This is a genomic window from Campylobacter sp. 7477a, assembly GCF_014892335.1.
GTDB lineage: Bacteria > Campylobacterota > Campylobacteria > Campylobacterales > Campylobacteraceae > Campylobacter_A > Campylobacter_A californiensis.
On sequence record NZ_JADBJH010000009.1, the window covers coordinates 1 to 100,675 of the forward strand.

Consider the following 100,675-nt stretch of genomic DNA (forward strand, 5'->3'; position numbering starts at 1 on the left):
CCAAAAATGTGTCATTGGGTGTTAAGCTAGTAAAACAACCGGTGTTTTTATTTTGCTAGCTCGTAGCCGTAAACAGAAATAGTGTTAAAGCGAGATGGTAAAGTATATACATAGGTAGTAAATAATTATTCTAGTAAAGAATTGTTATTTATTTAAAGACTTTTAGCAAATTTGACAAGAGTGTGATTTGCTCTAATGGTTGGAGAGTATATGATGTACTTATGGATTATAGTACTAAAGTTCATTATAGAATTAAGCATTGCTTAACTAAATTTCTTGTGTTTGCACTCTCTTTAAGAAGTGGATAAAAAGAGATAGTTTTATCACACATTTAAAAGAGTATGAGCTTAAATGCAATAATAAGGAAAGTTTTTATCTTCTACTTGCAACTACAAATGAGATGAGGTAGAAATTTTATCAAAACCGATAAGAGTTCTTGCAAAGATACGAGCAAAACTAAGTAGAAATTCTCTTAAGTTAAATTGAGCCTTTTTATTGTGTTATTAAAATGGTCTTTACTAATAATATTTTTAAATAAGATCTGTAAAGCAATAAACAAAACAGCAGAAAAATAAATGATGATCGCTTACTTGAAGCCGTTTAAATTTTAGATAAAAGATATAAAAATTTACAAGAAGAAGGAGTTTGAAACATAGTTCAAACTCCATAAGAAGAAGATAAAAGGACGAGTTACTTTTGAACCGCCATTTTTCTACGCATATATGCTATACGGCTTTGAAGTGGTAGGTGTTTAGGGCAGTTATCTTCACAGCCAAGTAAACTCATACAACCAAACACTCCGTCATCATCACCGATAAGCTCATAAAAGTCCTCATTTGTTCTTTTATCAAGTGCGTCGATTTTAAATCTTGCAACACGGTTAAGACCAACTGCACCGATGAAGTCTGGTCTCATGATAGCTGTGCCACATGCTGCTACACATATACCACACTCTATACAACGATCAAGCTCAAAAACTTCTTGTGCCACTTCAGGCTCGACTTTTTCTTCAAGTTTAGCGATTTGTGGCTCATGATCTGTGTGTATCCAGCTCTCAACGCGTTTACTCATCGCATTCATCCAGTTGCCGGTATCTACACTTAAGTCTTTTAATAGCTTAAACACAGGAAGTGGCATAAGTTCGATAATACCACTTTCGTAGTCTTTTGTAAGTGTTCTACATGCAAGTTTTGGTGTGCCGTTCACTAGCATGCCGCAACTTCCGCAAATACCCGCACGGCAAACGAAGTCAAAGCTTAGATCCGGATCAAATTTTTCGCGTATTACGTTTAACGCGATAAATAATGACATACCTGGAGTCTCTTCAAGCTCATAACTTGCAAAATGCGGTTTTGAAATTTTAGAGAGCGGGTTATATTTAAACGCTCTAATAGTTATTTTTCTACTCATATCCTATACCTGCTCTTTCGTTTGGTGCTTTGTATTTTTCTTGAAGCTCATAAGGCATAAGTGTATTTTGTATCTCGTATCTGCCTTTGCCTTCAGCTTCCATTTTTGCGCGAATTTCATCAACTTGCGCTTGGCGAACTGCGCTGTCTGGGTGCTCTATAATGTTACCTTTTGCACCATATCCTCTAAATGCCGGTGGAATTTCCATCTTCATGATATCAAGTGGCTCGTAAGCTACTGTTGGCATTGTATCGCCTTCTTTCCAGCTTGTTAGAGTTCTATTTAGCCAGTTTAGGTCGTCGCGTTTTGTATAGTCTTCTCTGTAGTGTGCTCCGCGGCTTTCAGTTCTAAGAAGAGCGCCGTAAGCTATACAAAGTGCTAGTTTTAACATTTTTGGCACACGGTAAGCTTCTTCAAGCTCAGGGTTGCCAAATAAAGTTTTGTTTGTAACTTTAACATCAAGTGATTGTTTATATAGTTCTTCAAGCTCTTTAACGGCTTTTTCAAGCCCCTCGCCTGTTCTAAAGATAGCTACGTGTTCCCACATGATGTCTTTCATGCGATTTTTGATTTCAAATATATTAAATTTACCATCTTTATTAACAAGCTCGTTCATATAATCAAGCTCTTTGTTAACAAATTTTTGTATATTTTCAGTTTTTATCTCGATCTCATGAGAAGCGCAGTAGTCGGCAAAATAATCACCTACAATCATACCAGCAACAACTGTTTCAGAAACTGAGTTGCCGCCAAGTCTGTTAAAGCCGTGCATATCCCAGCAAGCCGCTTCACCAGCACTAAATAAACCTGCTAAAGTTGGACTCTCGCCTGTTGGTTTTGTTTTAATACCACCCATTGAGTAGTGTTGCATAGGAAGGATTGGCGCCCAACCTTTTGGACCCTCATCTGCTGGATCTATACCGTTAAAAATTTGGCAAATTTCTTGAACGTCACGTAAGTTTTTCTCGATATGTTCGCGTCCAAGGATAGATATGTCTAGCCAAACATGCTCGCCGTAAGGGCTTTTTACGCCTTTGCCGTTTCTGATGTGTTCCATGATACGACGACTTACAACGTCACGGCTTGCAAGCTCTTTTTTCTCCGGCTCATAGTCAGGCATAAAGCGATAGCCGTCAACGTCACGAAGAATTCCGCCGTCACCACGACAACCTTCTGTCAGAAGTATACCGCTTGGAACGATTGGAGTTGGGTGGAACTGAACAGCTTCCATATTGCCAAGTTGAGCTACGCCGGTTTCAAGGGCGATAGCAGCACCGATACCTTCACACACAACAGCATTTGTAGTGTGTTTATAAACTCTACCGTAGCCGCCTGTTGCGATCAATGTTCCTTTTGAAACATAAGCTGTTATTTCGCCTGTTACTAGATCACGAACTATCGCTCCGTAGCAGCGGTTGTTTTCGTGGATTAATGCGATAGCCTCTTTGCGATCGTGGATATCAACATTGTGTTTTAAAGCTTCGTTTGCTACGGCAAAAAGCATAGTATGTCCTGTAGCGTCAGCTGTATAACACGTTCTCCATTTTTTTGTACCACCAAAGTCACGAGAGTGGATAAGTCCGTGAACTTCAGGTTTTTCTACGATAGTTGTTTTTTGAGCGTTGATAATAGCGCTTCTTTCGCCTTTTGTAATTCTAGTCCAAGGCACGCCCCATGCGGCAAGCTCTCTAATAGCTTTTGGTGCAGTTTGACAAAACATACGAGCCACTTGTTGATCACAACCCCAGTCGCTACCTTTTACGGTATCGGCAAAGTGTACGTCTTCGTTGTCGCCTTCGCTCATTTTTGAGTTACCAAGGCTTGCTTGCATACCACCTTGAGCTGCAGCCGAGTGGCTTCTTTTTACAGGAATAAGACTTAAAACGATAGTGCTTAGTCCTTTTTCTCCTGCCGCAACAGCAGCTCTAAGTCCAGCTAGACCACCACCTATAACTAATGCATCACAATATTTTACATTCATCTTTTTGCTCCTACTTTACGGTTAGCCAAACAAAGTCAGCAATTAGTGCGATCACAGCTAACGCGCCATACACAGCAAAAACAACGACTTTTGCTTTCTTTCTTTTTTCAAGCATTTCATGTCTGTTCGCGCCATCTATGCTTACCCATTTTACATACAAACGATACATTCCAACGCCTGCATGAACAACCATAAATACAAGAAGTGCAAAGTAGAAAAGTTCTAGTGTAGCAAAATTTTGTGCTGAACTCTCAGCAGTAATATGTCCGCCAAACACTATGTCCACAAGGTGTGCACTAGCTGTGAAGAATAGAGCAAAACCTGTTAAAAACTGAAACCACCAAAGCGTAGTATCGCCGTGTTTCATGCGATCTTTGTGTCCTCTAAACATTTTATATTGTCTATAGTTCGCAGGGAATTTTCTCATGGCTAAAAACGCGTGAGTAATGAACACTGCAAAGATAACAGCAGCAATAACGTTCGTAATCCACCACGTTGCCTCTCCAAACAAAAATTTCGCTTCAGCAAAACCGACGACAGCGTTAAATGCGTCTTTACCTAACAAAATCGTTGAAGTGAAAACCATATGGCACAATATAAAACAGGCTAAAATAAAACCCGTGATACTTTGCCATCTATCCCAAAGCGCAGGCAATCGACTCTTTTTAGTATCGACTCTCTTGCCTAAGAAACCCTCTATCAGCTCACTCATGAGCCCTCCTTTAAATGATTAATTTTAGAAAAAGCTTAAATGGTAAATCTAAAATTTTAATGTAATACTACTACAATATGTCTTTAACCATTATTAAATATTATTGTTAATTTTACGTAAAAAAATATAAATTCCAATTCCGGCGCTAAACATTAATATGGATAAAATTTGCCCCATTGAAAAATTTAAAAATACAAAGCCTATACCGACATCAGGTTCTCGGTAAAATTCGCAGATAAATCTTGCTAAAGTGTAAAGCACGGCATAGATACAGATAAGCTCTCCGTGAAATTTTTTGTATTTTCTATAGAAAAACAAGATGACAAAAATTACAACACCCTCTAAAAATGCCTCGTAAAGTTGACTTGGATGGCGAAGTGCGCCAAGGACATTTATCGCCCACGGCACATCGCTAACTCGTCCAAACAACTCTTGGTTTAAAAAATTTCCCACACGCCCAAAGAAGTATCCAAATGGTATGGATAAGGCGCATAGATCAAGCAAAAGCCATAAATTTTGTTTGTATTTTTTACAGTAAAGCAAAGTGGCTAGTAAAAATCCCACAACCGCACCATGATAGCTCATGCCGCGAATTCCTACAAATTCACCGTTGTAAAAAGGGTTGAAAATTTGCCATGGGTTTGTAAAATACCACCATGCTTCACCTGAATAAATGGCAATATAGCCAAGTCTTGCGCCCAGTATCACGCCTATTTCCACCCAAAAAAAGTAATTATCAAGCATTGCGTCGGTGATTGGGATTTTGTCTTTTTTAACAAAGTATTTTGCGGCGGCTAATGCGCCAAGTAGGGCTAGAACATACATTATGCCATACCAATGCACGTTAAAGCCAAATAAACTAAAAGCTACTGGGTCAAAGTGGTTATAGATATTATTCCAAGTTGTCATTCAAGTTCTTTATATTTTTTGATGATTTTACTACTAAAAGGCTTAAAAATAGGGTTTTGTGTTAAGTCCAAGCGCCAAAAACTCAACCCCTTCGTGTTCAAAAACATGAGAGAAATCATAAAAATTTTTAAACTCTTTGTCGTTAAATTTAACCGACCATATCGCTCCGGTTTCATTAAATTCACGTTTTAGATCATTTAAATTTTGTGCGTTAAAATAGTGTTCAAAACGACTCATTAAGGTAAATGGAGTAAAAAACACACTCTTATTCTTTATCTCAAATTCAATAAGCTCAGCTTCGTTTATGGCCAAATTTACCGCTCCGCCATATGCTCGCACCAATCCTCCCGTGCCAAGCTTGATACCTCCAAAATACCTTACGATAAATACACATGTGTCAACAAGATCGGCTCCTCTTAGTGCGTTAAGGCTTGGTGCTCCGCTTGTGCCCTTTGGCTCGCCGTCATCGCTTTGGTTTTCTACTATCTGAGCGTATTTATTTAGTTCTCTATAAGCCCAAACGATATGTACTGCTTTTGGATGTTGGTCTTTTAGCTGTTCGTGGAGAGTTCTAAATTCTGCCATCGGCGCTAGGTAGCTTATGAAAGTTGATTTTTTGATCTCTGTTTTGGCGGTTGAAATTTTAGATACGGTTTGCAAATTTTCCTCTGTTTTTAGAAAGAATTTTAGCTTATCTTTTATAAATTTATTTTATGGTTGATATTAAGATGAGTTGTTGTTTGATTATTTCAGGCGATCGCCTCTTAAATTTGGATCGTAGTGAAACTAAATTTCAAGGCGAAAGCTTTTTGATGTAAAATTTAAGAAATTTCTGTTTTGTAAAGATCAGTTCTTTCTAGTTGCTGCGTCCGGAGTGAAAAGTTGTTTATCCATTAGCTTAAATTCGCCTATGAATTTTTGTCCCTCTTCGCTGATTATCCAGTTGCCAAATTTATCTGCATTTTCTATATCTGTTTTAGGACAGTGTTTAGGGCTTACAGAGATAACTGAGTAGAAGTTTTTAAGCGCTTTGTCTCCTTCATTTACGATAACTAGATCAGGGTTGCCTTTTGCGTTTGCTTCGTATTTGATGTATGTTCCGCGATCTGTAAACGTAACGCCTTTTTGCTCTGCCGCGATGTTAATGGTAGCTATCATGCCTTGACCTGTTTGTGAGTAAAAGCTGTCTTTTTCAGGTACTTCACCAAGTATGCTTTTCCAAATACCTTTTTCTTTATTGTCCGTGCCTGATTTGTCGCCACGTGAGAAGAATTTGATATTTTGAGCTTTTATCATCTCAAACGCACTCTTTAGATCTTTGTCTTTAAATTTATCGGCGATTGATTTATCGGCGATTAAAACAAAGTCGTTATACATAACAGCTTTTCTTTCTACGCCGTATCCCTTTTCTACGAATTCTTTTTCAGCTTTTGGAGAGTGCACGAAAAGCACGTCAACGTCACAGTTTTGACCCATTTTTAAAGCAGCTCCTGTTCCTACTGCAGTAAATTTTAGATCAACCCCTGTTTTTGCCTTATAAACAGGCACTATCGCATCAAGCAAGCCCGTATCTGCCGTGCTTGTTGTGGTTGCCATAGTTAGGTCGGTGTCTGCGGCAAACATGGCAGATGCAAGAAGCATAGAACTTAAAAGTATTTTCTTCATAGAATTCTCCTTAAGATTTGGTATTAAAAATATGCTATAATAGCATAAAAAGTTAAATTTAATATGCATTTTTTACATAAAATATTTTAAATCACAAAGGTTATTTTTTGGATTTTATACTTGAAGGGATTAGGGGGGCTTTTGGGCTACTTTTTAGCGGAGACGAATCGACGTATTCAGCTATATTTGCCACGTTAAAAAGCTCTAGTGTGTCGATAGTAGCGGCACTTTTGGTTGGACTCCCGCTTGGTTTTGCTCTTGGTTTTTATAAATTTAAGTTTGCAAAGGCTTTAAAGCTACTTAGCGACACAATGCTTGCCATGCCTACGGTTGCGGTTGGGCTTATTATCTATGCTTTTATCACTCGCAACGGTCCACTAGGAGATCTTGAGCTACTTTTTACCTTAAAGGCTGTAATGTTAGGACAGTTTGTTCTAGCGCTTCCTATTATCGTTTCGCTAAGCTCAAGTGTGGTTGAAAATATGGATGAAAGGCACTATCTAAGCATACTTTCATATCGTTTAAGCCCTGCACAATTTGCCTTTTGCGTGCTTTATGAGCTTCGTTATTCGCTTATGGTCGTTGTTGCTACGGCTTATGGACGTATAGTCGCAGAGGTTGGAGTTGCTATGTTGATAGGTGGCAACATCAAATACTTTACTCGCACTATCACAACCGCCATATCTCTTGAAACAAGCAAAGGCGAGTTTAATATGGGCATAGCCTTGGCACTTGTTTTAATTAGTATTGCATTTTTGGTCAATTTGCTTATTCACGCTTTAAAAAGGCTTGATAGATGATAAAGATACGAAATTTAAAGCTTGATTATAAAAATTTTACCGCTCTTGATATAAAAAATTTAGATATAAGCACAAGTCAAACTACCGCACTTTCTGGCTTTAACGGAAGTGGTAAAAGCACTCTTATAAAGTGTATTTCCGGGCTTTTAAAGCCAAGTGAGGGAAGTATAAAAATTTGGGATAAAGAGCTTAACAAGATGAGTCTTGGCGAGCTTAAACAAATAGCAGTCTTACTCCCCGAGCCTAGCTTGCTAAAAAGAAGTGTAAGGGAGAACTTTAAATTTGCTTTAAAAAGCAGAAATCAAGAAGCTAAATTTAATGCTATAGTACCTGAAGTGCTTGAGCTTGTCGGGCTTGACGAGAGTTTTTTAGATAAGGCTCACTTTGAACTTAGCTCAGGGCAAAATAAACGCATAGCCTTTGCGCTTTTGTTGTCGTTGCGGGCTCGGTTAAATTTACTTGATGAGCCGACAAATGCCGTGGATATGGGAACTTCGAGGCTTTTTAGTAAAGCGATAGAGTATGTAAAAGAGCAACACGGCTCAAATTTCATCATCGCCAGCCATGATGAAAAATGGTTAAGCGCAATAAGCGACGAGAATATATTTTTGCATAACGGTAGGGTTAGTGAATTTGAGCTTAAAAATATTTTCGATGCAAAAGACGGAGCCATAAATTTTGGGGATTTTTCATTGTTTTTGCCACAAAAGTTAAAAGATGCACAAAAGATCGCGATAAATCAAAATTTAATAACCATAAACGAAGAAGATGCTAAATTTGAGGGAATTTTGCACTCTGTTTCACTTTATTTTGGCAACAAGGCGCTTATCAAGATAAAGGCGGGGGATTTTTTACTAAAGTGTATAGTTGGTTCCAATAGGCTAAAAAGTGAAGAGCTTGCCACCGGAAAAAGAGTAAAATTTAACGTTCCTCAAAGTGCTTTTTTAGCCATCGAGTGATAAAATAACGCAAATTTTCAAAGGACACAAATGCTACAAACTTGTTTATTTCCGGCGGCAGGATACGGAACTAGATTTTTACCTGCGACAAAATCCTTGCCAAAAGAGATGCTCCCTATTATTACAAAACCTCTTGTTCATTACGGAGTAGAAGAGGCACTTGAGGCGGGCATGGATAATATGGCGTTTGTAGTGGGACGTGGAAAACGTGCTTTGGAGGATTATTTTGATATAAGCTACGAGTTAGAACATCAAATAGCAGGCACTAGTAAAGAACCGCTATTAACTGATATTAGAAAAATAATGAGCTCATGCACTTTTTCTTTTACTCGCCAAAATGAGATGAGAGGTCTTGGTCATGCCATATATACCGGTAAAACCTTAGTTCGTGACGAGGCTTTTGGTGTGATTTTGGCAGATGACCTTTGTATAAATGAAGATGGCGAAAACGTCTTGTCGCAGATGATGAGAATTTATGAGCGGTATCGCTGCTCTATCGTTGCCGTTATGGAAGTTGAAAGAGGGCAAACCAAAAGTTACGGTATAGTAAGCGGTAGATTTATAGAAGATGATTTACTTATGGTTGATGATATGGTTGAAAAACCGGATCCTAGCGAAGCACCGACAAATTTAGCAATTATTGGTAGATATATATTAACTCCTGATATTTTTGATATTTTGGAGCATACAAAGCCTGGTAAAAACGGTGAAATTCAGATAACTGACGCGTTAAAAACTCAGGCAAAGCAGGGTATGGTTTTGGCGTATAAATTTAAAGGTAGACGTTTTGATTGCGGTAGTATAGACGGCTTCATGGAGGCTACAAACTTCTTTTATGCAAAAGAGTATAAAAAATGATAAAAAATACCTTTAGGTTTAGCCTGACGGATACTAAGACGATAGACGCTTACACTGCGCGCATAAATGACGAATATAAAAACGGTGAGATAGGATACTATCATCTGCCATCAACGGGGCTTAAGACGGTTGATGAAATTTATGTATATGAAAAAAGTTTATCTTATATTAAAAACATTGTATTAGTAGGTATCGGAGGAAGCTCTCTTGGGGTTAAAGCTATAAGATCCATGCTTAAGTCAAAAAAGCAAAAACGCCAATTGTATGTCCTTGATAATGTTGACCCTCAAAGCTACAAAGCGGTCATAGATGATATAAAATTTGAAGAAACTTTGTTTATCATAAGTTCAAAATCAGGCAATACGATCGAAACCATCACGATATTTAAGTGCATTTTGGACGAATTTAAACCTAAAAATTTAAGCAAAAATTTCTTGATAATAACAGACCCTGGAACAAATTTAGAAGAATTTGCAAAAAATAACTCTATAAAAGTGTTTAATATCCCACAAAATGTAGGTGGCAGGTTTAGCGTTTTAAGTGCTATTGGGCTTGTTCCTTTGGCGCTTTGCGGATATGACATAAAAGAGCTTTTGGAAGGGGCTTTGGAATGCAAAAGTCGTTACATAGACAAAAACGATACAAGTCTAATGGCAAAGGCGTACCACTACGCAATTCACAGAAACGCCCATATAAATGTTGTCTTTAGTTATTGCGATAGATTTCGTGAATTCAACGACTGGTATGTTCAGCTTTGGGCTGAAAGCCTTGGAAAGAAAAAAGGCTTCAAACGTGTCGGTAGAACTCCTATCGGACTTATTGGCTCAAGTGATCAACATAGTTTTTTACAGCTTATCATGGATGGCGTCAAGGATAAAACCGTAACTTTTATCAAAATTTGTGAAAGTACCGAGGTGGCTGTTCCTGGCATTAGTTTAAAAGGACTTGAGGGGTGTGACTTTGTTGCGGGACTTAGTCTAAATAGGCTTTTAAACGCCCAGTGTGACGCAACAGCTATGGCTCTTGTACAAGAAGGTTTAAGTGTGGATATTTTAGAGCTTGATAGGCTTGATGAGAGACATGTCGGGTTTTTGATATTTTACTATGAGCTTTTAACTTCAGCCGTGGGAGTAATGCTTGGTGTTAATACATACGATCAGCCTGGCGTTGAGATAGGCAAGCGTATATTAAAAACCATGCTCAAGAAATAAATTTTACTTACATTAAAGTATATAAAAATATTTCGTAAGTAGTCTAAAAATGTCAGTTATCAAATTTTAATCAACATTTTGGCAAAATATAAAATTTAAAAAATTCACTAAGGATAAATATGCTTGAAGTTAAGGGACTTACACAGCGTTTTGCTAGCAGTTTGCTTTTTGAAGATGTAAATTTGGTGTTAAAGCGCCAAAACAGATATGGACTTATCGGAGCAAATGGCGCAGGTAAATCGACATTTTTAAAAATTTTAAGCGGTGATATAGAAGCAAGTAGCGGCGAGATAGTAATTGAAAATGGACTTCGTGTCGGAGTTCTTGGTCAAGATCAGTTTGCTTTTGAAAATTTTACGTTAAAAGATGCTGTGCTTTACGGTAACAAACGCCTTTATGACGCAGTAAAAGAGAAAGAAAAGCTTTATATGAGCGAGGAATTTACGGATGAGATCAATGATCGCTTGAGTGAGCTTGAGATCATTTCCGCAGAAGAAGACCCGACTTATGAGTATGAAACGCGTATCGAGAAAATTTTAAGTTCGCTTGGACTAAATGAATTTGATAAACTTATGAGCGAGGTTGAAAACTCAGATAAAGTAAAAGTGCTTTTGGCACAAGTGTTGTTTCCAAAGCCTGATATTTTGTTTCTTGACGAACCTACAAATAACCTTGACATCGATGCTATCGCTTGGCTTGAAAACGAGTTAAACCGCCACGAAGGAACGCTTGTAGTTATCAGCCACGATCGTCACTTTCTAAACCGTGTTTGCACGCATATCCTTGATGTTGATTTTAAGAAAATTCGCGAATTTACCGGTAATTACGATGAATGGTATATGGCTGCAAATTTGATAGCTAAACAACATGAGATGGAGCGTGATAAAAAGCTAAAAGAGAAAGAGGAGCTTGAAAAATTTATCGCTCGTTTCTCCGCAAATGCCTCAAAAGCTCGTCAGGCAACAAGTCGTGCAAAGCAGCTGGCAAAGCTTGACATTCAAGAGATAGCGGTCTCTAGTCGTCGCGATCCTAGCATTTTGTTCCGTGCAAATCGTGAGATAGGAAATGAGCTTATCGAGCTAAGTGGAATTTCAAAGAAATTTGATGATAAGGTTATTTTTGAGAATTTAAATTTCAAACTAGAAAAGGGCGATAAAGTAGCTATTATAGGACACAACGGCGTAGGCAAAACCACGCTTTGCAAGATCATTACGGGTGAGTTAGCACCAGACAGTGGAACCGTCCATATCGGTGCTACCATTGAGCTAGGATGCTTTGCGCAAGATACGGTAAATAAGATTGATGGCGATCTAAAACTATATGAGTATCTGCAGGATGCAAAAAACAAAGACATAGATGAAATTCGCAAATGCCTTGGTAGGATGCTTTTTAGCGGCGCCGATCAAGAAAAGGCTGTAGGCACGCTAAGTGGCGGCGAAAAACATCGCGTTCGCCTTTCTCAGCTTATGCTACACAAGCCAAATTTGATGATCATGGATGAGCCAAACAACCATCTTGACCTTGAAGCTATCATCGCTCTTGGTGAAGCTTTTTATAATTTTAGCGGTTCTGTTATCTGTGTAAGTCACGATAGAGAGTTAATTGACGCTTTTGCAAATAGAATTTTGCACCTAAAAGGTAATGGCGAAGTTGTTGATTTCCGTGGAAGTTATGAAGAATACCGCACGAGCTTAGGATTAGACGCTTAAAATTATTATAAATTTCGGCCCGACAAATTTTATAAAGTCGGGCCATCCTCTTCTTTTTAATATTCATATATAATTTTTTTTACTTAAGTTTTATGTTTAAATCTTTATATAAAGCTACTGTTTGTGGTTATAATGGGATAAATTTAACACATTTTGCTCTCATAAAAGTAAATGGATATAATATTTTTCTAAAAATTAGCTAAATTTTAAAAATTTTGTAAGAGAAGTCTTAAACAATATTTTCTAGGATAAGGCAAAAATGAAAATTATCATAAAAAGCGCCAAAATTTAGAATTTCTGCATAAAATTTATAAAACTTTTAATACTATTTTGGATAAAAATTATCAAAAAATCATGCTCTAAGCTTAAAAAGCATGGTAGATATATGAGAAAATACGCAATATTTTAATAATAAAAAAATAACATTTTAAAAAAATATCATTTTTTGTCAATCAAAAATATAAATTTTAACTTAAATTATATTTTTAGTATTAGCCAAAAGTGCGATTAAATGAGATTTTTGAAGAAAGTTTAAAAAATAAAATCCAAATTAATTTAAAAAATTAAAAAAAGAGATATAGTTTCACTAACAATTTTCTTAAAGGAGAAATGATGGGAACAAGAAAAGAACACGACTTCATTGGTGAGCTAGAGATAGACGACAGCGTTTATTACGGTGTGCAGACTTTCAGAGCGCTTGAGAATTTTCATATGAGCGGTAGAACTCTTAAGGATTATCCGTTTTTTGTAAAAGCATTTGCTCAGATAAAAAAAGCAGCTGCACTAGCTAACAAAGAGGTTGGTGTTTTGGATGCTGATAAGGCCGATGCTATAGCTAAAGCTTGCGATGAGATAATTGCAGGTAAATATCTTGACCAATTTGTAGTTGATATGATACAAGGTGGCGCTGGAACATCTACAAATATGAACGCAAATGAGGTTATCACAAACATTGCACTTGAGCTAATGGGTCATAAAAAAGGCGAGTATCAATACCTACATCCAAATGATCACACCAACCTTGGTCAAAGCACAAATGATGCTTATCCAAGTTCAATAAAAGTAGCTGCGCATGCCAAACTTGGCGATCTTCTTAAAGCCATGGAAGGGTTAAAGGCTGAGCTTGAAATAAAAGCAAAAGACTTTAAAGACATAATCAAAATGGGTAGAACAGAGCTTGAAGATGCTGTTCCTACAACACTTGGTAATACCTTTAACGCGTTTGCAAGCTATATTAAAAGCGATATCGCTAAAATCACAGCTGCTCGCGAAACTTTAACTCATCTAAACATGGGTGCTACTGCGATAGGAACTGGCATTAACTGCCACCCTGACTATAAATTCGTAGTTGAGAAAAAGTTAAGCGCTATTACGGGGGTTGATTTTAAACCGGCTGAAGATTTTATCGCTGCTACACAAGATACAGGAGATTTTGTTCATGTAAGCGGTGCTCTAAAAACAGCTGCTGTTAGACTAAGTAAGATCGCAAACGATTTAAGATTAATGAACTCAGGTCCAAGATGCGGTTTAGGTGAGATTAATCTACCTCAAATGCAACCTGGTAGTTCAATCATGCCTGGTAAAGTAAATCCGGTTATTGCTGAAGTGGTAGGCGAGGCTTGCTATGAAGTTATCGGTAATGACGTAACTATAATGCTTTGCAGTGAGAGAGGAGAATTTGAACTAAATGCGTTTGAGCCAGGTATAGCTTATGGATTATTTAACTCTATTACAATCCTTGAAAACGCAATGAAAACATTGTCTGAAAAAGCTATCAAAAAACTTACTGCAAATCCTGAAGCTTGCTTAAAATCAGTACTAGGCTCTGTAGGTATAGTTACAGCGTTTAACCCTTATATTGGTTATGAAAAATCAGCATCTATTGCTAAAGAAGCTTTACAAACAGGCAAAGCCGTAGGTGATATCTGCTTAGAAAGAGGATATTTAACTAAAGAAGAGATCGATAAGATTCTTGAGCCAAAAAATATGCTAAATCCAAGCATGGGCAAATAAATTTAAGATAAGTATTTGGTTGAATATGTCAAAATTCAACCAAATATTCTTAAAAAATTTTTTTAAAGACAAAATTTAACAAAAGGAGTTTCGTTATGGATATAATGCTGATTTTGCAGATTATAGTCCTGTTCGGAGGCATCTACCTAGGCGTTAAGCTTGGTGGTATGGGTGTCGGTTATGCCGGCGGTTTAGGTATCATTATACTAGCTATGCTTGGTATGAAAGTTGAGATGAAGGGCATCCCTATGGATGTTATCCTTATTATTGCTTCTGTTATCTCTGCAATTACTGCTATGCAAGTTGCGGGTGGTCTTGACTTTTTGGTTCAAGTAGCTTCTAAAATTTTACGTAAGAACCCAAAACAAATCAACTACCTAGCACCAATAGTTACATATTTACTAACTATATTTGCTGGTACCGGACACACTGCGTTTTCTATGCTTCCTGTTATTACTGAGGTTGCAAAAGGTCAAAACATCAAACCAAGCGCACCACTTGCACTTGCTGTTGTTTCAAGCCAAGTAGCAATTACTGCTAGCCCTATCTCAGCAGCATTTGTTGCAATGACAGGCGTTTGTGAGCCTTTGGGTGTTAGCTATCCTATACTTTTATTTATATGTATTTCTACAACTTTCATTGCTATGGTTGTAACTGCATTTTTTGTAAACAAATTTTACGATCTTGATCTTTCAAAAGATCCTATCTATCAAGAAAGACTTGCAAAAGGTCTTGTTGAAGAGGTAAAAAATGTTGAGTATAAAGAGCTAAAACCTTATGCAAAAAGATCAGTTGCGATATTTGGTGTTGGTGTTTTGATTATCGTTGCTTATGCGCTTGCGATCTCAAAAAGTGTTGGTCTTATCGAAAATCCAATCTTAACACGTGATAATGCCATCATCAGCTTTATGCTTACTATCGGTTTTGCTATCGTTGTTTTATGTAAAGTTGAAACTGGTAAATTACTTTCAACTAGTACATTCCAAAGCGGTATGAACGCTTGTATATGTATCATCGGTATCGCATGGCTTGGAACGACATTTGTTAACGGACACATTGAAAGCATTAAAGAGATAGCTAAAGATGTGGTTGTCCAGTATCCATTTATCCTAGCTGTGGTACTTTACTTCCTAAGCTGCTTGCTATACTCACAAGCTGCAACAACTCGCGTTATGATGCCTGCTGTTGCCGTTGCTCTTGGTATGACAAGTCCTGAGAATGCACAACACGTTTGGATCTTAGTTGCTTCTTTCGCAGCTGTTTCAGGCTTATTCGTGCTTCCAACTTACCCAACAACACTTGGCGCTATCGCTATGGACGACACAGGAACAACAAAAGTCGGTAAATTTGTATTTAACCACTCATTCTTTGTTCCAGGTACTATAATGGTAGCAATATCAGTTGCTTTGGGCTTCCTTGTTGCACCTGCGCTTTTATAAAAACTAAAATCGGTTAAGAGAAATCTTAACCGATTATTCTTCCTTTTAATAGAATAAAATGTAACATTTTTTACATTTTTTCCCATTTAATATAAATCTTAGAAACTAAATTTTATCTTTAAGTAAAATTTTACTCTATTTTTACGAAATTATTGTAAAATAATACTGAAGTCTAAGGAGGAGAAGATGAATAAATCAAGACGAGATTTTTTAAAAACAAGCGCTGGAGCGGGTGTTTTAGCAACCTGTTTTACGCCTGGCAGTCTAGGGGCGGTTGGTGCTAAAGCATTAAAAGGAAGCGAGAGTTTTACTCCTAGCTTCTGTGAAATGTGCTCTTCACGATGTCCTATCGAAGGACGCGTGGTAGACGGTAAAAACGTCTTTATACAAGGTAACCACAAAGCGTCCGGAACAGGAACTTCAGTATGTGCTAGAGGTGGCTCTGGACACTCTCAGCTTTACGATCCGCAACGTATAGTTAAACCTTTAATACGCGTTGGCGAAAGAGGCGAAGGCAAATGGCGTGAAGCTAGTTGGGATGAGGCGTTAGATCTAGTTGCAACTAAAATGCAAGAGATTAAAGATAAATACGGACCGCAAAGCTTTGTGTTTACCTGTAAAAGCTGTCAAACACATAAGTTGATGGTAAATTTTGCTTCAAGCTATGGTTCGCCAAACTGCTTTTCTCACTTTTCAAACTGTCCGATAACATACCAAATGGTTTGTACTCACATGTATGGTGACGCGAAGTTAAAACGTGACTTTAGCAACGCAAAATACATTGTAAACTTCGGACACAATTTATTTGAAGGCATAGTTATATCAGATGCTAAAAAGCTTGCGAAATTTGCGGACCAAAAAGATACAAAGCTTGTAGTTCTCGAGCCTAGATTTAGTGTTGTTGCTTCAAAAGCAGACGAATGGCTACCTGTAAAACCGGGAACTGACCTGGCTTTTGTTATGGCGCTTATTAATACATGGATTAAAAATGATACTTATAATAAAGAATTTATAGAGAAATTTACTATAGGTTTTGATAAGGTCGTAGAGGCGGCAAAAGATACTACTCCACAGTGGCAAGAAAGTATCACTGGCATACCTGCTGCAACAGTTGAGCGTATAGCGGCTGAAATTTGGGCTGCAGCACCTCGCGTTATCATTGACTTTGGACACAAAACTACAACTACAAGAGCCGAATACATGAGAACAAGAGCCATTATGACTGCAAATGCTATGATGGGCAACTGGGAAGTTAAAGGCGGTCTTTTTGGTGGTAAAAATGCAAAAACATATAACAAATTAACAGGACTAAATGAAATCCCCGAGATAACAAACCCAGATAAAGACTTTAAAGTGCCAAAAGGAACAAGGGTTGACTTTGCGGGTGAGGATGGAAAACATAAATTTGTTAGCCGCCAACACGGTGTTTTGATGGATATTCCTGACGCAATTTTAACAGACAAACCTTATCCTGTAAAAGGCTGGTTTAATATACGATTTAACCACCTAATAAACGTTGCCGGTACGCAAAAAACGATAGATGCTATGAAAAAACTTGACTTTATCGTAGTAAGTGATGTTTACCTAAACGATATGGCAACTTATGCGGATGTGGTTTTACCTGAGAGCACTTATCTTGAAAGAGATGAGGGTATAGAGGATAAATCAGGTCAAAAACCTGCATATATGATAAGAAATAAAATAGTCGAGCCTATCGGCGATACAAAGAGTGGCGCTGAAATTTTCAGAGAGCTTGCGCGCAAAATGAAAATAGACGAACTATACAAATGGAACGACATCAGAGAGTGGCGTATGCAACAAGTAAAGGGCAATGTAGACCTTTTAGCTGCCCTTGAAAAAGACGGTTATGTGACCTGGAAAGTACCTGGAATTTTATATAGAGAAAAAGGTTCTGTTGCTAAATTCGTTGAAAAATATCCAAGCGCAGCTCAATTTGTAGATGAAAACGGTCTTATGGACGGTATGGCCAAACTTAAAACAAAGAGTGGCAAGATAGAGCTATTTAGCGAGGAAGTAGAGGCTCAGTTCCCTGGGTATGGTTGCTTAAATACGCTAGATATGGATGTATTTGGCGGTCATGAGCTTTGCTTGATGAGTGGAAAAACACCTATACATACAAACGGACATACGCAAAACGTTCCTTTCTTAAATGATATGATGAGTGAAGCTCCGATCTGGATACATCCAAAAACTGCAGCAAGAAAAGGACTAAAAGACGGAGATAAAGTTATCTTGCAGAATAAATTTGGCAAAGACAAAGGTAAAGTTATTCTGACTGAGGGCATAAGAGAAGATACGTTGTTCGTTTATCACGGATTTGGTCATACAACGCCTGGCATGACTCGTACAGACGGCGACGGAACAAACCAAAGCAGACTTTTAAATCCGGAAGAGGGTCCGGTGGCAGCCACGATGATAACAAACGTTGGCGTGGACATTATTAAGGCGTAAGGGGGAGATGATGAAAAAATACTTTATGATACATGATGAAAATTTATGCATCGGCTGTCAAGGCTGTTCGGTTGCATGCAGAAGCGAAAACAACGTTCCAAGCGGAGTTTATCGCTTGCAAGTGCATGCAAAAATGACAGGAACGTTTCCAAATTTAAAGATGGATTTTTTACGCCACAGCTGCGTTATGTGTGAAGATAGTCCTTGCGTTACGGTATGTCCTACGGGAGCTAGTTTTAAAACAGCAGAAGGCATTACACTGCTTGATCATCGCACATGTGTTAGCTGTAAATACTGTATCCTGGCCTGTCCTTATGATGCTCGTTTTGTTGAGCCGCAAACAGGTGAGATAGGTAAGTGTACATTTTGCTATGAAACACGCCTTTCAAAAGGCGAGCAGCCGGCTTGCGTTACAGTTTGCCCGACAGATGCTCTTACATTTGGCGATCTAAACGATGAAAATTCTGAAGTTTCAAAAATCATGAAAGAGAAAAAAGTCTATCTTCCTAAAGAGGAATTTAAAACAAGACCACAGCTTGGAATGATAGCTAACCGCAAAGGAGGAAACAATGAATAATATGTGGGGAAGTATGGCTCAATATAATGAAATTTATTGGCCTTGGCCGATCGCGGTGTATTTATTTTTGGCGGGTCTTAGTGCAGGTGCGATGATAGTTGCGTTATTTCTTAGATGGAAGGGTATAGAGCTTGATAAAATTTCATCATCTTCTAAATTTGACGGTTGTTTTAAGGCAGCTGCGATAATAGCACCTATAACTATTTGTGTGGGACTTGCACTTTTGGTGCTTGACCTTGGTAAGCCTCTTAGTTTTTACTGGATACTTATAAAATATAACTTTGCTTCAGTTATGTCTATAGGTGTTGCTTTGCTTTTGCTTTATACGCCTCTTGCGTTTATTTATTTGTTAGTTGCATTTGCACCGCAAATAAAAGCAAGCAATATATCTATCTTAGAGAGTCTTTCAAATTTAGTTTTAAAGTCAGGTCTTGTAAAATTAATGGAAATTTTACTTTTCGTCCTAGCTATAGGAGTTGGCGTATATACGGGCTTTTTGCTAAGTGCGATAAGCAAACTTCCACTATGGGACACCCCTGTGCTTCCTATACTATTTTTAGTTTCAGGATTTAGCTCTGGTATAGCTGCAAGCGTTATTTGTGGTATGGTCTTTTTTAAAGATAATATCGACCAACATGTTGTGGCAGGCTTATTAAAATTTGACCTTTTTGCGATAGTTTGTGAGATAGCCTTGCTTGGTGCTTTATTTGCTCTTATGTTTTCAAAGGGCGGTAGCAGTGAGGTTGTTGCTGTTCAAGCTTTAGGAAGCGGCGCTTTAGCAGGGATTTTCTGGTTTGGTGTTGTAGGTATGGGGCTTGTTTTGCCTATCGTGATAGATCTTACCGTATTAAAAGGTCATGCATATAAACCAACTGTAATGCTTTTAAATACTTTACTTGTAATATGTGGCGTAATTTTGCTAAGATATTACATTGTTTATGCAGGTCAAATTTTTACCGGTGCATGAGCAACATGAGCGTTTGTTTTATACAAACGCTCCTTTAAATTTAAAGAGCAAAGGTTTGCGTTGAAGATTTTACTTTTAGAAGATGACATACAGTTTCAAGAGAGTGTTTGTGAGTATTTGCAAATGCTTGGATATGATGTTGATTGCGCTAGTGACGGTCAAAAAGCTTGTGATCTGATAGCTAGCAACTTTTATCATCTTTTTATCCTTGATATAAAAGTTCCAAAGATAAGCGGACATGAGGTTATAAAATACATAAAAAATTTAAATTTAAACACGCCTATAATGATCACAACATCGCTTGTTGATATCGATGATATAGCGATAGGCTACGAGCTTGGCTGTAATGAGTATTTAAAAAAGCCGTTTGAGCTAGCTGAGCTTAAATTTAGAGTTGCCGAGCTTATGAGGAAGTATTATAGTGTCGATGATAAAAATGTAATTAAGCTAAATAGGGGATTTGAGTTTAATACAAGCAAAAGAGTTTTGCAAAAAGATGGGGCTTTAATAGACTTAAGTGCTAAAGAGACTGACCTTGTTGAGTGCTTAGTATCTCATCTAAACATGTATGTAAGCATGGATGAGTTGCGTGAGTTTGTCTGGGGCGACAAAGAGATAGACGGCGCTGATATAAGGATGCATGTTCTTAAAATTCGTCAAAAAACATCAAATGAATTTATAACATCAAAAAGACGAGTCGGCTATAAAATAAATGGATAAAAGCTTTAAAATTCCCATTTTAGCCACTATCGTCATTATGGCGTTATTTGTATTTCAAAGTTTGGTTATTTTGGGATTAAGCCAAAAAGATGAGACTTCAAAAAATCTTTTTAGCTTACTTAAATACGAAAAACAAATACGAACACTGTTTTTAAACAACAAAGAGATGCCAACTTCTCTTATATTTAAATACGCTATTTATGATGCTGATTTTAACCCGATCGTTTCTACCCTTAGTGTAAGACCTGAAAATTTTAAATTTGTTGTGCTTGAGCAAGGTAAATTTTTATTTTATAAGAGTTTTTTCTTTAAGGATAAAAAGCTTTACTATATCATAGTAACCCAAGAGCAAAGCAACAAACGTATGGTTTTCTTAACCGCTCTTATGCTTACCGTTGCCTTGGTTATGGTGTTTTTTATACTTTATATGAGTTATCTTGGTAGTGTAAAGCCATACAAAGATGTTCAAAGATACATGAGTAACTTCTTTAACGATGCCATGCATGAGCTAAAAACACCTCTTGGCGTAGCAGGTATGAACCTTGAAATGCTTGGCATGGATAACAAATACACAAATCGTATCAAAAATGCCCTAAAACAAATGCAAATAACATACGAAGATGTCGAGTTTTACATCAAACGCGGATATATAAAATTTCCAAAAGAGCGGATTGACCTTGGCTTATATATACATGAAAGAATTTTGTTTTTAAATAGCGTTGCCCAGTCAAAACATATTATGCTTGTTCCAAATTTAGAAGAAAAAATTTTTGTCAATATCAGCAAACTTGCAGCTCAAAGGATAATCGACAATACCATTACAAATGCTATAAAATACAGTCCTCAAGATAGCAGGGTGATAATAAATTTAAGATCAAACGGCGAAGAGGCCGTGCTTAGTGTTCAGGATTTTGGTGATGGTATTAAAGATACAAAGCGTATCTGGAAGCGTTATGTAAGAGAAGACGAGGTGCGAGGCGGTTTTGGTCTGGGGCTAAATATCGTGAGTGAAATTTGTAACAAGGAAGATATAAAATACGAAGTAAAAAGCGTCCCTAAAGAGGGAAGCACTTTTTATTATTATTTTCAAATTTCAGATTGATAACATTTAAAACAAGAACTCGTTGTCTGGGATGTAGTTTTGTGATAGGTTGCGCTCTTTTTCATCTTTGTTGATATGAAGCACGTAATATCCTATACGCTTTGAGCTAGCATCCATAAGTGGCACGACACTAAAATAATGCTTCTTATATCTTATGAAGTCATTTTGATCAAAGTCTATATCGCGTAAAATTTCAAGTATATTTAAATTTGCGGTATTTAAATTTTCGATATAGTATTTGCTAAGTAAATTTGCGTTTCTTATGCCTTGTTTGCTTATGGCTTGGTCCTTATCTAAAAGCACAAAAAGATCGATACCTTGTTCTTTAAAAAACTCTCCCATGTACTCAAAATCAAGCATAACCTCTATCGTGCCAACATTTTGCTCGCCTGCCATTACTCCTGATATGGAGCGGATCTTAACTCCAGCCATGCCGACTTCTATCCCTGTCATTGGTCGTTTTTGCTTTGCTGACTCGCTGATGAGGTGTCTAAAGTGAGTAAGTTTATCTCCATAAAGCTTTGTATCCCAGCTTCTAACATAGCTTCTTAAGTCTTTTGTATGCAGATGAAGACGTAAATTTTTATATACGGAAACCGTGCCGAAGGTGTTTATTATCTCCTCAACATCTTGCAAGCACTTTGTTCTGTCGTTGCTTGTAAAACACTCTTGTATCGCGTCGTTTTTGCTTAAGATGATAGCAAGTGCCAGCGATGATAGTTTTGCGTCTTCTATGTTTTTGTTAAGTTGTTTGATCTGATAGTCGAAATAAACCTTTATACTCTCTTCTTTACGCTCTTTTAGATACTGTGAGTATAGATTGTAAAGTATGGTGCAAACTACTAGGCTTACGATAAGCGTGACGGAGATTATGGCATTTTTTTTATCTTGCAACAATCATCCTTTTAAGCTATCGCTTAAAATTTTTGCAAAGTCATCAAATTTGGCTAAATTTAACTTGCTTTCGCGTTGTTTCTTGCCCCAAACGCTTTCTGGGAAAAATACGTCGTCTTCAAAACGTGCTATGACGTGTATGTGCACGTGAGGGACATAGTTGCCAAAGCTTGCGATGTTTATTTTTGTTGGATTATAAAACTCAAGCATAGTTTTTTCGGTTATTAACATCGCTTCAAAAAGTCTTGCACGAGTTTTTTCGTCGCATTCACTAAGCTCTCGGTATGGGAATTTGGTAAAAATTTTAACCCAAGGAAGCTCGTTTTCTTCGCGTTCTACTTTTATAAATTCATCTTCAAATACCATGTCTTCTCCTCAATTATACAAATGATCTCTCTCTAAGTAGAGTGTAAAGTTTTATAACGGACATAAAAAACGTAACGATAGCAGGACCAAGTATCACGCCCCAAAAGCCAAATGTAGTAAGTCCCGCGATCATTGCAAAAAATATCAAAAGTTCGTTTATTTGAGTTGGAATTTTAACCAAACGAGAGTTAATAAATTTTATCACGAGAGGCTTTAAGAAGGTATCTGCGATGATTGATATAACTACGATCGTATAAACGGCGATCACGATCGCTGCAGAAACATTACCGTTTGCAAACTCGTAAAGGCTTAGCGGACCCCATGCTAAAAGACCGCCGATGACTGGCACAAGTGACGCAAAAGCAAATAAAATTCCCGTCAAAAAGCCATCATATCCGTATATCATAGTGATAATAGCAAACAAAAAACCTTGTATTATCATATTTGCTATGGTTGAGTATGATACGACGCTCATTACGTTTGCTACCTCGCTTAAGACATACTGTGTGTCGTATTTTTCTAACGGAAGAGCATTTTTTAAATACGCAACAAGCTCGCTTCCATAAAGGTTGCAAAAAAAGAAAAACACAAGTATAACAATTATATCGGCTATAAATTTAACGCTGGTTTTACCTAAATTTGTAAGGTTTGATATGAGTTGAGTAAAGAGTGTTTTGATGTCAAATTCGTTTATAAATTCCTTGAAATTTGGCTCTAAAAACGAAAGTGCGCCAGGGAGCTTGAAGTCGTAATTTTTTATGTAGTCGATAGTCGTCGTGATATTATCTATGTCAAAGCCTGCTGCATGCTTGGTTATTTTTATAACTGCATAAAGCAAAGGCGCTATGAACAACAAGAATAAAACTATCGTCGTAAGCGAAGCCGATAGAGTTCTTTTGTTTTTTGTAATGGTTAGAAATTTGACGTTTATGTTTGATGTTGCGACCGCCAAAAGCATGGCGATAAAGATATTTAACAAAAATGGTTTAAATAGATAAAGCACTAAAGAGAGTGCAAAAAATACTAAAAATCCAAAAAATATGCGACTATTCATTGCTTTCCTTGCTAAAAGACAATATTATAGCAAATAATATCAAATAATCCACGGTCAATTTTGTATTAAATATTTCATAACATTTCGCGTTTGCTATCTTGCTGTGTATTATACGTTTAGTGTAACAGTTTGTTTGCATGTCTTCTTTTTATTGGTGATTAAGTGATGAGGAGTAAAATAAGTTAAATTTACAAAGGAGGAGAAATGAGCGAGTTTTATCCGTTTACGGACGATGCGAAATTGCTTTATGAAAGTAGGAGTTCTATGGTGGTTTTTGGTAAATTTGCTAGGTAGAACCGGCGCAAATAATGAAAATATTACAGAAGCTTTAAATAAATTAACCTCAAAATGATAAATAAAATAAAAAACAATACCATGCCAAGCTGAGTGAGTGAGAATGGTTTATTTGATGTCAGGTGGCCATATTAAAGTAGTAGTTTATACAAAAACATGAAGCTTTGGGTTAATAGTTGGGATTAATTTTATCTAACTTTTGAGTGAGAAATGCTCACTCATTAAATAGTGTTTTCTCGCTAGCTTTTAGATCGCTTGGCGGCGAAATTTTAAACACATCATATGCCTTTGCTGAGGCGATCCTGCCACGAGCAGTTCGCTCGATATATCCGTTTGCTAGCAAGTATGGTTCAAGTACGTCCTCAACTGTCCCCTCATCTTCGCTCATTGCTGCGGCTATCGTACTTAGTCCTAGAGGTCTGCGCTTTGCTTCTAGTAAAATTTCTAGGTATTTTATGTCCATTTCGTCAAAGCCAAGAGAGTTTACACCAAGTGCGTCAAGCGCCTCTTTGCTTCGCTCATGTGAGATGAAATTTTCATCGTTTACTTCGGCAAAGTCGCGAATTCGTTTTAATAGTCTTAAAGCGATACGCGGTGTTCCGCGTGAGCGCTTGGCTATTTCCAAAGATGCCTTTATGTTGCACTCTTTGCCTAGTTTTGCAGAGGCGATTTCTACGATACGAGATAGTTCTGACGGCGTATAAAACTGAAGACGAAAGTCCATACCAAAGCGATCGCGCAAAGGTGCGGAGATCATGCCCGCACGCGTTGTAGCTCCGATGAGGGTAAATTTTGGTAAGTCTATCTTTATCGTTTGAGCAGCCGGTCCCGAACCTATGATAATGTCAAGACGAAAGTCTTCCATCGCAGGATATAGCACTTCTTCTATGGCTGGACTTAGGCGATGAATTTCATCTATAAAAAGCACGTCGCCCTCTTGTAGGTTTGTAAGTATCGCTGCTAGATCGCCACTTTTTTCTATCATCGGGGCGGCGGTCATTTTTATACTTACTCCCATTTCGTTTGCGATGATGTGAGCTAAGGTCGTCTTTCCAAGCCCGGGAGGTCCGTAAAAAAGCACATGATCTAAGCACTCACCACGCTTTTTGGCAGCTTTTATGAAGACATTTAAATTTTGCTTGATCTTTTCTTGCCCGATATAATCATCAAATACCGACGGACGGAGTGAAACCTCGTATTCGCTTTCGAAATTTATCTTTTCTATTTCTACTATTCTATCCATTTCATCTTCTATTTTAAATTTTATTTTTAGTTTTTATACTCAAATTCTTCGTTTGGGAAGGCTCTGCTTTTTACTTCATCAGCATAGTTTTGAACGGCATTTTTGATCAAATTGGCGCCATCTAGGTAGCGTTTTACAAATTTTGGTTTAAATTTATCAAAAAAGCCAAGCATATCAGACCAAACTAAAATTTGCCCATCTACTTGGTTCCCTGAACCTATGCCGATTATCGGTACATTTACACTTTTGCTAACTGCTTGCGCAACATCGGAAACAACTCCTTCAAGCACGATGGCAAACACCCCGGCTGCCTCTAGCGCTCTTGCGTCGTTGATTAAATTTTGAGCGGTTTTTGGATCGCGACCTTTGACGCTATAGCCACCTTCAAATCTCACGAATTGAGGCATTAGCCCGATATGTCCGCATACGCTTATGCCTTCATCGCAAAGGCGTTTGATGGTGTTTGCCACTCTTAGCCCGCCTTCTAATTTAACTGCATCTGCTTTTGTTTTTTTGAAAATTTTAACTGCATTTTTTAATGCCATATCCTCATTTGTGTAGCTACCAAATGGCATATCGGTTATGATAAGTGCTTGTTTTGCGCCCGCACATACGGCATTTGTGTGATATATCATCTCGTTTATACCGATACTTAAGGTGTCTTGCTTGTTGTTAAAGCTCATATTTAAGCTATCTCCGACAAGAATGATATCCGCCGCTTCATCAAAGATTTTTGCAAAAAGTGCATCATAAGCCGTTATGGCAACTATTGGCTCTTTGTTTTTTTTCTTTTGTATATCGGTGACTGTTATTTTTTTTGTGTTAGCGGTCATTAAATTCTCCAAATATTAACAAAAATTATTTAATTTTATCAAAATTTTGTTACAATTCATATCAACCTATGCTAAGGATGTAAAAATGGGTATGCTAAAAAGACTTGAAGTGGACTTTTCTTATGATATTGTTGAGGAATTTTTATCGCATTATTCGTTGATGTGTGATCTAATGGAGCCTTTAATCGTAAATTTATCACGCGAGGACAAATTTAAAAACAACATCGATGAACTTTTTAGAATTTTTCATAATATCAAATCCGCCGCAGGTTATATGCATATCGATCCTGTTTTAAAACTTACCACGCTTGCCGAAGATGTCTGCGAGGAGGCTAGGAGTTTGCAAGGACCCGCAAATGATAGTTTTATTGATTGGCTTTTGCTTGTTAGTGATCAATTTGCAAAATACAAAAACGATATAGAAGGTGATGCTGAGTATTTTAGTGTTCTCAATCCAAATATAATCGATATACCTTCGCAGCTTGACTAAAAATTTAAAAAGCTGTAAAATACTGGGCTAATCTCTTTACGGGAGCGACTTGGCTTCGACAGGAGCAGGATGGTCGTGGTGGCATGTCGCTTTGAGCAAAGCGTAAAAAGCTCAAATTAAATTTAAACGCAAATAACGTTAATTTCGCTCCTGCTTACGCTAAAGCCGCGTAAGTTCAGTTGAGCCTTGCGCTTTTTGATACTATCTAAAAGAGTCCGCGAGTAATCCAGATAGTGTAGGCTAGCAGTTTGACGAGCTGAGGGTCGAAACCTTGTCTTAGTCTAGCTTTTGGTTTTGGAAAGTGAGCCTTGCTAGATGAAACTTTCACTTTTGCTAAACATGTAGAGGCTGCGGTTGTTTTGTTTTTGGACAGGGGTTCGATCCCCCTCGCTTCCACCATTTAGGCTATTTAAATCCCTTTTAATAACTTTCATTTTGATACAGTTTTATTTATATTTTGCTATGTTCTTATTTTAATAATTGTTTGAATTTTTAAAAAGTAAATTTTTGAAGATTTTTAACGAGCCGAAATTTGGCTCGTTAAGTAGATTAATTTATCCAAGTAACAACGTCGTCCATCGTTCTGCGATATTTAACAGGCTGTTCGTTTAGGCGGTATCCAAACGGTATAGCTATGGCTACGCGGTGTTTTTTGGGATCGATATTTAAAAGCTTGCCAACCTCTTCACGCTCAAAACCCTCTATCGGGCAGCTGTCTATGCCAAGAGATGCTGCGGCATTCATCATGTTTATCGCAGGATACATGCACTGCTCGTGTGACCACTGAAATAGCAACTCATCGTCGTCTTTAAAATTCTCTGTGATGAAACTTTTGTAAAAATTCACTCTAGCTTCATGCTCTTGAGGTGTTTTATCAGGACGTCTGTTTATCATATCAGCTACGTATTTGCTATCGCTTTTGATATCTGAAATTTTAGCTAAAATGATAACCAAGTGCGAGCAAGTGGTGATTTGCGGTTGATCCCATGATACCTTGCGTATCTTTTCTCTAAGTGCCGGGTTTTGCACCACTACAAAGTCCCATTGCTCAAGTCCTGTCGAGCTTGGACTTACACGACCCGCTTCTAAAATAAAATCAAAATCTTCGCTTTTAATCTTTTTTGTGTCGTTAAAAATTTTGCATGCATGGCGAAAATTTATAATATCAAGATAGTTTTTCATCTTTTTTCTCCTTTTAAAATTTATACGATATGATACGATTTAAATTTAAATATTTTACATAAAATTTATATTTATTGATTGGGCGAAACGGTTTGATAGCCTTTTGCTATGAGTGAACTCATGCCCCCATGTAGGTTGATAATCTTTAGGTTATCGCCATTTATAAACTCTGCAAAAGCTCTACTTCTTGCGCCACTTCTGCAAATAAGCGCGATTGGCTCTTTTGTGTCTATGCCGGCTGCCTTTAATGACATCAAAAAGCCCTCTTTGTCATTTGTCATAGTAATAAGTTTTGCACCTTTTACTACGCCTGTGTTGTGCCATTCAGGAGGTGTTCTAATGTCTATGACCTGTTTAAATTCAGATATATTTTTTGGTGTTGCATCTATGGTCGCAACTTCAGCAAACATAGTCGTAGCGCATAGTGTTGTAAGAAGAAATTTATGTATTTTTATCATTTTGATTACGGTCTTTCTTTGATAAGATTTAAGATGTTTTCTTTGATATTTTCTGTGGTTAGATTTGAAATTTCAGAGTAAAATTTACCATTTTTGTCGATTAGATATATCGATGAACTGTGTGCTACGGTATAAAACATTTCCGAATTTGGCATAGGAATTTCTTTAAATTTAACTCCATAATTCGCCGTTACTTTGTCAATGTCAAGTAGCTTTAGACCAGTTGCATCTTTATAGAAATTTTTAGCCATCATTGTTAGGTCTTCTGGCTTATCTCGCTTTGGATCAAGCGTTATGAAGATTAGCTCAAAGTCATTTCTATCTAGCTTAGTTAGCACATCGCCTACCAGTGAAAGCGTAGTAGGACAAACATCTGGACAAAAAAGATAGCCAAAATATATCGCTTTATATTTTCCTTCAAATGATTGCAAGCTAACTTCTCCGCTTGGAGAATACGCCTTAAAGTCGTATTTTGACGGTTTTAGAAGCAAAAGAGCAGCTCCACCGATTATTAGCACAAAAACCAAAAAAGCAAATATTTTTTTCATTACACACTCCTAAATTTGCATAAATGTGGTTAAATAACGCAAGCTGCGTTTATCTGAAGTTGTTTATGACTTTTATATCGTTAAAATTTAGTATTTCTCCGTTATCAAAGCTCATTTCAAGATCAACTATATCACCGTCAACAAGCGGTTTATCAAGCCCTATAAGCATGACGTGAAGTCCGCCCGGAGCTAGTTTTGCCATGCTTTCTTTGGGAACATTTATGTCGTCTATCTTTGTCATCATTTTCATGCCATCAACCAGTTTATGTGTGTGTAGCTCAGTGCTTTTGCATATGCTTGATTTAACAGCGACTAGTTTTACATCGGCGTTTGAACTGTTTTTTATGTCCATAAATATCGCACTATTGCTTGCACCGATATTTGAAGGACGAGCTCTTAAATTTTCAACGCTAATATCAGCTGCTAAGAGACTCGCACAAAAACCGCCCGACAAAAGGCAAACAAGTAGAAATTTTTTCATAACTAACTCCTTGTGAAATTATTTTTTTGTATTTTATGTTATTATACGCAAGTTTTATTATATAGTGCTTAGCTTAAAAAGTGAAATTTAACGCTTAAAAGTGAAATTTTTAGGCTATAATTACGCTTTAAATTTTTACTTTAATGGGGTTAGATTGAAAAAGCTTTTATTACTTGTGTCTTTCATGGTGGCCGCTTGGGCTCAAAACTACGAAGAAATTTACCTAAAAAATGGAATTTCAGCTGTCATAAAAGAGATAGAAAAAAATATCTTAAGCAAAGAGTATTGGCTTAAAAAGCTTGATGGCAAGGACGTAAAATACGGTTACTATGACAATGATATTTTGCTTACGGTGGTTGATAAAACAGATAAAAAACTAAGCGTATTTACTTACTCGGACGGTGTTTTAAAGCAGACTTTTGATACTAGCGTTATAGTTGGCAAAAGCGGTGAAAAGCTTATAGAGGGCGACCTTAAGACGCCGATTGGCGTGTATCAGCTAACAAGAAGATTTGTGCCTAGCGATAGATATCTTGGACCGCTTGCATTTTCTCTTTCTTACCCAAATTTACTTGATAAACTTGCAAAAAGAAACGGCGGAGGCATATGGATACATGGTTATCCGCTTGATGGCGAGAGGACTGATGAGCTTAAAACAAAAGGCTGTGTCGCCATGGAGAACGATACTTTAATGCAATACGACAAAATCATCGATTACAAGCGCTCTTTGGCGTTAATTTACGAAGATGCTAAGCCAAATGCAAGTGCCGAGCAAATCGCTGTTATTATTTCAAAGCTCTTTAGATGGAAAAAGACATGGAGTGAGAGCGATATAGAAAATTATCTAAAATTTTACGATAAAAATTTCGCAAGATACGACGGTATGAGTTTGGATAAATTTCAAAGCATGAAAAGAGCGATATTTGCCAGAAAAGAGAGTAAAAATATAGCTTTTTCGAACCTTATCATCACACCTTATCCGAATTTAAAAAATGAGAATATTTTTAGAGTAAGTTTTTTTGAGGACTACTCTACGCCGACATATAAATTTCAAGGACAAAAAACACTTTACGTGAAACTTTACGGCGACGATATGAAAATTTTAATAGAGGAGTAAGCGTGCAAGAAGAGTCAAAACAAGCACAAGTTAAGGAAAAGATAGAAAAAATTTTTGCCGCAAGAGCGCAATTTTTTGAGTTATTAGATGCAAATGTGCCTAAAAAGGGTGATACTGATGTTTTTGATTTTGATAAAGCAAAAGATGTAAATTTAAAAGAAATTTATGCCAAATTTTATGCGTATGACTACGCTGTTAGAAAGCTACTACCAGACGTATATAGCGCTTATGATGTGAAATTTAATGTCTGAAATTCGTCTAAATAAATCCGCCTATACACATAATCTAACACAAATTTGCAATAAAGCGGGCGGTAAAGAGCGCGTTATCTTGGTTTTAAAGGATAACGCATATGGGCACGGGGCTTTGCTTATAGCTCCTGTTGCAAAGGAATTTGGTATAAAATTTTGTGCCGTAAAAAACGAAAAAGAGGCGCATGAGATAGGTGAGTTTTTTGATAAAATTTTGATCCTTTCTCACATACCAAATAAAAACGAAAGTCAAAATTTCATATACGGTATAAATGATATTTATGCTTTAAATAGCGTTAAAGACGGCACTAGAATTCATCTTGCGATTGATACGATCATGCATAGAAACGGGCTTTGTATAGATGAGCTTGATAGTGCTTTTGATGTTATTTTAAGTAAAAATTTAAAGCTTGAGGGTGCTTACACGCACTTTAGGGCTAGTGACGAGATGAATGCGGATTATTTTGTGCAAAAGCAAAAATTTAGTGAGGCGAAGGTGAAAATTCTCGCCTTTTGTGATAAATTTAGACTTTTAAAACCGATATTTCACTCTCATAACTCAGCCGGAGTTGAAAGATTTAGCGATATGAGCGATGATATGGTTCGTGTAGGTATCGCTCAGCATGGATACGCGCAGTTTAACGATAGTCTAAATTTGCAACCCGTTCTTAGTCTGTGGGCACAGCGCATTAGTCAAAGAGTGCTAAAAGCCGGTCAATGCGTAGGATATGGGGCTAAATTTTGCGCTACAAGCGACATAAATATAGCTACATATGACCTTGGATATGGCGACGGGCTTTTGCGATATACTGGAGATGGAGATCTAACGCTAGCAAACGGCAAACGGCTTCTTGGCAAGATGTCGATGGATAGCTTTAGCTGTGAAAATTGCGGTGAGATGGTTTGTGTGTTTGATGATGCAAATGTGTGGGCGCAGTTTTTTAATACGATAAATTATGATGTTTTAACAAAGCTCTCGCCGTTTATAGATAGAAAATGGCAATCATGAAAAAAGCTCTTTTTGCCATTTGCTTGGGAGTGGTGGCTTTTGCAAATAACGCAAACGAGCTTAAAATTTATGAACAAATTTTATCAAGTCTAAAAACGGAAGAAATTCCAAAATTTATAAAACAACTAGCAGGTCAAAATTTACCATACAGAGTTGATGAGATGGTTGTGATAGACTCGCTTGATATTGATGGTTTAAACGTCAATGCAAATTTTAAATTAAACGATACCGCAAATAGAAAGATTTCAAATTTAAAAAAAGCACAGGTGGCACGGCTTAAAAATGAATTCTATCAAAACGGCAAAAGTGCGATTTGCGCTACAAGTATTGCAAAAGTCATGCTAAACAGAGGTATAAAACTAAATGGTAGCTATACGCTAAACAACAAACATCTTTTTGATATATCGGTGGATAAGAGCAGTTGCGAGTAGTTTTTTTACTATGTGTGATTTTAAATTTTGTCCTCTCTCAAACAAGCCACGAAGCTGCTGAAATTTATGCCAAAGCATATAAAAAGGCTCTTCCGCTTAGATGTAATTCAAACATCGTTTTAAACGACCTTTTAAATATCGCTGATGTCTTGCTTTATAGATATGCTGTTAATGACACAAAAAAGACTTGGGTCTCAAAATTTAACAAAGAAGAGCTTGAAAAATACGCAAGCGAAACAAGAAAAATGAACTTGACTCAAATTTGCTCCGATAAAAAAGCTCTTGATATGCTTGACCAAGACATTATTATGGAACATGTTTTTTATTTTGAGACTGGCAAGCTTTTGTTTGAGTATAGCATTAAAAAGGCTGACTGTCTTTTGCTGCAAAATCAATAAATTTATCTTCTAAAAAAGCCGCTTGCCCCGTGATTTCTATGACTTGTGCTTAGTTGCTGAGCTAGCTCGTTTAGCCTTACTATCCTATCGCTTGTACTTGGATGAGTCCTAAAAAGACCGCTGAATTTGTCTTTAAATGAGCCAAATGGATTTACGATAAACATATGTGCGCTTTGCGGTGAGGCGTTTTGTATAGCATATGAGCGCGAGTAGTTTTCAAGCTTGTTTAGTGCGCTTGCTAGCCACTCCGGGTGTCCAGTCATTAGCGCTGCACCTTTGTCGGCTTTATACTCCCTTTCTCTTGAGATAGCCATTTGTATTACGCTAGCTGCTAGTGGCATCACAACCGCGATGATGATCATCATAAGAGCATTGTTGCGCTGTGAATTTTCTCTATTCATCGTGCCAAATTGAGCAAAATTTGCAAGCATGGCGATCGCCCCTGCAATAACTGCGGCGATCGTTCCGGTTAGGATGTCGTAGTGGCGCACATGGCTTAGCTCGTGAGCTAAAACCGCTTCCACTTCGTTTTCGTCTAATAAATTTAAAAGCCCTTCCGTTGCCGCTACGGCTGCGTGGCTTGGGTTTCTTCCTGTGGCAAAGGCGTTTGGCATTTGCTCGGGTATGATGTAAATGCGAGGCATTGGCATGCTTGTTTTTTGGCAAAGTCTTTTAACGATGGCATAAAGTCCATGCGCGCTGTTTTCGTCTACTTCAATGGCGTTATAGCGCTTTAATACCAACTTGTCGCTAAAAAAGTAGCTAAAAAAGTTCATGCCAAGCGCCACTAAAAATGCCATTATCATGCCTTGTTCGCCACCGATCCATGCTCCTACAAACATAAAAAGAAGCACAAGCCCTACCATTAAAAAACAGGTTTTAAAAATTTCCACCTACGACCCCTTTCTGAAATATCGCAACATCAACGCCAAATTTAGCAAGCTCTTCAAGCTCGTGCTCATGAGTTATTACGCAGGCTATTTTTGCGTCAAAAAGATAAAATTGTGCCAGGTCGGACAAATTTTTTGCGATTAATTTATGGCAAAGTATAAATTTTGCGCCACAAGCGTTTGCTATGATGGCTTGTTTGGTGTCTATGCAGACGGTGGCGAAGTTCATTTGACGTTGCTTTGCAAATTTTATGAGATCTTTATCAAACTCAAACAAATTTAGCCTATCTTTTGACATCTCGTTTGTGCTTTGCGTCCAAAATAGCGGTTCAAATTCCACTAGCTCATGTCCGATAAGTTGCATTATCTAGCCTTTATGCAATCACGACAGACATATCTGCCGTTGCTTAAAACAGCACTTTTCATGTCGACGAAAGTGCCGCATTTGTCGCATTCTACGAAATTTTCTATTTCTTTATTCCCACTGTCTTTTTTGCGTAGCATTTTAAAAAATACGAGATAAATTACCGCAAATACGATGATTAAAGTTATGATTTTTCCTAGCATATATTTTCCATTAAAATGTAATTTCTGTTTTTGTTATTATAAATTTCAGCCTTTATATCGCCTAGTTCTTCGTTTACGCTCGATCCCTTATAAAGTAGAAATTTTGTGCTTTTATCATAAAAGCCATTGCATATTTTGATCAACTGGGGTGTTTTCATCAAGGCTCTTGATGTTATAAGGTCTGCATGAAATTTATTAGAATTTTCGATCTTTTGGCTGTGAACCGTGAGATTTTGTAAATTTAGAGCAACTTTTGCGTAACTTAGAAAGGATGATTTTTTAGCGTTTGGCTCAAACAAATGCCACTCGCATTCGTTCATTATCATTGTTAAAAATATCGCAGGAAAGCCGGCACCACTACCGACATCAATGGCTACTTTAGCATCTTTTATGTCAAAAATTTCTATCGGAGTTATGCTGTCAAGAATTTGCTCGTCTATATTTTTGTAGTTTGTAAGGCTGTGTATGCGGTTAAATTTGGCTAAAATTTCGGCAAATTTAACTGTTTTATCTTTAAATTCAGGTGACAAAACCAAGCTATTTTTCATCTAAAATATGTCCCATTTGCTCTTTTTTAACACGCAAATAACCCTCGTTAAATTCGTTTGGCTCTATTACGATCGGCACTCTTGCTACGACTTCTACACACTTTAACCCCATTAGTTTAAGTGGGTTGTTTGTGAGTAAATTTATCTTTGTTATACCAAAATGTTTTAAGATAAAATCAACTATCTCATATGTTCGCTCGTCGGCTTTAAAGCCAAGTTGGTGGTTTGCCTCTATCGTATCAAGCCCTTTGTCTTGAAGTGCGTAAGCGTTTATTTTGTTTAAAAGCCCTATATTACGACCTTCTTGACGAAGATAGATAACCATACCGCTATGTTCTTCTATAAATTTTAAACTCGCCTCAAGTTGATCGCGACAGTCGCATTTTAGGCTTCCTATCGCATCTCCTGTTAGACACTCTGAGTGGATACGCACATTTGTTACATCGCCAAAAGGCTCTTTGTAGATCGCTAAATGCTCTTTAAATCGCTCTTTAAAAGCTTTAATTTTGTATTTACCAAATCTTGAGGGCAGGTTGGCAATGTTTGAAATCTCGATTTTCATATTAAATTTACTCCAACTATGATACACTTATAAAATGAAATATTTTAGCAGATAAAAGGCAAAATTATGTTTAAACGCTTTAGAAGACTTAGGATAAACCCTGCAATAAGGGACATGGTTCGTGAAAATTCGCTTAGTGCAAGCGACTTTATATATCCGCTTTTTGTGGTGGAAGGCAAGGGGATAAAAAAAGAGATAAACTCTATGCCGGGTGTCTTTCAGATGAGTTTAGATGAAATTTTAAAAGAGTGCGAAGTTATCGTAAATTTGGGCATAAAGTCTATTATCTTGTTTGGAATTCCAAATTTAAAAGATAGTATCGGCTCTGACGCATTAAGTAATGATGGTATTATAGCCACAGCGCTTCGTGCGATCAAAGATAAATTTCCACACCTTGTCGTCGTAACCGACCTTTGCTTTTGCGAATACACAGATCACGGACATTGTGGAATTTTAGATCATGTTCATGAGACTGTTGATAATGATGCTACGCTTGAAATTTCAGCCAAGCAAGCGCTTATACATGCTAAAAACGGAGCTGATATGATAGCACCTAGTGGCATGATGGACGGCATTATCACGACGCTTAGAGAAGCACTTGATGAAAACGGCTATGAAAATCTGCCTGTTATGGCGTATTCGACCAAATTTGCTTCAGCGTATTACGGACCGTTTCGTGACGTAGCAGAGAGCGCGCCAAGCTTTGGCGATAGAAGAAGCTATCAAATGGACGCTGCAAACCGCTTGGAGGCAGTAAATGAGAGCTTGGAAGATGAGGCGCAAGGAGCCGATATACTCATGGTAAAACCCGCACTTGCCTACTTAGACATCATTCGTGAGCTAAGAGATGCTACAAGACTTCCCGTTTGTGCGTATAACGTAAGTGGTGAGTATGCTCTTTTAAAAGCTGGAGCAAAAGCTGGTGTGATTGATTATGAAAGAGTGATGATGGAGACCTTGCTTGGCTTTAAAAGGGCGGGTGCAGATCTGATCATAAGCTACCACGCCAAAGAGGCTGCCCAAATTTTAAGAAAAGGACTTTAAGTGAGACATTTTTTAACGTTAAACGACTTTAGTAAAGAGGAAATTATTGAAATTTTAAATTTAGCCATCGAGATAAAAAAAGAGGCTAAAGACAAAAACTATAAGCCTTATCTAAAAGAGCAAAGTCTTGCTATGATATTTGAGAAAAGCTCTACTAGGACTAGGGTGAGCTTTGATGTGGGGATGTATCAGCTTGGCGGGCATGCGATGTTTCTAAGCTCAAATGATATCCAAATCGGACGCGGTGAGCCTATAAAAGACACGGCACGCGTAATAAGTGGAATGTGCGATATGGCGATGCTTCGCGTTAATCGCCATGAGACGTTGGAGGAATTTGCGAAATTTAGTAAGATCCCTGTGATAAACGGACTTAGTGATAAATTTCATCCCGTGCAACTAATGGCCGATATGCTAACTATGATAGAGTGCGGGCTAAAAGTGGAAGAGGTAAAGGCTGCATATGTGGGAGACGAAAATAATATGACTCACTCGTGGCTGATGTTAGCTAGCAAGCTTGGCTTTGAGCTTAGAGTCGCCACGCCAAAGGGCTATGAGGTGGATGCGGAGATCTTAGCCGCGGCTCAGGAGAATGCTAAAATCTCAGGTGCTAAAATCATCATCACAAATGATATAAAAGAGGCGATAAGCGGCGCAAATGTCGTTACTACCGATACTTGGGTCTCAATGGGACAAGAGGCGGAAAAGGAAAAACGCATAAAAGAATTTGCGGGCTTTTGTGTGGATAGTGAGCTAATGAAATTAGCCGATAAAAAAGCTATATTTTTGCACTGCTTACCTGCTTACCGCGGATATGAAGTGAGCGAAGAGGTTTTTGAGGCGCATGCGGACGAAATTTTTGCCGAGGCGGAAAATAGACTGCACGCACAAAAGGGTGTAATGGTTTGGCTTGATAGGCATAGATAAAATTTGAAATGAGAAAATAATGAGTGAAAAAAATAAAAATCCACTGGCTAAAATCAACGAGATTAGCAGCTCACTTGGTATTAACGAGGATGAGAGAACGATATTTGAGATAGTGCCGACTGATAATCCAAACGAGCGTGCTTTAAATTTAAAAAGTGGCTCTTGGGATGGTGTTGAGCCTTGGTTTGGTATCGATGAAAACCAAAATTTACACACGATGGTTTCGATAAAATCCCTTTCGCAGATGATCGAAGCCTTTCGTAAACTGCAAAAAGAAAATTTTGATCTAAAGCTTGAAAAGACGATTTGGCAGAATGTTCCGATTGATTTTAGTGATGTTTGGGTTGTGGCTATGGATGAGATAAAACGCATAGCAACGAAGAAAAATGAGAAAAATTTTAGTGTTGATATTGAGAAATTAGTAAAAAACATAAAAAAAGATCATCCGAATTTATTTGTCGATATGAGCGAGATGATGAAAGCAGCTAGGAGTAAATTTAATGATTGATTTTGACGCATATGTAAAGTATTCACGCCCTGGGCCAAGATATACAAGCTATCCGACTGCGCTTGAGTTTAGTGATAAATTTGACTATAAAGCATATATAAACGAGCTTGAAAATCGTGATAAATCAAGACCTCTTTCGCTTTATTTGCACCTTCCGTTTTGTAGAAGCGCCTGTTATTTTTGCGGTTGCAATGTAATTTATACAAGTAAAGAGGATAAAAAAGAGCGATATATCGAGTATCTGGCAAAAGAGCTTGAGCTTTTATCACGTCATCTTGACACAAATGCGCCTGTGCTTCAGATGCATTTTGGCGGCGGTACTCCTACTTTTTACAATGCCGAACAACTTGATAAAATAATCCGTCTTATAAAAGCTAAATTTCCAAATTTTATGAGTGAGGCGGAGATTAGCTGCGAGATAGATCCTAGATTTTTAACCGATGAGCAACTTGATGTGCTTGTCTCGCATTGGTTTAACCGCATAAGCTACGGCGTGCAAGACTTTGATGAGAAAGTGCAAAAGGAAATTCATAGGATACAGCCTTATGAGATCACTAAAAATGCTGTAGACATGGCACGCGCAAAAGGTATAAACTCAATCAATATGGATCTTATTTATGGACTTCCTTATCAAACACTTGAGAGCTTTAAAACTACGCTTGATAAGGCTTTGACGCTAAGTCCTGATAGGCTGGCGGTGTTTAACTATGCTCATGTGCCGTGGATTAAAAAGTCAATGCGTAAATTTGATGAAGCTACGCTCCCAAGCCCAAAAACCAAACTTGAAATTTTAAAATACACGGCCGAGTTTTTTATCAAAAACGGCTATAAAATGATAGGCATGGATCACTTTGCAAAGCCAAATGACGAGCTTTTTGGCGCGCTTGCAAACGGGACTTTGCATAGAAATTTCCAAGGCTATACGACAAAGGGAGGAGCCGATCTTATCGGTATAGGACTAACCAGTATAGGTGAGGGCAAGCGCTACTACGCGCAAAATTATAAAGATATGGACGAATACGAAAAGGCCCTTGATAGCGGAATTTTACCTTACGCAAAGGGTGTTTATCTAAACGATGAAGACCTGCTTAGAAAGGCTGTTATAATGAGCCTGATGAGTAACTTCGCGCTTGATATAAAAGCGGTTGAAGCGGAGTTTAAGATAGACTTTTTTGATCACTTTAATGGGGAGCTAAAAGAGCTTGAGAATTTGAGTGAATTTGTTAGCGTTACGCCCGATAAGATCAGCGTAAACGAGACCGGCACACTCATAATCCGCAATATCGCTATGTGTTTTGATGAATATATGATAAAATTTAAAGATAGTAAAAATAGCTTTTCAAAGACGATATGATGTTTAAATTTAGTGAAATTTCAGACAAATGTGTAAAATGCGGCAAGTGCATACAGGTTTGCACTATCCACAATATAAATAGCGATGAGGTAACGAGCCCAAGGGGTTTTTTGGATCTTTTAGGCGCTTACGAGCGAGGTGAACTCAACCTTGATAAAAATGCAAAAAATATATTTGAGAGCTGTTTTTTATGCACCAACTGCGTAGATGTCTGCCCAAATTCCTTGCGCGTGGATACGGCGATAGAAAATGTCAGAAAAGATCTAGCAAATAAATACGGCATAGCTTGGTATAAAAAGGCGTTTTTTTGGCTGCTTCGCTACCGCAAGATAATGGACTTTTGCGCTAAAATGGGCTATGTCTTTCAAAGCTGTGCGTTTAAGATAAAAGAGAGCACGATGACGCCACGCTTTAGCCTGCCGATGGTAAAAAAAGAGAGGCTATTTCCGACCGCTAAAGGCAAGAGCTTTTTAAATTCGCATGAGGAATTTATAGATAATGGCGGCGAAAAGACTATAGGAATATTTATCGGCTGCATGGGAAACTACGCATACACAAGCATTGGTGAGAGCTTGCTAAAAATAGCTCGCGAGCTAAAACTAAACGTGCATTTGATGAAAAAGCAAGCTTGTTGTGGCGCACCGGCGTATTTTACGGGTGATTTTGCGACGGTTGAGGTTTTGGCTAAGCGAAATATTGAGTATTTTGAAAGCCTGAGAGATAAGATAGATGCTATCATTATCCCTGAAGCGACCTGTTCTGCAATGGTTAAGGTTGATTACGAGCATTTTTTCCACGATAATGACGAGTGGCGAGAGAGAGCCAAAGAGATAAGTAAGAAAATTTTCCTAGCCACCGAGTATCTTGAGAAAGAGACAAATTTGGCGCAAATTCTGGCAAGCAAAGGCAAAAGATTAGAGAGTGTGACGTATCATGATGCTTGTCATGCTAGAAAAATGCAAGGAGTTTATAAAGAGCCTCGTAAACTTTTAGCGCAAAATTACGATATAGTAGAGATGAGCGATCCAAATGAGTGTTGTGGATTTGGCGGAGTGACGATGCAAGCGGAGAAGTATCATCTAAGTCGTGCGGCAGGACAAAGAAAAGCCGCAATGGTAAATGATACCAATGTGAAATTTGTAAGCGCCGAGTGCAGTGCTTGTAAGATGCAAATTTCAAATGCGCTTCACATACACGGCTCAAATGTTAAATTTGAAAATCCGATAGATCTGATCGCGGCGAATTTGTAAAATTCAAACGAATTTATGTATAATTGGGCATTTTCGTATATAAAATGCCTATAAATTTTTAGAAAAAAGGAAATTTCTATGAAAAAGATATTTATCGTAGGAATGATAGTTGCGGCTACGATTTCTTCCGCTAAAGACCTAACGTATAGGGTGTTTTTAGGTGCGTTTACCCAGTCTGAAAACGAGACTAAGCTAACTAACGTAAAACAAAATATAAAAGATATAATTTCACAAGACGAAAGACTTAGTTTTGGCAGTTATGCTGAAAATGGCAGGGAATTTCTTTACGTCGATACTTCTGCAATTTCGGCCTCTGAAGCAGATAATATACTAACAAACCTAAGAGCGACACCTGGCTATAGCGACGCTTACATGAAGATCAAAAGTGAAAATTTTACAAATTTAAGCAAAACCGATATCGCTGATACCAAGAAAGCTAAAGAAAGCTTTTTGGTTCAAACTAGTCAATCAAATTTTGCCTCAACACAAACAAATGGCACTGATAAAAATAGTGCAGTAACGCTAAATGAAGTTATAAAAACCGTTCTTAGTGAAAATCCAAGCTTAAAAGAGACGGAGTATAACTACCTTCAAGTTGGTAAAGATCTAAATATCGCCAAAAACGCCTACTATCCAACGCTTGATGCTCAAGCTTCGGTTGGGCATGAAAGAAGACGCTTGGATAATGATACGAACACAAGAACCGGCAACGGTAGAATTTCAAGCGCAACACTTACTTTAGTTGAAAATTTATACAATGGCGGAGCCGATAAAAATAGGATAAATTCTCAAAGCGCGCGTCTTGACTCTGCTGCTTATAGCGTGGCACAAAGAGCCGACAGACTTGCTCTTGAGATGGTAAATGCTTATGTTGAAGTTATAAAAACTAAGAAAATTTTAGACATAGAAGACTTAAATGTTAAAAATCACGAAGAAATTTACTCACAGATAAAAGATAGGGCACAGTCTGGATACGGTATAGCTTCAGAAGAGCGCCAAGCAGGATCTAGGTATACCTTGGCGCAGTCAAATTATATTTCTGCGGCAAACAATTATGAAGATGCAGTTTCTACTTTTGAGAGATTATACGGTAAAAAGCTTTTTGCTCAAAATTTAATCGAGCCTGAATTTAATATACCTCTACCGACCAACGAGCAGGCGGTCTATGATAGAGCTTTACTATGCAACCCATCTCTTTTGGTTCAAAGATCAAATGTTGCGATGGCGGAGTCTGTGGTGAAAGAAAAAAATGCACCGTTTTTACCAAAAGTAGATCTTGTGGTATCTGGCGGGTATGATCATACTGATGTGTTATATAATAACTACGAAGATCAAAGCGTAAATGCGCTTGTGAGGTTTAACTATAACCTTTATAATAAAGGAAATGATAAGCTAGACAAAGAAAAGAGTCAGCTGGCTGTTAGACAAGAGCAGCAAGCCCTTGAAACCCTAACAAGAGAGCTTAGAGAGTCGCTTAAGTTTTCATGGCAAAGCTATGAACTCGAGCAAAAAAAGATGTCGTATCTTGCTCAACACGTCGAATATGCAAAGGCAACGCTTGACGCATATCAGGACGAATTTAAGATAGGTCGTCGTGATCTTATAAATTTACTTGATGCAGAGAGTGAGTATAACACTGCGTTAAAAGAGATTATCAATACCGAAACGGCTTTAATCTATGCAAAATACAGACTTCTTGATAATATGGGTTTGCTAGCTGATAGCTTTGAGCCGGGATTTGCTAAAAGATATATTCAAGGTGCTTGCAGTATCCAAAATGATTTAAAGTAAAAATTTATGCCTAAAAAGGTAAAAAATTCTTTAGCAAGAGCGTTTTTAGCGGCTCTTGCCTTACTATTTTGCGTTAGCGCCATAGGCGAATTTATCCAGTCAACAACTATAGCTAATGTTTCTAAGATATATGGCGAAAATGCCAAAAGACGAGTTGTAGCGCTAAATGCCTTAATGAATTCACTCAAAAACGAATCCGAGCAAGAAAAATTAAAAAAAGTAAATGAATTTTTTAACTCTTTAAGATGGGCTAATGATATGGAAGTTTGGGGCAAAAAGGATTATTGGGCTACTAGGATGGAATTTTTAGGCAAAGGGGCCGGGGATTGTGAGGACTTTGTTACGGCAAAGTATTTTACTCTAAAACAGCTTGGTGTTCCTACGAGTAAGCTTTATTTTACCTATGTTAAAGCTCTTAAATTTAACCAAGCACACATGGTGCTTTCTTATTATGAGACACCAAAGTCGGTGCCGCTTATCTTAGATAATATCAACGGTAATATCAAAATAGCAACACAAAGAACAGACCTAGCTCCGGTCTATAGTTTTAATGGTGATTCGCTTTACCTTGCAAAACAAGAGGGGCTTGGGCAGGTTGTTCCTGGTGGAAACAAAAAGCAAAATCCAAAATGGATGGAATTAATAGACAAAATGAAAAAAGAGGGACTATGACACTTTTTAAACAGATAATAGTAGCTACGACACTGTTTAGTTTCGTGATATTTGGCGCGGTTGGGTATTTAAATTTTAAAAGTCTAAATACCTACATAGCAGACCAACTTGGAGCAAATGCAAGACATACTGCAAATTCGCTAGGACTTGCGCTAAAGCCTGTTATAGATCCTAACGATATGTCTATGGCGGAGACTATGATAAATTCCATGTTTGATAGTGGGTATTATCAAAATATCACACTAAAAGGCGTGGATGATGAAATTTTGATCGAGCGAGCGCAAGATATACAAGTCGTCAGTGTTCCGGAGTGGTTTTTAAATTTAACCAAATTTACGGCTCCTATCGAAAGCAGTGAGATAATGACTGGTTGGACGAAATTCGGCACGCTTTATGTTCAAAGCAGTGCAGGACTTGCATACTATGAGCTTTATAACAATATGAAAGAGATGTTTGGCTTTTTGCTGGCAATGATGGTTTTGGCTATTTGTGCGACTTACTTTGGGCTTAAAACGATATTTAGACCCCTTGTTAAGGTGCGAAATCAAGCCGAGGCCATACTTGATAATAAATTTTTGATCCAAGATAAAATTCCTTTTACCACCGATCTTCGTCAAATGGTTTTGGCTATGAACTCCATGGTTGCAAAGGTGCAAGATATATTTGAGCAAGAGGCAAAAACACTTGATAGATACCAAGAACTCCTTTATAAAGATGCTCTTAGTGGCATGTATAATAGACGTTATTTTCAGACTAAATTTAACGAATACATCGCAAGTGAGGAGTATTCAAGCGGATCTATGGTGCTTTTGAGCTTTAAAGAGCTTGCAAATTTGAAGAAGAATTTAGGTTTTGAAAAATGGCAAAGTTTTGTTATCAAGATAGCAAATATCTTAGAAACTGAGCTTGAAGATAGCAAATATAGCGGTGTTGCAGCACGGTTAAACGATGATGACTTTACGCTTTTAATGCCCGCGGTAACTTCAAGCGGTGTTGCTACTTTGGTTGAAAGTATCATGAAAGAGATTAAAAAAGAGAGTGAGAATTTTGATATAGATCAAAACGAGCTTTTAGTAAATGCCGCGATAGTTGAATTTAAGCCAAATTCCGGGCTAAAGACCATCCTAACTACGGCAGACATAACTCTTGCAGATGCAAAAGAGCTTGGAAATTTCAAATACAAAATTTTCAAAGATGATAGTGCAGCGCTAATTATAGGCAAGGAAAAATACCGCGATCTAATATCAAAATCCATGAAAAACGATAAATTTAAATTTGCTTCTCAAAAAGTGGGTGATGAAAATGGATTTGAACAATACGAACTTTATTTACGTCTTGTTGATGATGAGGGCAAATGGCAGTCGGCGAGCTACTTTATGCCGATGGTTAAGGAGCTTGACTTAAGTGCGACGCTTGATCTTCATATATTAAATAGAATAGCTGAAATTTTACCAAATAAAATTTTACCAAACGGCTCGCTGGCTATAAATTTAGGTAAAGAAATTTTAACTTCACAAGATAGTTTTATTAGGCTTGAGGCGGCTCTTAAAAGGATAAGTGCAAATTCTAAATTTAAAAACTATATAGAAATTCCAAATAAAGACGATATGAGTATACAAAGCATTGTTAGATTAACGCAGAAATTAAAAGAGCTTGGCTTTGGCTTTGGCTTTGACCATTTTGGGCTTGATGCAAAAAGTATAGAGAAATTAAAAATTTTAAGCCCGGATTATGTTAAAATTCAAGCAGGCAACATCATAGACTTCTTTAGCGAAAACGGCAGTGAGCAAACAAGACGTTCACTTGAAGTTATAATGAGTTCAAAAGGCATAAAATTAATTGCTATCGGCGTTGAAAACGAGGAGCAAAAAAACAAGCTAATCGAGCTTGGTGTTATAAATATGCAAGGATTTTATATAGATGAGATTAAAAATATCGGATAGTGCCCATGAGTAATGAGAAGACAAAAGACGAGCTACTTCAGTGTTTGGTTATATTTACCAAGCTTCATAACAACCCTTATAGTGCCGATGCGCTAACTACCGGACTTCCTGTTCAAGACGGAGAAGAGGTTGAGCTTTTTTCGATCGATGGCTCTAAGTCTCTTTTTTCTCGTGCGGCTTCTAGAGCCGGCTTTTCTTCAAGCATAGTTAAAAAACGCATAGAAGAAATTTCTCCTTTAGTTTTGCCTTGTATCTTGATGCTTAGGGGCAAAAAGGCATGCATACTTCAATCGATTAGTGCTGATAAAAAACGAGCAAAGATAATAACTCCCGACTCAAGTTCTGGCACAAATGAGATCGAGATAGATAAGCTTAAAGACGAATACCTTGGTTATGCTTACTATCTAAAGCGTAAATTTACTCCAGAGGATACAAATGCAACTCGTCTTGTGGATACGGGTAAAGAGCATTGGTTTTGGGGCACGATAAAGCGTTCTAAAAAAATTTACATCGATGTTATTTTGGCTAGTTTACTGGTAAATTTATTTGTTCTAGCAACTCCATTGTTTACAATGAATGTTTACGATAGAGTTGTGCCAAACAACGCAGTAGAAACACTTTGGGTCTTGGCTCTTGGCGTGGCGATAATTTACATTATTGACTTGTTTTTAAAATTTATACGCTCTTATTTTTTAGAAGTTGCCGGCAAAAAGAGTGATATTATCATGAGCTCGATGCTTTTTGAGCGCGTTATGGACATGAAATTTAGCAACAAGCCAAAGTCAGTGGGCTCATTTGCAAACAACTTGCGAGAATTTGATACGGTTAGAAATTTTTTCTCATCAGCCTCTATTGCCGCACTTGTGGATCTGCCTTTTGCTTTTATATTTTTAGTGGTTACGTATTTTATCGGTGGATATTTAGTGCTTGTGCCTATTATTATTATAATTTGCATACTTTGTTATACATTTTTTATAAAAGATCCTTTGCAAAATGCCACAAAAAGCACTTTTGAAGCCTCGGCTGCTAAAAACGGAATTTTGATAGAGAGTTTAAGTAGTCTTGAGACGATAAAGACTTTGGGTGCCAACGGGCATATTCAGTGGCACTGGGAAGAGGCAACGGGCGAGATAGCTACTAGAAATATCAAATCAAAAATGATAACTACCTCTATCACGACTGTTACTACGTTTTTGGTTCAACTTAATACCATTGCTATCATTGTTCTTGGTGTTTATATGATAGAGGCTGTTGAGCTTACCATGGGTGGGCTTATAGCCTCAGTCATGCTTGCCTCAAGGGCTATCGCACCTATGGGGCAAGTAGCTTCGTTGGCGGCAAATTTCGAGCAGACAAAGACCGCTTACGCAAGTCTTGATAAGATAATGCAAATGCCTGTTGAACGCCCGGAAGGAAAGAAATTTGTAAGAAGAAATTCTTTTGAAGGAAAGATAGAATTTAAAAATGTAAGCTTTACTTACCCGGACACTACAAAAGGATCACTTGATAGGATAAATTTTGTTATAAGACCAGGCGAAAAGGTAGGTATCATAGGCAAGAACGGCTCAGGAAAAACAACCATACAAAAGCTTATTTTAGGTCTTTATTCGCCAACTGACGGCTCTGTTTTAATTGACGGTATAGATATAAACCAAATCGATCCTGCAGACCTTAGAAGAAATATCGGTTATGTTCCGCAAGATGTTGTTTTATTTAAAGGCACCGTTCGTGAAAATATCGTACAAAAAGCACCTTATGTAGATGATATACAAATCATCAAAGCAGCCAAAATCAGTGGTATTGACGAGTATGTAAATGCTCATCCTCTTGGATTTGACATGCCTGTCTACGAAAGAGGCGACGGCATAAGCGGTGGTCAGCGTCAAAGTATAGCGGTGGCTAGGGCATTTTTGCTTGATAGCCCGATCATTTTGCTTGACGAGCCGACAAATTCGCTAGACAACACGGTAGAAAACAAGCTAAAAATAAATTTAAAATCAAACACAGTCGGAAAAACCATGTTGTTGGTAACACACAGGACATCTATGCTTGAGCTTGTAGATAGACTAATAGTTATCGATAATGGTAAAATTTTACTAGACGGTGTAAGAGATGATGTTTTAGCAAAACTTGGCGGGAAGTAGATATGCAAGAAAAAGAAAATGTAAAAACAAGACAAGATCATATCAAAAATCAAGAGTCGGCTTGTGAAGAAATTCTTAATAGTATAAAAAATATAAAAGGCAATATTCAAAAAAATGAATATGACTCAAATGATCTAAAATTTATGTCAAGCCTTTCAGAAGCAGTCCTTGCAAGAACCACATCAAGCTCTAAGATGTTGCTTTATGTAATAGGCGCAACGATCTTTTGGCTTTTGGTTTGGGGGTCACAGGCGCAAATCGATGAGATAACAAGAGGAGATGGCAAGATAATACCATCCGGCAAAAACCAAGCCATTCAAAATTTAGAAGGCGGAATCATCGAAGAAATTTTAGTAAAAGAGGGTGATGAGGTCAAAAAAGATCAGGTTATAGTCAAAATAGATAATAAAAATTTCGTAAGTAGTTATGGCGAGTCACAGCTTAGATTCAATGAGTTGATGGCAAAATTTTTAAGACTTGATGCCGAGTCAAACGATACAACCTTTGTATATGACGAAGTTAGAGATGCGAATAACACAAAAGCTATACAGTATGAGATAAGTCTACATAACTCAAATATGGAGCATCTAAACGAACAGATAGGAATTTTAAACGAGCAAATCGCCCAACGAGAAAACGAGTTGGTTGAGCTACAAAACAAGATCGAGCAAGCTCAAGCAGGATATAACCTCACGCTTAAGGAAAAAGCTATCATGGATCCGGTGTTTAAAAAAGGGCTTGTTAGTCAGATAGAATACATCCAATTACAAAAAAAGTTAAGCGACTTAAAAGGCGAACTTGATGCGTCAAGACTAGCCGTCCCGCGCGTGGAATCAACCATAAAAGAGGCTAGAAACAAAATAACCGAAGCAAGACTTGCCTTTAAAAATAAGGCCAAAGCCGAGTTAAACGAAGTTTCAGCTGAGATAGCCCGTATAAGTGAGTCGCAGATAAATTTAAGTGACAGAGTAGATAGGACAAATGTTCGCTCTCCTGTAAACGGTATCGTAAGCAAGCTTATGGTACATACGGTATCAGGTGTTATAAAACCAGGTGAAAACATCGCAGAGATCGTGCCGCTAGAAGATAAGCTTATAGCAGAAGTCAAGGTAAAACCTGCCGATGTGGCGTTTTTAAGACCGGGACTTGAAACGATGGTTAAATTTACGGCTTACGACTTTAGTATATATGGGGGATTAAAGGGTGAGGTTATGCAAATAAGTGCAGACACCGAAACTAACGAAAAAACAGGAGAAAGCTACTACCTGGTTCGCATAGAAACTGAGAAAAATTATCTAGGTAGCGAAGAAAAACCTTTGCGGATAAAAGTAGGCATGATAGTGTCGGCAGATATCATAACCGGTAAAAAGACCGTGCTTGACTATCTTTTAAAGCCGATTTTAAAGGCTAAAAATAACGCATTAACGGAAAGATAATGAGAAGTGCTTTTTATGATTTTAATTTTAACGAGTGTGAAATTTTAAAACCTTTAAATTTGAGAGAATTTGTTATTATTAAACATGAAAGTGGTTGCGATCTTGTGGATGAAAGCATAGAAGAGTTTGTATTTGCGGATTGCGTAAAAAATTTTAGCGAGCTTACCGTTAGTGAAAGTAACAACTTATTTGATGGTTTAAACATAAAAGATGAGATCATAAAAAGCCTAAAAATAATTATAAAAGGCTATAATGAAAGCACCGATAGTATAAATTTTGACCTTGATAAAATAAATTTAAACGCTCCGTATAGATACGCGATAACGAGCAATGGCTTTGAGATGAGTATGACCTTAAATGAAAAAGCTGATCGAGTGATTGATTTTTTACGTAGCATAGAGTGTAGTTTTGACGATGGCTGTAAGCATGATGTTTTAATATATATAAATGATGAAATTTTATGCAGTAATGCAAACTGCGATAAAAAGGTGCAAGATGAAGATAGTTTTACTCACGCAAAATAGATCGTTGCAAAATTTATGGCAGGGGTATGCATTAGCCAAAGATATAAAATTTGTAAATAGCAAAAGAGATTTTTTAAGTGCGTTAAACCAAGAAGATCCGGATATCGCCATAGTTGATGTGGCAACTATCAAGGGAAGTGCTAGTGAATTTATGCTTGAAATTTTTGATTTTTGTGCCAAATTAAGAATTTTATTTATTGCAAATGAGCCAAAATTTGCTCAAGGTAAAGCACTTTTAACGCTTGGAGCAAAAGGATACGCAAACTCTCACATGCAAGAAATTCACGTAAATGATGCTATAAAAACTATACAAGAAGACAAAGCGTGGCTTTATCCTGAGTTTATCCAGGAGATGATAACAGAAATGACTAGCGGTCAAAAAAATGATTTAGAAGTAAATGAATCCAGTCTTGCAAATTTAAGTGAACGCGAAAAAGAGATGGCGCAACTCATATATGAAGGCTTGAGTAATCAAAAAATATCAGAGCAAACAGGTATAACCTTACGCACGGTAAAAGCCCACACTGCTTCTATATATAATAAATTAGGCGTGAAAGATAGGATAGGGCTTGTTCTTTTAATGCAAAAGAACAGCTAAATTTATATAATAAATTTGAAAGACTAGTCTTCCAAATCAATATCTATTTTTTCTAAATTTGTATTTATGCTTTTTGTGTTTTCGCGTATGTCGTGTTTATTTTCTTCTATGAGGGCTCTGTTTTTTTCTATGAGATTGCGATTTTGTTTTATGCCTTCGCTATTTTGTTCTATTAATTTACTCAGTATGGTTATTCTTTTTTCATATCTTATCATCAAAAAGTATATCGCGTAAATTAACATTAATATAATAATCCATGGTAAAAATTGCATTATGTCGTCCTTTTTTAAAAATTTAAATGTTATTATATGGCTTTACTTTTTAAAAAAAATTAAATTTTTATTTTTTCGCAAAAAAATATAAAAAATGCAAAAATAGCCTTGACTTTTAATTTTATTTCATGTATAATTCCCACTTCACAAACAGTGGGGTGCTGGTGTAGCTCAGTTGGTAGAGCTACTGCCTTGTAAGCAGTGGGTCGGCGGTTCAAGTCCGTTCACCAGCTCCATTTTTTGTAACAGTGTTTGACCAGAAAAACCAAGCAATACTTTTTTAATTAAAGGGTGAGATACTCAAGCGGCCAACGAGGGCAGACTGTAAATCTGCTGACTATGTCTTCCGTGGTTCGAATCCACGTCTCACCACCATGCTATTGCGGGAGTAGCTCAGTTGGCTAGAGCATCAGCCTTCCAAGCTGAGGGTCGCGGGTTCGAGTCCCGTTTCCCGCTCCAAGATTGGATATCAGACTGGGAGCTGTATAGTTATTTTTATTACCTAACACAGTATTCAGTTTATAGTATCCAAAAGTTTAGTTGTTTGTATTGTTAAGCAAAAGTCGTCTCAGCCAAGCGTTAAACGCTCATATGGCTCAGAGGTAGAGCACTTCCTTGGTAAGGAAGAGGTCGCGGGTTCAAGTCCCGCTATGAGCTCCACTGGTTTATACGACATTTGGCTGCAAGATAATGCAAATTTAAAGATGAGACACATATCATAACGGAGGAAAAGATGGCTAAAGAAAAATTTTCACGCAACAAGCCACACGTAAACATCGGTACTATCGGTCACGTTGACCATGGTAAAACAACTTTAACAGCTGCTATTTCTGCTGTTCTTTCAAGAAAAGGTCTTGCTGAGCTTAAAGATTATGATAATATCGATAACGCTCCAGAAGAGAAAGAGCGTGGTATTACTATCGCAACTTCACACATTGAGTATGAAACTGAAAATCGCCACTATGCACACGTTGACTGCCCAGGCCACGCCGACTATGTTAAAAACATGATTACAGGTGCTGCACAAATGGACGGTGCGATTCTAGTTGTTTCTGCTGCTGATGGCCCAATGCCACAAACAAGAGAACATATCCTACTATCTCGTCAAGTTGGCGTTCCATACATCGTTGTTTTCATGAACAAAGCTGATATGGTTGACGATGCTGAACTTCTTGAATTAGTTGAGATGGAAATTCGTGAACTTCTAAACGAATACAACTTCCCGGGCGATGACACTCCAATCGTTGCTGGTTCAGCACTTCAAGCTCTTAACGAAGCCAAAGAAGGTAAAGATGGTGAGTGGTCAGCAAAAGTTATGGAGCTTATGGCAGCAGTTGATAGCTATATTCCAACTCCTGTTCGTGCTACAGATAAAGACCTTCTTATGCCTATTGAGGACGTTTTCTCAATTTCAGGTCGTGGTACAGTTGTTACAGGTAGAATCGAAAAAGGTGTTGTTAAAGTAGGTGACACTATTGAGATCGTTGGTATCAGAGACACTCAAACTACTACAGTTACAGGCGTTGAGATGTTTAGAAAAGAGATGGAGCAAGGCGAAGCTGGCGATAACGTAGGCGTTCTTCTTAGAGGTACTAAGAAAGAAGACGTTGAGCGCGGTATGGTTCTTTGTAAGCCAAAATCAATCACTCCTCATACAAAATTTGAGGGCGAGGTTTATATCTTAACTAAAGAAGAGGGTGGTCGTCATACTCCATTCTTTAACAACTATAGACCACAATTTTATGTAAGAACAACAGACGTTACAGGTTCTATCACACTTCCTGAGGGAACTGAGATGGTTATGCCTGGTGATAATGTAAGAATTTCTGTTGAACTTATCGCTCCTGTAGCTCTTGAAGAGGGTACACGTTTTGCGATCCGTGAGGGTGGTAGAACAGTTGGTTCAGGCGTTGTTTCTAAAATACTTGCATAATTAAATTAATAACATTAAAGAGCGACTTGTTCGCTCTTTTAAATTTAAGGAATTTTGATGAGAATTAAAGTTGGTTTAAAATGTTCTGAGAGTGGTGATATAAACTATACTACTACAAAAAATAGTAAAACTACAACAGAGAAGTTAGAGCTAAAAAAATATTGTCCAAGACTTAAAAAGCATACTGTTCATAAAGAAGTTAAGCTAAAAAGTTAACGGAAAATACCATTAGGGCAATAGCTCCAACGGTAGAGCGCTGGATTCCAAATCCAATGGTTGGGGGTTCGAATCCCTCTTGCCCTGCCATCATTAAGGTTAAAAATGGAAAAAATAATAAATTACATAAAGTTATCTAAGCTTGAAATTGTGAAAGTGATATTTCCTACAAAAGAACAAGTAAGGAATGCATTTATTACCGTTTTTATTGTTGTTACTGTGGTGTCTCTTTTTTTAGCTTTGGTTGACGCTATTATGTCATTTACTCTTTCTAATGTAATTTAAAAGAGAGGATAGATTAATGGCGCACAAATGGTATGCTATTCAGACATATGCCGGTAGCGAGATGGCTGTTAAAAGAGCTATAGAAAATTTAGTAAAAGATCATGGTATTGAGGAGCAATTAAAAGAAGTAATCGTTCCAACAGAAGATGTGATTGAGATAAAAAACGGAAAACAAAAAATAAACGAAAGAACTCTTTATCCTGGTTATGCCTTTGCAAACCTAGATTTAGATACAGCTCTTTGGCATAAAATTCAATCATTGCCAAAAGTTGGAAGATTTATCGGTGAGGCAAAAAAGCCAACACCTTTAAGCGACAAAGATATTAATACGATTTTAGAAAAAGTTGAAAAACGTGCTGCACCTAAACCTAAAATTTATTTTGAAGATGGCGAGAGTGTTCGTATAACGGAAGGTCCTTTTGCGAATTTTACAGGTATTGTAGAAGAGTACGACATGGTTCATGGTAAACTTAGACTAAATGTTTCGATATTTGGTAGAAGTACACCGGTTGATATTTTGTATTCACAAGTTGAGAAGATAATTTAAGGAGATTAGTTTATGGCTAAAAAGGTTATAGGCGAAATAAAATTGCAAATTGCTGCAACTAAAGCAAATCCAAGCCCACCTGTTGGTCCAGCTCTTGGTCAAAAAGGTGTAAATATTATGGAGTTTTGTAAGGCATTTAACGAAAGAACAAAGGATATGGTAGGTTTTAATATACCTGTTGTTATCACTGTTTATGCAGATAAAAGCTTTACTTTCATCACAAAACAACCACCTGCAACTGACCTTATTAAAAAAGCTGCTGGTATAACAAAAGGAACAGATAATCCTTTGAAAAATAAAGTCGGCAAACTCACCAAAGCTCAAGTGCTTGAGATAGTTGAGAAAAAACTTGTCGATTTAAATACAAAAGACAAAGAGCAAGCTGCTAAGATCATCGCTGGTTCAGCTCGTTCTATGGGTGTTGAAGTAATCGACTAATGGCCCTTACCGCCGGGTTGTATATCAGAAGGCGGAAGCACTTTAAAATGCGGAGAAATTTAATGGCAAAAAATACTAAAAGATTTCAAGAACTACTTAAAAAAGTAGAAGACAAAAAAAACTACAATATTTCTGAAGCTATTGATACTGTTAAAACACTAGCTTCTGCTAAATTTGACGAGACTGTCGAAATAGCTCTTAAGCTTAACGTTGACCCAAGACATGCTGATCAAATGGTTCGTGGTTCAGTTGTATTACCAGCAGGAACCGGTAAAAAAGTTCGTGTTGCAGTTATTGCAAAAGACGCTAAAGCCGATGAGGCTAAAGCTGCTGGTGCTGACTTGGTTGGAGCAGAAGAGATTATAGAGGACGTTCAAAAGGGAATTATAAATTTTGATGTTCTTATTGCTACACCTAACCTAATGGGTGTTTTAGGTAAAGTAGCTCGTGTACTTGGACCAAAAGGTCTTATGCCAAACCCAAAAACAGGAACAGTTACTATGGATGTAGCTCAGGCTGTTAATAATGCAAAAAGCGGTCAAGTAAATTTCCGTGTTGATAAACAAGGAAATATCCATGCTGGTCTTGGCAAAGTAAGCTTTTCTAAAGAGCAACTTCTAGAAAATATTTCAACTTTTATTAGAGCAATTAATAAACATAAACCTGCCGCTGCAAAAGGCAGATATGTTAAAAATGCTGCACTATCGCTTACAATGAGTCCATCTATCTCACTTGATACTCAAGAAGTGATGGATCTTAAATAATAAAAATTTAAAAAGAGTCTTTATGGCTCTTTTTCCTAAAATAAAAGCCTGAATTTGTAAATCCAAATTTAGACTTTTATTTTAGATTGGAGATGGCCGAGGTCTTCTGACTTAATCGATTCGACCCGCTCTGCCTGAAATTACCGGTCGGAAAGGAGAAAATGTGACACGTAACGAGAAATCTGAAGTTATAGCTAAGCTTGAGACTGAATTTAAAACTGCTGAAGCGATCGTAGTTTGTGACTATCGTGGCCTTACAGTAAAAAAACTTGAAGTTTTAAGACAAGCTGCAAAAGAGCAAAATGTTAAAGTTCAAGTTGTTAAAAACACTCTTGCTAACATAGCTCTTAAAAACGTTGAAAAAGACGGCATGGATCTTAAAGATACAAATATCTATGTTTGGAGCGAAGATCAATTAGCTGTAACAAAAGTTGTTGCTAAATTTGAAGAAACCAACTCTGAATTTTTCAAAATTAAAACAGCTTACATAGATGGTGAAGTTGCAAGCGTTGAGAAAGTTAAAGCTCTATCAAAGATGCCAAGTCGCGACGAGCTTATTGCAATGCTTCTACAAGTTTGGAATGCGCCAATTCAAAATTTCACAATTGGATTAAATGCGCTTAAAGAGAAAAAAGAACAATCAGCATAAAAATATATAAGGATAATAAAATGGCAATCACTAAAGAAGACGTATTAGAGTTTATCTCTAATCTTTCAGTACTTGAGCTTTCTGAGCTTGTAAAAGAATTCGAAGAGAAATTCGGCGTTAGCGCTGCTCCTGTTATGGTAGCTGGTGCTGCTGCTGGCGGTGCAGCTGAGGCAGCTGAAGAAAAAACAGAATTCAACGTAGTTCTACTTGATGGCGGTGATAAGAAAATCAACGTTATTAAAGTTGTTCGCGCTCTTACAGGCCTTGGTCTTAAAGAAGCTAAAGACGCAGTTGAGCAAACTCCTTCAGTTCTTAAAGAAGGCGTTAGTAAAGATGAAGCTGAAGCAGCTAAAAAAGAGCTTGAAGAAGCAGGTGCTAAAGTCGAGCTTAAATAATTTCATTTTATTTGAGATTATTCAAAATTCAGAGAGGGAGAACACCCTCTCTTTTTTTAAATTTAGATGCCTTATATAAAAAGGCTATACTTTCTTTCAAAATTACCACGAGGTAGATGCAATGTTAAATAGCTTATACTCAGGAAGTCGCTTAAGGGTTGATTTTTCAAATGTGCCACAAGAGATAGATGTTCCTAACTTACTACAGTTACAAAAAAAGAGCTTTGATAATTTTTTAAATTTAGACAACACTCAATCCGAAAGCGGAATTGAAAAAGTTTTTAAATCAATTTTTCCTATTCACGATCCACAAAATCGCTTAAGTTTAGAATATGTTAGCTCAGAGATCGGCAAACCAAGATATACGATTAGAGAGTGTATCGAAAGAGGTCTTACGTATTCTGTAAATTTAAAAATGAAAATCCGCCTAATCTTACATGAAAAAGATGAAAAAACAGGTGAGAGAATCGGCGTAAAAGATATAAAAGAACAAGAAATTTTTATACGTGAAATTCCTTTAATGACAGATAGAATTTCATTTATTATAAACGGCGTTGAACGTGTGGTTGTAAACCAACTTCATAGAAGTCCAGGCGTCATCTTTAAACAAGAAGAGAGCGCAACTGTCGTAAATAAACTAATAAACACTGCTCAAATTATCCCTGACCGCGGAAGCTGGTTATACTTTGAGTATGACACTAAAGATGTGCTTTATGTGCGTATAAATAAACGCAGAAAAGTTCCGGTAACTATACTATTTAGAGCGCTTGGATATAAAAAACAAGATATTATTAAAATTTTCTACCCACTCCAAACTTTAAGCGTTAAGAACAATAAATTTTTAACTCCGTTTAACCCTGATGATTATACAGGTAGAATTGATTATGATATAAAAGACGAGCATGGAAATGTAATCCATCAAGCCGGTAAGCGTCTTACTAAGAAAAAGGCGGATAAACTCATAGAAGATGGTGTTAAATGGGTCGAGTATCCTGTTGAAATTCTTATGAGTAGATATTTGGCGACTCCTGTTATAGATAAAGAGAGTGGCGAGGTTATATATGATACACTTTCTCAGCTTGATGAAAACAAACTGGCTAAAATTTTAAACGAGCAAGATAGTATTGAGATCATAAATAACCTAGCTTCTGGAGTTGATGATGCTATTATTAACTCATTCTTGGCTGACAGCGAAACCATGAAGCTTTTAAAACAAACAGAAGGTATCGATGATGAAAACGATCTTTCTGCGATTAGAATTTATAAAGTAATGCGTCCTGGTGAGCCTGTTGTAAAAGAGGCGGCTAAGAGCTTTGTAAATGATATATTCTTTAACCCTGAAAGATACGATCTTACAAAAGTAGGTCGTATGAAGATGAATCACAAACTAGGTCTTGATGTTCCTGAGTATGTAACCGTTCTAACAAGCGAAGACATAATAAGAACTGCAAAATATCTTATCAGAGTTAAAAATGGACAAGGTTTTATAGATGATCGTGATCACTTAGGCAACCGTCGTATCCGTTCTATCGGTGAGCTTTTAGCAAACGAGCTTCATCTTGGCTTTGTTAAAATGCAAAAAGCGATACGTGATAAATTTACAAGTTTAAGCAACAACACAGATGAGATAATGCCTTATGATCTTATAAATCCAAAAATGATCACGGCAACGATTATGGAATTTTTTACAGGTGGACAGCTTAGCCAGTTTATGGACCAAACAAACCCACTAAGTGAAGTTACACACAAACGCCGTCTTTCTGCGCTTGGCGAAGGTGGCTTAGTAAAAGAGAGAGCCGGTTTTGAGGTTCGTGACGTTCACCCAACTCATTACGGTCGTATTTGCCCTGTTGAGACTCCGGAAGGTCAAAATATCGGTCTAATCAACACTCTTTCAACTTATGCCAAAGTAAATGAGCTAGGCTTTGTTGAAGCACCTTATAAAAAGGTTGTTGACGGTAGAGTTACTGATGAGATTATTTATTTAACAGCAACACAAGAAGAGGGTAATGTAATAGCAGCTGCTTCTACAAAGCTAGATGAAAACGGTCATATTATAGAGGATTTGATCGAGGTAAGACGCGAAGGCGAAATGATGCTTGCACGTCGTGAGGAGGTTACGCTAATCGACCTTTGTTCTGGCATGATTGCAGGTGTTGCGGCTTCTCTTATTCCATTCTTAGAGCATGATGATGCCAACCGTGCGCTAATGGGATCAAACATGCAACGTCAAGCCGTGCCTTTGCTTCGCTCTACTGCCCCTATCGTAGGAACAGGTATGGAGAGTGTTATAGCAAGAGATGCTTGGGAGAGCATTAAAGCTAAACGCGGCGGTGTTATTGAAAAGGTTGATAATAAAAACATCTTTATCTTAGGCGAGGATGAGGCTGGTCCATACATCGATCACTATTCGCTTGAGAAAAATTTAAGAACAAACCAAAACACGACTTTCTCACAACATCCGATAGTTAAAAAGGGTGAAGAGATAAAAGCGGGACAGGTTATAGCAGACGGATCAAGTATGGAACAAGGCGAACTTGCTATCGGCAAAAACGCACTTATCGCTTTCATGCCTTGGAATGGCTACAACTACGAAGATGCGATTGTTATTAGTGAAAAGATGATACGTGATGATGAATTTACAAGTGTTCACATCTATGAAAAAGAGATCGAAGCACGTGAGCTAAAAGATGGCGTTGAAGAGATAACAAAAGATATACCAAATATAAAAGAAGAGGATCTTCTTCATCTTGACGAGAGTGGCATCATTAAGATCGGCACACAGGTAAAATCTGGCATGATCTTGGTTGGTAAAGTATCTCCTAAGGGCGAAGTAAAGCCTACTCCTGAAGAGCGCTTGCTTCGTGCGATATTTGGCGAAAAAGCCGGTCACGTTGTAAATAAATCACTTTATGCTACGGCTTCAATGGAAGGCGTTGTTATAGATGTTAAAATATTTACTAAAAAAGGTCATGAAAAAGATAGTAGAACACATAAAGCTTACGAAGATGAAAAAGCGTTGCTAGAAAAAGAGCATCACGATAGACTTTTAATGCTTGATCGCGAAGAGATGCTAAAAGTTACATCATTGCTATCTAAAAATGAGCTTGTCAGTGACTATGAGATCAACAAAAAAGAGTATAAAAAAGGCGAAAAGATAAACAAGGCTGATCTTGAAAATATTAACCGCTTTACTCTAAATGCTGTTGTGAAAGCTTTCTCAAAAGAGATACAAAAGCAATACGACGATCTTAAAAACTACTTCCAAAACGAGAAGAAGAAGTTAAAAGAAGAGCATGATGCCAAGATTGAAATTTTAGGTAAAGATGATATATTGCCAAGCGGTGTGGTTAAACTTGTAAAAGTTTACATCGCAACTAAACGTAAGCTAAAAGTGGGCGATAAAATGGCTGGCCGCCACGGAAATAAAGGTATCGTTTCAAATATTGTTCCTGAGGTTGATATGCCTTATCTTCCAAGTGGACAGATAGTAGATATCGTTTTGAACCCACTAGGTGTTCCAAGCCGTATGAACATCGGTCAAATTCTTGAGAGTCACTTGGGTCTTGTCGGATATCGTCTTGGTGAGCAGATAAATGAAATTTTTGAAGCCAAAAAAGGCGAATGGATAAAAGATCTAAGAAATAAAATGATAGAGATTGCAAGTGTTTCAAAACTTATGGATGCTAAAAATGCTCTTGGCAAGATGAGTGATGAAAAATTACTTGAGTATGCAAAAGACTGGAGTAAAGGCGTTAGATTTGCAACACCGATATTTGAAGGTGTTAAACCTGAGGAATTTGCGAAACTATTTGAAATGGCTAAGATCGACAGTGATGGTAAAACAGAGCTTTATGACGGCAGAACCGGCTCTAAGATAAGAGAACGTGTTAATGTTGGTTGTATGTATATGTTAAAACTTCATCACTTGGTTGATGAAAAAGTACACGCAAGAAGCACCGGACCATACAGCCTTGTAACACAACAACCTGTTGGAGGTAAGGCACTATTTGGTGGTCAAAGATTTGGTGAGATGGAGGTTTGGGCGCTTGAAGCTTATGGCGCAGCGCACACTCTAAGAGAGATGCTAACGGTAAAATCAGACGATGTTGAGGGTAGACTTTCTGCATATAAGGCGCTTACACGTGGTGAAAATGTGCCTGAGACGGGAATTCCTGAAACATTCTTCGTTTTAACAAACGAGCTTAAATCATTGGCACTTGATGTTGAGATATATGATGAGGGAGAGGCAGATGAGTGAGTTAATACCTGTTGAGATAAAAGAAGAACGCAGACCGCGTGATTTCGAAGCTTTCCAGCTTCGTTTAGCAAGTCCTGATAGGATAAAGTCTTGGAGTCACGGCGAAGTCAAAAAGCCTGAAACCATTAATTATCGAACACTCAAGCCTGAGCGTGACGGACTATTTTGTGCTAAAATTTTCGGACCTATTCGTGATTATGAGTGCCTTTGCGGTAAATATAAAAAGATGCGCTATAAAGGCATTAAATGTGAAAAATGCGGTGTTGAAGTAACTAGTTCTAAAGTTCGCCGTTCTCGCATGGGGCACATCGAGCTTGTAACACCGGTGGCTCACATTTGGTATGTAAACTCACTACCAAGCCGTATAGGAACACTTCTTGGTATAAAGATGAAAGATCTTGAGCGTGTGCTTTATTATGAGGCATATATTGTTGAAAATTCAGGCGAAGCATTTTATGATAATGAAAACTCTAAAAAAGTTGAAAAATACGATGTCTTAAATGAAGAACAGTATCAGCTTTTAGCACAACGCTATGAAGAGAGCGGATTTGTAGCTAAGATGGGTGGCGAAGTTATTCGCGATATGCTAGCTGATCTTGATTTGATGGAAATTTTAACTCAACTTAAAATGGAAATCGAATCAACAAATTCAGAAGCTAAGAAAAAAACAATCGTGAAGCGCTTAAAAGTTATCGAGAGCTTTTTAAATTCAGGCAACCGTCCAGAGTGGATGATGATAACAAATTTACCGGTTCTTCCACCTGATTTACGTCCGCTTGTTAGTCTTGACGGAGGTAAATTTGCGGTTTCAGACGTAAACGATCTATATCGTCGTGTTATAAATAGAAACAGCCGTTTAAAACGCCTTTTAGAGCTTGATGCACCTGAAATTATTATAAGAAACGAAAAGCGTATGCTTCAAGAGGCTGTTGATGCATTATTTGACAATGGTCGTCGCGCTAACGCCGTAAAAGGTGCAAATAAACGTCCTTTAAAATCACTTTCAGAGATCATTAAAGGTAAGCAAGGACGTTTCCGTCAAAACCTACTTGGTAAGCGTGTTGATTTCTCTGGACGTTCGGTTATCGTTGTTGGACCACGTTTAAGAATGGATCAATGCGGTCTTCCAAAGAGGATGGCCCTTGAGCTATTTAAGCCACATCTTCTAGCTCGTCTTGAAGAAAAAGGCTATGCGACAACCGTAAAACAAGCTAAAAAGATGATAGAGGATAAAACTAACGAGGTTTGGGAGTGTCTTGAAGAGGTTGTTAAAGACCACCCTGTAATGCTAAACCGTGCTCCAACGCTTCACAAGCTATCTATCCAGGCGTTTCACCCAGTGTTAGTTGAAGGCAAGGCTATCCAGCTTCACCCACTAGTTTGTGCGGCTTTCAACGCTGACTTTGACGGCGACCAAATGGCTGTTCACGTGCCACTTTCACAAGAGGCGATAGCTGAATGTAAAATTTTAATGCTAAGCTCGATGAATATCTTACTTCCTGCAAGCGGTAAGGCAATAACCGTTCCGTCACAAGATATGGTTTTGGGAATTTATTATCTAAGCTTGGAAAAAACAGAAGCTAAAGGTGCAAATAAAATTTTCTCAAGCGTTGATGAAGTTATGATAGCCGAGGAAGCACACTCTTTAGAGCTTCATGCTAAGATAAAAACTATGGTAGATGGTAAAACGCTATTTACAACAGCTGGTCGCTTGATACTTCGCGCTATTATTCCTGATTTTGTTCCTGATAATATGTGGAATAAGATCATGAAGAAAAAAGATATTGCGAATTTGGTTGATTATGTTTATAAAAACGGTGGCCTTGAAGTAACGGCTGATTTCCTTGATAAACTTAAAAATTTAGGCTTTAGATATGCGACAAAAGCTGGAATTTCTATATCTATTGCAGATATCATTGTTCCTGATAGTAAAGAAAAACATATTGATGAAGCCAAGAAAAAAGTTCGCGAAATTCAACGCCAATACGGTGCAGGTCTTTTAACAGACTCTGAAAGATATAACAAGATCGTTGATATTTGGACTGATACAAATAACTCTGTTGCAAGCGAGATGATGAAGCTTATTCAAGGCGATAAGGGCGGATTTAACTCAATTTATATGATGGCAGACTCTGGTGCTAGGGGTAGTGCGGCTCAGATAAGACAGCTGGCAGGTATGCGTGGTCTTATGGCTAAGCCTGACGGTTCGATTATTGAAACGCCTATTACCTCGAACTTCCGTGAAGGTCTAAATATAATGGAATATTTTATTTCGACTCACGGTGCGAGAAAGGGTCTGGCAGATACCGCTCTTAAAACAGCCAATGCCGGTTACCTAACACGTAAGCTTATCGACGTTGCGCAAAATGTTAAGGTAACTATGCATGACTGCGGTACGCACGAGGGTGTTGAGATAACTGATATTACTGAAAACGGCGAGCTTATAGAAAGCCTTGAAGAGAGAGTTCTTGGACGTGTTCTTGCTGACGATGTGATAGATCCTATTACTAATGAAATTTTATTTAGCGAAGGAACATTGCTTGACGAAGAAAAAGCAAAAGTTATCGCAGAAGCAGGCATAAAAGCCGTAAGTATAAGAACGCCTATAACATGCAAAGCTCCAAAGGGTGTTTGTGCTAAATGTTATGGCATAAACCTAGGCGAGGGTAAATTGGTAAAACCTGGTGAGGCCGTAGGTATTATTTCAGCTCAATCAATCGGCGAGCCAGGTACTCAGCTAACACTAAGAACATTCCACATTGGTGGTACGGCTTCGACTGAACAGCAAGATCGCCAAGTTATAGCTCAAAAAGAGGGTTTCATACGCTACTATAACCTAAATACGTATGAAAATAACGGTAAAACAATAGTTGCAAACCGCAGAAGTGCAGCCGTGCTACTTGTTGAGCCAAAGATCAAAGCTCCAATTGACGGAAGGATAGAGATAGAATTTGCTCACGAAGATGTAAATATCGTGATTAAAGGCAAAAAAGAGGAGATAAAATACACTATCCGCAGAAATGACGTTGCTAAGCCAAATGAGCTAGCAGGCGTTAGTGGCAAGATAGAGGGTAAGATGTATCTTCCTTACTCAAACGGTGATATGGTAAATGCTAATGAAAGTATCGTTGAGATTATCAAAGAGGGCTGGAATGTGCCAAATCGTATCCCATTTGCAAGTGAGCTTAAGATCGCAAACGGCGAGCCTGTAACACAAAAAATTCCGGCTGGCGCAAACGGCGTTATTAAATTCTTCATCCTAAACGGTGATTATTTAGAGCGTCTTAAAGATATTAAAAAAGGTCATAAGGTTACTGAAAAAGGTCTATTTGTTATCGTTTCAGACAAAGATGGACGTGAAGCTGTTCGCCACTACATACCAAGAAATTCTATCATCCAGTTAGATGATAACGAAACTGTTGAGGCAAAAACACTTATAGCTCTACCTGAAAGTAACGATAGGCTCGTGATTGCTGAGTGGGACCCATACTCAACTCCTACTATAGCTGAAGAGGCCGGTGTTGTTAGCTTTGAAGATATCGATCCTGGTTATAGCGCTGCAGAGCAGTTTGATGAGGCAACAGGACAAAGTCGTCTTGTTGTCAATGAGTATCTTCCAAGCGGTGTAAAACCGACGATAGTTATAGCGACTAAGAGTGGTGGATTAATCAGATACCAACTTGAGCCAAAAACAGCGATATTTGTAAATGACGGAGCAGAAGTTTTACAGGCGGACATCCTGGCTAAAACTCCAAAAGCTGTTGCCAAATCAAAAGACATCACTGGTGGTCTTCCACGTGTTAGTGAGTTGTTTGAAGCAAGACGTCCTAAAAATACAGCTATCGTTGCAGAGATTGATGGTGTTGTTCGCTTTGATAAGCCGCTTCGTTCAAAAGAGCGCATAATTATAGAAGCTGAAGACGGTGCTACGGCTGAGTATTTGATAGATAAATCACGTCAAATTCAAGTAAGAAACGGCGAATTTGTTCACGCCGGTGAAAAACTAACTGACGGTCTTATCTCAAGTCATGATATTTTAAGAATTCTTGGCGAAAAAGCTCTTCACTACTATTTAATTAGTGAAATTCAGCAAGTTTACCGCCGTCAAGGTGTTGCGATCGCTGATAAGCATATCGAGATCATTGTGTCACAAATGCTACGTCAAGTTAAGATAGTTGATAGCGGAAATACAAATTTCATCGTGGGAGATATGATCTCTCGTGCTAAATTTAAAGAAGAGAACGAGCGCATCATGAGAATGGGCGGCGAGCCTGCTATCGCCGAGCCTATACTTCTTGGTGTTACGCGTGCAGCAATCGGTTCAGATAGTGTTATCTCTGCGGCGTCTTTCCAGGAGACAACAAAAGTCTTAACTGAAGCTTCGATAGCGGCTAAATTTGACTATCTTGAAGATCTAAAAGAAAACGTCATACTTGGTCGTATGATACCTGTTGGAACAGGTCTATACAAAGATAAAAAAGTTAAAATCAAACAACTTTAAAATCTCAAGCCTCCCGTAAAAAGGAGGCTTTTTATTTAAACTCTACACTTTATACTACGAGGCAAAATGAAAAATTTTAATTTAGGATTATTGTTTATTAGGCTTGGGCTTGGAATTTGTCTTTTTTTGCATGGGTTTCATAAGATAACAAACGGTATCGGTGGTGTTAAGGCAATACTTGTCAAATCAGGACTTTCTGAAATTTTGGCTTACGGAGTTTATCTTGGTGAAGTTTTAGCTCCTTTAATGCTAATTATTGGATTTTATTCAAGAATTTCTGCTTCCATTATCATAGCTACATCGCTCTTTATAATTTACGCAGCATATCCAAATCCTTTGGAGATCACAAACTATGGTGGTTTTAAGGCCGAAATTTTATATCTTTATATTTGTATGGCTTTTTGTATTGTATTTTGTGGCAGTGGAAAATACGCTGTTAAACAAGATTAGTTGATAATTTAAAATTATTTTAACAATTATTTAAGCCTTTTTTAAATAAAATTAGATTTTTTTAATAAATTTAGATGAAAGGAATTACTGTGCCAACCATAAATCAATTGGTCAGAAATGAGCGCAAAAAGGTTACTTATAAATCAAAGTCTCCTGCGCTAAAAGAGTGCCCTCAAAGAAGAGGAGTTTGCACGAGAGTTTATACAACAACTCCTAAAAAACCAAACTCAGCTTTGAGGAAAGTTGCCAAAGTTAGACTAACTAGCGGCTTTGAAGTTATCAGCTATATCGGCGGTGAAGGACATAACCTACAAGAACACAGCATCGTGCTAGTACGCGGTGGTAGGGTTAAAGACTTACCGGGTGTTAAGTATCACATCGTTCGTGGTGCACTTGATACTGCAGGTGTTGCAAAAAGAACTGTTTCACGTTCTAAATACGGTGCTAAACGCCCTAAAGACGCAAAAAAGTAAGCAAATAGGTTCGCAGACGCGCCCTAGATTTGGTTGCGTTTGAGTAAAATTTATAAAATTTGAAGGAAATAATCAAATGAGAAGAAGAAAAGCCCCTGTAAGGGAAGTTTTACCTGATCCGATTTACGGAAATAAAGTAATCACTAAATTTATTAATGCACTTATGTATGACGGTAAGAAAAGCGTCGCAACAGAGATAATGTATGGTGCGATCAAAGCTATCGAGAAAAAAGGTGGCGAGATACAAGGTATTGATGTATTTAACGACGCTATTGAAAACGTAAAACCTATTCTTGAGGTTAAATCACGCCGTGTAGGTGGCGCAACTTATCAAGTACCTGTTGAAGTTCGCCCTGCACGTCAGCAAGCTCTTGCTATTAGATGGCTTATCACTTTTGCTAGAAAAAGAAGTGAAAGAACAATGATAGACAAACTTGCAAACGAACTATTTGACGCTGCAAATTCAAAAGGTGCTTCATTTAAGAAGAAAGAAGATACTTACAAAATGGCAGAGGCTAATAAAGCGTTTGCTCACTACCGCTGGTAAGAAAGAGAAACTATGGCAGATAGAAAAACCCCATTACATATGGTTAGAAACATTGGTATCGCAGCTCACATCGATGCTGGTAAGACTACTACGAGTGAGAGAATTTTATTCTTTACGGGTATGAGTCACAAGCTTGGTGAGGTTCATGACGGCGCTGCTACTATGGACTGGATGGAGCAAGAAAAAGAGCGTGGTATTACCATTACTTCTGCTGCGACTACATGCTTTTGGAAAGATCACCAAATTAACCTAATTGACACTCCGGGACACGTTGACTTTACTATCGAAGTTGAACGTTCTATGCGTGTTCTTGATGGTGCTGTTGCAGTATTTTGTTCAGTTGGTGGCGTTCAACCTCAGTCTGAAACAGTTTGGAGACAAGCCAACAAGTATAAAGTTCCAAGAATGGTTTACGTAAATAAAATGGACCGTATAGGTGCCAACTTTTACAATGTTGAAAATCAAATCAAAACTAGACTAAAAGCTAATCCTGTGCCTATCCAAATTCCTATCGGCGCAGAAGATGAGTTTAAGGGCGTAGTAGACTTAGTTACTATGAAAGCCCTAGTTTGGGAAGACGATAGCAAGCCTACAACTTTTGTTGAGAGAGAAATTCCTGCTGATTTAGTTGAGAAAGCAGAAGAGTATAGAGCAAAAATGATCGAAGCAGTTGCCGAGACAGATGATGCTTTAATGGAAAAATTCTTTGGTGGCGAAGAACTAAGCGCTGAAGAGATCAAAAGAGGTATAAAGGCCGGTTGTTTATCTATGAACATTATACCTATGGTTTGCGGAACATCATTTAAAAATAAAGGCGTTCAGCCGCTACTTGACGCTATCGTGTCTTACCTTCCTGCTCCAGATGAAGTTGCAGCGATTAGAGGCGAATATGAAGATGGTACAGAAGTAAATGTTGAATCAACCGATGATGGCGAATTTGCAGGTCTTGCATTTAAGATCATGACAGACCCTTTTGTTGGTCAGCTAACTTTCGTTCGTGTTTATCGCGGAAGTCTTGAGAGTGGCAGTTATGCATTTAACTCAACAAAAGGTAAAAAAGAGAGAATCGGCCGTCTTTTAAAAATGCACTCAAATAAACGTGAAGAAATTTCAGTTCTACACGCTGGTGAGATCGGGGCGGTTGTTGGTCTAAAAGATACACTAACAGGCGATACGCTTTCAAGTGAAAAAGATCCTGTGATCCTTGAGAAAATGGACTTTCCAGAGCCGGTTATCTCTGTTGCGGTTGAGCCAAAAACTAAAGCTGACCAAGAGAAAATGGCTATTGCTCTTCAGAAACTAGCACAAGAAGATCCAAGCTTTAGAGTTAGTACCGATGAAGAGAGTGGTCAAACTATCATTAGCGGTATGGGCGAGCTTCACCTAGAGATCATTGTTGATCGTATGTTGCGTGAATTTAAAGTTGATGCAGAAGTTGGTCAACCGCAAGTTGCTTACCGTGAGACTATCCGCAAGACAGTTGAGCAAGAGTATAAATACGCTAAACAATCAGGCGGTCGTGGTCAATACGGACACGTTTTCTTGCGTATCGAGCCGCTTGAAGCTGCTAGTGGATTTGAATTCGTTAACGATATCAAAGGCGGCGTAGTACCAAAAGAGTATATACCTGCAGTTGAAAAAGGTTGTAAAGAGGCACTTCAAAACGGTATCCTTGCTGGTTACCCTGTTGAAGACGTTAAAGTTACTTTATTTGACGGTAGCTACCATGAAGTTGACTCATCTGAGATGGCGTTTAAACTTGCTGCATCTATGGGCTTTAAAGAGGGCGCTAAAAAAGCAGGCGCTGTTATACTTGAGCCTATGATGAAGGTTGAAGTTGAAACACCTGAAGAGTATATGGGTGATGTTATCGGTGACCTTAACAAGCGCCGTGGTCAAGTAAACTCAATGGATGAAAGAAGTGGTAACAAGATCGTTACAGCATTCTGCCCACTTGCGTCTATGTTTGGCTACTCAACAGACCTTAGAAGCCAAACTCAAGGTCGCGCTACATACTCTATGGAATTTGATCACTATGAAGAAGTTCCAAAGAATGTTAGTGAAGAGATTATTAAGAAAAGAAACGGCTAAAAGCCAAAAGCTAGCCACCCAAATTCGGGTGGCTTTTTAGTTTATATAAATTTAATTATTTATCGCTTTAAATTGCAAATTGTCCTCATAGCTCAGCAGGATAGAGCGCAAAATTCCTAATTTTGAGGCCTCAGGTTCGAATCCTGATGGGGACACCACTTATCTATTTACCGCTATTTATTTTAATTTATAACTATTTACCAAATCACGTTAAAATCAAGCTTTGTGTGAAAATTTAATTTATATTAATCTTCAAGTTTATTGTATGTTTTTATTGTGATTTTGATTGAAAAATATAGTGTGATATATTATCTTGCTATGCATTTAAAAAATGAAATTTCTCGTTTTTATTAGAAATTTAAAACTAAAACTCTATCTCTTGCGTAAAATATAGATAAATTTTTCGTGAAATTTATGGATAACCTTTATAAGTATGCTTATCAATATTTAAACTATTTTGCGTTACGATCGTGGTTGTAGTCTTTGATTAAATTTTATCTCACAATTTTCCACTTAAATATTTAATAATTATTATAAATTCTTATCCTTCATTGATCTGGGTTAATCCGATTTAAATGAAATTTATGTTATATTAATGTTTTAGGCAAATAAGTACAAAGACTTAAATTCTTATCAAGGAGAAAATATGGATCGTCGGGAATTTATAAAATCAGCTGCCGCAACGGCTGCTTGTGCTAGTGCCGGTATCGCACTACCTAGCGGACTTAACGCAAACGAAGTAGAAAAAGGTTGGCGTTGGGATAAGGCTGCCTGTCGTTTCTGTGGTACAGGTTGTGGTATCATGGTGGCTACTAAAGACGGTAAGATCGTAGCCGTTAAAGGTGACCCTGAAGCACCTGTTAACCGTGGATTAAACTGTATTAAAGGTTATTTTAATGCAAAGATAATGTATGGCGAAGACCGTATAACTCATCCTTTACTTCGCGTAAATGAAAAAGGTGAATTTGATAAAAAAGGTAAATTTAAGCAAGTTAGCTGGAAACAAGCCTTTGACGTAATGGAAGCGCAATTTAGAAAAGCCTATAAAGAGCTTGGTCCTCATGGTGTAGGAGTTTTAGGCTCTGGCCAATACACTATCATGGAGGGTTATGCCGCTTCAAAAATGATGAAAGGCGGTTTTAGAAGTAACTCCATAGATCCAAACGCAAGACACTGTATGGCATCTGCCGTTGTCGGTTTTATGCAAGTTTTTGGTGTGGATGAGCCTGCTGGTTGCTATGATGATATCGAGATGACAGATACTGTCGTAACATGGGGCGCAAACATGGCTGAGATGCACCCGATCTTGTGGTCACGCATAAGCGATAGAAAGCTTGGTGATCCTGATAGGGTTAAAGTGGTAAATTTAACTACTTTTTCAAACAGAACTTCAAATTTAGCAGATATAGAGATCATCTTTGCTCCATCTACAGATCTTGCTATTTGGAACTATATAGCTCGCGAGATAGTTTACAATCATCCTGAAATGATAGATCAGGAATTTGTAAAACGTCACTGCGTATTTACAACAGGTCCGGTTGATATAGGTTACGGACTTAGACCGGAAACCAAGCACGCAAAATATCTACCAAGTGAGTTAGATACCGCAGCAACAGAGAAATCAAAAGTTTTAAGTGAAGCTGAGGGTGTTACTTTGGCGTACCTTGGCATGAAAGCAGGAGATACTCTTGAAAATAAAAATAACGGCAAGGCAGATGCACACTGGCATATAAGCTTTGAAGAGTTTAAAAAAGCTCTTGCACCATATACTTTGGAATTTACAGCCAAGATAGCAAAAGGTGACGCAAGTGAGCCTCTAGATGAATTTAAAGCCAAATTAAAACAATTAGCCGATCTTTATATCGAGAAAAATCGCAAAGTAGTTAGCTTTTGGACAATGGGCTTTAACCAACACCAAAGAGGAACATGGGTAAACGAACAAGCCTACATGGTGCACTTCCTGCTTGGCAAGCAAGCGCTTCCGGGATCCGGTGCTTTCTCGCTAACAGGACAACCAAGCGCATGCGGAACAGCGCGCGAAGTTGGAACATTTGTTCATCGCTTGCCTGCCGACATGGTCGTTGCTAATCCAAAACACAGAGAGATAACCGAGCAAATTTGGAAACTTCCTAAAAATACTATAAACCACGTTGTTGCTTCTCACTATGTAAAAATGCTTCGTGATCTTGAAGATGGTAAAAATAAATTTATCTGGGTTCAGGTAAACAACCCTTGGCAAAACACTGCAAATGCAAACCACTGGATAAAAGCGGCACGTGAGATGGATAACTTTATCGTTGTTTCAGATCCATATCCTGGAATTTCTGCTAAAGTTGCAGACCTTATACTTCCAACAGCGATGATATATGAGAAATGGGGTGCATACGGTAACGCAGAGCGTAGAACTCAACACTGGAGACAACAAGTTCTTCCTGTCGGCGAAGCGATGAGTGATACGTGGCAGATTATGGAATTTACAAAAAGATTTAAGATAAAAGAGTTCTGGGGCGAAGTAAAAGTAAATGATAAAGTTACTCTTCCTAGCGTTCTTGAAGAAGCAAAAGCTATGGGTTATAGCGAAGAAGACACGCTTTATGATGTGTTATTTGCTAATGAATACGCAAAAAGCTTTAACGCTAAAGACGCTATTATGGAGGATTACGATAACTCTGAAGTGTTTGGTGACAAACGTAAAGTTGTCGGCTCAGACGGTAAAGAATTTAACGGTTATGGCTTCTTTGTTCAAAAATATCTATGGGAAGAGTATAGAAAATTTGGCGTAGGACATGGACATGACTTGGCTGATTTTGATACGTATCATAGAGTGCGCGGACTTAGATGGCCGGTAGTAAATGGCAAAGAGACACAGTGGAGATTTAACGTTAAATTTGATTATTATGCTAAAAAATATGCAAAAGAGGGTGAAAATTTTGCATTCTACGGTAACAAAAACGCAGCTCTTCCAAGCGGAAATTTAAAAGCCGTGACAACGCAAGATAAGACTCCTCTAACAAATAAAGCTAAAATTTTCTTCCGCCCTTATATGGATCCATGTGAGATGCCAAGCAAAGAGTATCCGTTATGGCTATGTACGGGAAGGGTGCTTGAACATTGGCATACCGGCACTATGACAATGCGTGTTCCTGAACTTTATCGTGCTGTTCCTGAGGCGCTTTGCTACATGCATGAAGATGATGCGAAAAAGATCGGCGTTCTTGATAATGAGATAGTATGGGTAGAGAGCCGCCGTGGTAAAGTCAAAGCACGTGTTGATGTAAATGGTAGAAACAAGCCGCCTGTAGGACTTGTGTATGTACCATTTTTTGATGAAAACGTGTATATCAACAAGGTATGTTTAGATGCGACTTGTCCTATCTCAAAAGAGACGGATTATAAAAAATGTGCCGTTAAGGTTTATAAGGCTTAGTCGTGCAAAATAGAAGAGAAGTCCTAAAATTTGGACTTAAAGCCGTTGCGCTGGCTGTTGCCGGTAGTTTTGTTTGGACAAAGGCTGTAAAGGCGGATAAGCTAGTTTTGCTTAGACCGCCCGGAGCTAAAAATGAGAGCGAATTTTTAGCTAGCTGTATACGTTGCGGGCTTTGCGTTGAGGCATGTCCTTTTGATACGTTAAAGCTAGCAACGCTTAGCTCTGGTGTGGCAAACGGCACTCCACACTTTACTCCGCGTGAAACTCCTTGCAAGTTATGCGAGGATATACCTTGCGTGGTAGCCTGTCCGACCAATGCACTTGATAAAATTTTAGTTAGCACAAATGGTGAGCTAGACATCAATAAAGCAAGAATGGGCGTTGCCATGATAGATACTCACAGCTGTATCGCATACTGGGGTATCCGCTGTGATGCCTGTTATCGTGATTGTCCACTTATAGACAAGGCATTGAAACTTGAGTACAGACGAAACGAACGCACCGCAAAACACGCATTTTTGCTACCGGTTGTTGATATGGATGTTTGTACAGGCTGTGGAGTATGTGAAAGAGTTTGCATTACGCAAAATCCAGCCATTAAGATCATGCCTAGAGATATCGTTATGGGCTCTGTGGATCAAAACTATGTCAAAGGTTGGGTAGAAGGTGACGAGAAGCGACTCGAGGGCGTTGATACAAACATAAAGCTTGATATTAATAAAGCTAAAGATTATTTAAATGATGGGGAGCTGTGATGAAAATTTTACTTTTTAGAAGGCTTACTCAAATTTTAATTTTAGTTGCGTTTATCGTATCAAACCATTATGGTTTAAAGTTGCTTTTGGGTGATCTTAGTGCCTCATCGCTTTTTGGTGCGATCACATTTGCTGATCCATTTGCTTTGCTACAGCTTATTTTAGCAGGAGCAAGTGTCGGTATGAGTGTGATTATTGGAGCTATGATTGTGGCTATTTTATATGCTGTTATTGCTCCACGTGCATTTTGTGCTTGGGTTTGTCCTGTAAATTTATTTACGGATATGGCTGCAAAACTACGCGAAAAACTAGGCTTTAATAAAGACGCAAAGCTTTTAAATTTACCTAAAAACACAAGATATTACCTACTTTTGGCAATTCTTGTGTTTTCAGCCTTGCTCTCTTTACCTGTTTTTGAGAGTGTAAGTTTTGTGGGTATGGTGCAAAGAGGTATCATATATCTTGATATTTTTGTATTAGCAGCGATCTTTGTGATTATAGTTTTTGACATGTTTGTTTTACCTAGAGGCATATGTGGATACATTTGTCCTTTGGGTGCGTTTTACGCTTTATTGTCAAAATTTTCGCTAATTCGTATCAGTCACGACCTAAGCAAATGCAACAAATGTGCAAAATGTCTAAAAGCTTGCCCCGAGCCGCAAGTCCTTTCGATGGTAGGGCATAAAAGCGGTTTTGTAACAAATAGCGAGTGCATAAGTTGTGGACGCTGTATTGATGTTTGCAATGATGATGCGATGAAATTTAGTATAAGAAATTTAAAGGAAGAAAGATGAAATTTAAATTTATAGCATTTGGCGCACTACTTGCGCTTATTTTAAGTGCTTGTGCGGTTTCAAACAAAAGCATAAGCGATACCGATATGGGTTTTAGAGGCGATCTTACTAATGACAATATCGCGGCTAGAGATATAAATTATAGTGCAGAGCCTGCCGGTATGTCAAAGAAATTTGACCGATCGTTTGAAAACGCACCTCCGTTTATTCCGCATGATTTAGAGGGTTTAGTGCCTATTACTAAAGATATGAACATGTGTGTAACCTGTCATATGCCTGAATTTGCCGCAGATAGCGGAGCTACACCGATACCTGCTTCACACTTGTATGATTTAAGAAATAAAACCGACTTGAAGGGAATTTTGCACGACGAGCGCTTTAACTGCACAACTTGTCACGTTTCTCAAGCGGATGTTAAAGTGCCTATCAAAAACAACTTCACTCCTGAATTTAGAGATGCCAACGGCTCTGCTAAGTCAAATTTACTTGATATCTTAAACGAGGGAGTAAGATAGTTGCAGCGTCGCGCACTATTTACTAAAATTTTAAAGCCGGTTACTGCCGTTGGGGAGCAGCCGCGCTTTATTACTCCGCCTTATTTTAGCGGTGAATTTGATTGTGAGGGCTGCGACGCACCTTGCGTTAGTGTTTGTGCAAGAGAGTTGCTTAGTTTTGACGGACAAAGAGTGATTTTTGACGTTAAGGATAGGGGTTGCAACTTTTGTAAAGAGTGTGCTATAGCTTGCGAATCGGTTAAAAAGAGTGTTCTAGATCTAAAATTTAGCCAAAATATCGGAGCAAAAACAGCAATACAAGTAAATTCTTGCTTAGCTTGGAATGATGTCATATGCTATAATTGTCAAGATGCGTGCAAGTATAAGGCGATTGATTTTCTTGGTGTTTTTCGTCCGATGATAAACGAGCGTTGTAACTCATGTGGCGAGTGTATTAATGCTTGCTTCAAACATTCGATTAAAATGGAGAGCTTATGAGAGTATTTTTAGTTTTTTTACTGTTTTTGGGCTTTGTTTTTGGCGAGGATTTGCCCTTTAAGACCATACAAACACAAGCAAATGTCATGTCTATGACGCTTGTAAATGACAACCTTTATATCGCAACTTATAGCGGTAGTATAGAAATTTATGATGTAAAAAATGACACTTTTAAGCAAAGTATTGTTTTTGACGACATTAAAAATATAAATGATGAAATTTTGCGACCAAATATCCTAAGCATAGATGAGCTAAATGGTTCTTTGCTGGTTTTGGCTGAAGCAAATTCTAATAAACGTTCGCTTTATCTTGTAAAAGATAGCGGCATAAAGCTTGTTTCCCAACTTGGCGAATCTGCTAAAAAAGCTCTGTTTCTAAGTGAAAATGAAGCGATTTTAGGCACTATCAGCAATGAAATTTCTATTATAAATTTACAAAACGGCAAGAGTGAGCATGACTTTAAAATTTCAACCGCGCTTCTAGCTGATATGAAGGCAAATCCAAGCAAAACAACCGTTGCTATAGCTACCGAAGGAGGTAAAATTTACTTTTACGATGTTAAAAGTAGGGATATGAGCAGAATTGTAGACGTGCATAAAGATACAATGTATGCTATCGACTATGACGGTAACGTTGTGCTTACTGCAGGCGTTGATATGAGCGTGGCTGTTTTGCGGGGCAATGAGATAAGACGTCTAAAGGCAAAAACTTCAGTGATGGATATAGCTTTAAGCACTGACGCAAAAACAGGTGCTTATATTCAAGATGATTTGAGTGAAATTTATGTTTTTGATACAAATTCTCTTACGCAAGTAAAGCGTTTGCAAACTCCTCAAAATACGATAAATAGTATAGTCTTTATCTCTCCTGATATGCTTTTAAGTAGTGCTTTTGAGAAAAACATACATTTTTGGAAGGTAAGATGAATATTTCAAGCGTTGTTATAAATTTAAAAGAAAAAGCAGACAAAAATTTAGTATTAAACGAGCTTAGTAAATTTAAAGATGTAGAAATCATAGCTCACAAAAACGATAAAATCGTAGCCGTTGTAACCGCAGACGACGTAAATGGCGAAGTGGCAACCTTTAGACGTATGGAGATGATCGAAGGGGTTGCGACTGTTGCTATGGTTTATGCATATCAAGAAGATGTTGAGTTTGATAAAGACAAGCTAGATAAAAAACAAGGAATAAGCGAAATTTTAACAAATGATAACGTCAAAGCCGAAGATATTTGCTATAATGGAAGTGTTCACTATAAAGTAAGATAAATTTTCCTAAATAATAAAATTTATTATTTAATTTAATAATTATTAAGCATTCTGTGTTAAAATTACGCCAAATTAACAAAAGGAGACAAAATGTCAAAAGTTATAGCAAGACTAAATAAAATTCAGGCTGACGCAAACGCGTTATATGTTAAATTTCACGATCTTCACTGGAATGTAAAAGGAATTCAGTTTTTTAGCATTCACGAATACACTGAAAAAGCATATGATGATATGAGCGAAATTTTCGATGCTGTTGCAGAGCGTGCTATCATGCTTGGCGGTACAGCTGTTGTTAAAGCTGAGGAGTTGGCAAAACTAACTTGCATTAAACACGAAGCAAAACCATCTTATACTCCAACAGAAGTTTTGGAGATCGTTTTAGCAGAGTATAAACATCTTTTAAAAGAATTTAAAGACCTTGACGAAGTTGCCGAGGGCGATACAACAACTCAAGCTTATGCTCAAGAGCAAATAGCAAAATACGAAAAAGAAATTTGGATGCTTAACGCAACTTTAAGCAAATAAAACCCCAAGGGCGAAAATTTCGCCCTTTTTTCTTCCTTTTAAACCTAAAGAAATTTTCATTTTTGACGATATTGGTGGCAGATTATTGCAAAGGAGCAAATATGCAAGTTAGCCTAAATTCAAGCATTTTAACAACGATAAGCGAAAAAACACAAACAAAACAAGATACTCTTTTAAACAAGAACAATGAAGAGAAATTAAAAGAATTCTCTTCAATGAGTGCAAAAGAGCTTTCAAATAGTTATTTTTTACAATTTCAAGCACAAATTTCAGCCCAAACAACATCGAACTCCTCCGCTCAAAGCGCATTAAGCGGTGTGATATCCGGCGTGCCGTCAAATTTATCTGAAATTTTAAGCGGACTTGACCTATCTTCCATCGGATATAACGGTACAGCTATAGATAAGTTAAATGTAGATGAAGCAAGTGCACTAGTGAGCGAAGAGGGTTTTTTTGGTATTACAAATACCGCGCAAAGACTTTCAGGCTTTGTTTTATCTTTTGCAGGCGATGATTTAGAAAAGCTTCAAGCCGGTCGCGAAGGAATTTTAAGAGGTTTCAATGAAGTTCAAAAAGCATGGGGTGGAAATTTGCCTGAAATTTCACAAAAGACTATCGATAAGGCCCTATCTTCTATCGACGAAAAGATCGCTTCTCTTGGTGGAAATGTTCTAAATGTTTCTGCTTAAGGGTCTGTATGTTTAAAATTTTAATATCTATTTTTGTAGTTTTTGCTCTTGGTGGTTGTTCCTTTTTTTACAAACAACCATCTAAGCCAAAAAATATCGTAGTGCAAAAGCCTGCTAAAAGTTCTATCAAAGGTTTTATCAAAGACCTTACTTATGAAGATGGCGGATATTGTTATACTATCATTGCTGTTGACACTAAAAATTCTAAGTTACCTAGCGCAAATTTTTGTGCTAATAAATACTACTATGACAAAGGCGATCTTGTTTACGCGACATTTTTTGGCAGAAACCTTGAGAGCATGCTTCTTATACGTGAAGGAAGTTCTTCTGGAAAAATTTCAGGCATCAAAAAACCGCAAAATACAATCAATGCAAATCGTAAAAATATAAAAACAAAGATAGAAGTACCAAAAGAGGAGCATATATCTTTTTGATTAGCCGTTGATTTACCGTCATTGACTATAATTTCACCAAGCAATCAAAACTAGAACTCCTTTTAAGGGGCTGTGATGGAACTTCGCCCCTTTCCTTATCTTTCATGTTTTTTTGTCATAATTCTTTTTATAAAATTATTTTTTTGCATATTTTCATATTACATTAGCAAGTCCTTTTTCTTAACAAAAGCATATTTGCTCTATATACGGTAAATACACGGTAACAAATTCGTAGATTTTTATGATTTTTTAAGCTTAAAATCAAAAAATCTGTATTATAATGGCTTTCACAATATTTCTTAAAAGGAGACTTAGAAAATGAAATTAGCTAAAATTAGTCTAGCTACTTTGGTTGCTTTAGGTGCTTTCTCAAGCGTTGCTTCTGCTACTCCACTTGAAGAGGCTATTAAAAATGTAGACGTTTCAGGTATGGCAAGATACCGCTATACAAATAAAACTACAGATGATGCAGTTGGAAGCACAACTGGCGCAGGACATCAGTTTAAATTTATAGCTAACTTCAAAGCGGCTATCGATGATAACTTCTTTGGCGTTATAGGTCTTAGATATAACAAGACTGACGATTCAGGCAGAACAAACACTGGAACAGACAAAACAAATGTAAATAATGATAGTAATCTAGGCATCCATCAATTTTACCTAGGATATACTTATGCTAACACTACAATCACAGCAGGTAAACAAACTCTAGGTACATTCTTTACTGATGATGCTATTGGCACAGGTGTTAAGGTTTTAAATAAAGATGTAGAGGGCTTAACTCTAGCTGCTATAGCATTTGATGGACTTGAAAATGATAAGCAAGAGAGTGATGGCGGTCTTTATGATTTTGAAGCAGTAACAGCTAAGCTTCCAGCTCCTATTGCTGGCAGAACACTAGAGCAATATGATGCAGGTAACCTATATGGTGTAGCTGCTATCGGTTCTTATGATCCTATTAGTTTCCAACTATGGTATGCTTCTCTTGAAAACCTAACAGACCTTCTTGCTCTTGAACTAGCAGGTGATTTTGATGTTACTAATGATGTAAATATCGGCTTTAAAGGTCAATTTGTAAATTCTGATGCAAATTCAGATATTAAAAATGCAGGAAAAGCTCTAGGCTTTGATTATAATGACGGTAAATTCTATGCAGGTGAGTTATCTGGCGAATTCTTTGGCGTTAGCGCAACTGCTGGTTATATCGGATATGATGTTAAAAACAAAGGCATGACATCATTTAGCCTAGAAGACCAAGGCTCTTTAATAGATGTTGCTGAGCAATTCTCTGATAAAGTTGGTGATTATACATTAGCTGAAGGTAAAGGTAACTTCTGGTTTGCTAAACTAGGTTATGGAATTGATAAATTTAAATTTAGTGTTGATTATGTAGCTGGTACAGTTAAATACACTGGAGGTAATGAAACAGATTACCAAGAAGTAATGCCTGCTGTAGCTTACCAATACAACAAAAAGCTAAAATTCAGCACATTCTACTCATGGGCTAACTATGATGAAAAAGGTGCATCTGATCGCGATTCTCAAAAATATAGATTTGAGGCTAGATACTCATTCTAATTCACTTAGCTTTATTTAACAAGCTTATGATATAATCCCAAGTTAGTATCCCTAACTTGGGATTTTTAAATTTAGGACATTTAAAAGGAAGCTTATGAAAATTTTTAAAATTTCTTTTTTGGCGTGTGTTTTTGCGGCAAGTGTATTTGGCGCTTCAGAAGTTTACTATATAAGAGCGTATGGAGAGTTTGGCAAAGAACTTGCTGATATGGCAACAAAACAGGCCAATGAAAAAAATGAGAAAATTCAAGTTTTCATCGACGAAGACCCTAGAAAATACAAAGATAACAGGATAGTAAAAATCGGCGTCGATCGCAAAGGTAGATATAGCGCATCTTTAGGAAAAGAACTGTATGAAAAGCAGTGCATGAGCTGTCACGGTGAAAATGCAGACAAACGACCTTATGGATCAACGGCTCTTAAAAATTTAAGTGCCCAGGATATAGAAGACTCTATAATTTCATATAGAAGTGATACGGAATTTGGCAAGGGTGGAAGACTACTTATGCAAACACAGGCCAAGATAGTAAACAACCAAGATCTTGGAGCGATAATCGCATACCTAAAAGGCAAAGATGCATTAAGTGAGCAAGAGGAGCTACAAAATAAACCTGTTTCTACCGAGAAAAAACAAGGCAGCTATTTAAGATAAAATATCTATCGGTAGCTCGCTTTTTGACAACCAATCCTTAAGAGCGTAAAATTTATAATAAATTTATATGAATTTTACGCTATATCTTTAGCTTCCTCACAAACTCCCTAAAAAACCATATAATTAACGGTTGCGTTAAATATTTTATTATATAATTGTGTGATTACACAACAAAGGTATTTAATGTTTGGTTTTAAATCAGTTTTTTTAAGTATGAGTTCAGCGATAGTATTGATGATTATCTTTGCTATCGGAAGTGGCGCGGCAACCATTATTGAGAGTAAGTCTGGTACCGAAGCCGCATGGTTTTATGTATATGGTGCTGGTTGGTTTGCATTTGTGCAGTTATTGTTAGGTATAAATTTAGCCTACAATATTTATCAATATAAGCTTTTAAATGTCAAAAAACTCCCGTCATTGCTTTTTCATGCAGGTTTTATAGTTATACTTATAGGCGCAGGGATAACTAGGTATTTTGGATTTGAAGGCAATGTGCATATTAGAGAAAATTCCCAAACTAATATTGTAACAACAAAAGGCACATACATAAGTCTAAGTTCGTTGGTTGATGGACAAGAGGTTACTACTTCGATACCTCGTTCATTTAACGACATAGTAACAAACGGCTTTGATATAAAGCTCAAGATCGGTCAAGATAGTGCTAATATGAAATTTGTAGAGTATCTGCCAAGCGCCGCATATAGATTTGTCGACGATGAGGGTGGAAGAGCCGTTATAGAGCTAACGATCTCTGATGATGAAAATAGAGAAGATGTATATCTACTTGAGGGCGAAGAAGTCGTTGCAGGTGATATAAGCTTCTTATTTAACACAATGCCAAAATCTAATCAAAAATTTGTTCTTTTTAAACTAGAAAATGGAAAATTTAGCGTTACTTCAAGCATGGAGTTAAGTAAAATTTCAATGATAGATAGTTCTAAAAGTGTGATTAGCCCAGAGAGTGTAAATGAGTTTGAAGAGAAAAATTTATACACGATAGAGGGAGTAAATTTTATATCTAAATTTATTTCAGCTAAGGCAAAAAGAAAGCTCATGGCAAATCAAAACGGCGAATTTGACGTAGTAAACGTGCTTTTAACATATAAGGGTGAGAGCAAAGAAATTCCACTGTTTTATAACCTTATAGAGCCTAGTAAAGCTACAGTCGCAGGTCAGCAGTTTAACGCATCTTGGGGACTTCAACAGATAAAGCTTCCTTTTAGTTTGTATTTAAAAGATTTTGAATTAAAAAGATACCCTGGCTCAAATTCCCCAATGAGCTATGCAAGTGAAGTTGTCGTTAAAGATGGAGATAGTCCAAGTTTTGATTATAGGATATATATGAATCACGTTTTAGATTATGATGGATATAGATTTTTCCAAAGCTCATATGATCAAGATGAGCGCGGAACAATACTATCAGTAAACAAAGACCCCGGCAAGATCCCGACTTATATCGGATACTTTTTGCTTGGCATAGGATTTTTCTTAAATGTAGTAAACCCTACAAGTAGATTTAGAAAGCTAGCAAAACTGATAGATAACGACTCTGTAAAAAAAGTAGCAAGCTTCCTTGTGATCGGGCTTTTTGCTTTAAATTTAACTCAGCTAAAAGCGGCTGACGACTTCTTGCCTCGTATAAGTCCAGAGCATGCCAAAAAGCTTTCAAGGCTTATCGTGCAAAGTCCTGACGGCAGGATGAAACCTTTTGATACGCTTAGTAAAGAAGTATTAAACAAATTTCACAGAAAAGATCGTATCGGTTCACTTGACTCAAACCAAGCAGCGCTTTCCATAATGGTTATGCCGGAGTTTTGGCGTAATGAATTTGTGATCGCACTTGGGTCAAGCAGCGAGTTAAAAAAGGTTTTGGGAGTATCTGAAAATGCAAAATACGCTAGTTTTAACGACTTTTTTAAACCAGGTAAAGATGGCAGAAGCGAGTATAAGCTTACTAAATTTGCCGAGCAAGCTAACCGTAAACACCCTGGCTCGCGTGGCACTTTTGATAAAGATGTGATCAAGATAGATGAAAGGCTAAATGTCTTTTATATGATGTTTATAGGAGAGATATTTAAAATTTTTCCAAAACAAGATGATCCATCAAACACTTGGTACTCTCCTGCATCGGCAATGATGTATTTTTCTCCTGAAGAGGGAAATTTGGTTATAGGCATGATGAGGGATTATTTTACAGCAGTTGATAATGCGGTAAAAACTCAAGAATGGAGTGAAGCGGATAAGGCTTTGGATAAAATTTTTGAGTATCAAAACAACTACGGTTCACAAATAATGCCTGCAAAGCAAAAGATAGAAACCGAGCTTTTGTTTAACAAGCTGCAAGTTTTTGATCGCTTAACACCGATATATTTACTAGCCGGCTTAGTGTTGTTGCTGTTTGTGTTTATAAAAATGTTAGCTCCAAAGCTAAATATCGACAAGATCGTTAAGGTGATATATGGTATAAATTTACTTGCATTTGCAGTTCATACCGTTGGTCTTGGGCTTCGCTGGTATATCGCAGAACACGCTCCTTGGAGTAATGCCTATGAGTCTATGGTATATATCGCTTGGGCGCTTGGTCTTTCTGGTATAGTGTTTTCAAAACGTAGCCCGATAGCTATCGCGCTTACATCTATACTTGCCGGTGTTACGCTTTTTGTTGCACATTTAAGCTGGATGGACCCACAGATAACAACGCTTGTGCCTGTTCTTCAAAGCTACTGGCTAACAATCCATGTTTCTATTATTACAGCTAGTTATGGATTTTTAGGGCTTTGTGCATTGCTTGGCGGTTTTGTGCTTATACTTATCATCATGCAAAGCAAGAAAAAACCAAACGAAGAAATTTCACGCAACATTACAGAGGCTACTCGTATAAATGAGATGGCGATGATACTTGGTCTTAGCTTGCTAACTTTAGGAAACTTTTTAGGCGGTGTTTGGGCAAATGAAAGCTGGGGTAGATACTGGGGTTGGGATAGTAAAGAGACCTGGGCTCTTGTGTCGATACTGGTTTATGCGGCAGTTTTACATATTAGATTTATACCAAAGCTTAATAACCAATACGCCTTTGCTGTTGCATCGTTTTTTGCATACTGGGCGATACTTATGACGTATTTTGGCGTGAATTTCTACTTGGCGGGTATGCACTCGTATGCAGCAGGAGATCCGTTGCCGGTACCGGATTTTATTTGGATCATGATAGGTGTTATGGTGGCGATTACGCTTCTAGCGTATCCAAAACGTAATATCTGTTCAAGACTTTAACATGGGCACACAAAGCACGTTTTTGCTTGTTATAATAGCGATTTTTTTAATCGCTATTATCGTGCTTATGATGGTTTTGATCAAATTTATAAAAAATGACGACATAGAACATAAAGTGGCTCCTAAGTCCGCAAAGCAAGCAACTCCCAAAAAAGAGACTAGCATAAAAGATCTTATCAGTATAGCTTCTGATAGCAAAAAGAGCAAAGATGATCTAGCTATGGTTGTAAGTCAATTTATAGAAGAGTTTAAATTTCCACAAAAACAAAACGGAAAAGCGCCTCAAGAAGCGGGAATATATTTAAATTTGGTTCTTCTTATATGTAGTCATAAAAATGCCGATGCTAAGATAATAACCGCATTAAACGCCGGGCTTAAGAAGAAAAATCCCGAGTATGTCGTCGAGATAGAGGAGTATGAAAGCCAAGGCGTAGAGAATAGAAAAAATAGAGCGAGATAAAAGCTCGTATCTTAACGAGCTTAGATCAAATTTATACCAAATTTTAGGCATACCCCATAAGCTATCGCACTCATAAGTCCCGCGAAAAATCCAGCAACCATATCATCTCCCATAACGCCAAGTCCGCCTTTGACATTTCTGTCTATACGTCCGATAATAGACGGCTTTTTGATGTCAAGTAGTCTAAAAAATAAAAACGATAGCAAAATTTGAGCAAACGTAGCTCCACTAATAGCTATCGCTAAAAATACACCTGCAACTTCATCTATAACGATATGTGAACTATCGTGTTCACCGGTTATTTTTTCATAGCTTTCCACTGCGCTTACGCCAAGCAAAAACAGCAAAATACTAGCTAAAAACAGCGTCGTAGAAGAAAAATACGCAAGAATTATATATGCGCAAACCATACCGGCTAGCGAACCCCAAGTCCCAGGAGCTTTTGGTAGAAGCCCAGTTCCAAAAAATGTCAAAAATAATTTTTGCATGTATCGTCCTTAAGTCATTGATGATGTTTGATAAAGTTTCATTAACTCTTCATAAAAGTCGCGATCGCTGCGTTTTTCAAGAAGACCTGAATTTGGAAATAAATCATCGCATAGTTTTTGAATATCTTTAAACCTATCCGGTAAAATTTGTGACAAAATAAGCGCCGATATATCCGGGCGTATCAAGATAGCAGGCGGCAAAATACCTTGAAAAAGTAGCGTTTTTATAGTGTCTGGATGGTATTTGATGTGATGATGTGCACCATGCGGGCATGTTTTTGTGCTTACAAGAGTTTTGCACTTGTTGCAGTAAACAAGTTCCGGTAAGATGATGATATCCATCTTTAAAGCGTCTTTGTATTTATCAAGTATAGTATGGGCTTCGTTTTGATCAAAAAACATACCTATGCCTGTGTGATTTTGCCCGATAACTAGCTTGTCTGCTCCTAAATGGTGAGCAGTTATATACTCAAGTGTTGGATTTTTATGTGAACTAAAAAGGGTTGTGTTTCTTAACGGAAATATAAAAATCCTGTTTGACGGTAAGTAGTTTTGGTTAAAATACTCAAGCACCTCTTTGCGCAAGTCGTAGTTTATATGACTATCTTGCGTTGTTCTTACTAAAAACACAATAACCAAGTCGGTTTTATCTATTGTCATTCTCACTAGGCGCTCATGTGCTCGGTTAAATGGATCAGCAGTAAGGAAAAGCGCAGTTATCCTCTTTGCATCCGTTTCTTTAATGACCTTTTGAAGGCGTTGTTTTGTCTTTTTTAGCTCTTGGTCATAAATTTCAAATTCTCCGCTTAGGGCGTATTCTCCAAGCCTCATCTGATGGACACTTGTTGATTCATTAGCTAAAAATATATTTTTTTCACTTGTTTGTTTATCTAGTTTAAAAATTTTATCTGCATCCACATGCCCGATTATCTCACCTTTTAGCGATAAATTTACTCTCTCTCCTTGTTTTAAGCTTTTTACGACTGCTTGATTTTCATCGCCAAATGGGGCAAATCCAAAAGAGTAAGGCATCGGCTCACCCTCGAAAAAACCGTATTTGTTCGTTGTTTTTATCTGATCATAGTCCATAAAAGAGCTAAAATTTGAGATGATGTTGTTTTTGATAAGTTCAAGCGTTCCAAACGCTTCGGTGCTTATGGCTATAGTTTTATTTTTTCTTGAGGATATCATATTTTTTTCTTTTCTCCCAAAGTGATTTACGTGAAATTCCAAGTTTTTTAGATAGTTCCGTATCTGGAAATCTATCCTGATATGTGGTTATAATGTGTCTTATGTATTCGTCGATAGTTACTATCTCATCCACGCTAAATCCTTGCGCCTCATTTACTATATCAAGCGTATCAAAAGGCACGGATAGCTCTAGGTCTGTTGTTGAGATGACTATCTTTTTTTTGTATGAAAACGATAAAATTCTCTCTTGTTCGTCATTTTTTAGTAGTTGAAAATTTGAGATATAAAGATGCTCTTTTGGATTTTGTTTTAAAATTTTATCGATCTGGGCTAGTTTAGTTGCCGGACAGAAGATAAAAGGGGTCTTCATCTCGCTCATATAAAGCTGGACAAATTTGTCCGCATAAGGTATTTTTGACGTGCGTATTAAAAGAGGGAGTTTTACCTTTTTGACGTCTATGTCGTCTATTTTGTAGTTGCGAAGAGTGTATTGTATGTAGTCTTCGTAGCTTTGTAAAAGTGCTTTCATGCGTTTGTGTTCTTCAAAATGCCTTATTTTTCTAACGAGTTCTTCAAGCATAAAAGGCTTTTGGATGTAGTCATTTGCTCCCGCTTGTATCGGCTTTAAAACGGTATCATTACTGATATAAGCGATAAGAAGTATGATGATAGCATCTTTAAATTTATCTATCACAGGGTAGAAGTCTTGCCCCGGAAGTGCTGTAGAAAGTAGCACAACATCGAAATTTTCGTATTTAAGTGCGTCTTTGACGTTATTTGTTATCTCGCATTCGTGACCCAAGTCAGCTAATTTACTTGCGATAGAGCCTGCTAGGTAAATTTCATTTTCTACTATTAAAATTTTCATATTTTTGTCCAGTCATAATATTTTAAACTCGCACTTGCTATAACGGCTATGCCTTCGCCACGTCCAACAAAGCCAAGTTTTTCGGTGGTAGTTGCTTTTACGTTTATGCGATTTGGTGTTAAATTCAAAGCGACCGCGATATTTTCCGCCATTTTTCTTTTAAATTTAGAAATTTTTGGTTTTTCAGCCATTATCGTTATGTCTGCATTTACAAGCTCAAAACCAACGCTTTGGACTTTTTTATAAGCCTCTTTTAGCAAAAACATCGAACTTATGTCTTTAAAATTTGCGTCCGTATCAGGAAAAAGCTCTCCTATGTCGCCAAGCCCTGCAGCTCCCAAGATCGCATCTGTTAAAGCATGAAGCGCTACATCTCCGTCGCTGTGAGCCTTTAATCCTAGTTCAAATTCAAGCTTTTCCCCGCACAGCCAGAGCTCTCTGCCCTTTGCAAACTCATGCACGTCAAATCCCGTGCCGACAAATTGTTCAAGGCTAGGAGAGACAAGGTTAAGCCGTGAAAGATCCTCTTTTGTGGTTATTTTTCTAGCTCTTTCATCTCCTAAAATATGCCAAACAGACCCGCCGACCGCTCTTATAGCAGAGCTATCGTCTGTATAGGTAACATCTGTTTCAAGCGCTTGTTTTAGTAAATTTGTGCGCGAAAGTTGAGGGGTTTGTATAAGTTTTACTCTCTCTCTATCGATAGCCTCTTCGCCAAGATAGGCAGTGTCTGCGATCTTAAGTGCAGGAACTACGCAGTCTGCTTGCTTCGCGCCTTCTATGATTTTATTAAAAAGCTCTTTTGGTATCATCGGGCGTGCTATATCGCTTACTAAAACAAATTCGCTTTTTACTAGTGAAAGTGCGTTTTTTAGGCTTTCTTGGCGAGTTTGTCCACCATTTATAAATTTATAATTTGGCGCGAAAGAGGACATATACTCACTCTCTTTACTAACAACTATAACATCTTTAAATGAGTAAAAACCACTCAAATTTTTAGTTGCCACTAGCCAAAGCGGATCAGAACCTACTCTTAGCCATTGTTTTTTTACCGGTAGTCCAAAACGCGTAGAATCCCCGGCTCCAAGCATAATAAGTGTAATATCTAGCAAATCTATCTCCTTGCTTTGCCTTTTGTTTGATATTTTTGGTTTCTTTTAGAAACATTATTAAGATTTTTGTGAGAAAAGGCAAAAAATAAAACATAAAACAACTTTAAAGCATGTTGTTTTAAAGAGTATTTTATGTAAATAAACATCAAAATGTTACGATATTATACATCTATAAAACTTGAATTTTGCTTTGTAAATTTGAAAAGATAGACATAAATTTATGTTAAAGCATAACAGAAGTTAAAATGCAGTAAAATTATCCGATTTCATTTTAGGAAAAATCATGAGAAAAGAGTGGATAAAAGAGCGTAAAAACGATGCTACTCCAACGCAGATGTATTACGCCAAACAGGGTGTCATAACGCCTGAAATGCACCATGTCGCAAAGGTTGAGGGTTTAGAGCCTGACTTTGTTAGAGAGTGTGTAGCAAAAGGACGCATGATAATACCTGCAAATATAAATCACACAAATTTAATCCCGATGGCGATCGGTATAGACGCAAAAACAAAAGTAAATGCAAATATCGGCAATTCAAGTCTTGTTAGTGATATAAACGGCGAGCTTGAAAAGCTTGATATTTGTCTAAAATACGGTGCAGACACGGTTATGGACTTAAGCACGGGAGGCGATCTTGACGAGATAAGAACGGCGATAATTAAAAATTGCAACGTTCCTCTTGGCACTGTTCCGATGTATCAGATCATACATGATGTTTGCGAGATAGAAAATTTGACCATAGAAGCGATGCTTGAAGTGATCGAGCGGCAGGCAAAACAAGGTGTTAGCTATTTTACGATACACGCCGGGTTTTTACTTAAATTTATGCCGCTTATATCAAAGCGTAAAATGGGCATAGTAAGTCGTGGTGGAAGCCTTATGGCGACTTGGATGATGCACTACCATAAAGAAAATCCTTTTTATGAGGCATTTGATCAAATTTTAGATATCTGCGCTAAGTATGATGTTGCTCTTTCTTTAGGAGATAGTCTGCGTCCAGGCTGCTTGTATGATGCAACTGATGAAGCGCAGTTGAGCGAGTTAAAGGTACTTGGCGAGCTTACGCTTAGAGCATGGGATAAAAACGTGCAAGTTATGGTCGAAGGTCCAGGACACGTGCCGTTAAATCAAATCGAATACAACGTCAAAATTCAGCAAGAGTGGTGTCATAATGCACCGTTTTATGTGCTAGGTCCACTTGTTACTGATATAGGTGCTGGATATGATCATATCACAAGTGCTATAGGTGGGGCTTTGGCGGCATCTTATGGTGTAGCTATGCTTTGTTATGTTACTCCAAAAGAGCATCTTGGCTTGCCAAATGCCGCTGACGTAAGAGACGGTATAATCGCCCATAAGATCGCAGCGCACGCAGCCGACATAGCTCGCGGTAGAGCAGGAGCGATAGATCGCGATCATGCAATGAGCGATGCTAGATATAATTTTGACTGGAACAAGCAGTTTGAACTAGCGCTTGATCCTGATAAGGCAAGAGAGCTGCATGACGAGAGCTTGCCTCAAGATGTGTTTAAAGAGGCGCACTTTTGTTCTATGTGTGGTCCAAAATTTTGTGCATATAAAATTTCAAGAAAGATAACGGAGGAAAATAATGTTAAATAAAGAGGAAATTTTAAAGCGCCTAAAAGGCGTTATATATCCTGGCTTTGAAAAAAGTATTGTGGATTTTGGCTTTGTAAAAAGCGTTAAAGAGGGCGATCCGATAGAGGTTGACGTTGAGATAGTAAGCTCAAATCCTGAGATGGTAAAAGAGCTAAAAGAGGATATTAAGCGTGTTTTAACACCGCATGTGGCGATTATTCGTATCGCTCAGCCAAAGATACCTGATGAGAAAAGCAACTCAGTTAGCGGTAAAAATATCGCACCTCAGATAAAAAATTTCATCATGGTTAGCTCTGGTAAAGGCGGCGTTGGCAAGTCAACCACAACTTTAAATCTAGCTATATCTATGGCTAAACTTGGTAAAAAAGTGGGAATTTTAGATGCTGATATTTACGGTCCAAATATCCCTAGAATGTTAGGCGAGACACAAACTCAACCGCAAGTTATCGGCAACAAACTAAAGCCTATCCTTAGTCACGGTGTTGAGATGATGAGTATGGGTGTTTTGATGGAAGAGGGTGCTTCGTTAATTTGGCGTGGCTCTATGATAATGAAAGCGATCGAGCAGCTACTAAAAGACGTGCTTTGGAGCGAGCTTGATATATTGTTCTTAGATATGCCTCCAGGAACCGGTGATGCGCAACTAACTTTAGCTCAAAGCGTGCCTGTAACTGCCGGAGTATGTGTTACTACACCTCAAGTTGTTGCACTTGATGATAGTAAACGCGGACTAGATATGTTTGAAAAACTACATATCCCAATCGCAGGAATAGTAGAAAACATGAGCGGTTTCATCTGTCCTGATAACGGTAAAGAGTATGATATCTTTGGCAAAGGCACAACAGAGGCTATAGCTAAAGATTATAACACTCAAATTTTAGCTGAAATTCCTATCGAGCCGGCAGTGCGTGTAGGTGGCGATAGCGGTAAGCCTATAAGCTTTTATCAGCCTGAAAGCATAACTGCAAAACGCTACGAAGAGGCAGCTAAAAAGCTTTGGGAAGAGATAGAAAAGATAAATAATGACGGCGGTGCCGATAACTCTGCTATACAGCCTGTAATGGATGGACAGTCAGCTTGCAGTAAATAATACTTTTAAGCTAATTAAAATTCTAAGTCGACACCGGATTTGCTTGACTTAGAATTTTGTTACCATTTTTCTTTCATATAAATTTAAATTTTACTCTCATTTTTCAATCATCAATCTTTTATACAAAATTTGCTAAACTCTTTTAAAAAATCAGGAAGCAAAAATGTCAAAAATCGAAATAAAAACAGCCAATGAATTTAAAGAATTTTGCGAAACCCTAAGAGCAAGCAAAGGCTATAAAGACCCGATCGCTTTTGGTATCGCAAGGGTCGATAAAGGCCAGCTAGATCAAGATAAGATCTTGCAAGCAAGCTATGCGGCCGTAAGTTTTAAGGAAAATTTTTTAAGTGCGGCAGCTATTATCTGGGCTTTGAGCGAAGATGGGATAAGTGTTGATTTTAATGGCAGTGAATTTGTGGCGGAATTTAGCCAAAGAGCAGCAAAAAAAGCATGGAAACTTCTTGGTGTGTTTAAAGATGAGATGCAAACACATAAAAATGTTGAGGTGGTTTATAATGTAAAACACGCTCTTGAAGAGCAAAAAAATGTTGGTAAATTTCGTGTTGTTTTTATATTTGAAGATACAAAACCGTTAAGTGTAGAGGTTGTTTACCTTAAACTTTATCTGCTTAGTTTACAAAAAGCGCCACTTAGAAGTCTTGTGCTTGATGGAGCATTTGGTGTGCTGCCAAATGTCGCTTGGGATGCAAACAGCAAACCGATCGAGCTTGAATGGTTACGTCAAAACGAGGTAAATTTAAAGATGAACGGTGAGTATCCTACAATAGTTAGCGTAGATAAATTTCCAAGATATTTAAGTCATATCATACCTTGTGATAACACGAGAATCCTTGATAGTGCAAAGGTTAGGATGGGTGCTTTAATAAGCGCAGGAACAACCGTTATGCCTGGAGCTGCGTATGTGAATTTTAACGCGGGAACTACAGGAAGCGTGATGATAGAAGGGCGTGTAAGTAGTTCGGTGGTGGTTGGCGAGGGAAGCGATATCGGTGGAGGAGCTAGCATACTTGGCGTCTTAAGCGGAACAAATGGCAACCCAGTAAGTATCGGTAAAAACTGCTTGCTTGGTGCAAATTCGGTTACCGGTATACCTCTTGGAGACAAGTGCATTGTAGACGCAGGCATAGCTGTGCTTGAAGGAACGAAAGTGTATATAAGCAAGGAAGAGCGCGGTAAATTAGCCCTGATAAATCCTGAGTTTAAATTTGAAAAAGAAATTTATAAAGGTCTTGAGCTATCTGGAGTAAGTGGACTTCACTTCCGTCAGAATAGTCAAACAGGACAAATCACCGCTAGTGCAAGTAAAAGAGCAATAAAGTTAAATGAGGCGCTTCATTAAAATTTAGCTGAGATTTTTGATAAAGGATAGAGATGAAAGTTGGTATTTTGTTATATGACAAGGTAAATTTGCTAAATTTTGCTCAGATACATAGTTTTTTACGCACTTTTGAAAAAATAAGTGTAAAAACTTATGCTTTTAAAGCCGAGATTATTGATGAAAGCGGGATAAGGCTTCATCCTGAAATTTATGGAGAAAGTCTTTATGGTATAGATATGATGGTTGTTCCTGACGGTATCGGAGCACTTAGTCTAAGGTATGATGAAATTTTTTTATCATGGGTCAGGAGTGGCTCTAGCGCTAGAATAAAGATGTGTTTTGACCTTGGAGCATTGGTATTTGGCGGAGCCGGATTTTTAATCGGTAAAGAGGCTTGCATAAGAGGCGGATACAAAAATGCACTTAGCGAATACTGCATGGTAAATGAAGCAAAGCTTTGCGATGTTGACGGCGTGATAAGTGCAAGCGAATGGGGTGAGGAGACAAGGTCTCGCTTGGTCGAAATTTTAGGTTAGTTTTAAAATTTAGAGTCTGCCCTGACTAAAATCAAAGCGTTTTTTATCGCTTTGATCTGTGGTCAGGCAAGATATGAAGTTATTCTACGGTTACGCTTTTTGCTAGGTTTCTTGGCATGTCTACGTTGTTGCCAAGTCTTATTGAAATTTCAAGAGCAAAAATTTGAAGTATTATCATCATTTCAAAAAACTCGCTCATAGGGTGTTCTTGCTTGCTTGTTTTTATAAAATCATCGCTTAGCTCAAACTCATTTGGGCTTATGGCTAGTATGTAGGCATCCCTTGCTGCAAGCTCTTCAACATTGCTTTTTGTCTTTTCATAAAGCGTTGTTTGAGGCATTAGTGCGATAGTAAATAGCCTATCATCGGCAAGTGCTATAGGGCCATGTTTCATCTCTCCTGCAGGATAACCCTCCGCGTGTAGATATGAAATTTCTTTTAGTTTTAATGCCCCTTCAAGAGCTAGCGGATAGAATATATCTCTTCCGATAAAGAAAAATCCATGTCCATGCAGATAATGTTTTGCAAGACGGTGAATACGCTCTTGCAAGCTATTGTCGATATTTAAAATTTGAGGTATATGAAGTAAGGTTGAAATTTCAGTATCAAGCTCGCTTTGGCTTATGCTTTTTTTTGCGCTTGCCATTTGCAAAACAAGCATCCAAAGTAAAACGATCTGTGTTGCGAACGCCTTTGTGCTAGCCACGCCTTTTTCTATGCCGGCTCTAGTTAGAAGAGTTGTGTCGGCAAGACGCACGATAGACGAGTTATCAACATTACATATCGCTAAGGTTTTAAGTCCAGCCTCTTTTGCGATCTTTAAAGCTTCAAGTGTGTCGGCTGTTTCGCCGCTTTGAGAGATAACGATAAATAGAGAATTTGTGTTAAGCTTAGGCTTGCGGTATCTAAATTCGCTGGCAAATTCGACCTTAACCCTAACGTCTGCTAAACGCTCAAAAAGATAGCTTGCGGTAAGTGCCGCATGATAGCTTGTGCCACAAGCGCAAAGCACGATGTCGTCGATATTTTTTAGATATTCATCGGTTAAATTTTCAAGACAAATTTTACCGTTTTTAACGCGTCCCATTATGGCTTCGGAAACAACGGTATTTTGCTCGTAAATTTCCTTTTCCATGAAAAATCTATAACCCTCTTTTTGGGCATAACTTCTATCTTTTGGTAGTGTTGAAAAGTGTGGAGTTATCTTTTTTCCGTCTTTGTAAATTTCAATACTATCTATACTTACTACACCGTAAGCTTTATCGTCAAGATATGAAACCTCTTTTGCAACGCCGATTAACGGAGCATCCGAAGAGGCAAAGTAAATTTCGTTTTTATCGTTTTTGCCGATGGCAAGAGGTGCAGCAACTTTGGCAAAGAAAATTTTATTTGGCGCTGTTTTGGTTATAAGTAGCGTGGCGTAAGCTCCGTGAAGTCTTGCGATTGTTGCTTCGTAGGCTTTGAAAGGATCTTTTATATGTTTTAAGTTCTCTTCAAAAAGATGAACTATGACCTCGGTATCCGTTTGACTTAGAAATTTTACGCCTTTGCCCTCAAGCTCTTCTTTTAACTCTTTGTAATTTTCAATAATGCCGTTATGAACAACAAAAGAGTGCTCGCCAAGGTGCGGGTGAGCGTTGATCTCGGTTGGTTTGCCATGTGTAGCCCATCTTGTGTGACCTATAGCTACACCAAGACCGCTTGAGCTAAAATCTTTGGTCTTGTCGGCTAGATTATCAAGCTTGCCAACAGCCTTAAAATAGCTTATCTCATCCTGGCTCATGACAGCCATGCCCGCGCTATCATATCCGCGATATTCAAGCTCTCTAAGTCCGTCTATGATTATATTTCTTTTTTCGTCTTTTCCGATATATCCTACTATTCCACACATATTTTACTCGCTTATTAATAGTTTTAAAATTTTTTCGGCATTATAACACAGCTCATCGTTTTTTTCTATTAGGAAAAGGTTGCGTGTGCGATTTTTGATAGTTTGCACCTTTGCGCTTGTGATCTTAAAGTTCATTTTGCCAAATACACTCATCACGTATGCCATTAACCCTCTTTGATCTTTGGCGTTTATATTGAACCTTGCGTATTCGTTTGAGTGGTTTATGTCAAAAGTTATCTCATCGCGGCTTATCTTAGGGGATTCAAGCTTGATGTTTTCATTACTATGAAGTGCCTCATCTGCCTTTACTTTTAAATTTAAGAGTTCGCTATTTTTTACATTTTTGTTAAATTCCAAGCGGATGAAAAATTTATCGTCAAACAACTCATAAATTTCCATATATGCAAGATCGTAAGCAGCCAAAACTGCAAGTAGGGCGGATAAATTTAAATTTTCGTTTGAGATGATTTTTACACTTAAGCTTTGGTTGTTTAAGACGTCCATTTGAGTTGATGTTAGGTTATACGCACGTTTTGCTATGTTTATGATATCGACCACACTATGTTTTGCAAATAATAAATTTGATGAAATTTTAAGTAGTTTTGCTTTTATAGCATCATCAAGCCTTTCAAATTCCTCGTTTCTTTTTATACTATGTTCTTTTTTTACACGCCTTGTTGCTTCATCAAGTAGCGTCTCATCGTCAAAGCTCTCGTATGATAGGTCGTATAGTTTTTTGAGTAGCTTTGCCGTGTATGGGGTGTAAAGTGTTTCGCTAGTGGCATTTATGACACAGTAACTAAGAATGTAAAGAAGCTTTAAATTTTGCTTTTCTGCTAGCTTTGATATGAAGCCAAATATCACGCGTTGCGAGTAGATGTCCTCTCTGTTTGCGATGTTGCTCATTAGAGTATGATACTTTATCAGTGTGACACCCGTGTTTGTCGCTTTTGCGCTAAGCTCTAGCTTGTTTGCGTATGCGCGGAAGATATTTGAGCCAACTACGCTGTGATCGCCACTTACACCCTTGCCGACATCATGCATTAAAGTGACCATTTTGAGCATTATGCGACCTTCGGCACAAAGCTCGCTGTATAAATTTTTTATAAATTTATCTTTTATGTTTTCAAGGTATTTGACACTAAGAACGCTGTGTTCATCAACGGTAAAGTTGTGATAACCGTCGTATTGTGCAAGTTGCGATATGTGCTCCATCGGTTTTACTAAAATTTGGATGATCTGGGCGTCAAGCAAGGCTTTTAAGATACAATAGGTATTGTTTCTTGCAAATATCTTTTTAAAATTCATTATCGCTTTTTCTAGCTCAGGTTTTGTTATGATCGCCCTTTTGATGTAGAAAATAGTGCTTATATCAAATTTATAGTCTATATCTTTTAGGGATAAAAGTTCTTTTATGAGCTTGTTTATACCAACTGGTTTTTTGTGCGTTGGCGTATAGACTATGTTTTGTATCTGATATAGTCCGTTTGAAAGTCTTGCGGCTCTTCTTTGAGTGAAATTTAGCTCGCTTTTAAACATAGGTCTGCAAAGCGACGCTGCCAAAAAGCGTGAGTATATCGCGATATTGTTCATATTGCTAAGCATTTTTTGGCTTATTATACTATCGGTATCTTGTGTCTTTTTGGACTTGGTTTGCATTAAATTTGTCACTTCGTCTACGCTTGAAGCGATAAAGGTATCGGAGTTTTTGGTTAAATTTAGAGCTGATTTTAGGCTCATTAAAAAGTCGGTGTTTAGATTAAACTCGCTAATTTCTTTCTCGTCCATAAACTTAAGAGCTTGAGTTCTTATCGAAACCTCGCTGTCAAGGCAGTTTAGTATGCAGTTTAAGTGCCAAATTTCATCACTTCCGCCAAAGCCTGTTTTTAGATTTGGCTCTTGCTCTAAGTATTTTATGTTTTCAAACGGTAAAAACGGCTTTAAATGATAGCTTAAAAACTCAAGTTTATTGTGCTCTTTTGCAAGTTGAATTTGGGTTTTTGCCATCCTGTAGATACTTTTTGAGCCACAGATATATCTTACCCATGAAATTTCACTTTTTACCTTTATATCGTCTTTGTAATGTAAAAAAAGTTCATCTATTTCTATCGTTTTTATCTGTAAATTTATAGAAGAAGAGTGGAGTAGTTCGATGAAAGTTTTGATAAAATTTTTGATGTTATATCCGCGAATATTTTTATAAACAATTAAAATTTCAAAAGCGGAATCAACCGAAACCAAGCCTTGGGCGTATTTGTTTGTAGCTAAAATACTAAGACTAAATGCATCTGTTTCAGGCGCAAAGTCGCCAAAATACTCTTTTACCAGTGCATTTAGGTATGTTTTTATAAAGTCGTCATTTTCTTTTATCAAAAAATTTACAAAATTTCTACCTTGGTTTTTCTGGAAAAATTTTGTCATTTTCTGACGTGACTGAGCAAAGGTCTCATCTGCCTTGATTATTAATTTATTTTGTTTTATATCCTCGATACTATACATAAACTAAAGCTCTCTTTAAAATTTGTAAGCGCTAATGATATTAAATTTTTGCAAAAACAAAGCTTTATTTTCATATAATCACCAAACTAGTTTAAGCTTTAGGAAAAGAAATAATAATGAATTTGATTAAAAAACTTGAGTCCGGCGATCGTATAAACGCCGAGGAAGCGCTTGGACTTTATGAACTTGATCTATTTGATTTAGCAAAATTTGCTGATGCTAAAAGGCGTCAAATGCACGGTAAAAAGGTCTTTTTTAACATAAATCGCCATATAAATCCTACAAATATCTGTGCTGACGTCTGTAAATTTTGTGCATTTTCCGCGCATCGCAAAAATCCAAATCCTTATAAAATGAGCCACGAAGAGATAATGCAAATCGTAGACGAGAGCGTTAAAAATGGAGCCAAAGAGATACATATCGTTTCAGCTCATAACGCACAAAGCGGCTGGCAGTGGTATTTAGAAATTTTTAAGAAGATTAAGTCAAAACACCCAACTATCCATGTCAAAGCGATGACTGCGGCTGAAATAGACTTTTTATCACGCCATTACTCCCTTAGCTACGATGAGGTTATAGAAAAGATGCTTGAATACGGCGTAGACAGCATGCCTGGGGGCGGGGCTGAAATTTTTGCCGAAGATGTTAGGGCTAAAATTTGCAAAGGAAAAGTAAGTAGCCAAAATTGGCTTGAAATTCATAAAAAATGGCACGAAAAAGGCAAAGAAAGCAACGCTACGATGTTGTTTGGTCATATAGAAAGCAGGGCTGACCGTATCGATCATATGCTTAGAATTCGTGATTTGCAAGATATTACGGGTGGATTTAATGCATTTATACCGCTTGTGTATCAAAGGGAAAACAACTATCTTAAAGACGTGAAATTTTTGGGTTCGGTTGAAATTTTAAAAACAATGGCGATCTCTCGTTTGGTGCTTGATAATATGCCTCACATCAAGGCTTACTGGGCTACTTCGACATTAAATTTGGCCATGATAGCTCAGGAATTTGGAGCTGATGATCTTGACGGCACTATACAAAAAGAGAGTATTCAAAGTGCTGCTGGAGCCGCAAGCGCGCATGGGGTTACTTTAAAAACTTTTTGCGACTTGATAAAGACTTCGGGCTTTATCCCTGTTGAGCGCGATAGCTTATATAACGAAATAAAAACTTACTAATCACAAAAAAGGAGCTTACATTGGACTTTTTTAAACTAGCGCAAAATAACACAAGTGTAAGGCAAGAATTTAGTGCGGGGCTTACGACATTTCTTGCTATGATGTATATCGTGCCTGTTAATGCTATCATTATGAGCAAAGCAGGGCTTCCCATGGATGCACTTATTACCGCGACCGCGCTCATTACGATATTTTCAACTATATTAAACGGACTTTGGGCAAACACTCCTGTTGCTATGAGCGTAGGCATGGGCTTAAATGCTTATTTTACCTTTGGACTAGTTATCGGCATGGGCATGGCATGGCAAACAGCCCTTGGAGTAGTTTTTTTATCAGGTATCATCTTTGTTGTTTTGTCTTTTACAAATTTTAGAATCTGGGTTATAAAGTCCATTCCTCTTGATCTTCGCCGTGCTATAAGCGCCGGTATCGGAACGTTTATAAGCTTTATCGGTCTTCAGCAAATGGGTATTGTAGTAAACAGTGACGTGGTTCTTGTAGGACTTGGAAATTTAAAAGATCCGCAAGTGCTTTTAGGTATCGCCGGGATATTTTTTGTCGTGGCTTTTTGGGCTTGGAAGATAAGAGGTGCTTTTATCTTGGCGGTATTTTTAACATCTGCTTTGGCATGGGCAGTAGGTATCTCACCTTATCCTAGCGAGTTTATTTCACTTCCCGCGTCTATGGCTCCGATATTTTTAGAGCTTGATATAAAGAGTGTATTTTTTGATGTAGCAGGGAATTTTACATTAGCGTTTTTGCCGGTTATTGTGGTGTTTTTTGTTACGGATCTATTTGACTCAGTCGGTACATTGACAGGCATTGGTACGCGTGTTGGAATGTTTGATGAGAGCAAAAAAGACGGTGTTGAAAAACTTGAAAAAACATTAGAAGCAGATGCTGTTGCTACCGTTGTTGGCTCTATGATAGGAGTTAGTACAACAACATCTTTTGTAGAAAGCACAAGTGGAGTTGAGCAGGGCGGCAGAACCGGTCTTACGGCTGTTTTTTGTGGTTCGTTTTTCATCCTTACGCTTTTTATGCTACCGTTGTTTAAGGCTATACCTGCAAATGCGATATATCCGGTACTTGTAATGGTCGGCGTGCTTATGTTTACTGAGCTTGGAACGGTAAATTTTAAAGATACGGCTGTTAGTATAGCGACATTTTTTATCGTTGTTTTGATGCCACTTACGTATTCGATCACAAATGGTTTGGCTTTTGGTTTTATAGCGTATTTGATAGTTAAGTTGTTAAAGCGAGAATTTGAAGATATCAGTCTTGGCGTGATAGTTCTTGCCTTTATTAGTTTTATTATATTTTTAGTTCATTAAAAAAGGAAATTTATGTTTTATTCTTATGAGGAATTTGCACTTGATGTGCAAAAAATGGCAAAACAAATAAACGATGAGTTTAAGCCTGAAGTCATACTGGCTATAGCACGCGGTGGACTTACTTTAGGTCACTCGTTAGCAGTTGCGCTTGAAAACAGAAATTTATTTACACTAAATTCCATTCACTATGACAATACAAATAAACTAGACACTATCGACATCTTTAATATCCCAAACCTTACCGGATATAAGAAAATTTTATTAGTAGATGATATTATCGATAGTGGCGAAAGCATGGTTGAGATAAAGCGAGAATTGCTTAAAATCTATCCTGATTTGGAGATTAAAATCGCTACTGTTTTTTATAAACAAAAGGCACTTTTATTGCCTGATTATAGAGTCAAAGAAGCGACGGAGTGGGTCGAGTTTTTCTGGGATATACATATTTAGTGGACTAAACTTGTGGCACGAGCGAATCTTTACTTGATGTATGTAGCCGCAATTCTTGCGATGTGCGTCATGTATGCCACACAACCTATCCAGCCGCTCTTTGAAAAGATGCTTGAAATTTCACGTTTTCAAGCATCACTTTTTACAACATCTTTTTTGGCTCCACTTGCCGTTGCTTCTATAGTTTATGGATATTTTTTGGAGAAATTTTCCATAAAAAACGTTTTGTTTTATGCCTTTTTATCATTTGGAATTTTAGAAATTTTATTTGCTCTTTCAAGCGGTTATTATTTGCTCATTTTTATACGAGGAATTCAAGGACTTATCGCTCCTGCCGCACTTACAGGCATAATGAGCTATATCGCGCAAAACAGCCCAAGCGGCGAAGTAGGGCAAAATATCGGCAGATATGTCGGGGTTACTATTATCGGTGGATTTATAGCGAGGTTTTTATCCGGGCTTTTTACCGATATTTTTGGCTGGAGATTTTTCTTTCTTGCGCTTGGAATTTCTCTTCTCATGCTAGCTTTTGCGATACAGAAAATATCTCAAGACGGCAGCATAAATTCGATAAAGCCTACCTTGCATGATGCTAAAGAGGTTTTTAAGATAAAGCATAATTTTTACATTTGCGCCTCGATATTTTTTGTATTTTTCTCTTTTCAAGCCATACTTAGTTTTGTTCCGTTTTACATGATGAGTCTTGGTGAAAATTTTAGCGGTTCAAAAACGGGCATGATGTATCTTGGTTATGTTGTGGGAGTTTTGATAGCGTTTAATGTTAAAAACATCGTCAAATTTTTTAAAAACCCTTTTTTAGCGGTTCTTATCGGCATATTGATCTTTATCCTAAGTATTTTTATGTTTTGGTCTGATAACTATATCGTTTTATTTACGGCGATGGTTGTTGTTTGTATAGGAAATTTTATAGCGCATTCTGTGGCTTCAAGCACCATAAACGCCAGAGCAAAGCAGTATAAAGCCATGACGAATGGGTTTTATGTGAGCTTTTACTATACCGGCGGTGCACTTGGCAGCTTTGCCCCTAGTTTTATTTATCAAAATGGAGGATGGAGTGCATTTTTACTACTTTTGACATTCATGCTTTTAGCAGCTATAATCTTTATGGCTATTTTGTATTTTAACGACATTAAAAAAGAGAAAACTGCATGAGATTTTACGAAAGTTCGTCCAGGGTTAGAAATTTATTTATAATCTGCCTATTTGAGCTTGCTTTGTTGTTGTATTGTGGATTAAATTTAAGCATTAGTTATTATGAGGCAAGACTTTTTTTTCAAAGTAATGAGATTATAGGATATTTAGTTCGCGCAAGTTGTGCCATTTTTGGACAAAACGATCTTGCTTTGCGCCTTCCAATGATTATTTTACACGCATCAAGTGTCGTTTTGCTTTATAAATTAAGTAAATTTTATCTCAAATTTGAGCCGGATCGCATTATATGCACCTTACTTTTTATGCTACTTCCTGGCACGCTTGCTAGTGCTTTGGTGTTAAATAATGCAGGGCTTTGTATATTTCTAACACTTGCCATACTTTATGCTTTTCATGCCGGATATAACAGAATTTTTTATGTATTATTTTTTGCTTCGTTTTTTATAGACGGCGACTTTTTGATACTTTACTTGGCATTTTTTATATACGGTTTATATAGAAAAAACGCCTTTTTGTCATGGGTTGGAGCTTTGTTTTTTTTGGCTAGTTTATATGTTTTTGGTTTTGACACCAGGGGCAGGCCAAGCGGACACTTTGTGGATACGTTTGGGGTCTTTGCTGCAGTTTTTTCACCATTTGTTTTTATCTTTTTTGTCTATACTCTTTATAGAATTTGGATAAAAGAGAAAAAGGATCTTTTGTGGTTCGTTTGTATCTGTTCGTTTTGTTTTTGCATGGTTGTTTCTGTTCGTCAAAAGCTTGAACTGGAAGAATTTTTGCCTTTTTGTATCATTGCAACACCGCTTATGGTTAGGGTGTTTTTTAATTCATACCGCGTTCGTTTACCGCAATTTCGCAGAATTTACAGGCTGATAACTGCACTTATCCTTGTGTTTTTGGGATTAAACTGGCTATTTTTGATTTTCAACCAAATTGCTTATAAATTTATAGATGAGCCAAATAATCATTTTGTTTATAAATTTGATGTTGCTAGAGATCTTGCAAATAGGCTCAAAGAGATGGGTTTGGATCAAATTTATACCGAAGATAGCAAATTGACCTTAAGACTTAAGTTTTATAATATTAATGTAAGCAATAGCAGCGATACAATTCTTTTAAATTCGCGTGATTATAAATTTGCAGATGTGAAGATTAAAATTTTTGATAAAACTATAGCTGCATTTGATATAAGAGAAAGAGATGCAGTTGGCAAGTAAAAGAGCCTTTACCATGATCGAACTTGTTTTGGTTATAGTTATAGCCGGTATCTTAGCGGCTCTTGCTGTGCCTAGAGTTAAGCGTGATAATTTACGCGAGGCAGCCGAACAGATAATTACACACATAAGATACGCACAACATTTGGCTTTGCAAGATGATAAATTTAAATTTGACAGCAAAGGCGATCCACAAAAAGAGTGGTATAAAAAACGCTGGAATTTAACTTTTAATAATACCTCTGTAACCAATTGCAATATTGACAAGAAAAATAAATCAAGTTGGAAATATCATATATATCATGACATAGCAAAGGATGGAACCGGGAATTTAAATTCCGTGTCGGAAGCAGCTAGTAATATAATAAAAAACGGACATCTTTTAAGCGCAGGTTGGCAAGGTATTTCTAAAGTGGCTTGTAAAAAAGTCGACCAGTCCTTAAACATAGGAAAGAGATATGGAGTAACAAATGTTACGCTTGAAGGTAGTTGCGGAAGAAATAGATCGCAAACTATATCTTTTGATGAGCTAGGAAGACCTATGCGCACAGTAAGTACTACTAATGGCGGCGGATCAGCAAGGGGATATGATAGGCTTTTAAAAGATAGTTGCAGGATAAATTTATCAGATGGAAGTTCAACGGTTAGTATATTAGTGCATCAAAACACTGGATATGCGTGTATTTTAGACCCTTCTACAAACCAATGTAAGAAGTAG

General features: G+C 37.6%; 95 protein-coding genes, 6 tRNA genes and 1 other RNA gene. 75 read left to right on the forward strand and 27 right to left on the reverse strand.

What is annotated here, in order from left to right; translation table 11 throughout:
* Positions 1-690: 690 nt before the first annotated feature.
* From CCAL5182_RS05465 to tupA, 6 genes are all read right to left on the reverse strand, one after another.
* Positions 691-1,410: a fumarate reductase iron-sulfur subunit gene (locus CCAL5182_RS05465; protein ID WP_336610467.1), complete on the reverse strand. Its 720-nt coding sequence runs from the start codon at positions 1,408-1,410 to the stop codon at positions 691-693.
* On the reverse strand, positions 1,403-3,391 hold the full coding sequence (locus CCAL5182_RS05470; protein WP_170000311.1) for a fumarate reductase flavoprotein subunit: 1,989 nt from the start codon (positions 3,389-3,391) through the stop codon (positions 1,403-1,405). The genes CCAL5182_RS05465 and CCAL5182_RS05470 overlap by 8 nt, the downstream gene beginning before the upstream one ends.
* A 10-nt stretch (positions 3,392-3,401) precedes the next feature.
* Positions 3,402-4,103, reverse strand: coding sequence for a fumarate reductase cytochrome b subunit (locus tag CCAL5182_RS05475; RefSeq protein ID WP_169937677.1), 702 nt, complete (start codon positions 4,101-4,103; stop codon positions 3,402-3,404).
* Between the two features lie 93 nt (positions 4,104-4,196).
* Positions 4,197-5,012, reverse strand: a complete 816-nt coding sequence (gene lgt / locus CCAL5182_RS05480; protein WP_169937679.1) for a prolipoprotein diacylglyceryl transferase — start codon at positions 5,010-5,012, stop codon at positions 4,197-4,199.
* Between the two features lie 42 nt (positions 5,013-5,054).
* Positions 5,055-5,672, reverse strand: coding sequence for an IMPACT family protein (locus CCAL5182_RS05485; RefSeq protein ID WP_336610468.1), 618 nt, complete (start codon positions 5,670-5,672; stop codon positions 5,055-5,057).
* Between the two features lie 186 nt (positions 5,673-5,858).
* On the reverse strand, positions 5,859-6,677 hold the full coding sequence (gene tupA, locus CCAL5182_RS05490) for a tungstate ABC transporter substrate-binding protein TupA (RefSeq protein WP_336610469.1): 819 nt from the start codon (positions 6,675-6,677) through the stop codon (positions 5,859-5,861).
* Between the two features lie 107 nt (positions 6,678-6,784).
* Here tupA and tupB point away from each other — a divergent pair, with 107 nt between their 5' ends.
* The 12 genes from tupB (at position 6,785) to CCAL5182_RS05550 (ending at position 21,504) form a co-directional block, all read left to right on the forward strand.
* On the forward strand, positions 6,785-7,477 hold the full coding sequence (gene tupB, locus CCAL5182_RS05495) for a tungstate ABC transporter permease TupB (protein WP_336610470.1): 693 nt from the start codon (positions 6,785-6,787) through the stop codon (positions 7,475-7,477).
* On the forward strand, positions 7,474-8,436 hold the full coding sequence (gene tupC / locus CCAL5182_RS05500; RefSeq protein WP_336610471.1) for a tungstate ABC transporter ATP-binding protein TupC: 963 nt from the start codon (positions 7,474-7,476) through the stop codon (positions 8,434-8,436). Before tupB ends, tupC begins: the two co-directional genes overlap by 4 nt.
* A gap of 30 nt (positions 8,437-8,466) precedes the next feature.
* A complete protein-coding gene (galU, locus tag CCAL5182_RS05505; RefSeq protein ID WP_336610472.1) occupies positions 8,467-9,294 on the forward strand; it encodes a UTP--glucose-1-phosphate uridylyltransferase GalU in 828 nt (275 codons plus the stop codon).
* Positions 9,291-10,505 (forward strand): glucose-6-phosphate isomerase, encoded by a 1,215-nt coding sequence (locus CCAL5182_RS05510; protein ID WP_336610473.1) that lies wholly within the window; start codon positions 9,291-9,293, stop codon positions 10,503-10,505. Before galU ends, CCAL5182_RS05510 begins: the two co-directional genes overlap by 4 nt.
* Before the next feature lie 119 nt (positions 10,506-10,624).
* A complete protein-coding gene (locus CCAL5182_RS05515; RefSeq protein ID WP_169937693.1) occupies positions 10,625-12,214 on the forward strand; it encodes an ABC-F family ATP-binding cassette domain-containing protein in 1,590 nt (529 codons plus the stop codon).
* Between the two features lie 612 nt (positions 12,215-12,826).
* On the forward strand, positions 12,827-14,227 hold the full coding sequence (locus tag CCAL5182_RS05520; RefSeq protein ID WP_170000306.1) for an aspartate ammonia-lyase: 1,401 nt from the start codon (positions 12,827-12,829) through the stop codon (positions 14,225-14,227).
* Between the two features lie 95 nt (positions 14,228-14,322).
* Positions 14,323-15,666 carry an anaerobic C4-dicarboxylate transporter gene (locus CCAL5182_RS05525; RefSeq protein ID WP_169937697.1) on the forward strand — a complete coding sequence of 448 codons (1,344 nt, stop codon included), beginning with the start codon at positions 14,323-14,325 and terminating at the stop codon, positions 15,664-15,666.
* Positions 15,667-15,852: 186 nt separating this feature from the next.
* Positions 15,853-18,138 carry a thiosulfate reductase PhsA gene (phsA, locus tag CCAL5182_RS05530; RefSeq protein ID WP_336610474.1) on the forward strand — a complete coding sequence of 762 codons (2,286 nt, stop codon included), beginning with the start codon at positions 15,853-15,855 and terminating at the stop codon, positions 18,136-18,138.
* 10 nt (positions 18,139-18,148) lie between these two features.
* The gene (locus CCAL5182_RS05535; RefSeq protein ID WP_169937701.1) at positions 18,149-18,715 is read left to right on the forward strand and encodes a 4Fe-4S dicluster domain-containing protein; all 567 of its coding nucleotides are present in this window, start codon (positions 18,149-18,151) and stop codon (positions 18,713-18,715) included.
* Positions 18,708-19,682 (forward strand): NrfD/PsrC family molybdoenzyme membrane anchor subunit, encoded by a 975-nt coding sequence (gene nrfD, locus CCAL5182_RS05540; RefSeq protein ID WP_336610475.1) that lies wholly within the window; start codon positions 18,708-18,710, stop codon positions 19,680-19,682. Before CCAL5182_RS05535 ends, nrfD begins: the two co-directional genes overlap by 8 nt.
* A 60-nt stretch (positions 19,683-19,742) precedes the next feature.
* A complete protein-coding gene (locus tag CCAL5182_RS05545; RefSeq protein WP_336610476.1) occupies positions 19,743-20,402 on the forward strand; it encodes a response regulator transcription factor in 660 nt (219 codons plus the stop codon).
* Positions 20,395-21,504: a sensor histidine kinase gene (locus CCAL5182_RS05550; protein ID WP_169937707.1), complete on the forward strand. Its 1,110-nt coding sequence runs from the start codon at positions 20,395-20,397 to the stop codon at positions 21,502-21,504. Before CCAL5182_RS05545 ends, CCAL5182_RS05550 begins: the two co-directional genes overlap by 8 nt.
* Before the next feature lie 6 nt (positions 21,505-21,510).
* Here the strand turns inward: CCAL5182_RS05550 and CCAL5182_RS05555 are convergent, their stop codons facing one another.
* The 5 genes from CCAL5182_RS05555 to panB all read right to left on the reverse strand — a co-directional run bounded on the left by CCAL5182_RS05555 (position 21,511) and on the right by panB (position 26,188).
* Complete coding sequence (locus CCAL5182_RS05555; protein WP_336610477.1) at positions 21,511-22,398, reverse strand: cache domain-containing protein; 888 nt, start codon at positions 22,396-22,398, stop codon at positions 21,511-21,513.
* Between the two features lie 3 nt (positions 22,399-22,401).
* On the reverse strand, positions 22,402-22,764 hold the full coding sequence (locus CCAL5182_RS05560; protein ID WP_336610478.1) for an HIT family protein: 363 nt from the start codon (positions 22,762-22,764) through the stop codon (positions 22,402-22,404).
* A gap of 13 nt (positions 22,765-22,777) precedes the next feature.
* Positions 22,778-23,818: an AI-2E family transporter gene (locus CCAL5182_RS05565; RefSeq protein ID WP_169972252.1), complete on the reverse strand. Its 1,041-nt coding sequence runs from the start codon at positions 23,816-23,818 to the stop codon at positions 22,778-22,780.
* 508 nt (positions 23,819-24,326) lie between these two features.
* Positions 24,327-25,355: a Holliday junction branch migration DNA helicase RuvB gene (ruvB, locus tag CCAL5182_RS05570; protein ID WP_169937714.1), complete on the reverse strand. Its 1,029-nt coding sequence runs from the start codon at positions 25,353-25,355 to the stop codon at positions 24,327-24,329.
* Positions 25,356-25,381: 26 nt separating this feature from the next.
* The gene (panB, locus tag CCAL5182_RS05575) at positions 25,382-26,188 is read right to left on the reverse strand and encodes a 3-methyl-2-oxobutanoate hydroxymethyltransferase (RefSeq protein WP_170017153.1); all 807 of its coding nucleotides are present in this window, start codon (positions 26,186-26,188) and stop codon (positions 25,382-25,384) included.
* A gap of 85 nt (positions 26,189-26,273) precedes the next feature.
* Here panB and CCAL5182_RS05580 point away from each other — a divergent pair, with 85 nt between their 5' ends.
* Together CCAL5182_RS05580 and ssrA are read left to right on the forward strand one after the other, a co-directional pair.
* Complete coding sequence (locus CCAL5182_RS05580) at positions 26,274-26,678, forward strand: Hpt domain-containing protein (RefSeq protein WP_169937718.1); 405 nt, start codon at positions 26,274-26,276, stop codon at positions 26,676-26,678.
* Positions 26,679-26,718: 40 nt separating this feature from the next.
* Positions 26,719-27,077: a transfer-messenger RNA gene (gene ssrA / locus CCAL5182_RS05585) on the forward strand.
* Between the two features lie 150 nt (positions 27,078-27,227).
* On the opposite strand, the gene CCAL5182_RS05590 is transcribed toward ssrA, so the two are convergent.
* From CCAL5182_RS05590 to CCAL5182_RS05605, 4 genes are all read right to left on the reverse strand, one after another.
* Positions 27,228-27,860 (reverse strand): NAD(P)H-dependent oxidoreductase, encoded by a 633-nt coding sequence (locus CCAL5182_RS05590; RefSeq protein ID WP_336610479.1) that lies wholly within the window; start codon positions 27,858-27,860, stop codon positions 27,228-27,230.
* Between the two features lie 71 nt (positions 27,861-27,931).
* The gene (locus tag CCAL5182_RS05595; RefSeq protein WP_336610480.1) at positions 27,932-28,318 is read right to left on the reverse strand and encodes a rhodanese-like domain-containing protein; all 387 of its coding nucleotides are present in this window, start codon (positions 28,316-28,318) and stop codon (positions 27,932-27,934) included.
* A 5-nt stretch (positions 28,319-28,323) separates the two neighbouring features.
* Positions 28,324-28,866 (reverse strand): SCO family protein, encoded by a 543-nt coding sequence (locus tag CCAL5182_RS05600; RefSeq protein WP_169937723.1) that lies wholly within the window; start codon positions 28,864-28,866, stop codon positions 28,324-28,326.
* 49 nt (positions 28,867-28,915) lie between these two features.
* Positions 28,916-29,347: a copper chaperone PCu(A)C gene (locus tag CCAL5182_RS05605; RefSeq protein ID WP_336610481.1), complete on the reverse strand. Its 432-nt coding sequence runs from the start codon at positions 29,345-29,347 to the stop codon at positions 28,916-28,918.
* A 154-nt stretch (positions 29,348-29,501) separates the two neighbouring features.
* Between CCAL5182_RS05605 and CCAL5182_RS05610 the strand changes: the two genes are divergently transcribed.
* The 5 genes from CCAL5182_RS05610 to CCAL5182_RS05630 are packed head-to-tail and all read left to right on the forward strand — an operon-like array spanning position 29,502 to position 32,553.
* Positions 29,502-30,464, forward strand: a complete 963-nt coding sequence (locus tag CCAL5182_RS05610; protein WP_228026827.1) for a L,D-transpeptidase family protein — start codon at positions 29,502-29,504, stop codon at positions 30,462-30,464.
* A 2-nt stretch (positions 30,465-30,466) separates the two neighbouring features.
* Positions 30,467-30,715 (forward strand): CmeU family protein, encoded by a 249-nt coding sequence (gene cmeU, locus CCAL5182_RS05615; RefSeq protein WP_169972247.1) that lies wholly within the window; start codon positions 30,467-30,469, stop codon positions 30,713-30,715.
* Positions 30,708-31,724, forward strand: a complete 1,017-nt coding sequence (locus CCAL5182_RS05620) for an alanine racemase (protein WP_169972246.1) — start codon at positions 30,708-30,710, stop codon at positions 31,722-31,724. Before cmeU ends, CCAL5182_RS05620 begins: the two co-directional genes overlap by 8 nt.
* Complete coding sequence (locus CCAL5182_RS05625; RefSeq protein ID WP_169937730.1) at positions 31,721-32,155, forward strand: hypothetical protein; 435 nt, start codon at positions 31,721-31,723, stop codon at positions 32,153-32,155. The genes CCAL5182_RS05620 and CCAL5182_RS05625 overlap by 4 nt, the downstream gene beginning before the upstream one ends.
* A complete protein-coding gene (locus CCAL5182_RS05630; protein ID WP_194239126.1) occupies positions 32,146-32,553 on the forward strand; it encodes a hypothetical protein in 408 nt (135 codons plus the stop codon). Before CCAL5182_RS05625 ends, CCAL5182_RS05630 begins: the two co-directional genes overlap by 10 nt.
* Positions 32,554-32,555: 2 nt before the next feature.
* Here the strand turns inward: CCAL5182_RS05630 and htpX are convergent, their stop codons facing one another.
* Genes htpX through ribA form a run of 5 tightly spaced genes read right to left on the reverse strand, consistent with a single transcriptional unit; the run spans position 32,556 to position 35,120 of the window.
* Positions 32,556-33,446, reverse strand: coding sequence for a zinc metalloprotease HtpX (htpX, locus tag CCAL5182_RS05635; protein ID WP_336610482.1), 891 nt, complete (start codon positions 33,444-33,446; stop codon positions 32,556-32,558).
* Positions 33,433-33,807: a hypothetical protein gene (locus CCAL5182_RS05640; RefSeq protein ID WP_336610483.1), complete on the reverse strand. Its 375-nt coding sequence runs from the start codon at positions 33,805-33,807 to the stop codon at positions 33,433-33,435. The genes htpX and CCAL5182_RS05640 overlap by 14 nt, the downstream gene beginning before the upstream one ends.
* The gene (locus CCAL5182_RS05645; RefSeq protein WP_169937737.1) at positions 33,807-34,010 is read right to left on the reverse strand and encodes a PP0621 family protein; all 204 of its coding nucleotides are present in this window, start codon (positions 34,008-34,010) and stop codon (positions 33,807-33,809) included. The genes CCAL5182_RS05640 and CCAL5182_RS05645 overlap by 1 nt, the downstream gene beginning before the upstream one ends.
* On the reverse strand, positions 34,004-34,558 hold the full coding sequence (gene rsmG, locus CCAL5182_RS05650; RefSeq protein WP_336610484.1) for a 16S rRNA (guanine(527)-N(7))-methyltransferase RsmG: 555 nt from the start codon (positions 34,556-34,558) through the stop codon (positions 34,004-34,006). The genes CCAL5182_RS05645 and rsmG overlap by 7 nt, the downstream gene beginning before the upstream one ends.
* Complete coding sequence (ribA, locus tag CCAL5182_RS05655) at positions 34,548-35,120, reverse strand: GTP cyclohydrolase II (protein ID WP_336610485.1); 573 nt, start codon at positions 35,118-35,120, stop codon at positions 34,548-34,550. The genes rsmG and ribA overlap by 11 nt, the downstream gene beginning before the upstream one ends.
* Before the next feature lie 66 nt (positions 35,121-35,186).
* Here ribA and hemB point away from each other — a divergent pair, with 66 nt between their 5' ends.
* The 12 genes from hemB to CCAL5182_RS05715 all read left to right on the forward strand — a co-directional run bounded on the left by hemB (position 35,187) and on the right by CCAL5182_RS05715 (position 49,308).
* Entirely contained in the window at positions 35,187-36,164 is a 978-nt protein-coding gene (hemB, locus tag CCAL5182_RS05660; protein ID WP_169937743.1) for a porphobilinogen synthase, read from the forward strand.
* Positions 36,165-37,088 carry an ornithine carbamoyltransferase gene (argF, locus tag CCAL5182_RS05665; RefSeq protein ID WP_336610486.1) on the forward strand — a complete coding sequence of 308 codons (924 nt, stop codon included), beginning with the start codon at positions 36,165-36,167 and terminating at the stop codon, positions 37,086-37,088.
* Positions 37,089-37,107: 19 nt separating this feature from the next.
* On the forward strand, positions 37,108-37,596 hold the full coding sequence (locus tag CCAL5182_RS05670; RefSeq protein WP_169972243.1) for a DUF2603 domain-containing protein: 489 nt from the start codon (positions 37,108-37,110) through the stop codon (positions 37,594-37,596).
* A complete protein-coding gene (gene hemN, locus CCAL5182_RS05675; RefSeq protein WP_336610487.1) occupies positions 37,589-38,950 on the forward strand; it encodes an oxygen-independent coproporphyrinogen III oxidase in 1,362 nt (453 codons plus the stop codon). Before CCAL5182_RS05670 ends, hemN begins: the two co-directional genes overlap by 8 nt.
* The gene (locus CCAL5182_RS05680; protein ID WP_170016745.1) at positions 38,950-40,200 is read left to right on the forward strand and encodes a (Fe-S)-binding protein; all 1,251 of its coding nucleotides are present in this window, start codon (positions 38,950-38,952) and stop codon (positions 40,198-40,200) included. The genes hemN and CCAL5182_RS05680 overlap by 1 nt, the downstream gene beginning before the upstream one ends.
* A gap of 78 nt (positions 40,201-40,278) precedes the next feature.
* Complete coding sequence (locus CCAL5182_RS05685) at positions 40,279-41,991, forward strand: TolC family protein (RefSeq protein ID WP_336610488.1); 1,713 nt, start codon at positions 40,279-40,281, stop codon at positions 41,989-41,991.
* Between the two features lie 6 nt (positions 41,992-41,997).
* Complete coding sequence (locus CCAL5182_RS05690; protein WP_169937755.1) at positions 41,998-42,663, forward strand: transglutaminase-like cysteine peptidase; 666 nt, start codon at positions 41,998-42,000, stop codon at positions 42,661-42,663.
* Positions 42,660-44,606, forward strand: a complete 1,947-nt coding sequence (locus CCAL5182_RS05695) for a bifunctional diguanylate cyclase/phosphodiesterase (protein WP_336610489.1) — start codon at positions 42,660-42,662, stop codon at positions 44,604-44,606. The genes CCAL5182_RS05690 and CCAL5182_RS05695 overlap by 4 nt, the downstream gene beginning before the upstream one ends.
* A 5-nt stretch (positions 44,607-44,611) precedes the next feature.
* Entirely contained in the window at positions 44,612-46,750 is a 2,139-nt protein-coding gene (locus tag CCAL5182_RS05700) for a type I secretion system permease/ATPase (protein ID WP_336610490.1), read from the forward strand.
* A gap of 2 nt (positions 46,751-46,752) precedes the next feature.
* The gene (locus CCAL5182_RS05705) at positions 46,753-48,186 is read left to right on the forward strand and encodes an HlyD family type I secretion periplasmic adaptor subunit (RefSeq protein WP_336610491.1); all 1,434 of its coding nucleotides are present in this window, start codon (positions 46,753-46,755) and stop codon (positions 48,184-48,186) included.
* Positions 48,186-48,710: a DUF5416 family protein gene (locus CCAL5182_RS05710; protein WP_170016751.1), complete on the forward strand. Its 525-nt coding sequence runs from the start codon at positions 48,186-48,188 to the stop codon at positions 48,708-48,710. The genes CCAL5182_RS05705 and CCAL5182_RS05710 overlap by 1 nt, the downstream gene beginning before the upstream one ends.
* Positions 48,682-49,308, forward strand: coding sequence for a helix-turn-helix transcriptional regulator (locus CCAL5182_RS05715; protein WP_169937765.1), 627 nt, complete (start codon positions 48,682-48,684; stop codon positions 49,306-49,308). The genes CCAL5182_RS05710 and CCAL5182_RS05715 overlap by 29 nt, the downstream gene beginning before the upstream one ends.
* Before the next feature lie 23 nt (positions 49,309-49,331).
* On the opposite strand, the gene CCAL5182_RS05720 is transcribed toward CCAL5182_RS05715, so the two are convergent.
* Positions 49,332-49,580, reverse strand: a complete 249-nt coding sequence (locus tag CCAL5182_RS05720) for a hypothetical protein (RefSeq protein WP_194239127.1) — start codon at positions 49,578-49,580, stop codon at positions 49,332-49,334.
* Positions 49,581-49,740: 160 nt separating this feature from the next.
* On the opposite strand from CCAL5182_RS05720, the gene CCAL5182_RS05725 reads away from it, so the two are divergent.
* The 34 genes from CCAL5182_RS05725 (at position 49,741) to CCAL5182_RS05890 (ending at position 81,976) form a co-directional block, all read left to right on the forward strand.
* Positions 49,741-49,816: transfer RNA gene (locus CCAL5182_RS05725), tRNA-Thr, on the forward strand.
* Positions 49,817-49,870: 54 nt separating this feature from the next.
* Positions 49,871-49,955: transfer RNA gene (locus CCAL5182_RS05730), tRNA-Tyr, on the forward strand.
* Positions 49,956-49,962: 7 nt separating this feature from the next.
* Positions 49,963-50,039: transfer RNA gene (locus CCAL5182_RS05735), tRNA-Gly, on the forward strand.
* 126 nt (positions 50,040-50,165) lie between these two features.
* A tRNA-Thr gene (locus tag CCAL5182_RS05740) sits at positions 50,166-50,240 on the forward strand.
* Positions 50,241-50,313: 73 nt separating this feature from the next.
* The gene (gene tuf, locus CCAL5182_RS05745) at positions 50,314-51,513 is read left to right on the forward strand and encodes an elongation factor Tu (protein WP_169937767.1); all 1,200 of its coding nucleotides are present in this window, start codon (positions 50,314-50,316) and stop codon (positions 51,511-51,513) included.
* Between the two features lie 57 nt (positions 51,514-51,570).
* Entirely contained in the window at positions 51,571-51,729 is a 159-nt protein-coding gene (gene rpmG, locus CCAL5182_RS05750; protein WP_169937769.1) for a 50S ribosomal protein L33, read from the forward strand.
* Positions 51,730-51,743: 14 nt separating this feature from the next.
* Positions 51,744-51,819: transfer RNA gene (locus CCAL5182_RS05755), tRNA-Trp, on the forward strand.
* 15 nt (positions 51,820-51,834) lie between these two features.
* Complete coding sequence (secE, locus tag CCAL5182_RS05760) at positions 51,835-52,014, forward strand: preprotein translocase subunit SecE (RefSeq protein ID WP_169937771.1); 180 nt, start codon at positions 51,835-51,837, stop codon at positions 52,012-52,014.
* A 16-nt stretch (positions 52,015-52,030) separates the two neighbouring features.
* Entirely contained in the window at positions 52,031-52,561 is a 531-nt protein-coding gene (gene nusG / locus CCAL5182_RS05765; RefSeq protein ID WP_169937773.1) for a transcription termination/antitermination protein NusG, read from the forward strand.
* A gap of 12 nt (positions 52,562-52,573) precedes the next feature.
* Positions 52,574-52,999 (forward strand): 50S ribosomal protein L11, encoded by a 426-nt coding sequence (gene rplK, locus CCAL5182_RS05770; protein WP_169937774.1) that lies wholly within the window; start codon positions 52,574-52,576, stop codon positions 52,997-52,999.
* Between the two features lie 62 nt (positions 53,000-53,061).
* Positions 53,062-53,763 carry a 50S ribosomal protein L1 gene (rplA, locus tag CCAL5182_RS05775; protein ID WP_169937776.1) on the forward strand — a complete coding sequence of 234 codons (702 nt, stop codon included), beginning with the start codon at positions 53,062-53,064 and terminating at the stop codon, positions 53,761-53,763.
* A gap of 163 nt (positions 53,764-53,926) precedes the next feature.
* Positions 53,927-54,412: a 50S ribosomal protein L10 gene (gene rplJ, locus CCAL5182_RS05780; protein WP_169937778.1), complete on the forward strand. Its 486-nt coding sequence runs from the start codon at positions 53,927-53,929 to the stop codon at positions 54,410-54,412.
* A gap of 20 nt (positions 54,413-54,432) precedes the next feature.
* On the forward strand, positions 54,433-54,807 hold the full coding sequence (rplL, locus tag CCAL5182_RS05785; RefSeq protein WP_169937780.1) for a 50S ribosomal protein L7/L12: 375 nt from the start codon (positions 54,433-54,435) through the stop codon (positions 54,805-54,807).
* Positions 54,808-54,928: 121 nt separating this feature from the next.
* Positions 54,929-59,068: a DNA-directed RNA polymerase subunit beta gene (rpoB, locus tag CCAL5182_RS05790; protein ID WP_336610492.1), complete on the forward strand. Its 4,140-nt coding sequence runs from the start codon at positions 54,929-54,931 to the stop codon at positions 59,066-59,068.
* Entirely contained in the window at positions 59,061-63,569 is a 4,509-nt protein-coding gene (gene rpoC / locus CCAL5182_RS05795; protein ID WP_169937784.1) for a DNA-directed RNA polymerase subunit beta', read from the forward strand. Before rpoB ends, rpoC begins: the two co-directional genes overlap by 8 nt.
* A gap of 66 nt (positions 63,570-63,635) precedes the next feature.
* The gene (locus tag CCAL5182_RS05800) at positions 63,636-64,019 is read left to right on the forward strand and encodes a DoxX family protein (RefSeq protein WP_169937786.1); all 384 of its coding nucleotides are present in this window, start codon (positions 63,636-63,638) and stop codon (positions 64,017-64,019) included.
* A gap of 89 nt (positions 64,020-64,108) precedes the next feature.
* Positions 64,109-64,492, forward strand: a complete 384-nt coding sequence (rpsL, locus tag CCAL5182_RS05805) for a 30S ribosomal protein S12 (protein WP_169937788.1) — start codon at positions 64,109-64,111, stop codon at positions 64,490-64,492.
* 76 nt (positions 64,493-64,568) lie between these two features.
* Positions 64,569-65,039, forward strand: coding sequence for a 30S ribosomal protein S7 (rpsG, locus tag CCAL5182_RS05810; protein ID WP_169937789.1), 471 nt, complete (start codon positions 64,569-64,571; stop codon positions 65,037-65,039).
* A gap of 12 nt (positions 65,040-65,051) precedes the next feature.
* Positions 65,052-67,130, forward strand: coding sequence for an elongation factor G (fusA, locus tag CCAL5182_RS05815; RefSeq protein ID WP_169937792.1), 2,079 nt, complete (start codon positions 65,052-65,054; stop codon positions 67,128-67,130).
* Between the two features lie 81 nt (positions 67,131-67,211).
* Positions 67,212-67,288: transfer RNA gene (locus CCAL5182_RS05820), tRNA-Arg, on the forward strand.
* A gap of 488 nt (positions 67,289-67,776) precedes the next feature.
* Positions 67,777-70,557 (forward strand): nitrate reductase catalytic subunit NapA, encoded by a 2,781-nt coding sequence (napA, locus tag CCAL5182_RS05825; protein WP_169937794.1) that lies wholly within the window; start codon positions 67,777-67,779, stop codon positions 70,555-70,557.
* A gap of 2 nt (positions 70,558-70,559) precedes the next feature.
* On the forward strand, positions 70,560-71,312 hold the full coding sequence (gene napG / locus CCAL5182_RS05830) for a ferredoxin-type protein NapG (RefSeq protein ID WP_169937796.1): 753 nt from the start codon (positions 70,560-70,562) through the stop codon (positions 71,310-71,312).
* A complete protein-coding gene (gene napH / locus CCAL5182_RS05835) occupies positions 71,312-72,106 on the forward strand; it encodes a quinol dehydrogenase ferredoxin subunit NapH (RefSeq protein WP_169937798.1) in 795 nt (264 codons plus the stop codon). The genes napG and napH overlap by 1 nt, the downstream gene beginning before the upstream one ends.
* Positions 72,103-72,621: a nitrate reductase cytochrome c-type subunit gene (locus CCAL5182_RS05840; protein ID WP_169937800.1), complete on the forward strand. Its 519-nt coding sequence runs from the start codon at positions 72,103-72,105 to the stop codon at positions 72,619-72,621. Before napH ends, CCAL5182_RS05840 begins: the two co-directional genes overlap by 4 nt.
* Entirely contained in the window at positions 72,622-73,098 is a 477-nt protein-coding gene (locus CCAL5182_RS05845) for a 4Fe-4S ferredoxin (RefSeq protein ID WP_169972231.1), read from the forward strand.
* Positions 73,095-74,024, forward strand: a complete 930-nt coding sequence (locus tag CCAL5182_RS05850; RefSeq protein ID WP_169937803.1) for a WD40 repeat domain-containing protein — start codon at positions 73,095-73,097, stop codon at positions 74,022-74,024. The genes CCAL5182_RS05845 and CCAL5182_RS05850 overlap by 4 nt, the downstream gene beginning before the upstream one ends.
* Complete coding sequence (locus tag CCAL5182_RS05855) at positions 74,021-74,368, forward strand: chaperone NapD (protein ID WP_169937805.1); 348 nt, start codon at positions 74,021-74,023, stop codon at positions 74,366-74,368. The genes CCAL5182_RS05850 and CCAL5182_RS05855 overlap by 4 nt, the downstream gene beginning before the upstream one ends.
* A 90-nt stretch (positions 74,369-74,458) precedes the next feature.
* Positions 74,459-74,893, forward strand: coding sequence for a Dps family protein (locus CCAL5182_RS05860; RefSeq protein ID WP_169937807.1), 435 nt, complete (start codon positions 74,459-74,461; stop codon positions 74,891-74,893).
* A gap of 101 nt (positions 74,894-74,994) precedes the next feature.
* Positions 74,995-75,582, forward strand: coding sequence for a hydrogenase-4 component G (locus CCAL5182_RS05865; RefSeq protein ID WP_336610493.1), 588 nt, complete (start codon positions 74,995-74,997; stop codon positions 75,580-75,582).
* 8 nt (positions 75,583-75,590) lie between these two features.
* The gene (locus CCAL5182_RS05870; RefSeq protein ID WP_336610494.1) at positions 75,591-76,016 is read left to right on the forward strand and encodes a hypothetical protein; all 426 of its coding nucleotides are present in this window, start codon (positions 75,591-75,593) and stop codon (positions 76,014-76,016) included.
* A 318-nt stretch (positions 76,017-76,334) separates the two neighbouring features.
* Positions 76,335-77,594, forward strand: a complete 1,260-nt coding sequence (locus CCAL5182_RS05875) for a major outer membrane protein (RefSeq protein WP_336610495.1) — start codon at positions 76,335-76,337, stop codon at positions 77,592-77,594.
* Between the two features lie 94 nt (positions 77,595-77,688).
* On the forward strand, positions 77,689-78,246 hold the full coding sequence (locus tag CCAL5182_RS05880; protein ID WP_169937815.1) for a c-type cytochrome: 558 nt from the start codon (positions 77,689-77,691) through the stop codon (positions 78,244-78,246).
* A 183-nt stretch (positions 78,247-78,429) separates the two neighbouring features.
* Positions 78,430-81,516, forward strand: coding sequence for a cytochrome c biogenesis protein CcsA (gene ccsA, locus CCAL5182_RS05885; protein ID WP_336610496.1), 3,087 nt, complete (start codon positions 78,430-78,432; stop codon positions 81,514-81,516).
* A 1-nt stretch (position 81,517) separates the two neighbouring features.
* A complete protein-coding gene (locus CCAL5182_RS05890; RefSeq protein ID WP_336610497.1) occupies positions 81,518-81,976 on the forward strand; it encodes a fatty-acid--CoA ligase in 459 nt (152 codons plus the stop codon).
* Positions 81,977-81,996: 20 nt separating this feature from the next.
* Here the strand turns inward: CCAL5182_RS05890 and CCAL5182_RS05895 are convergent, their stop codons facing one another.
* From CCAL5182_RS05895 to CCAL5182_RS05910, 4 genes are read right to left on the reverse strand one after another with little or no spacing between them, the layout of a single operon-like run.
* Positions 81,997-82,464 (reverse strand): phosphatidylglycerophosphatase A family protein, encoded by a 468-nt coding sequence (locus CCAL5182_RS05895; protein ID WP_336610498.1) that lies wholly within the window; start codon positions 82,462-82,464, stop codon positions 81,997-81,999.
* Between the two features lie 9 nt (positions 82,465-82,473).
* Positions 82,474-83,655: a sulfate adenylyltransferase gene (locus CCAL5182_RS05900; protein WP_336610499.1), complete on the reverse strand. Its 1,182-nt coding sequence runs from the start codon at positions 83,653-83,655 to the stop codon at positions 82,474-82,476.
* Positions 83,633-84,523: a response regulator gene (locus CCAL5182_RS05905; RefSeq protein WP_336610500.1), complete on the reverse strand. Its 891-nt coding sequence runs from the start codon at positions 84,521-84,523 to the stop codon at positions 83,633-83,635. The genes CCAL5182_RS05900 and CCAL5182_RS05905 overlap by 23 nt, the downstream gene beginning before the upstream one ends.
* The gene (locus tag CCAL5182_RS05910) at positions 84,520-85,635 is read right to left on the reverse strand and encodes a bifunctional 2-C-methyl-D-erythritol 4-phosphate cytidylyltransferase/2-C-methyl-D-erythritol 2,4-cyclodiphosphate synthase (RefSeq protein ID WP_170016789.1); all 1,116 of its coding nucleotides are present in this window, start codon (positions 85,633-85,635) and stop codon (positions 84,520-84,522) included. Before CCAL5182_RS05910 ends, CCAL5182_RS05905 begins: the two co-directional genes overlap by 4 nt.
* Before the next feature lie 283 nt (positions 85,636-85,918).
* Here CCAL5182_RS05910 and thiC point away from each other — a divergent pair, with 283 nt between their 5' ends.
* The 4 genes from thiC (at position 85,919) to CCAL5182_RS05930 (ending at position 90,218) form a co-directional block, all read left to right on the forward strand.
* Positions 85,919-87,253 (forward strand): phosphomethylpyrimidine synthase ThiC, encoded by a 1,335-nt coding sequence (thiC, locus tag CCAL5182_RS05915; RefSeq protein WP_169972221.1) that lies wholly within the window; start codon positions 85,919-85,921, stop codon positions 87,251-87,253.
* Entirely contained in the window at positions 87,243-88,343 is a 1,101-nt protein-coding gene (locus CCAL5182_RS05920; RefSeq protein WP_169937830.1) for an Mrp/NBP35 family ATP-binding protein, read from the forward strand. The genes thiC and CCAL5182_RS05920 overlap by 11 nt, the downstream gene beginning before the upstream one ends.
* Positions 88,344-88,506: 163 nt before the next feature.
* Positions 88,507-89,703, forward strand: coding sequence for a tetrahydrodipicolinate N-succinyltransferase N-terminal domain-containing protein (locus CCAL5182_RS05925; protein WP_336610501.1), 1,197 nt, complete (start codon positions 88,507-88,509; stop codon positions 89,701-89,703).
* Positions 89,704-89,735: 32 nt separating this feature from the next.
* A complete protein-coding gene (locus tag CCAL5182_RS05930; RefSeq protein ID WP_169937834.1) occupies positions 89,736-90,218 on the forward strand; it encodes a hypothetical protein in 483 nt (160 codons plus the stop codon).
* Between the two features lie 79 nt (positions 90,219-90,297).
* Here the strand turns inward: CCAL5182_RS05930 and glmS are convergent, their stop codons facing one another.
* Both glmS and CCAL5182_RS05940 read right to left on the reverse strand, forming a co-directional pair.
* Positions 90,298-92,109 carry a glutamine--fructose-6-phosphate transaminase (isomerizing) gene (glmS, locus tag CCAL5182_RS05935; RefSeq protein ID WP_169972219.1) on the reverse strand — a complete coding sequence of 604 codons (1,812 nt, stop codon included), beginning with the start codon at positions 92,107-92,109 and terminating at the stop codon, positions 90,298-90,300.
* Between the two features lie 3 nt (positions 92,110-92,112).
* Positions 92,113-94,608, reverse strand: coding sequence for an HD domain-containing protein (locus CCAL5182_RS05940; protein ID WP_336610502.1), 2,496 nt, complete (start codon positions 94,606-94,608; stop codon positions 92,113-92,115).
* Positions 94,609-94,721: 113 nt separating this feature from the next.
* On the opposite strand from CCAL5182_RS05940, the gene mqnE reads away from it, so the two are divergent.
* From mqnE to CCAL5182_RS05970, 6 genes are read left to right on the forward strand one after another with little or no spacing between them, the layout of a single operon-like run.
* Positions 94,722-95,786 (forward strand): aminofutalosine synthase MqnE, encoded by a 1,065-nt coding sequence (gene mqnE, locus CCAL5182_RS05945; protein WP_322619297.1) that lies wholly within the window; start codon positions 94,722-94,724, stop codon positions 95,784-95,786.
* A gap of 20 nt (positions 95,787-95,806) precedes the next feature.
* A complete protein-coding gene (locus CCAL5182_RS05950) occupies positions 95,807-97,120 on the forward strand; it encodes an NCS2 family permease (protein WP_336610503.1) in 1,314 nt (437 codons plus the stop codon).
* A gap of 12 nt (positions 97,121-97,132) precedes the next feature.
* Positions 97,133-97,570 (forward strand): phosphoribosyltransferase, encoded by a 438-nt coding sequence (locus tag CCAL5182_RS05955; RefSeq protein ID WP_169937844.1) that lies wholly within the window; start codon positions 97,133-97,135, stop codon positions 97,568-97,570.
* A gap of 12 nt (positions 97,571-97,582) precedes the next feature.
* Positions 97,583-98,743, forward strand: a complete 1,161-nt coding sequence (locus tag CCAL5182_RS05960; protein ID WP_336610504.1) for an MFS transporter — start codon at positions 97,583-97,585, stop codon at positions 98,741-98,743.
* Entirely contained in the window at positions 98,740-99,960 is a 1,221-nt protein-coding gene (locus CCAL5182_RS05965; protein ID WP_336610505.1) for a hypothetical protein, read from the forward strand. The genes CCAL5182_RS05960 and CCAL5182_RS05965 overlap by 4 nt, the downstream gene beginning before the upstream one ends.
* A complete protein-coding gene (locus tag CCAL5182_RS05970; RefSeq protein ID WP_169937850.1) occupies positions 99,950-100,675 on the forward strand; it encodes a pilus assembly FimT family protein in 726 nt (241 codons plus the stop codon). The genes CCAL5182_RS05965 and CCAL5182_RS05970 overlap by 11 nt, the downstream gene beginning before the upstream one ends.

What these genes read in the sequence shown, in the direction of transcription:
- glmS (WP_169972219.1), bottom strand. Translation starts at nt 92,109, where the DNA reads ATGTGTGGAATAGTAGGATATATCGGAAAAGACGAAAAAAGAAATATA.
- CCAL5182_RS05965 (WP_336610505.1), top strand. Translation starts at nt 98,740, where the DNA reads ATGAGATTTTACGAAAGTTCGTCCAGGGTTAGAAATTTATTTATAATC.
- CCAL5182_RS05515 (WP_169937693.1), top strand. Translation starts at nt 10,625, where the DNA reads ATGCTTGAAGTTAAGGGACTTACACAGCGTTTTGCTAGCAGTTTGCTT.
- CCAL5182_RS05510 (WP_336610473.1), top strand. Translation starts at nt 9,291, where the DNA reads ATGATAAAAAATACCTTTAGGTTTAGCCTGACGGATACTAAGACGATA.
- rplK (WP_169937774.1), top strand. Translation starts at nt 52,574, where the DNA reads ATGGCTAAAAAGGTTATAGGCGAAATAAAATTGCAAATTGCTGCAACT.
- CCAL5182_RS05705 (WP_336610491.1), top strand. Translation starts at nt 46,753, where the DNA reads ATGCAAGAAAAAGAAAATGTAAAAACAAGACAAGATCATATCAAAAAT.
- CCAL5182_RS05800 (WP_169937786.1), top strand. Translation starts at nt 63,636, where the DNA reads ATGAAAAATTTTAATTTAGGATTATTGTTTATTAGGCTTGGGCTTGGA.
- CCAL5182_RS05595 (WP_336610480.1), bottom strand. Translation starts at nt 28,318, where the DNA reads ATGATAAAAATACATAAATTTCTTCTTACAACACTATGCGCTACGACT.
- nrfD (WP_336610475.1), top strand. Translation starts at nt 18,708, where the DNA reads ATGAATAATATGTGGGGAAGTATGGCTCAATATAATGAAATTTATTGG.
- CCAL5182_RS05905 (WP_336610500.1), bottom strand. Translation starts at nt 84,523, where the DNA reads ATGAAAATTTTAATAGTAGAAAATGAAATTTACCTAGCAGGCTCTATC.
- CCAL5182_RS05720 (WP_194239127.1), bottom strand. Translation starts at nt 49,580, where the DNA reads ATGCAATTTTTACCATGGATTATTATATTAATGTTAATTTACGCGATA.
- CCAL5182_RS05470 (WP_170000311.1), bottom strand. Translation starts at nt 3,391, where the DNA reads ATGAATGTAAAATATTGTGATGCATTAGTTATAGGTGGTGGTCTAGCT.
- CCAL5182_RS05645 (WP_169937737.1), bottom strand. Translation starts at nt 34,010, where the DNA reads ATGCTAGGAAAAATCATAACTTTAATCATCGTATTTGCGGTAATTTAT.
- CCAL5182_RS05920 (WP_169937830.1), top strand. Translation starts at nt 87,243, where the DNA reads ATGTTAAATAAAGAGGAAATTTTAAAGCGCCTAAAAGGCGTTATATAT.
- rplA (WP_169937776.1), top strand. Translation starts at nt 53,062, where the DNA reads ATGGCAAAAAATACTAAAAGATTTCAAGAACTACTTAAAAAAGTAGAA.
- napH (WP_169937798.1), top strand. Translation starts at nt 71,312, where the DNA reads ATGAAAATTTTACTTTTTAGAAGGCTTACTCAAATTTTAATTTTAGTT.
- CCAL5182_RS05700 (WP_336610490.1), top strand. Translation starts at nt 44,612, where the DNA reads ATGAGTAATGAGAAGACAAAAGACGAGCTACTTCAGTGTTTGGTTATA.
- CCAL5182_RS05900 (WP_336610499.1), bottom strand. Translation starts at nt 83,655, where the DNA reads ATGATATCCTCAAGAAAAAATAAAACTATAGCCATAAGCACCGAAGCG.
- ruvB (WP_169937714.1), bottom strand. Translation starts at nt 25,355, where the DNA reads ATGGATAGAATAGTAGAAATAGAAAAGATAAATTTCGAAAGCGAATAC.
- CCAL5182_RS05855 (WP_169937805.1), top strand. Translation starts at nt 74,021, where the DNA reads ATGAATATTTCAAGCGTTGTTATAAATTTAAAAGAAAAAGCAGACAAA.
- lgt (WP_169937679.1), bottom strand. Translation starts at nt 5,012, where the DNA reads ATGACAACTTGGAATAATATCTATAACCACTTTGACCCAGTAGCTTTT.
- rpmG (WP_169937769.1), top strand. Translation starts at nt 51,571, where the DNA reads ATGAGAATTAAAGTTGGTTTAAAATGTTCTGAGAGTGGTGATATAAAC.
- hemB (WP_169937743.1), top strand. Translation starts at nt 35,187, where the DNA reads ATGTTTAAACGCTTTAGAAGACTTAGGATAAACCCTGCAATAAGGGAC.
- CCAL5182_RS05465 (WP_336610467.1), bottom strand. Translation starts at nt 1,410, where the DNA reads ATGAGTAGAAAAATAACTATTAGAGCGTTTAAATATAACCCGCTCTCT.
- CCAL5182_RS05680 (WP_170016745.1), top strand. Translation starts at nt 38,950, where the DNA reads ATGTTTAAATTTAGTGAAATTTCAGACAAATGTGTAAAATGCGGCAAG.
- CCAL5182_RS05560 (WP_336610478.1), bottom strand. Translation starts at nt 22,764, where the DNA reads ATGGTATTTGAAGATGAATTTATAAAAGTAGAACGCGAAGAAAACGAG.
- thiC (WP_169972221.1), top strand. Translation starts at nt 85,919, where the DNA reads ATGAGAAAAGAGTGGATAAAAGAGCGTAAAAACGATGCTACTCCAACG.
- CCAL5182_RS05865 (WP_336610493.1), top strand. Translation starts at nt 74,995, where the DNA reads ATGCAAGTTAGCCTAAATTCAAGCATTTTAACAACGATAAGCGAAAAA.
- napA (WP_169937794.1), top strand. Translation starts at nt 67,777, where the DNA reads ATGGATCGTCGGGAATTTATAAAATCAGCTGCCGCAACGGCTGCTTGT.
- CCAL5182_RS05695 (WP_336610489.1), top strand. Translation starts at nt 42,660, where the DNA reads ATGACACTTTTTAAACAGATAATAGTAGCTACGACACTGTTTAGTTTC.
- secE (WP_169937771.1), top strand. Translation starts at nt 51,835, where the DNA reads ATGGAAAAAATAATAAATTACATAAAGTTATCTAAGCTTGAAATTGTG.
- rpsG (WP_169937789.1), top strand. Translation starts at nt 64,569, where the DNA reads ATGAGAAGAAGAAAAGCCCCTGTAAGGGAAGTTTTACCTGATCCGATT.
- tupC (WP_336610471.1), top strand. Translation starts at nt 7,474, where the DNA reads ATGATAAAGATACGAAATTTAAAGCTTGATTATAAAAATTTTACCGCT.
- CCAL5182_RS05840 (WP_169937800.1), top strand. Translation starts at nt 72,103, where the DNA reads ATGAAATTTAAATTTATAGCATTTGGCGCACTACTTGCGCTTATTTTA.
- rpoB (WP_336610492.1), top strand. Translation starts at nt 54,929, where the DNA reads ATGTTAAATAGCTTATACTCAGGAAGTCGCTTAAGGGTTGATTTTTCA.
- CCAL5182_RS05670 (WP_169972243.1), top strand. Translation starts at nt 37,108, where the DNA reads ATGAGTGAAAAAAATAAAAATCCACTGGCTAAAATCAACGAGATTAGC.
- tuf (WP_169937767.1), top strand. Translation starts at nt 50,314, where the DNA reads ATGGCTAAAGAAAAATTTTCACGCAACAAGCCACACGTAAACATCGGT.
- CCAL5182_RS05625 (WP_169937730.1), top strand. Translation starts at nt 31,721, where the DNA reads ATGAAAAAAGCTCTTTTTGCCATTTGCTTGGGAGTGGTGGCTTTTGCA.
- tupA (WP_336610469.1), bottom strand. Translation starts at nt 6,677, where the DNA reads ATGAAGAAAATACTTTTAAGTTCTATGCTTCTTGCATCTGCCATGTTT.
- CCAL5182_RS05940 (WP_336610502.1), bottom strand. Translation starts at nt 94,608, where the DNA reads ATGTATAGTATCGAGGATATAAAACAAAATAAATTAATAATCAAGGCA.
- CCAL5182_RS05860 (WP_169937807.1), top strand. Translation starts at nt 74,459, where the DNA reads ATGTCAAAAGTTATAGCAAGACTAAATAAAATTCAGGCTGACGCAAAC.
- CCAL5182_RS05925 (WP_336610501.1), top strand. Translation starts at nt 88,507, where the DNA reads ATGTCAAAAATCGAAATAAAAACAGCCAATGAATTTAAAGAATTTTGC.
- phsA (WP_336610474.1), top strand. Translation starts at nt 15,853, where the DNA reads ATGAATAAATCAAGACGAGATTTTTTAAAAACAAGCGCTGGAGCGGGT.
- CCAL5182_RS05605 (WP_336610481.1), bottom strand. Translation starts at nt 29,347, where the DNA reads ATGAAAAAATTTCTACTTGTTTGCCTTTTGTCGGGCGGTTTTTGTGCG.
- CCAL5182_RS05690 (WP_169937755.1), top strand. Translation starts at nt 41,998, where the DNA reads ATGCCTAAAAAGGTAAAAAATTCTTTAGCAAGAGCGTTTTTAGCGGCT.
- CCAL5182_RS05710 (WP_170016751.1), top strand. Translation starts at nt 48,186, where the DNA reads ATGAGAAGTGCTTTTTATGATTTTAATTTTAACGAGTGTGAAATTTTA.
- fusA (WP_169937792.1), top strand. Translation starts at nt 65,052, where the DNA reads ATGGCAGATAGAAAAACCCCATTACATATGGTTAGAAACATTGGTATC.
- CCAL5182_RS05850 (WP_169937803.1), top strand. Translation starts at nt 73,095, where the DNA reads ATGAGAGTATTTTTAGTTTTTTTACTGTTTTTGGGCTTTGTTTTTGGC.
- CCAL5182_RS05600 (WP_169937723.1), bottom strand. Translation starts at nt 28,866, where the DNA reads ATGAAAAAAATATTTGCTTTTTTGGTTTTTGTGCTAATAATCGGTGGA.
- CCAL5182_RS05870 (WP_336610494.1), top strand. Translation starts at nt 75,591, where the DNA reads ATGTTTAAAATTTTAATATCTATTTTTGTAGTTTTTGCTCTTGGTGGT.
- CCAL5182_RS05685 (WP_336610488.1), top strand. Translation starts at nt 40,279, where the DNA reads ATGAAAAAGATATTTATCGTAGGAATGATAGTTGCGGCTACGATTTCT.
- CCAL5182_RS05475 (WP_169937677.1), bottom strand. Translation starts at nt 4,103, where the DNA reads ATGAGTGAGCTGATAGAGGGTTTCTTAGGCAAGAGAGTCGATACTAAA.
- CCAL5182_RS05580 (WP_169937718.1), top strand. Translation starts at nt 26,274, where the DNA reads ATGGGTATGCTAAAAAGACTTGAAGTGGACTTTTCTTATGATATTGTT.
- hemN (WP_336610487.1), top strand. Translation starts at nt 37,589, where the DNA reads ATGATTGATTTTGACGCATATGTAAAGTATTCACGCCCTGGGCCAAGA.
- CCAL5182_RS05525 (WP_169937697.1), top strand. Translation starts at nt 14,323, where the DNA reads ATGGATATAATGCTGATTTTGCAGATTATAGTCCTGTTCGGAGGCATC.
- rpoC (WP_169937784.1), top strand. Translation starts at nt 59,061, where the DNA reads ATGAGTGAGTTAATACCTGTTGAGATAAAAGAAGAACGCAGACCGCGT.
- panB (WP_170017153.1), bottom strand. Translation starts at nt 26,188, where the DNA reads ATGACCGCTAACACAAAAAAAATAACAGTCACCGATATACAAAAGAAA.
- CCAL5182_RS05590 (WP_336610479.1), bottom strand. Translation starts at nt 27,860, where the DNA reads ATGAAAAACTATCTTGATATTATAAATTTTCGCCATGCATGCAAAATT.
- CCAL5182_RS05890 (WP_336610497.1), top strand. Translation starts at nt 81,518, where the DNA reads ATGGGCACACAAAGCACGTTTTTGCTTGTTATAATAGCGATTTTTTTA.
- CCAL5182_RS05875 (WP_336610495.1), top strand. Translation starts at nt 76,335, where the DNA reads ATGAAATTAGCTAAAATTAGTCTAGCTACTTTGGTTGCTTTAGGTGCT.
- rplL (WP_169937780.1), top strand. Translation starts at nt 54,433, where the DNA reads ATGGCAATCACTAAAGAAGACGTATTAGAGTTTATCTCTAATCTTTCA.
- CCAL5182_RS05930 (WP_169937834.1), top strand. Translation starts at nt 89,736, where the DNA reads ATGAAAGTTGGTATTTTGTTATATGACAAGGTAAATTTGCTAAATTTT.
- ribA (WP_336610485.1), bottom strand. Translation starts at nt 35,120, where the DNA reads ATGAAAATCGAGATTTCAAACATTGCCAACCTGCCCTCAAGATTTGGT.
- CCAL5182_RS05640 (WP_336610483.1), bottom strand. Translation starts at nt 33,807, where the DNA reads ATGCAACTTATCGGACATGAGCTAGTGGAATTTGAACCGCTATTTTGG.
- rsmG (WP_336610484.1), bottom strand. Translation starts at nt 34,558, where the DNA reads ATGAAAAATAGCTTGGTTTTGTCACCTGAATTTAAAGATAAAACAGTT.
- CCAL5182_RS05715 (WP_169937765.1), top strand. Translation starts at nt 48,682, where the DNA reads ATGAAGATAGTTTTACTCACGCAAAATAGATCGTTGCAAAATTTATGG.
- CCAL5182_RS05880 (WP_169937815.1), top strand. Translation starts at nt 77,689, where the DNA reads ATGAAAATTTTTAAAATTTCTTTTTTGGCGTGTGTTTTTGCGGCAAGT.
- CCAL5182_RS05520 (WP_170000306.1), top strand. Translation starts at nt 12,827, where the DNA reads ATGGGAACAAGAAAAGAACACGACTTCATTGGTGAGCTAGAGATAGAC.
- nusG (WP_169937773.1), top strand. Translation starts at nt 52,031, where the DNA reads ATGGCGCACAAATGGTATGCTATTCAGACATATGCCGGTAGCGAGATG.
- galU (WP_336610472.1), top strand. Translation starts at nt 8,467, where the DNA reads ATGCTACAAACTTGTTTATTTCCGGCGGCAGGATACGGAACTAGATTT.
- ccsA (WP_336610496.1), top strand. Translation starts at nt 78,430, where the DNA reads ATGTTTGGTTTTAAATCAGTTTTTTTAAGTATGAGTTCAGCGATAGTA.
- CCAL5182_RS05955 (WP_169937844.1), top strand. Translation starts at nt 97,133, where the DNA reads ATGTTTTATTCTTATGAGGAATTTGCACTTGATGTGCAAAAAATGGCA.
- CCAL5182_RS05550 (WP_169937707.1), top strand. Translation starts at nt 20,395, where the DNA reads ATGGATAAAAGCTTTAAAATTCCCATTTTAGCCACTATCGTCATTATG.
- CCAL5182_RS05620 (WP_169972246.1), top strand. Translation starts at nt 30,708, where the DNA reads ATGTCTGAAATTCGTCTAAATAAATCCGCCTATACACATAATCTAACA.
- CCAL5182_RS05535 (WP_169937701.1), top strand. Translation starts at nt 18,149, where the DNA reads ATGAAAAAATACTTTATGATACATGATGAAAATTTATGCATCGGCTGT.
- CCAL5182_RS05895 (WP_336610498.1), bottom strand. Translation starts at nt 82,464, where the DNA reads ATGCAAAAATTATTTTTGACATTTTTTGGAACTGGGCTTCTACCAAAA.
- CCAL5182_RS05565 (WP_169972252.1), bottom strand. Translation starts at nt 23,818, where the DNA reads ATGAATAGTCGCATATTTTTTGGATTTTTAGTATTTTTTGCACTCTCT.